We start from the raw sequence: 115,343 nt of genomic DNA on the forward strand, positions 1-115,343 counted from the left end.
GAGGTTCATGAAGAGGCGCTCGGCAATGACGATGTCCATGCTGTCCACGATGGCTGCGGCCTGTTTGGGTTTCATGCTGGAGTAGAGCTTGACCAGCTGCTTGATCTTTTTCTCCTCCTCCAGGCGCTGTGCTTCGTTCACCGCCTTCTCCTTGGCTTCCAGGCGGCTCAGGCTGGTTTCGATCTGACGGCGGAGGGTCTCCAGGGTTTCACGGGTAGCGTCCAGCTCTGTTTTGAGCTCTTTGAGCTTTTTCTCCTCCAGGCGAATGGCCTCTGCCCTGGCTTCCAGGGCAATGCGCTTGGCCTCCAGGCCCCGGAAGAGGATTTCCGGGGTCTCCACCACAGGGGCGGCAGCTTCCTGGCCCTCGGGCGCTTCCCCGTCCTGTGAATCGGCTGCCAGCACAGGACCCCACAGGCTCCAGAAAATCAGCATCCCCACCATCACAACTCTCATTGCCTTCATCACGTCCTCACTCCTGGCCCCGGGCCGTGGCTGCCCGGTGCACCAGTACCGTCTCTTCGTCCAATTTGCGCTGCTCTTCGTCCTGTTCGCGGAAAAACGCGTCACGCTGTCTCTCTTTCAGGGTTTCCATGGCCTTTCGCTCCACCGCGCACTTGGCCAGCTCACTGCGCTTGGCGTCCAGGTACCGCTGGACCTTCTCGGACAGAACCAGCTCTTCCTGCCACCGAACGGCGATGCCCTTGATGTAGGCCTGAACCCCCTGAAGCTCGGCGCCGCTCATGCCGTGGCCCATGCGCCGGGCCAGGTTCTGTTCCACCTCGGCCCGCTCCTCCTCAAGGGCTGTCATCTCCCCCTTGACCCGGGCCAGCTCCTGGGTGAGGGCCCCCACCTCCTGCATCACAAGGCGCTCCTTGTGCTCGCGCAGGGAGAGCACCGACTCTAATTTGAATGTAAATTTTTTCATAAAAAAATAGTGCCTCCGGCGGCCCTGCCGGGAGCTAACCGGTTACCCTCATTACGCCATAAAAAGGGCCTTCAGCCGGTTGAGGGAGACGCCGTAGCTGCACTTCATCTCCACGTTCTGGCGAAGCAGGTCGTCGATCTTGGGCTTTAAGGCAATGGCCTCGTCGATCTGGGCGTTGCTGCCCTGGTTATAGGCCCCGATGGCAATCATGTCTTCGGACTGACGGTAGGTGGACATCAGTCCCTGGAGCCTGCTTCGCAGGGCCAGGTGGTCGGGTCCCACCACGTCGCTTGCCACACGGCTCACGCTGCCCAGTACTTCGATGGCGGGGTAATGGCCCCGGTTGGCCAGGTCCCTGGAGAGGACGATGTGGCCGTCCACGATGGAGCGCACGGTGTCCCCCACGGGGTCGTTCATGTCGTCCCCTTCCACCAGGGTGGTGTAGAACCCGGTGATGGAGCCCTTGCCCTCCACGGCCCCGGCCCGCTCCAGCAGGATGGGGATCTTCACGAAAAATGAGGAGGTGTAACCGCGGTTGGTGGGGGCCTCGCCTGCGGAGAGCCCCACGTCCCGTGAGGACATGGCAAAACGGGTGATGGAGTCGATGATCAGGAGCACGTCCTTGCCCTGGTCCCGGAAGTACTCTGCCAGGGCTGTGGCCTGGTAGGCACCGCGCATACGCACCAGCGGGGGGCTGTCCGAGGTTGCCGCCACCACCACGGCCCGCTTCAGCCCCTCTTCGCCCAGGGTCTTGTCCACAAAATCTTTGACCTCCCGGCCGCGCTCGCCGATGAGACCGATAATGACCACCTCGGCTTCGGTGTAGCGTGTCATCATGCCCATGAGCACGCTCTTGCCCACCCCGGAACCGGCCATGATAGCCACGCGCTGGCCCCGTCCCACCGGGGTCATGAGGTTGATGGCAGAGATCCCCACGTCCAGGAACTCCTCCACGGGCCGTCGTTCCATGGGGTTGATGGGTTTGCCGTAGAGAGGGTAATCCACACAGGGCCCCAAAGGCCCCTTGCCGTCGATGGGGTGGCCCAGGCCATCCACCACCCGGCCCAGAAAGCCGTCTCCCACGCTGGCGGCGGGCTCGGATTCAGACAGGCGGATGCGGTCGCCCTCGCACACCCCGGCGATATCGCCGTAGGGCATGATCACCACGCGGCCTTCCCGGAACCCCACCACCTCCCCTGCCAGGGCTCTACCCGAAGCGGTGAGGATGGTAACCAGGCTGCCGATGCCCGCCTTGAGGCCCCGGCCTTCCACCACGAGCCCCAGGACCTGCTCTACACGGCCTTCCGACGAAAAGAGACGCGTCTGGCGGGCCGCCTCTTCCATGATCTTCCAGACCCCGTGGTCATACGCCACCCGACACCTCCCCGGGGTCGCCCATGGAGATGCCCGCGGCTTCGCCCACGCGGGAGAGGACCTCATCCAGGCGTTTTCTGGCGTGGGTTTCCAGCCACCCGTTATCGCTCTCCAGGCGCACCTCGCCTTCGTCCACCACCCCGTCCGGGAGAATGGTGATCTCCTGGAGGTTGGCCACACGCTGAAAAAGGTCGCCCCTCAGGCGTTCCACTGAATCAAAGTCATCGGGATTCACGCGCACGGTACAGGTCCCGGGATTCTCCAGGGCTGCCAGGGCTTCCACCAGGGAGCGGGCTGCCATTTCATCGTCCCGGTCTGCCTTGGCCAGGGCCACTTTTTCCGCCACCACCAGGGCCAGGCGGACGATCTCCTCCTCCCGGTTTTCACAACTCTTGCGCCACGCACCTTCAAAGCCCAGGATCAGGTTTTCAAGGCGCACCAGCATCTCCATGGCCCGCTCTTCGCCTTTGCTGAAGCCTTCGCGCTCGCCCTTCTCAAAGCCCATCTCAAAGGCCTGGCGCTCCACCTCAAAAAGGCCGGAGTCCTCGGCGGGGGCGGCAGCTGGGGCTGCCTCTTCATCACCGGCTTCCACATCGGCGGTGTCGGGCTCAGGGGGCGGTTCAGGGGCAGGCGGGGGCGTCGGTGCGGCCGGGGCCGGGGGAGGCTCCGGCGCTTCGGGGGCAAAGGGGGCTTCTCCGGTCTCCACCGGCTCGTCCCCTTCGGGGTTGGGCTCTTCCTGTTTGAACTCCAGGCGGTGGAAATTCTGCACCCCTCCGCCACTCTCCCCACTGGGTACCGTTGATGTTTCAAACGCTCCGGAGGAGACCCCCACCAGGGGGCGAAACCCGTTTTCCGTCATACCGTCTCCCAACCAGCCCGGTACCCCGGGCAAACCATTCAAACTCACACTGCCTGGTGCGTGTCAGTTCCTGCGCCAACGCGGCTGCGGACACCTTCTGGGTTACACCAGGATATCGTCTTTGCCTTTTCCGGCCAGGGTAATGGTGCCCTCGGCCTCCAGGTCCTTGGCCGCCTGGACCACGGCCTGCTGGGCCCCCTCCACCTCGGAGAGTTTCACCGGCCCCATGACCTCCAGATCTTCCAGGATCATCTCGGCGGCCCGTGAAGAGAGGTTGCCGAGGATCTTGTTCTTCATGTCTTCGCTGGCGGTCTTCAGGGCAATGGTGAGCTGAGCTCCCTCCACCCGCTTGAGCACCTCGCGCATGCCGCGATCGTCCACGCCCACGAGGTCTTCGAAGACAAACATCATGTCCCGGACGTTCATGGCCATCTCCATGTCCTCTTCCTCGATCATCTCCATGACGGTGTCCTCGGTTGCCTTGTCCACGCCGCCGATGATGTCCACCAGCACCTGGAGTCCGCCCACTTTGCCGCCGGAGCTGACCATGTTCTTGAGCTCGTCTTTGAGGGCGCCGTCCACGTCCCGGACGATCTCCTCGGGGATCTGCCCGATGCGGGCCACCCTTAAGGCAACGTCCCCTTTCATATCCTCGGGAAAGGAGATCAGCACATCTGCGGCAATGTCCGGGGGCAGATGGGCCATGATCATGGCGATGGTCTGGGGATGCTCCAGGAGCAGGGCCGTGGAAAGGGAAGCCACGTTGACGTCCCGGCTCCAGCCAAAGGGTTTGTCCCGCTGCAGGGCCTCGATCTCTTTGAGGATCTCTTCGGCCCGGTCCGCAGGCAGGGTGTTTTTGATGACGTTTCGGAGGAAGTCCCCGGACTCCACCATCAGCTTGGTGTCCCCTTCGAAGAGCTCAATAAACTCGTTGGCCACGGCAGCCAGGTCTTCGGGCAGGATCTCCCGGATCTGGGTCATGGTGGTGGCCACCAGCCGGATCTCGGCGTCGTTTAATTTCTTGAAGACCTCGGCGGCCCGGCCTTCCCCCAGCGAGAGAAGAAAAATGGCGGCCTTCATGGGGCCTGTCATGGCCTTGTCCCCTTTTTGTGCGTTTTCTGCAGGCATTGTCCCTACTCCTCCCCCAGCCAGCCTTTAATAATGTTGGCCGCTTTATCCACGTCTTCACGCACCAGGCGCATGGCACGCTCCTGGGGCGTACCGTCCCGAAGTACACCCTCTGCCTGGGCATCCCCACCGATGGAGACGGTGACTCCGTCGTCATCCTCATCGAAGATGTCGTCCTCCTCCTTCTGGTTCACCTCACGCAGGGTGCGGATCAGGGGCCGCACCACAAAGAGAAAGACCAGGAGGATGGCCAGGAGGTTGAGCCCCAGCTTGCCGTAATCGTCCACCAGCTTGTCCACACCGGTGGCAGGGGGCTGTTCCAGCTCCCAGTCGTCGTCCATGGTAAAAGGCATGGACTCCACCGAGACCTGGTCTTCCCGGTCCGCGCTGTAGCCCATGGCCTGGCGCACGATGGTGGTAAAAAGCTTCATCTCTTCGGCGCTCCTGGGAACGTACTTGCGGCTCCGGGTGCCGTCTTCGGCGATCTCCGTGGTGTAGGTACCGTCTAAAACCGCGGCCACGGAGATGCGCATCACCTCGCCCAGGGGGCGGGTGGTGCGGCGGGTGGTACGGCTGATTTCATAGTTGACCGTGTCGTCGTTGCGCTGCTTGCTCTCGGTTTTTCGGTTGGGATCCAGGTCGGCCAGGGGGTTGACGCTGGAGATCTTGTCCGGCCCGACATTGCTCTTGTCGCTCTTTTCAGCGACGTTCTGGCGGCTGCGCACCACCTGCCCGTCCGGATCAAAGAGCTCTTCGCTCACGTCCACCCGGGAAAAATCCATGTCCACGGTAACGCGCACGATGCACTTGCCCTGGCCCACGATGCGCTCCAGCATACTCTGGATGCGCTGGGTCACGTTCCGCTCGTAGGCAAGCTTGTAGGAGAGCTGGGAATTGAGGAGCTGCTTGTCTGCATCCTCGGGGGTACCGCTGGAGAGGATCTTGCCCCGGGAATCCACCACGGTGACCCGATCCGGGGTGAGGTCTTCCACGGAGCTTGCCACCAGGTGCACGATGGCCTCCACCTGGCTCTGGGGCAGGGTCTTGCGCAACTTGAGAAGCACGGAGGCCGACGGGGGTTTGGACTCTTCCACGAAAACAGAATCCTTGGGCATAACGATGAGGACGCGGGCATCCCGCACCTCCTCGATCTCCCGGATGGTCCGGGCCAGCTCCCCCTGGAGGGCCCGCTGAAAGTTCAGCTTCTGGACAAACTCGGTGGTGCCGAACTCGGTCTTGTTGAAGATCTCAAAGCCCACGCCGGAGCCCTTGGGCAGGCCCTCGGCGGCCATGGAGAGACGCAGGTCGTAGAGCTTGTCCGCGGGCACGGAGATACCGGAGCCACCGGATTCCAGCTTGTAGGGGATCTTGAGTTCCTTGAGGCGGGTCACCACCTGGGAGGCGTCTTCCGGAGAGAGACCGCGGTACAGGGAGCGGTACTCCACCATGTTGCTCCAGAGAATAATCCCGGCAAAGAGGCTGATGACCACAAAAAGGAGGGCGCCCACCGCAATTTTGCGGGAGAGGGGCATCTTGGCGAGAACGTCACGGATCTGTTGAAAAAACTGAAACACCTGCAGGTTACCTCATGGCAGACAGCGTAAATCGAGCTCCTCGGTCCATCGGAAGATGCGTCACGGGAGGGGGAATAAGACAACGGGCAGGAACTACACCTGCATTTTCATCACATCGTTGTAGGCGGAGATCACCTTGTTGCGCACCTGGAGCAGGGCCTTCATGGCAATGTCCGCTTCCTGGAGGGCCAGCATCCCTTCGTGGATGCCTTTCTTGCCGGAGACCACCTGCTGGGCGGCGCTGTCGGCGTCCTGCTGCTTGGTATTGACCTCGGCCAGGGCGCCCTTGAAGCGCTCTTCAAAGGAGGGGCCGTTTCCCACCCGGTTTTCAGCCGCAGGCTGCGGGGTGGAGACGCCTTGTGTGAGCTGGGTAATCTTCATGGTATCACCTGTCTCCTATCAGCGCCCGATCTCAAGGGCCTTCATGATCATGTTTTTGGAGTTTTCCACGGCCGTGGCGCTGGCGTCGTAGGAACGCCTGGCCACCATCATGTCCGCCACCTCGGAGAGGACATCCACGTTGGGCATCTTCACGTACCCCGTCTCCGGGTCGGCGTCCGGGTGCTCGGGGTTGTACTCCAGGCGGTAGTCCTCGGGGGAGCTGACGATCTCCGTCACCTTCACGGCGTCACCCCGGGCCATTTCCCGGGCGAAGACGTCATCGAAGCTTTGGGGCTCCTCTTTTTCAAAGACCACCATCTTGCGACGGTAGGGCCCGCCCTCGGCGGTGCGGGTGGTCTCGGAGTTGGCGATGTTTTCCGCCACCACGTTCATCTTGGTGCGGTGGGCCGTAAGGGCCGAACTGCTGACTTTAATGGCTCCCAGAAGATCCATGGTCATTCCCCCTCAAGTGTTATTTCACGCCTTCGCCGATGGCATCCCGAAGGGTGGCCACCTTGCGCATCATCATCTCCACGGTGGAGCGGTACCGGATGTTGTTCTCCACCAGCCGGGACATCTCCCGGTCCAGATCCACGGGCGCGTCTTCCTCCATCTCGGCGTCAAAGGCCCCTGCGGGGCGACCCTGGAGGTGTTTCTCGTGGGTCCGGTCCAGGGGGCCGCCCCCCCGGGTCAACTCCATCTCCAGGGCTTTCTGGAAGTCCAGGTCCTTGGCCTTGTACCCCACCGTGTCCATGTTGGCAATGTTGCCCGTGATGAGGTTATGGCGCCGTGCGGAGACATCCATGGCCTTGCCGAGCATGGCGTAGGTGCTGTCGATGGGTAAGTCGCGTGACATGATGGTCCGGCCTCTTTTGTGGTGATGGGTTGTCCACTGGCGCGTGAGCGCCCTTTACGTTTCTGAGGGAGAATTCAATGCAACATCCGTGCCTTTACGGAATTTCGGAACCGTCGGCACGGTATTCGTTCAATTTGTTCCTTAAGGTCCGCACGCTGATCCCCAGGATCCGGGCTGCGTGGGTCCGGTTGCCGCCGGTCTGCTCCAGGGTGTCGAAGATCACCATACGCTCCACCTCACGCAGGGGCGCGCCCTTGAAATCACGGGACATACTCGCGTCAGGAGCTGCAGCGGGCTGGGGCATCTCCCCCTCCTCGAACCAGAGGGTCTCGGCCCCGATGGTCTCCCCATCGGCCAGAAGCACGGCGCGGTGAATCAGGTTCTCCAACTCCCGCACGTTGCCGGCAAAGGGGTAGTTTCGCAGGCGGTCCACGGCGTCGGATGTCAAATTTTTGACGGCACGCCCGTCCTGGGCGCTGAACCGCGCCATGAAATGACGGGCCAGGGCTTCGATGTCTTCCTGCCGCTCCCGGAGCGGGGGAATCTTGACGGGGATGACGTTGAGCCGGAAGTAAAGGTCTTCCCGGAACAGCCCCTGCTCGATGGCCTCTTTTAAGTCCCGGTTGGAGGTGGCCACCACCCGCACATCCACGGAAACCGGCGAGGTCCCGCCCAGGCGATCCACCTCTTTCTCCTGGATGGCCCGCAGCAGCTTGGCCTGGAGAATCACGGGCATCTCCGTGATCTCGTCCAGGAGCAGGGTCCCCCCCTGGGCCAGCTCAAATTTTCCGGCCTTTCGGGAGGTGGCGCCGGTAAAGGCGCCCTTTTCATGACCGAAAAGCTCGCTCTCCATGAGGCTCTCGGGCAGGGCCGCGCAGTTCACCGCCACAAAGGGGCCGCCGCCCCTGCGGCTCTTGCCGTGCACGTACCGGGCAATAAGTTCCTTGCCCGTGCCGCTCTCTCCTGTGATGAGGACCGAGGCCGAGCTGTCGGCCACCCGATCCAGCATGGAGAGCAGGGCCTCCATGCGCGGGTTGCAGGTGACGATGCGGGTCTTTCCGGCCACCCGTCCCCGGCCCGCGGCCGAGGCAGCCACCCGGGCGTCGGCCAAAAGGGCAATCTGTTCCGGGCTCACCGGGGCCATGAGGCAATCCCGGGCCCCCTCTTTCATCCAGGCCACGGCAAGGGCAGCGTCCGGGGTGTCCATCACCACCACGGCTTCGGGCCCCTCCTCCTCGGCGGCCAGGGCCGCAAGAAAGGGGGTGAGGCCATGACCCGCGGACGGGGCATGGACCACCACCAGGTCGTGATGACCGGCCGCAAGCTCCGACACATGGGGGAGCTCCGGCACGCGATCCAGGACGTGGCCCTTTGTTTCCAGGACGGGGCCCCACTCCCGGCTTCGGGAGAGCCCCTGATCAACCAATAACACCCGGCACGCTGCCATGTCCTTCCCTTCGTCTTCTCAACACATCTGCATCTGTCGGCCCCAGAAGGCCAACCGGTTTAAATCGTTGCCGGTGGGATCAGCGATCCCCCCCAAGGCGTTTGTCGAGCTCCATGGCCCGGAGCCTCTCCGTGGCCATGCCGCTCCAGAACTCGTCGTCCGAGGTTGAAACGGCCCGGTAAAGGACCATGGCACGGCTTGTCTCGCCCCCTTTGGCCAGGGCATCGGCCCGTAAAAAGCGAAGCTCTTCGCCGGAGACCTCTTCACCGGCATATTTTTCCGCCCCGGCAAAGGCGGTTACCGCCTTCAGGTACTGGCCCAGCTTCATCTCCAAATCGCCCAGACGGCGGTACGCCGCGTAGAGATCATCCGACGGCACGGGGTCGCCGGCTTCCAGGAGGGGAATCGCCTTGTTGAGACGAGCCGCAGCTCCGGCGTGGTCCCCCAGGTCTTCCCGGCACCGGGAGAGCCAGACCTGGGCCTCAGCCCCCTCGCCGAAGCTCAGGCTTTTTTTGAACAGCACCTCGGCCTGCTCCAGCTCACCGGCCTCGTAGAGGATGCGTCCCAGCCGCAGGGAGGATTCTCCCTGGCCCGGAGCCTTGGGGTACCGCTCCAGGTAGCGGGTAAAAATGGTTTGCGCCTCTTTCTTGCGCCCGCCCTCGTCCAGGGCCTGCCCCAGCTGGAAGTAGAGCCCGGCCAGACGTTCCTCCCCCGACCACTTGAGCCGCTTCATGGACAGGACAATGGCGCGCTCCAGCTCCTTGGCGGCGCTGCCGTAGAGATGGGCTGTCATAAAAGCCTCTCCGGCCAGGAGAAAGATGTCGGGGTTCTCCAGCTTGTGCAGGAGACGCCGCTCCTTTTCAAAAAAAGCGATGAGATCCACGTACCGGCCCTCGGCCATGAGCCCCTTGAAGTGGCCCAGAACGGCCTGCTCGGCCCGGGCGTAGGCTTCCGCCCGCAGGCCCCCGGCACCGACCTCCAGCAGTTTTTTCACCATGGCAACGCTGGCCTCGTGCTCACCGGCCTCATCGTAAAGGGACGCCATGCGCAGCATGGAGAGGCGCGCCAGGGGATGTTCGGGAAAATCATCGATGACCTGGGTGTAGAGGGCCTCCTTCTCCTTTCGGTCCGGAAGCTGCTCAGCCAGGCGGACCAGGGCCGTCACATAGCCTTCCCCTTCGGTGTAGCGTTCGATGACCATGCGGAAAAAGGCCTTGGCGCGGTCCGGGCGGCCGTCGTCCAGCCAGCTCTCCCCCACGCTCTCAAGGGCCATGTCCGCGCCTTCGGCATCGGGAAAGAGGTTGGCAAACTGCACCAGGTAGCGGCGCGCCACCTCGCGATGCCCCGCCCTCAAGGCAGCCTGGCCGCCGTAAAGGAGAAGGTCCGGGTCCTGCCACACCGCCTCTTCGCTCTTTGCCATGAGGGTCTCGAAGAGGGCCTGGCTTTTGGCAAAATCCCCCACGTCATAGAGGACCAGGGCCATCTCCTTTCGAGCCTCGTCGGCAAAGGCCAGGGACTCGCCCAGATCCGTCACGGTCTTGAGCATGGGCAGGGCTTCCACGGCGCGGTCCGTGCGACGCAGGAGCTTTGCCAGGCGAAACGCCGTGTCCGGCGCCCCGGTAAAGCCGATGTGGTCTTCCAGGACCACACGAAAGTACCCTTCGGCCATGCCGTGATCCCCCAGGGCCGCATAGGTGCTTCCCAGCATGGAGAGGGCATAGGGCAGGTACGGGGAGTCCGGGTACCGGCTGATAAAATCGTTGATGCGGGCCGGAAGCGAGACAAACCCGTCCTGATGACGGCTGCTCTCCGCGGAGCGGAAGGCACTGAGCACCCGGAGGATCTCAAGGCCCTCGGCACACCCCCGGGGCATGTCCGAAAGCTTCAGGCTCTTGGCCGCTTCCTGTTCGGCGCGCCGATACGCGCCGCTCTGCATGAGGGTCAGGATACGATCCATGCCGTCCCCCTCCCGGCAAAGGGTGCTTTTCACCTCCAGCAGCAGGTCGTCCACGGTGCCGGAAAACCCCTCCCGGGCCACGAGATGGGTCTCTTCGGCGCGGGAACCGGCCGGGGCCGGAATGCGTCCGAGGACCCGCTCCGGTGTGAGGACATCGGCCGGGCGCTTGACGCTACGGGGCGCCTTGCTCCGGAGGGTCTCCTTCAGGGAGAGCAGGATCACGAGGCGCGACCCCGTCCATCCGTGCTCCATGGCCAAAATGGGGTCAGCCGTCCGCACCAGCAGGGTGGTGACCGACGGCGTCCGGCGCCGAACCGCAACCTCTATGGGCCCGGGTCCCGGCAGCAGGCTCTCGGAAACGGTGGCGTCTTTCAGGGCAATGAGCAGTTCATGGTCGTCGATCTTCACCACTTTGGCGGCCACGGGCTCCGAAACGGTGAGCTCCACGCGATCCGGTGCCCGGAAAACCTTCACCCGGGTCACCTCCACCGCCATGGCCTGTCCCCACGCCATCAACACAAGGGCTGCCGCCGCCCATGGAATCCATCTGCCCTGCCGTTTTGGGAATGCCGTCATCGTCAACTCCTTCGTGGTCCCTTGTGATTCCCCGCCGGATGCACATCTGGCGCAGCCGGTCGTCCATGGGTTTTGCAACCCCTGTGCCAGAAGGCCCAGACAGGCCGTAACCGTGGGAAAGCACGGCAAAATGCCGTTAATTCGGAGTCGGAACCCCTCTGAAAAGAGGCGGTAAGCGAGCTGGACAGGCGCCAAGAATTTGACAGGGCAGGACAGGGGAAGTCGCACGGGTAAGGCCCGGTGCCGCAAGGGGCACCCGAACCGCGGAGAGGAGCATGCCGACACAAAACGGCCTACACAGCAGAGGAGGTCGACCCCTCTTCAATCTTCATCTTTTTGATCTTCTCCACCAGGGTGGTCCGCTTCATGTTGAGAAGCTCAGCCGCTTTGGCCTTCACCCAGTTGGATTCGTTCAGGGCTTGAAGAATCAGGGATTTCTGGTGCTGCTCCACGGACTCCTGAAAGTTGACTCCGTGGCGCACGTCACAAAAGAGGGCCGCGCCCTGGGGGGCACCGCCGTCGGAAAGCTCTGCGGTGAAGTGATCGGGCAGGTCCTCCACGTCCACGATGTTGCCGTCCACCAGCACGGAAAACCGCTCCACCAGGTTCTCGAGTTCACGGACATTGCCGGGCCAGTCATAGGCCGTCATGGTCTCCATGGCCTCGGGGGAGAAACTCTTTTTCTCCATGCCGGTGCGGCGCGCCAGCTTGTCCATGAAATGCTCTGCAAGAAGGGGGATGTCGCTTCGCCGCTCACGCAAGGGGGGCATGATCACGGGAATCACGTTGAGACGGTAGTAGAGGTCTTCGCGGAACGCTTTCTGCTCCACGGCCAGGGCGAGGTCTTTATTGGTGGCTGAAATGATGCGGATGTCCACGTGGATGGAGCGCGTGGCCCCCACCCGCTCAAAGCACTTCTCCTGGATGGCCCGGAGAAGCTTCACCTGGAGGTCGGGGCTCATGTCCCCGATCTCATCGAGGAAGATGGTGCCTCCGTCGGCCAGCTCGAACCGGCCCGGCCGGGCCCTGTGGGCGCCGGTAAAGGCCCCTTTTTCATGGCCGAACAGCTCGCTCTCCAGAAGTTCTCCGGGAATGGCGCCGCAGTTGATCACCACCAAAGGGGCGTTGCGCCGGGGGCTGTTCCGGTGGATGGCACGGGCGATGAGCTCTTTGCCCGTCCCGCTCTCCCCGGTGATCAGCACGGTGCTGTCGGTGGTGGCAACCTTGTTGGCCACCTTCAGGACCCGCCGAATGCCCTCGCTCTCTCCGATGAGGCCCCGGCTGTCAAAACCCGTTGCAGCGGATGCGCCCGGGGCGGCAAGGGCCATGGAGCGGCAGGCATCCACCAGCTCGTCCGCGCCCACCCCGTCGTCCAGATGCAGGGTGTTGCCATAATCGGGTTCCGGGCCCTTGCCCACAAGGATAAGGGGCGGTTCACCGCATCGTTTCAGGAACAGGGAGAGGGCCGAAGCGTCGCTTTCGGACAGGTGCGAGGCCACAACGGCCCCGTAGCCGGAGTCGCCGGACACCTCTGTGGCTGCCGTCAATTCCGGCGCCGACTCGATCTTGAGGTCGCAATTGGAAAGCATCCCCATAAGCAGAGAGCTGTTCAGCTCTCCTTTTATGAGTACTTTGATCATCCTGGTGTCCGCCATGATTGCTACGGTCCTATCTTACTGCATTCGGTCGTGGAAGTGGGTTATTACGCAAAGCCAAGGGAAGGGGAGATAACGAGGGGACACCCCGGTTGTCTATCCAATTATTTTGCCCAGCTTGTCTGCGATGGCCTCAGCCGTAAACGGCTTCACCACATAGTTTGATACACCCGCCTGCACCGCTTCGATGACGTTCTGTTTCTGGGCTTCGGCGGTCACCATAAGAAAAGGGATATCTTTATAAACGGGATCGGAACGCACCAGTTTCAGCAGATCAAGACCCGTCATCTTGGGCATGTTCCAATCCGAAATAATCAGGTCAAAGCTGCCCCGCTTCAACTCCTCCAGCGCCGTGGTCCCATCATCGGCTTCCGTGATGTTGGTGTACCCCAGTTGCTTGAGGATGTTTTTCATGATTCGGCGCATGGTGGCAAAATCATCAACAACAAGGATCTTCAAGGATGTACTCATTTCCCGATCTCCATCGATCTCTAACGCGACCCCACCGTCCCTTCAAGGGGTATCCTCATGACGGTACCCAAGGGTTCTCTAATCTCATGGCCCACAGGACGGTCTCTCCTGTTCGAGACACAACACCGGATGATGGCGCCTCGTCGAGGCGGTTCCAAAATCTATCCCACACGGGCCTGCCTCACCCTAACAGATAGCACCTGCGACACAAATCCACAACAGGCGCTTTCGTTAACATTCAAGGCAAACTTCTATGGTAAATTCCCCTCCGTCGGTTGTAAAGGGGATAGCGATCTTCGGCCCGTCGGAGTAATGGGTGATGGCATGGCCCCGCCCGCTCACCACCGAAGGGATCGAAGCGTGAAACACCCGACCGTTCTCTTCCATCTCACGCCGTGCCTGACCCGAGATCATGTTGATGATCTCACCGACGGCATCGGACACCTCATGGGACAATTCGGTGATCTCCTCACCGAACATGTTGGAGACCACCCGAAGGATACTTCCCTCGTCAAAGGTCACGGCAATGGTGCCGTTGGTCTCCCCCGTCAATCCGATGATCCCGGTGACGTCCCCCGTGGCCCGGTCGTCCTTCTTCAGGTAGGGTGCTCCCGCCTTGCAGCTGACAAAGGCCATGGTCTCCAAGACATTGGAGGTGGCGTGAATAAATGGGTTGATCACATTTGCATCCATAACGCACTCACTCGTCCGTCGGGCCTTTCGGCCTGGTTCGCTCGTTTGGTGTCTTCCCCCCCAAGCAGATCAGGGGCCAAAGACGTCATGCGTCCCCGGGGCTGCCCCAGGTCCGCCGAGCCGCACCCGCCCTGAGCAAAGGCGCCGCAGCACATACCCGTGTCACTCTTTTTTCACCGTGCCCTCAAGGCCGCCGCTACGCACCACCTTGAGGTAGGCGTCCACCACCCTGGGGTCGAACTGGCCCCCGGCCCCGTCCCGGATGATGGCCGTGACCTTGTCCAGAGGCATCTTCCGGCGATAGGCCCTGTCCGAGGCCATGGCATCGAAGGCATCGGCCACGGACAGGATCCGGGCCAGAAAGGGAATGGCCACCCCGCGCAGGCCCTCGGGATAGCCCTGACCGTCAAACCGCTCGTGGTGGTGACGGATAATCTGCGCCTCCCGGTCCCAGAGACCGAGCTGGCCCACGATGTCGGCCCCGATGTCGGGATGCTCTTTGATCTTTTCAAACTCTTCGTCCGTCAGGCGCCCGGGCTTTAGGAGTATTGCATCTCGAATCCCTATCTTTCCTATGTCGTGGAGCCGTCCGGCAAAATTCAGGACATCGAGTTCCTCTTTCGTGCACCCCAGCTCCGAGCCCAGGAGAATGGCCAGCTCCGCCACCCGGTTGGAGTGCTGGTTGGTGTAGGAATCACGGGCCTCCACCGCCTTGACAAAGGCGGACAGGGTGGAGAAAAGATTGTCGTAGATGTTCTCGTATAGGGCCACGTTTTCCACGTTGCCCGCAGCCTTCTGGGTCATGAAATTCAGATGGTAGACATCTTTTTCGGAAAAATGGCGCGCTTCGTCCAGGTGGCAGGTCACCAGCACCCCCAGGCTCTTGGCCCGGATCTTCAAGGGCACCAGCACCACGGAACTCATGGGGGCCTTCATCTCCCGGAGCCTGGAGCTGTGGGAGATAAGGGTGGGGACCCCTTCCAGGGCCACCTCCCGAATGAGCGTTTCAAGCTCGCCGCCGTAGCGGGCAAGGCCGTCCAGGGCGATGCGGGCCCCGTTGGAACCGGTGGCCGCCATCTCAAAGGGGGTGTCCACGGACTCGCTCACGATAAAAAACCGGGAGGACTCTGCGCCGGTGATGTCCACAGCCGACTCCGTGGCCTTCTTGAAAAGCTCCTCGCTGGAACTGATGGCAGAAAAGTCATCCATGATGCGGTTCATGATGTTGAGCTCTTCCACCTTGCCCACAAGCTCGGAGTTCAGGGACTCCAGCCGCTCCTTGCCCTCCACCTCCTTGGCCAGGAGCAGGTTCTTCAAAAAGAGCTCCCGCTCCCTGAAGACACGGTTGACGCACAGCTCCATCTGCTCGAGCTTCACCGGCTTGATGAGAAAATCAACAACCCCGTTTTTCAGGGTGGAGAGGGTGTTTTCCAGGGAGGGAAACCCTGTCATGACCACCACGGGAATAGAGACATCCTTCTGGCGAATGTGCTCGGCAAGCTCCAGGCCGTCCATGCCCGGCATGTTGATGTCGGTAAAGCAGCAGTCCACCTGGTGCGAGGCCAGGACTTCCAGGGCCTGATGGCCGTTGCCCGCCGTCAACACCTGGTACCCCTTGTGCCTGAAGTATTCCCCGGTGATGTCGAGAATGCTCTCCTCGTCATCCACAAAAAGTATCGTTTCTTTTCCGCGTTCCGTCATCTGCTGCTTACCAATGGCATGGGATCATCGACGAATGGCATGGAGAGCCGCCGTGTGGCCGTGGGACAGGGACCGCAAAAAAGCACCGCAGAAATGCCGGCGCTCAGGTGAGTCCCTTTCCGGAGAGCCGAAGCCGTCAAACGGGGCAAGCTGCCTTCATTTTTGCAGGCTTCGGTCCTTTGTGGTACATCATCATAGATCATTTTATAGGCCTTTGCAAAAACTAACCCGATTTAATGCCGTTGCACAGAGCGGGCGCGCCATCTTCGGCCCTTTCCCCCTCCGCACCGCCCAACCCCAAAGGGAGCCAGCTAAAAAAAACCGTGGAAATTCGTTTAGACAACCGGGCCACCCTCATCGCCCCCCCTGAGGAGCTGGCCGATACCGTCAAGCAGAACCTGACCCTTCCCAACCCCGTCTGGCAGGAAAACCAGCGCCGCGGCAGGTGGAACCGCGGGGTGGACAAGGACCTTCTTTTCTACGAAGAGACCGACGAGGGCTTAAGCGTCCCCAGGGGCTGCATGCGGATGCTCATCACCGCCTGCAGGCACCACAACGTGGCCTTCTCCCTTACGGACAACCGCAGGACATGCCCGGAGGTTGACTTTGAATTTGCCGGTTCCCTGCGCCCCTTTCAGGAAGAGGCCTGCAATGCGGTGCTGAAAAAAGAGTTCGGGGTCCTCACGGCCCCCACCGGCGCCGGAAAAACCGTCATGGCCCTCTACCTCGTGGCCCAGCGGCGCCAGCCCACCCTCATCGTGGTCCACACCAAGGACCTGGCCCGCCAGTGGATCGCCCGCATCGAATCCTTCCTCGGCATTCCCGAAAAAGAGGTGGGCCTCATCGGGGGCGGCACCTGCCGCTTGGGAGACAAGGTCACCGTGGCCATGGTCCAGTCCCTGTACAAACGTTCGGCCGAGGTGGCCCCCACCATCGGGCACCTCATCGTGGATGAATGCCACCGGGCACCCAGCCGCACCTTTACCGAAGCCGTAACCCGCTTTGACTCCCATTACATGACCGGCCTCTCGGCCACGCCCTGGCGGCGGGACAAACTCTCCCGACTCATCTTCTTCCATTTGGGGGAGTCCGCCTGGCAGATCGACAAGAGCCCCCTCATCGAAGAGGGGCACCTCCTCAAGGCCGAGGTGCGCTTCCGGCTCACCCCCTTCTATTCAGATATCGACGGAACCACCCATTATCCTAAGCTCATGGCGCAACTTACCGGTGATGCCGCCCGCAACGCCCTGATCGTCAAGGATATTTCCGAAGAGCTTCCCCACACCCAGGGCACCCTTCTGGTCCTCTCCGACCGGAAAGCCCACTGCGAAAACATGAAAACCCTGCTCTTCTACAACCACGGTATCGAGGCCGACCTCATCACCGGAGACCTCTCGAAATCAGCCCGAACCGAGGCCCTTGAACGCCTGGAAAAAGGAGAGACCCGGGTGCTCTTTGCCACCAGCCAGCTCCTGGGAGAGGGGTTTGACGCCAGCTGCCTGGCCACCCTGTTTCTCACCTATCCCATCCGCTTTTCCGGTCGGCTCATCCAGTACCTGGGGCGGGTCCTCAGGCCCGGAGAGGGCAAGGACAAGGCACTCATCGTGGATTACGTGGACGCTGAAATCGGTGTCCTGGAGTCTGCGGCCCGGGCCCGGCTCTCGGTCTACCGGTCCAACAGCATCGCCATTGCCGACGGTCCCCCACCGTCAGGGGACGACGTGATTAATTCTTGATAGACACTTTTTAACAGAATTATATTCTGCAGCATTACAAATAACCAGAACTATATTCTTGACACCTTCCTTCCGGGCGAGGTATCTTTGCTATAAACCATGGAGAGAACCCAATCATGACCCTTGACTGCATCAGCCTGACCATCCTGAAGATCCTTCAGGAAAAAGCCCGGATCCCCAACGTGGAAGTGGCCCGACGTGTCAACATGGCCCCTTCGGCTGTTCTGGAACGAATCCGCAAACTGGAAAACCAGGGCTACATCAACGGATACGAAGTCATTCTCAACCCCGAAAAATTCGGCAGGAGCCTTATCGCCTTCGTGGACCTGGCCGTGGACGATATCTCGCGCCTGGACGACGCCGGGCAACGCCTGGCCGCCCTGGACGAGGTCCAGGAGGTCCATCTCCTTTCGGGAAACACCGGCTTCCGCATCAAGGTCCGGGTAGAGGACACAGCCAGCCTGGCGGCGTTCCTTGCCAACCCCCTGGGCTCTCTTGAGGGGCTGCGCCCCACGGCCACCTCCGTGGCCCTGTCAACCTACAAGGAGACCTCCCAGATCCCCCTTTCCGCAAAGGAGTGTGACCCATGCCCATGAGCCCGGACTATACCCAACGCCTCACCCCCGCCCTGCAAGGCATCGCAGGCCACTACGGAACCCCCTTTCACATCTACGATGAAAAAGGCATCCGAGACACCTGCAGGGAGCTCAAAACGCTCTTTTCCGGCCTCCCCGGGTTCTGTGAATACTTTGCCGTCAAGGCTCTGCCCAACCCCGAAATCCTGAAGATTTTCAAGGACGAGGGATTCGGTTTCGACTGCAGCTCCACGCCGGAGCTGGACCTGGCCCGCATGGCCGGCGGCCGGGGCGAGGAGCTGATGTTCACCTCCAACAACACCAGCGAGGAGGAGTTTCTTGCGGCAGCGGCCGACGGCGGGTGCGTCCTGAACCTGGACGACATCACCCTCATCGACAAGGTGCCGGAGATGCCTGAGCTGATCTGTTTTCGCTACAACCCCGGAAACCGACGGACAGGCAACGAAATCATCGGAAACCCCATGGAGGCCAAATACGGGGTCAGCCACGACCAGCTCGAAGAGGCCTACCGCAAAGCCATGGACAAAGGGGCCACCCGCTTCGGCCTGCACACCATGCTCGCCTCCAACGAGCTGAACTACAGCTACATGGTGGAGACCGCCGCCATGCTCCTGGACCGCGTCCGGGCCTTGAGAAAAGCCCTGGGCATCACCTTTGAGTTCATCAACATCGGCGGCGGCCTGGGCATCCCTTACCAGCCCGATCAGGATGCTCTCGACGTCCGCGCCATGGCCGAGGAGATCACCGCCCTGTTCAAGGAATTCCAGGCCGAGGAAGGCTACATGCCCCGCTTCTACATGGAGAGCGGCCGCTTCATGGCAGGCCCCCACGGCGCCCTGGTGACCCGGGTGATCAACCGCAAAGAGACCTACCGCACCTACGTGGGCGTGGACGCCTGCATGTCTGCCCTCATGCGCCCCGGCATGTACGGCGCCTACCACCACATCACCGTGCCGTCCAAGGCAGACGCCCCCAACGACACCGTGGTGGACGTGGTGGGCTCCCTGTGCGAAAACAACGACAAGTTTGCCGTGCAACGCCCCCTGCCCGCCCTTGAGGACGGGGACCTTCTGCTCATCCACGACACCGGCGCCCACGGCCACGCCATGGGCTTCAACTACAACGGCAAGATGCGCCCCAAAGAGCTCCTCCTGGAGACCAACGGCGCTGTGCGCCAGATCCGCAGGGAAGAGACCTTCGAAGACTACACCGCCACCCTGAACTGCGACGCCGACCCGTACATGCCACAAACCACCCATGGCACACCTTGCCGCCGAAGGCTTTTTTTCAAGCCGTTCACCAACAGGAAATAAAAAAGGGGAGAGACCGCCAGGCGGTCCCTCCCCTTTTTTTTATGGTGTCGGCCTCAGGCCAAAGGCGTCATCAAATCGCCTTTGCACCCTCCAGGGCCAGCAGAACGACCTTCTGCATCACCTTCTCTTTCATGGTCTTGGGTGCGTCCAGATCGAGGCGCTTGAGGTAGGGACGGGCCGCTTCGGGCACCGGCGCCATCATCTTCTTGATAAGATCGCGTCCCAGGGCCACTTTTTTGTTTGCCCGGGACTTGAACCCTTTCAGGGCTTTGCCGATGATGATCTCCTCATCGGTGAAGTCCGTGCCAAAGGGGAAGGCCTGGAACAGCCCGTTTTGGCGATGGGGGACCAGGATTTTCTCAAGGCGATCGGGGGTGTTGTTCCGGAAGGCTTCGGGGATCTCGTAGTCCGCAGGAACCTTGCCCTTGGCCTTGGCCGTGTCCAGAAGCTGCTGCTGGAACCGGGAGTCTGCGATGCAGATCAGGCGGGTCATGGCCACGTGGTCCTGCTGGCCCCTTAAGTCGGCGATGCCGTACTCCGTCACCACGATGTCCCGCAGATGACGGGGAATGGTGGTGTGGTTGTACTGCCACACGATGTTGGAGGTGGCACCGGCTCCGGAGCCGCGCGTGCTTCGTACCATGGTGACAGCTCGGCCGTCGGGCAGGGCGTGGGCCATGGAGATAAAGTTGTACTGCCCGCCGGGCCCGCTGATGATGCGGTGGTCGTCCAGGCCGTCGGCCACGGTGGCGCCGTTGAGCATGGCCATGAGGGCTGCGTTGATGAAGCGCCCGTGCTTGCGCTGGGCCACGCGCAGCTGGTAATCGTCCCCGTAGAGCTGGTTGATGAAGGCCACGCTGCGCATGTCGATGAGCTTGAGCTGGTCTTCCGGCAGGGCCTTGAGGGTCTCGTAAAAGGCCTCGGGCCCCACGAAGAACCCGGCGTAGATCACCACGGCCTGGTCCAGACACTCGCCCAGGCAGCCCGCGATCACCGCGTCACGGTTGGCCGCATCGGAAAGATCTGCTGAGTAGCGGGTGTCGCCGTCCACCAGCTCGTCGCCTTCAAGGACAATCCCCTTCTTGAAAATGCCGAAGGCCGTGAGAAAGGTCACGTCCTTTTCTCGAAGCTGGGGCCGGATCACCTCACGGTCCAGCAGCACGTTGAGCATTTCAGGGGTCACCTCTTCGGTGATGGTCCCTTCGTTGAGGAGGGTCTGGAGGTCCAGGTGCTCGTAGACCTTGCGCTTGAGGACCCCGCACTTGAAGAGCTCGATGAGGGTGTCCACGAACATTTCCGTGGAGCTCATGAGCCCCTCGTCGAACACGTCGAGGCCGCCCCACTCCTCAATGAGAGTCCCGTACCTTTCCATGACGCCCAGCTCGCTCATGACGGACTTGTAGGCGTCATTTTCCGTGTGACGCATCATGATCCCCGCCACAATGGCATCCCCCAGGGAGCCGATGCCCACCTGCAGGGTCCCGCCGTCCTTGACCAGGGCACTGGCGTGGAGGCCGATCATCCAGTCCGTGGTGCTCACGGATTCTTTGGGAGCGCGGAAGATCTTGAACTCGTAATCGGGGTTCTCGATGATCATGTCGTAGTGACCGGGCTCTACCACGGCGTCCCCGTACATGAAGGGCATGTCCCCATTGACCTGACCGATGATGGCCCGGGGAATGCCGTCCCCTTCGCTGGCCCGGATGTACTCGGCCCCGTCCAGGTGGGTGTCCGGGTTGCAGCCCATGGAGAGAAAGGTCTTGCCGTCGATCTCTTTTTTGGCCACCAGCTGGGAGATGACGTTGGCCCCCTGTAGCAACCCGTCCCGGATGGCGTGGGTGTAGTTGGAGCCCAGGTAGTGCTGCTGGGCATGGGGACAGTTCATGAACTGGGCGGTCTTGTTGTAGAACTCCACCAGCTCGAAATTTTTCGGAATTTCGTTTTTGCGAAGGTCGCCGATGTAATCAAAATCGGGAAAATCCCCCCAAATGCGCTCCACAAGGGGTTGCATGAAGCGCCGCTCCAGGTCGTTGCCCCAGGAGGGCTTTTCCAGGGTCACGGCGGTGATGAGGGTGAGGTGCATGGAGGGGTCGGTCTTGAGCCTCCGATAGATGGCGTTAACCAGATGGTTCGGTTTGCCCACGGCCAGCGGGACAGCCATGATGATCTTCTTGCCCACCTTGGCCACCAGATCATCAACACATCGTTCCACATCCTGATAATAGACAGGTTCTCTTGTTTCCATAACTCTCTCCTGCTTCCTTACCTTCAGCCCCTCCTGATTGGGCTGTCCCCTTCGGGGCTTCCCATCCCCTCCGGCGAAATGATTCCTTGATTACATAAATAGAATTAAAATTCTATAATACAACCCGGTGAGCTTGTAAATCACAATTCCCCTGCGAAACGCCACAAAACGTTTCTTACATGATTGCCCTTGCTTTACAAATGACCCTTTAATGTATCAATGTTCACCGCCTTTCCAAACAAAAACCCCATGCCGAGCAGCGCTCGGCATGGGGTCTTTTTCAAAAACAGTGCCTCGGGTCAGGGCCCGGAGGTTCGGCTACTTGATGGCGGCACCCTCCTTTGAGGTCTTGACGACGACGGCAAATTTCGCCAGATCTTCGGGGTACTTTTCAAACACCACCATGATGGGCACCAGTTGACCCGGGCTGACCCGCGCGTTGTTGTTTTCCCTGCCCAGGGTGGTCTTGAGTCTCTGATCGATCTCTTCCATGCTCAGAGTCGCCAGTTCGGCGTCTGTCATGGTGTTGCCCGCATAGAACTCTTTGGAACGGACCTCCACATTTTCTTTGTTGTAGAGAAGGCCCACAAGGCCAATGGAGTGCCGGGTGGTTCCGTAGTTGTTGCGCACCTTGCCGGTGATCACAAACAGATCTCCCAGATCGGAGCTTACCACAAACCGACCGGTGAGATCCTGAGTCTGGATATGGAGGCTTCCGTCGGGATCTTTCTCCGGGGGTTTCACCCAATCGCTCACCAGGGGAATCCCTAAACCGAAAAGGGTTTCACGGGCCTTTTCCACGGCGTTGATGGTGGGAATGGCCACGCCCGTCCGGTCCTGAATCTCATCCCGCATGGCGTAAACACCCACGAGGATGGCAAAGAGAAGGACCAGCACCAGGAGAATGGTAAGGAAAATACGCAAGCCGCTTCCCCGGCCACCGTCCCTGGCATGGCTTCGGGAGGCCTTGGATGGTGCCTCGGGCTCCGGTTCGGACTCGGGCTCATCAATGCGAATGGCTTCAGCCACCGGTTCGGGTGCAGGCGCCACAGGGGCGGACACGGGCACGGCGGCAACGGCCTCTTCCGCCTCCGGGGCAAGGTCCAGCTCAAGCTCAAGGTCCACCTCCCCGCTGACATTGGCTTCCACATCCAGGGGGGCGTCGTCTTTTTCGAGCATCGCCTCGATATCACTGAAATCCGAATCGTCCAGGGTGTCTTTCTCCAGGGGATCGAACTCCTGGGTCTTTTCATCGCCCTTGAAGTCAAAGTCGAGTTCCAGCTCGATATCGTCGTCTTCCGGGTGAGCCTCACCGGCAGCGGGTTCCTCCTGAAGAAGGCCCTCCAGCTCCGAAAGGTCCAGCTCTTCATCCAGGGAGCTCTCCAAAGAAGCCTGCAGGGGCTCCTCGTCACCCAGGTCGAGATCCAGGTCGAGTTCCATGAACCCTTCCTCGGCGTCGGTGTGGGCAGTGCCTTTGGGCGTCTCTACGGGGCCGTCGTCCAGAGAAAGGTCCAGTTCATCCAGCCCTCCCATGCTCAAGGCAGCTGCGTCGCCGTCCCCTGCGGAAAGTGCCGGGGACTCGGCATCTCCCACAAGCTCCACGTCGCCTGCCCCTCCGTCCAGGGAGAGAGCCATTTCGGAAAAATCAAACTCCTCTTCCGGAGCGGCAGCCTCTTTGGCGGTATCGCCCTCCGGGACACCCAGGGCCGCCTCCAGGTCAGAGAAGTCGAGGTCGTCGTCAAACACGGGGGCATCCACCGTCCCATCGTCATCCAGGGAGAGGCTCACATCGGCAAAATCAGACGCCTCCTGGCCGGGGCCCTCTGCTTCCACCCCGGCAAGGGACTCTTCCAAGCCTGAAAAATCGAGGGTCTCCTCGACTTCGCTCCCCTCGGCCGGAGCCGCAGGCGCCGGGCCTTCGTCCAGGGAAAGATCCAGGTCCAGATCGGCCAGGTCGAACTCAGAAAGATCCAGGTCCTCGGGCATGCCCATGTCCGGGCTTGCCTGGAGATCCAGATCCCCCAAGCCCAGGTCATCGAGATCGATATCGTCTATGGACTCCGCAGGGGTGTCCTCGGCAACGGGCTCAGGTGCCGGTGCCTCGGCGGGCGGCGTTGCCGCTTCCGGAGCGGCCTGTTCACCCGGCTCGTCCTCTTCCAACCCGAACAGGCGGTCCAGCTCCCGGTTGAGTTCGTTTTGCAGGTCGTCGCCTTCATCAAGATTTCGTGGAGCAGGGGCCGCGGGTGCCTCGGCCGGAGGGGCCTGGGGAGGCTCCTCAACGGACGGGGCCGCCGTCTCCGGAAAGACTTTGAACACGTGTTTGCAACTTGAGCATCGTACCTTGCTGCCCGTGGGTTTGATCAGCTTATCATCCAGAACGAACCTGGAATCACACTCCTGACACGTGATAATCATGTGCGCGTCCCCTTTTTCATCATGCGAATGCAACCCATCCTGTCGATCGGCCCTGTTTACATTTCCAAATGGTAAATAGCGGGAAGGTTCCGATAATCTTCGGCGTAATCCAGGCCGTACCCAACCAGAAACCCTTCAAGGATCTCGTGGCAGGCATAATCCACCTGGACGTCCATGGCGCGGCGTTCCTTCTTGTCCAGAAAGGCACACACCTTGACACTTCGGGCGCCTTTTTCCTTGAGGTAGTTCACGATGAACCGCAAGGTCAGCCCTGTGTCCACAATGTCTTCCACAACCAGAACATCCATTCCGGTGACATCGAGGTCCAGCTCTTTGGTGACTGTGGTCGTCCCGGAAGATTCGGCACTTTTGCCGTAGCTGGAGACGCCGAGGAACCCGATTTGTACCGGAACCGTAATCTCACGAGCCAGGTCGGCCATGAAAATGAAGGCCCCTTTCAAGGCACCCACCAGGGCCAGCTTGCCGCCCTGGTAGTCATGGGAGATAACTTCCCCCACTTCGGTGATACTTCTAGCGATTTCTTCTTTCGAAAGTACTTCAATAAGTTCGGACATTCTGATTACTTTATCATTACTTTATCCCTTACGCCACACCTGATTACAGACCGGCGTCCGCAAGAGAGTATATGTTCACGCGTTATGAATCGGCGGTACCGAAGATAAACATCCGTCTCATGGCCGTATCGCAAAATCAACAGGATGTCAATCATTTTAAGCCATTACAGCCCGTTTTTCGCCAGATCCTCTACTGCCGCCCGCTGACTGTCCGTCAGGGTTTTCGGAAGGGAGACACCGATTCGAACAAACAGGTCGCCTTTGCCCTCCCCTTTCATTTCAGGCAATCCCTTGCCTGGAATTCGCATCTTTGTCTTGTGCTGGGTGCCGGCGGGCACCCTGAGGTTGATCTCGCCACCGTCCAGGGTGGGCACGGTGATGGTGGTCCCCAGGAGCGCTTCAGACACCCGGATGTCGGTGTCGTAAATCACGTTCTGGCCGTCGGGGAAAAAGCCCTTTGCCCCCACCACGCGGGACCGGATGTACAGATCACCGGCAGGGCCGCCGTACGGGCTGGGCTCCCCTTTGCCGGAAAGCCGGAGTTTCTTACCGTCCACCAGGCCTTTGGGAATGCGCACATTGATGGTGGACGCCCCGCCACCAACGGAGAGGGAACGGGTGGTCCCGGTGTAGACCTCTTCCACGGTGAGGCTGATCTCCAGGGTCCGGTCCTCGCCCTTGACCTGGCGCCGGCTCTGGAATCCGCGGCCTCCGCCACGGCCGCATCCGCCGTTGCTGAACCCGCCGTTGCCAAATCCACCACCGCCAAAGCCAAACTCCCGAAAGATGTCTCCGAGATCAAAGCCCCTGAAAATATCTTCCTGACTGTATCGCTGCTGAAACCCCGAGGCCCCGAAGGTATCGTACTCCTTGCGCTTGGCCGGATCGCTGAGCACAGCGTAGGCCTCGCTGATCTGCTTGAACTTGTCCTCGGCGGCCTTGTCTCCCTTGGTCTTGTCGGGATGGTATTTCATTGCCAGCTTGCGGTACGTCTTCTTAATCTCGTCGTCGGAGGCGCCTCGTTCAACGCCCAGTACTTTGTAGTAGTCCATTTCGTTTGATCCAATCGCAAGAGCCCGGCACGGGAAGAAACCCTCTTCTTCCCCGGGGTCGGGCCATACGTTATTACCATGTTGTCACCCGGTTTGCTCACCTGCCGGAGATCCAAACGCTTTCGATACAAGGAAAATAGGGCCAATGGCCCCAGGTGTCAAGGACGTCGCCACAATCTTAGCCACCGCGGCCGCCGGCCTTGACGAGGCGGTCCAGACGAAGCCTCTGCCGGTCGTCGAACAGACGCCTGGCCCCAACGGAAACAGCCAGGACCGCACCAAAACCCGTGCCGGCACTGACAATGAACATAATGAGAATCTGATACTTTACGGCCTCCATGGGAGGGCTCCCCGCCAGGATCTGACCGGTCATCATCCCGGGAAGGCTCACGATACCGGCCACGGCCATGGCATTCAAGGTGGGGATCATGGCACTCCGGATGCTCTCTCGCCGGATCTCCCCAACGGCCTCATCCCAGGTCTGACCAAGGAGCAGGCGCCCTTCAATGACGGCGCTGTCCCTCCAGGCCGTGGAGGTGAGGCGCTCCATGCCGATGGCGATGCCCGTCATGGTATTGCCCAGCATCATGCCCAAAAGGGGAATGGCGTACTGGGGGGCATACCAGGGATCGATACGGATCACGGTGGAGAGCACCAGGCAGGTGATGGAAAACGAAGAGAGGGTCATGGCGGCCGTGCCCGTGGCAAACCCCCAGGGACCGGTAAAACGCCGGGTCTGGCGGCTCATGACCTCACGTCCTGCCGTGGTCACCATGATCACGGCGATGCCAACCAAAAGCAGGGGATGGGCGTGGTCAAAAAGGGTCTTGAGAACCATCCCCACCAGGAGAAGCTGCAAGGTGGTGCGCACGGCGGCCACAACGATCTGACGGGTCACCCCCAGCTCCATGCGAAAGGAGAGCAGGGCCAGGGCCACCACCAGAAGGGCGGCAATGGACAGGTCCACCGGGGAGAGCGCGATCACCGAATTCATCGGCACACCTCCCCGCCGGCTTCGCGCAGCACACCGTCCGCATCAAAGGAGACCACCCGCTGCGCCACGCGGTTGAGCTGATCCACGGAGTGCCCCACCCAGATCACCGGCGCCCGGTGCGCCTGAGCATAATCCTGGATCAGCGACTCCACCCGCCGGGTGCTCTCGCCGTCCAGGTTGGCCGTGGGCTCGTCCAGGAGCAGGGCCTGGGGTCGGCGATCCAGAAGACGAAGCAGGGAAAGGCGTTGGCGCTCTCCGCTGGAGAGACGCTTCACCGGCCAGGAGAGGACCTCCTCGCGGAGCCCCAGTACCTCGGGACGCACCGCCTCCGGCGTCAAAAAATGTTGGGCGACCCCGTCGGCCCACCAGGCGCTCTCGCTGGGCAACAACCCCACCATGCGCCGCCACTCGGAAGCGCAAAGGGCATCGCGAGCCGTGGTTCCCAGGCTGACTCGCCCGTCATGGGGTTCCATGTCCGCCACGGCACGCAAAAGGGAACTCTTGCCAATGCCCGAGGGGCCGGACACCCCCACGCATGTTCCTGCGGGCACCGTAAGCCGCACCGGGCCCAGGCCTCGTATGACCAGGTCGTCAATGATCAGGTCGCCGCCCTGCACTTAGTTTCCTCCAAGCCTTTTTAGGTGGATCATGAGAACCGAAAGGGCTGCCGGCGTGATGCCGTCGATACGCGACGCCTGCCCCAGGGAGACCGGCCGTACCTCCATGAGCTTGGCCCGCAGCTCGTTGGAGAGGCCGTGCACCTCCTCAAAGCGAAAATCCTCGGGGATGCGGATCTTTTCCATGTGCTTGAACTTTTCAATCTCGGCCAGCTGGCGATCAATGTACCCCTCGTACTTCACCTCGATCTCCACCTGCTTGGCCACCCGGGCCTCCACCGGGGGCTCGGCAGGGGCCACGGTCTCCACCACATCGTAGCCCACCTTGGCCCGCTTGAGGATCTGGTCCAGGGGTGCCCCGGTCTTGAGGGGGGCGGAATCCCGGGCTTGAAGGTAAGCGTTGATCTCCGGGGAGGGTTTCACCACCACACGCCGGATCCGACCCATCTCACGGTCGATGGCCGCCTGCCGCTCGCGGACCTGCCGCACGGTGTCCTCGCTTACCAGGCCCAGGTCGTAGGCAATCTCGGTGAGCCGGAGGTCGGCGTTGTCCTCCCGCATCATCAGCCGGTACTCCGCCCGGGAGGTAAAGATGCGGTAAGGCTCCAGGGTGCCCCGGGTGATGAGGTCGTCCACCATCACCCCCATGTATCCCTGGGAACGGTCCAGCACAAAGGGAGGCCGGCCCATGACCTTCAAGGCCGCGTTGACGCCGGCCCAGAGTCCCTGGGCAGCGGCCTCCTCGTACCCGGAGGTGCCGTTGATCTGCCCGGCCAGGAAGAGCCCGTCGATTTTTCTGGTCTCCAGGGAGGGACGCAGCTGCACGGGGTTCACGTAGTCGTATTCGATGGCGTAGCCGGGGCGGATGATCTCCGCCTCTTCAAAACCGGGTATGGAGCGCACAAAGGGGATCTGAAGGTCCACGGGCAGGCTGTTGCCCAGCCCCCCGATGTACATCTCCCGGGTGTCGATCCCCTCGGGCTCCAGGATCACCTGGTGGGAGACCCGGTCGGGAAACTTCACGGCCTTGTCCTCAAAAGAGGGGCAGTAGCGGGCCGACACCCCCTTGATGGTGCCACAGTAGAGGGGAGAACGGGCGAGGTTCTCCATAACAACATTGCGGGTGGCCTCGGTGGTGTGACCGATGAAACTGGGCAGCTGGGGCAGGGGGGCGTGGGTGGATGAAAAAGAGAAAAAGCAGGGGGTCTCGTCGGCCCGGTGCTCCTCCAGCTGAGAGTAATCGATGGTATCCCGGTGAACCCTCGGCGGGGTCCCGGTCTTCATGCGCCCCATCTCCAGGCCCAGCTCCTTCATGGAGGCTGCCAGGCCGTAGGAACCGAACTCACCGGCACGCCCGGCCTTAATGGCACACTCCCCGATATGGACGAGGCCGCCCAGAAAGGTCCCTGCGGCGATGACCACGGCCCCGGCCCCGTAGCCGAAGCCGGTCTGGTCCACCACCCCTGTCACCGCGCCACCTTCCACCACAAGGCGCTCCACCATCCCCTGCTTGAGGTGCAGGTTGGCCTGGCCTTCGAGAACCGCTTTCATGGTACGATGGTAAATGTTCTTGTCGTTCTGGGTCCGGGTGGAGTGAACGGCGGGCCCCTTCTTGGTGTTGAGGGTTTTGAACTGAATGGCCGAGGCATCCGAGGCCTTGCCCATCTCCCCGCCCATGGCGTCCACCTCCCGTACCAGGTGCCCCTTGGCCGTGCCGCCGATGGACGGGCTGCAGGGCATGGACGCCACCTTGTCCAGGTCTATGGCCAGAATCAGGGTGGAAAGCCCCATGCGGGCCGAGGCCAGCGCCGCTTCACACCCGGCATGGCCGCCCCCCACCACAATCACATCATATTTTCGTGTCGTTGATACCATCTCTCGCCTGCTCGTTTGTCTGCCAGAAGGATCAAACAACCGGAGATCATTTTTCATTTCGACCTCTCCGGCCGTTCGATGTATGATGGGCCTCTGCCGGGGGATAGCCCCAACGCAAAAAGCCGGTTTTCACCGACTGAGCCCATCGGCAGCTCCGGGGGCCCGCGTGGCGCAGGATCCCGAAACGCCATCACATTTTTACGATCATCCCCTTAATATATTATCGGGTTTCAAGCAAGGTCAATATGAACGCAACACAGGCAAAACGGTACACAGATCTCAACAGCCACCTTAAAGAACGCTTCGGCAAACGGGTGCAGAAACTCACCGTGGACGCGGGCTTCACCTGCCCCAACCGAGACGGGCACACCGGAACCGGGGGGTGTATTTTCTGCAACGAAAAAGGATCGGGCAACGGAGCGCACCTGCTGGGCACCTCGGTGTCGGAACAGATCCGGCAGGGGCGCCTTGCCCTGTTCAAACGCTACAAGGCAAAGCTCTTTCTGGTCTACTTTCAGGCCTACAGCAACACCTACGCCCCTGTGCAGCGCCTGAAGGCCCTCTACGACGAGGCCCTGGCCTTTGACGACGTGGTGGGTCTGGCCATCGGCACAAGGCCCGACTGCGTGGACGAAGAGAAGCTGGCCCTGCTGGACGCTTATTCCAAGGAGAGGCTCGTCTGGATCGAGTACGGCCTCCAGTCCGCCCACGACACCACCCTGGCCGCCATCAACCGGGGCCATGACGTGGCCTGTTTCAAAGAGGCCGTGGCCCTCACCCGAAAAACAGCCCCTGAAGTCAAAATCTGCGCCCACATCATCCTGGGGCTCCCCGGAGAGAGCCGGGAGATGATGCTGGAGGGGGCCCGGATCCTGGCGGACCTGGGCGTGGACGGGGTCAAGCTGCACCTCCTGTACGTGGTCAAGGACACCCCTTTGGACACCCTCTACCTGAACGGGGACTACACCTGCATGGAAGAGGACGACTATGTGGAGACCGTGTGCGACTTCCTGGAGCTGCTTCCCCCGGAGATGGTGATCCAGCGCCTCACCGGCGACCCCCATCGCGATGAGCTTCGCGCCCCCCAGTGGCCCCTGAAAAAAGGGACCACCCTGGCCCGCATCCAGGCCACCTTAGAGAGCAGGGGCACCTGCCAGGGCTCCCGGTACATCAAGCCGGAGAACGCATAGCGACAACGCAAATCACGCCAGGGCGCCTTTGATGGCATCCACAATCTGCTCAGTTGACGGTACCGCCCCGTCGGCCTGCATCACGATATGGTGACGGCCGTCCAGGGGCGTGTAGCGAAAGGGCACCGAGGAATAAAAAACGCCGACACTGGGGGTGTGGGTAGCCACGGCCACGTTGCGCACCCCCGTGTCCGGAGAGACAACCAACCGGGCCCTTGCGACCCTGTCGATCAACCCGTCCAGGGGCAGACAGGGCTGGATCGACACATTGCCCCGTTCCGTCAGGCCGAGAAAACAATCCCCTTTTTCGTAGTCGTTTTTCCCCTCCAGGTAGACATGCTGGTACTCGGGAAGCTCCCGGGAGGCGAGCTCAAGGACCTCTTTCATCTGTGCCTGGGGCAGTATTTTCAAAACCGACGAGGCGCCATTGAAATAGAGAATGGAGGGAGCGGGGCGGGACGGGTCGTACAACGCCAGGTGACTGGGGTACCCGAAATCCAGGGGGCGCGAGGGATTGTGCCCCAGAAGTTTCAGCATGTCCAGCATGCACTCCAGCTCCGGCTGAAAGTCGGAACGGAAAACGGCCACGTTGTAGAGAACCCCGTAAAAATAGGATTTGTAAGGAAAGCCGAATTTCAGCGTCGCCTTGCTTAAGAGAGTCATCCACCGGGACCGGCTGGTCCCTGCAATATCAAAGATGATGTCTTGATGCGGGAGCTGCCTGAGGTCCCGGAACCGCTCCAGGGGGCTCATCTCTCTCTTTTGCTCCCGGCCTGCCACGATGATCGTGGTGTCGGCCAAATCGGACGGGATGCCGTATCGATAGTTGGACACGCCAACCAGGGTGATCTCGGCATTGGGAAAAAATTTTCTGACTTCGATGAGAAAGGGCCGGGCGATGACCTGGTCCCCCAGAGCCGCATGGCGGATAACGGCAATGTTCTTGATTTTTTTTCGGGAAAAGTCTTTTTCAATATATCGGCGCGCTTTTTTGGAGGCATACCCGCCGCGCTGAAACCATAAATGATTCATGTCGGATTATCCAATACACGTATCGATTACAACCGTTTACCACAACTGCTTCCGATATGGACACTTCACATCAAACCAATTACAGACTGACTTCATATGTGCTTATCAATAAACATTGATAACAACGAAAAACCTAAAACACAAGAAATTCAAAAAGTGGACGTTGACACAAAGAAAAATGGTGCTGCGTATTGTCGGACTTTATGACACCACACCCATAAAATCCGACAATACGTGCCAGAAGGGAATTCCTGAAATGAAAGAAGAAAGGGCCAGGAGCTGCGTACCTGACAGTTTTCCGTCGCGGGCCTTGGCACCGGTCACGGGCAGCAGGTGGGCCGTTTGTCGGTGGGGGCGCCGGGGTGGATGCACGATGCCGAACTAAGTTCGCATCGAAGTACACCCCGTCGCTTTGTTGGAGATTATATGCAGCCCCCCCGGGCTTTGTACATAGAGTAATGCATTCATTTACCTAGGGGATCCCCCCAAGCCCATCCGTGTAACGGCTCAAAGCACTGCAAATTCGAGCATTCAAGGGCATCAAAGGCATTGTTTTTACGGCCCCTTGCCTTTACTACCCCGTCAGTCGAGGACAGAAACAGACCCGAGACAAAAAAGAAAATCCCGTGCTCCATCCCCCATCGGGTAGTACGGCATCAGATCCGCTTGGCAATGGGATAACGTCGCCCGCTGCCAAAGGCCTTGGCCGTCACCCGAAGCCCCGGGGCCGCCTGCTGGCGCTTGTATTCGTTGATCTCAACCCGCCGGACCACATCGGCCACCACCGCCGCGTCAAACCCCATGGCCTCGATCTCCGCAGGTGCCTTTACCTCCTCCACATAGGCGTGCAAAATGGCATCCAGCACCTCGTAAGGGGGCAGCTCATCCTGATCGGACTGGTCGGGCCTGAGTTCTGCCGACGGCACCTTGTCGATGATTCGCTGGGGGATCACCTCCCCATTGCGGTTTACATACCGGGAGATATCCCACACAAGGGTCTTGGGTACATCGGAGATGACGGCCAACCCCCCGTTCATGTCCCCGTAAAGGGTGCAGTATCCCACGGCCAGTTCGGACTTGTTGCCGGTGGTGAGCACCAGGGCGCCGGTCTTGTTGGAGAGGGCCATGAGCAGGGTGCCCCGGACCCGGGCCTGGATGTTCTGCTCGGTGACACCGTGCTCCTCCCGACAGAACACCTCCGACGCCCCCAAAAAGGCATCAAACATGGGAGCGATGGGCACCACATCGTACTGGGTCCCCAGATTCTCTGCCAGGGACCGGGTATCCACGTCGTTGTCCGAGGAGGTGTACTCCGACGGCATAAAGACCGTGGAGACATTCTCGCCCCCCAGGGCGTCGGCGGCAACCGCAGCGGTGAGGGCCGAGTCAATGCCACCGGAGAGCCCGATGACCACTTTCTTGAAACCGCACTTGGTGACGTAATCCCGGGTGCCCATGACCAGGGCGCGGTAGACCTCTTCCTCCACGCAGGAAGGGGCCGCGGCAATGCGCTGAGGGCTCTTCTCCATGGGCTCGAAGACCAGAAGATCCTCCTCGAAGGAGGCGCCACGGGCGGCCAGGGTGCCGTCATCGTGAAAGCCCAGGCTTCCCCCGTCAAAGAGCAGGTGATCGTTGCCCCCCACCTGGTTGACGTAACACACCGGCACCTTGTGGCGACGGGCCACCGAAGAGATGAGTGTCTCGCGAAAAGCGGGTTTCCCGGCGTTAAAGGGGGATGCCGAAATGTTGATGAGCAGCTCAGCCCCCTTTTCGCAGAGGTCTGACACAGGATCCACGCGATACTTCCGGGAGGAGAATACTTCCTTGTCGTTCCACATGTCCTCGCAGATGGTGATGCCGAGCCGCACCCCGTTCCACATCACAGGATGGGACTCGCTGCCCGGTTCAAAGTACCTGCGCTCATCGAACACGTCATAGGTGGGCAACAGCCGTTTCCGGACCTTGTGGAGCACCCGGCCGTCTTCAAAGAGAAGGGCTGCGTTGTAGAGGTTGTTCTCCCCTGGTTCGCCGTTTCTCTCCACATACCCGAGAAGAACGGCAATGCCCCGGACCCGTTCCATGAGTCGCTCAACGGCCTCCAGGTTGTCCGCAATAAAGGAGCGCCTCTCCAGAAGGTCGCGCGGCGGGTACCCGCTCACGGCAAGCTCCGGAAAAACCACCAGGCGGCACCCCGCCTCCCTGGCCTTGGCCGCAGCCGCCTCCATTTTTCGGCAATTGCCCTCAAAATCTCCGATGACCGGATTGATCTGCCCTGCTGCTATTCTCACCATATTCATGCTTCCGTGCTTGTTCCGCTTTTCCAATCACGCCCCGCCGTCGCAGAGCCCCTATCCATTTGAATTTTTGACATATTGTGTCTATGCCGCCATTCTTCACCCGGATAGTATCCCACCTAAGCCACCGCGGTCAAACCCTATTCATACCAAGGGCTTGTTCCAACCACAGCGGGGTATCTTTCAGCCACAGGGTGTGCTATAGTCTCCTGCCTACCGAGCAGATATCCCAAGATGCCGTATTGTATAAAAAAAGAGCCCAAAGGGCTCCAACACAGTGACTGAGACGCCATGAACACCACACACCACCGCTTAAAATCCACGGCCATGGCCGTTACCGCCTGGCTCCTGGTCCTTGCCGGGGCGGGCACCCTTGTGCCCTGGACACAGGCCACGGAACCCAATGTCATCGGTTACCGCTCCCTCTGCTCCTTCGCCCCTTTCTCCACCCTCATCTGCCTCATGGGTGCCAACATCCTGCTGACCCTTCGAAAACGCCTCACCGCTGAGTCAGAGGAGTAGTCGTGCCGAAAATAATCCGACTCTGTTTTATCGGGGCCCTCCACGCCACCTGCTACCTGTGGCTGATTCCGCAGGTCATCATGCCCCGTTTCGGCTCCACGGGCTCCAGGGCGGCCGTGGCCTGCGTGGTGACCCTCTCCCTGATTCTGGTCACCCTCATGTTCCGCAAGAAAAAACAACCGGAAAAAAAGACCGGGCGTTAAACGTCTTCCAGTTCCGTGCGGATCGTGTTGCGCACGCGGTTGACAATGGCACCCAGTTCCTCTTTTTTGTAGGCCCGGACATCCACCGGGTCATGGACCACAAGGGAAACGCCCCCGGGCATCAACTCGGTGCTCCCCTTGGGAAGAATGTCGCGGGTCCCCTTGATGGTCACGGGAAGGATGGGCAATCCCAGGTCATGGGCAAACCGGAAAGCCCCTTTCTTAAAAGGATTGAGGCTGCCGTCGTCGCTACGGGTCCCTTCGGGAAAGAAGATCACCGAGGTGCCCCCCCGGACTTTTTTGCGGGCGTGGTTGAGGGTGGAGACGGCCTTTGCGCTGTCGCTGCGATCGATGAAGATATGGCCCATGCTCTTGCAGACCCAGCCGATGAGGGGAACCTTCTCCAACTCTTTTTTCATCACCCACTTGATATCCAGGCCGAGCCAGCCGTAGAGGACATAGATGTCGTAGTGGCTCAGATGGTTGGCCACCACCACGTAGGAGACACCGTCCCGGATCGTCTCCCGACCCGACACCGACACCCACATGGGGGTCATGAAGCTGTTGACCCGGGCCCAGAAGGTGGCGATGGTTTTCGACGCGAAGTTTGGGGAGACGGTCACGGAAAGCAGCACGGCCAGGGGAGCCAGCACCAGGGTGGAGAGCCCCAGAAACGGCACCACCACACCCCATCGGTAGGGCCAGTACAAAAAGCGACCGAACCGCCCCCACACCCGGTCCCATGCACACTCCACGTTGCCGCCCCACTCTTCTGCGTATCGCCTGAGGGCGGCCTCCACACTGTTTTTTGTCCCGTTGCCCATTGCCATTGTCTCTCTCCTGCGGGGATCCTGCACCCAAAAAATAATCATTGGCCGCGGGGACATAGTACGCACGTTCCCGCGATCTTAGTTTTCCACAGCCATGCCAGAGGGTCTGCGACAAAACCCTAAGGCCGCGCCTTAGACCTTGTCCTTCACCTCATTCCAGAAACTCTCCACCCCCTCTTTCCATCCGCTCAGGTAGGTGTCGATGAACCCCTGGAACCGCTTCTGGGCGGTGCGCCCGGTGATGGCGAAACGCTCGGACTGATGCTTCAGGACCTGGGAAAAGTAGTCCCCCAGGTGCTCGTCCTTAAAGGGGTTGCCCCCCGGCGTCCAGCCCAGGGCGTACTGCAGCTCCCGGTAGTGGGCCGTGCGGGACCACTCCAGGCCCGCCCGTTTTCCCTCTTCGATGAAGTTGGCCTCGAACTCGGCCTTTTCACGTTTCAGGCGTTCCACCACGCTGGACATGTCCAGCTCGTCATGGATCTTCTGTCGAAGCGCCTCCTTCTTGCGGATCATGTTGGATATGGAGCGCTGGAAAACCTGGGAAAAGTTCATGCTGGAGCGCCACTCTTTCATGCGCTCGTAGAGCTCGTCCGGCACGCTGATCGTCACTTTTTTTGCCATGTGTATCCCCCGAAATGGTCGCAATATTACCCACTACAACCTGCCACACCCCATCAATACGTGTCAATAAAACAATACGTACTATCCCGAGACTACGTACCGCACCCCCGTCCCCGGAAAATGGGTCCATGGCCCCGGTCACCGGTATTTCCCCACCGCTGTGCGCCCTTGGGGAAAACCCTGTGGCCCCGCCCCCTCTTCTGTGATAATGAATGATGCAGTTGTAAAATATTGAGGTTACGGCGCCTCCCGTGAGGTTCTCGGGGGCCGGTATGAATGTTTTTGGAGTGATATGATGAAACAGTGGGTTTTTGTAGTGGTCCTTTTGGTTCTGGCAACCGCCTGTGCTCGCCCTCCCCAGTATGTTCCCAGCAAAAAACCGGCCCGGTTCAGTTATGAATCCGCCGTGGACGGTCAAATCGGCACCCTCTCCACCCAGGTGGCCAAACAGCTCACGCGACGACGCATCCGCCGCGTAGCCGTCAAGGAATTTACCCGCATCGACGGCAAACGCAAGCAGCTGGAAAAATACCTGGAGATGGAGGTCTCGGACAAATTGTTCAAAACCGGCTACTTCACGGTGGTACGCAGCGAAATGCTGGAGGCCACCGGGGAAGACAGCGTCCTCGGTCTCGTTGAGAGCGCGGTGACCAAAAACTCCGATATCAAGGAAGAGGATGCCCGCAAGGTGGGTCGCGCCCTGAACATCGACGCCATCGTGGTGGGCCACACCGTGGTGCTGGGCAACGCGGTAAAGCTCTCCATCCAGCTCATCTCCACGGGCACGGGCGGCGTCTTCGGCTCGGCCTCGGCCATGATCACCAAGGACCGGAACATACGCACCCTGCTGGACGAAAAGGCTGCGGGCAAGGCCGCCTCCCTGGGCCGCAACGGAGAGTACGGGGACTTCATCAACACCGGAGAGAACCAGTACCACGAGCTGGTCCCCGACCTCTACACACTCTACGTGAAGCAGGTCAACGATCAGATGGACATCTTTGCCGAGACCGGCCCCACCGTGGAGCTCTTCTTGAACGACGAGTACAAGGTCATGGGCGTCGACGAAATGGTCTCCTTTACCCTGGACGAAAAAACCTACGTCCTGACCCTGCGCAAAATCTCCGGCCGAAGCGCTGTCTTCAGCTTTGCCAAGCTGAGAAACGCCTCGGATGATGAAGAGGCCCAGGCGCCGCCCGAGCCCTAATCGTCAGTGGGCCCCGGTTCCGAACCGGGGTCCCTGTCCTTAAAAAGTTTGGGGTTGTTCCAGTGACGGGTCTTGTCCCGGGCGCTTTTTTTGGCAAGATTCCTGGCCAGGGCCTCGGGCAGGTCCACCCCCGTCTGGTTGGCGATGCAGACCAGCACAAACATGAGATCGGCCAGCTCGTCCCCCAGGTCCGGGGCGGGCTCTTCCCGCTTGAAGCTCTGGTCCCCGTACACCCGCGTCATGATCCGGGCCACCTCACCGGCCTCTTCCAGCAGGATCCCCAGGTTGGTGAGCTCGGAAAAATACCGTACCCCCACCTCTTTTACCCAGCGGTCCACCCTCTCCTGATATTCGCGTATGCCCGTGTCATTTTTCATGCCGTGCGTCCTTTCCTGTCACTGGTTGTGGAAACGGCCCCTCCATACCACGGCGCGTTGCAAAGGGGGAACCCTTTTGGTAGAGTCGTCACGTCCGGGTGCCGAGCCCCGCAGGGCCCGTCCCCTTATCAACCTTATATATATAATCCAGGCCCCTGGGGCCCGGAACCCCGTACCCAAGGGATACACGAACCATGAGCAACCGAGTTGAACTCCTCGCACCGGCGGGAAATCCGGAAAAACTGGAAATTGCCGTCCACTACGGCGCCGACGCCGTCTACCTGGCGGGCAAGGCCTTCTCCCTCAGGAACTTTTCAGGCAACTTTACCTTGGAGGAGATGGCGGCGGGCATCCGCCACGCCCACGCCCACGGCGTCAAGGTCTACGTGGCCTGCAACGTCTATGCGCGAAACGACGAACTCGACGCCATGCGCGATTACCTCGCCGCCCTGGCCGAGGTGAAACCCGACGCCCTCATCGTGGCCGACCCGGCCATTTTTGCCGCGGCCCGGTCCATCGCCCCCGGCATCGATCTCCATATCAGCACCCAGGCCAACACCACCAACCAGGAGACCGCCCTCTTCTGGAAGTCCCTGGGCGCCACACGCATCAACGTGGCCCGGGAGCTGCCCCTCACCGACATCAAGGGGGTGGTGGACAACGGCGGCCTGGAGGTGGAGGCCTTTGTCCACGGGGCCATGTGCATCTCCTACTCCGGCCGCTGCCTTCTCTCCAGCTACCTCACCAACCGGGACAGCAACCGGGGCCAGTGCAGCCACCCCTGCCGGTGGAAGTACAGCGTGGTGGAAGAGATGCGCCCGGGGCACTACCACCCGGTGCAGGAGGACGAAAGGGGCTCGTACATCTTCAACTCCAAAGACCTCTGCATGATCGACCACGTCCCCGCCCTCATCGAATCAGGGATCCACTCCCTGAAAATCGAGGGGCGCATGAAGGGCATCAACTACCTGGCCTCGGTGGTGAAGACCTACCGGGAGGCCATCGACGCCTACTACGAGGACCCGAAACACTACACGACCCGTCCGGAGTGGGGCGAAGAGCTCTCCCGCATCAACAGCCGGGAGTACTCCACCGGATTCTACTTCGGCTACGAAGGAGACGCCGCCCCCAACTACGGGGACTCCCGTCCCGGCACCATCCACCGCTTTGCCGGCAAGATCACGGCCGTGGACGGATGCCGCGCCACCCTCCACGTGCGCAACAAAATCACCGTGGGCCAGGAGGTGGAGGTCCTCACGCGAAAAGGACCTGCCAGCCCCGACACCATCACTGCCATCGAAAGCCTTGACGGGCATGCCCTGGAGCTGGCCCAGCCCAACACCTGTGTGGGCGTCACCCTCAACGGGAGCTACGCGCCAAACGACCTGATCCGCATCGCCGAAGAGACCACGTACGGCCACGCCCCCGGAGCGTCCCGGCTGCCCAAAAACGGCAGCGCCCCGCGCTCCTGATCAAAAAGCAGCCTGTTTCAGGAGAGTTGCAACCTCCTGACAGGCTGTGATATTATGAATCCATAGCTCCCGGTTCCAACCAGACCCTGTCCCCCCTTTTTTTACTGAGTCCCCCAAAGCGCCCCTTCTCCGTCCCTACCCCATTGGGAGATATCGAGCCCGTCCCTGCGGCTCCGATCATCCCGGGAAGCCCCGCCCGCCCCCACCCGTTCACCATGACAGAGGTGACCCATGAATAACAAAGTCGTTTTTGTGGATGACGAAAAACCCATTCTGGACTCCATCTCCCGCGCCTTTCGGAACGAGCCCTACAAGATCTACGCATTTGACGACCCGACCACCGCCCTTGAAGAGATCCACGTCATCAAACCGGCCGTGGTGATCTCCGACCGCATGATGCCTGACATGGACGGCTCGGAATTCCTGGAGAAGGTCCGCATCCGATGGCCCTCGGTGGTGCGCATCATGCTCACCGGCCACTCCGACATCGACGCCACCATCACCGTCATTAATAAAGGCCACATCTTCCGGTTCATCAACAAGCCCTGGAGCAAGGCCGAGCTTAAAATGTCGGTGAAAAACGGGGTGGACCACTTCAACCTGGCCATGGAAAACAAGCAGATGTCCCAGGTGATCAAACAGAAAAACGAAGCCCTGCTGGCCCTGAACAGCGAGATGGAAAACCGCCTGAGGTCCTGCCTCACCGATGTGGAGGAGACCGCCAGGCAGTACAAGGAACTCAACTGCCGCCTTCAGGAAACCCTGACGGCCATCATCACCGATATCGAACAGGCCAAAGGAAGTTGACAAAAGGGGGTTCCAATGGCCGAGATCCTCGACGAAGAAAAAAAAATCGTCATCAAGATCGTTTACTACGGACCGGCCCTCTCCGGGAAGACCACCAACCTCATGCAGCTTCACGACCTCATCCGGCCAGGTCGGTGCGGCGACCTCATGAGCCTGGAGACCCGGGGCGACCGCACCCTTTTCTTTGACCTGCTCCCCATTCTTGCCAGCACCGACGGGGAGTACCGGGTAAAAATCAAGCTCTTTACCGTCCCCGGCCAGGTGGCCCACGATGCCACGCGCAAGGCGGTCCTCTCACGGGCCGACGGGGTGGTATTTGTGGCCGACTCCCAGACGGCACAGGCCCTCAACAACTTTCAGAGCTTTGAAAACCTGGAAAAAAACGCCGGGCGCATCGGCCTGGATTTCGAGCACCTCCCCCTGGTAATCCAGTTCAACAAACGGGATCTCCCGGACATCCTCACCACCGAGGAGATCCGCTCACGCTGGGAGCCGTCGGGGCTCCCCGTCACCTTCTCCACCGCCCTCACCGGTCAAGGGGTCCGCACCACCTTCGAAACCATTCTCTCGGCCACCTACCACAGTCTGGACGCCTCCCACGACCTGGGAGGCATCTACCGGATCATGGAAGAGAACCTTCATTCGGTGCTGCCTTCCCACGCCGACCCCGTGAGCCATTGACCCAAACCCAAGGAGCCCCGCCCATGGAGCGTTCCCATGAGACCATCACCCCCTTTGACAGGGAGTACTCCTTGAGGGACCTCCTCCCTTCGGAGGTCGTCCTCACCTGGGTCCGTGCGGCCCCGCCCCTGGGCCTGGGCCACCTCTCGGTGCTCATGCCCGACGGCACGCCCCTGCTCCCGGAGGATAGCTGCGGGGAGGTGACCCGCGCCATCGGGGAACGCCTGGCTGAAACCCGGCCCGGGACAAGGGCCCTGACCGAGACCCCCAAGGGATGGGTGATTCTCACGCCCCTGGTCCACGAGCTGGACATCCTGGGCTACCTGGCCCTGGGGTTCAACCCCGACGGCAATGTTCCCACCGACGAGCTGGCGGCCGCCGAAGCCATCCTGGCCACGGCCATCACCCAGATCATGAAAAGCGGATGCGGCCTGGCCATGGCCTCCCGGGTCCACGGCGAGGTGGTGGAAGACACCTTTGCCGACCTCAAGGAGAAGGCGGCCCAATTGGCCAAATCCGAGAAAAAATTCCGGCTCCTGGCCGCCAGCCTGGACAAGGAGGTCAAACGGAAAACCGAAGAGATCCGGCAAGCCCAGGAACACCTCATGCAGCAGGAGAAGATGGCCTCCATCGGCCAGCTGGCCGCCGGGGTGGCCCACGAGATCAACAACCCCATGGGTTTTATTACCAGCAACATCAACAGCCTCGACGAGTATGCCGGAGAGCTCATCCGCTTTGTGACCCTGCAGCGAGACCTCATCGACGAGGCCGACCGGGCAGGCCTTTTCACCGGAGAGAAAACAGACCGCCTCCTGTCGGAACTCCACCGCATCGACGAAGGCGCGGACATCGACTTCATCCTCAAGGACATTCCCCCGCTGCTCAGCGAGTCCATCGACGGGGCCGAGCGCATCCGGAAAATCGTCCAGGACCTGAAAGACTTTGCCCACCCCGGCGAGGAGACCCTCAGCCTGGCCGACCTCAACACCAACCTAGACAAGAGCATCAACATCGTGGGCAGCGAGCTCAAGTACAAGGTCACCCTGGAAAAAGACTACCAGCCCCTTCCCCCGGTGCAGTGTTACGCCCGGCAACTTGACCAGGTCTTCATCAACCTCTTGGTCAACGCGGCCCAGGCCATCACTGACAAAGGGACCATCACCGTCACCACCCGTCACGACAACACCCATGCCGTGGTGGCCATCGCCGACACAGGCACCGGCATCCCCAAGGGAAAGCTAAAAAAAATATTCGACCCCTTCTACACCACCAAACCCGTGGGCAAGGGCACCGGCCTGGGCCTCAACGTGGTCTACAACATCGTCAAGCGCCATCGGGGCTCCATCAGCGTCAAAAGCGAGGAGGGCAAAGGCACCACCTTCACCCTGCGCCTGCCCCTGCACCGGGCCCTCCCCGCCAAGGAGAAGGAACCATGAGCCGACTCGCATCCCTCTTTCTGGGCAAAGACCCTCCCGACTCGGAAGAGCCCCCCGAGGACTCCCGGCCCTACGCCATTCTCTTTGTGGATGACGAAGCCGGTGTGCTGTCGGCCATGAAGCGCATCTTCCGAAAGGAGACCTACCGCATCTTTACCGCGTCCTGCGGCGAAGAAGCCCTGGAGTGCCTCCGGCGGGAGGAGATCCACGTCATCATCACCGACCACCGCATGCCCGGCATCACCGGCGCCGACCTGCTGCGCCGGATCAAACGGGAGTACCCCAGCACCATCCGTATCATGCTCACCGGCCATGCCGACGTGGGAGCCATCATGGGAGCGGTGAACGAGGGAGCCGTCTACAAGTTCATCACCAAGCCCTGGAGCGACGAAGACCTGCGCATCACCGTGGGCCTGGCCCTGGAGCAGTACGACCTCATCCGGGAAAACCGGGCCCTGAAAAAAAACCAGGTCTCCCAGACCAAGCGCATCAACCAGATGAGCCGTTTCATCAACACCCACCGGAGCCAGGTGGGATCCATCCTGATGAAGCAGAACCTCCTTCGAAAAAATGACTTGGAAAATGCCCGGGAAATCCAGGCAAAGAAAAACCTGCCCATGCCCCAGGTGCTCATGGAGATGGGCCTGGTGGACGAAGGAACGATCTTGAACGCCATCCAGCGGGAGATGGGCATCAACCGCGTCTACCCCGCAGAGTTCAGCACGCCCGAGGCCCTGGTGGCCCTGATCCCCCGGGAAATCTGCAAAAACAACCTGCTGGTGCCCCTGAAGCGTACGGAAACCGGGATCATGATTGCCATGAACGATCCCAGCGAATACCTGAAGATCGAGGACCTTCAGTTCATCACCGGCCTGCGGGTGGAGCCGGTCATTGCCACGCGCAAGGAGATCATCAAAAAAATCGAGGAGCTTTACGGAGAGGAAGAGGCGGGCCTGGATGAGCTCACCGTACTGGAGATGGAAGACCCCACCGAGGCCATCGAGATCATCCTCGACGAAGAGGACGAGGAAGCCGACCTCAAAGAGCTCCTCATCGCCAAGGACCAGCCCCCGGCCATTCGCATCGTCAACGCCATCATCTCCGACGCCCTGCGCCACGAAGCCTCGGATGTGCACATCGAGCCCAAGACCAAATACGTCATGGTGCGGTACCGCATGGACGGGCTCCTCAACGACAAAATCCACGTCCCCATCACCATGCACCCGGCCATCGTCTCCCGCATCAAGGTGATGGCCGAGCTGGACATCTCCGAGCGGAGGCGCCCCCAGGACGGGCGCATCACCGTGAAGACCCCCTCGAAAATGGTGGACATCCGCCTCTCCTGCCTGCCCACCATCAACGGGGAAAAGGTGGTGTTCCGCATCCTGGACCGCAACGCCTCCATCAAGAGCGTGGAGGACCTGGGGCTTACCAACGAAGAAAAGGAGATGGTCACCCGCCTCATCAACCGCCCCCAGGGGTGCATCCTCACCACCGGCCCCACGGGCAGCGGCAAGACCAGTACCCTCTATTCGCTGATGCAGGAAAACGCCTCGGTTACCAAGAACTACACCACCATCGAAGACCCCGTGGAGTACTTCATGTCCATGGCCGAACAGGTCATGGTCAAGGAGAAGATCGGCCTGAACTTTCCCATCATCCTGCGGGCCATCCTCCGGCAGGACCCCAACGTCATCATGCTGGGAGAGATCCGGGACTTCGAGACCGCGGAAGTGGCCTTCCACGCAGCCCTCACCGGCCACACGGTCTTAAGCACCCTCCACACCAACGGCAGCATCCCCACCATCACGCGCCTCAGGGACATGGGCATCCAGCCCTACGTCATCGGCGAGGCCTTAAGCGGCATCATCGCCCAGCGCCTGGTCCGCCGCATCTGTGACAACTGCAAGGAAGAGGAGGCCCTCTCCCCTGCCACCATCGATGCCCTGGGCATCAACGCCAACGGAGGCACCTTCCCGGCCTTCCACGGCAAAGGATGCGACCGGTGCAACAACACGGGCTACCGGGGACGCACCGGCCTCTTTGAAATCCTCACCGTCACCCAGGAGATCAAGCAGCTCATCAACACGGCCGCCTCAGAGTCCGAACTCACCCGGGCCGCCCGGTGGGCCGGCATGAAACCCCTGGTGGAAGACGGGTGGACCAAGATCAACCAGGGCGTCACCACCGCCGAAGAGGTGCTCCGGGTCCTGGGCCCCCAGAACACCCTGGAGGTCAAGTGCCCCCACTGCAACGCCAACCTGAGGGAGCGCCACCGCTACTGCCCCTTCTGCTCGGGCAGAATCCTGCTCCAGTGCATCAACTGCGGGTGCTACCTGGAGCCGGACTGGAACGGCTGCCCGGACTGCGCCACCCGCGTCACCGACCGCTGAAAAACCCATCCGGCCGTCACCATCACATGCCGGGGTGGGCTCCCTCCCCCTTTTTCTCCCGTGTCCCAGCCGGACCTTGACCGTCCCTGCGCCTTGCCGGCTCGTATTCCACCCGATTTCTTCCCTTGCTCTTTGCCCGGTACAAAGCGTCGTCCGCCCGGCCAATGGAGGCCTTGATGTCCTCGGACGGGGTGTACTTGGTCACCCCCACGGAGATGGTCACCCGAAAATCCGCAGGAAGTCCCTCAAAGGCAAGCCCTTCGGTGAGAACCCTCACCCGCTCGGCGCATTGCATGGCCTCACTTACCCCGGAATTGGTAAGAATAAGGATAAACTCCTCCCCCCCGTACCGGGCGATGTGGTCGATGTCCCGCAGGTTCTTCTGAATGGCCTGGGCCACGGTGCGCAGCACGATATCCCCCGCCTCGTGGCCAAAGGTGTCGTTGACCCGCTTGAAGTGATCCAGATCGAAGATGCAGATGGAAAAGGGGTGAACCCCGCGATCCCCCAGGGCCTTCTCCCGCTCCAGGATCTCGAACATCTGGCGGCGGTTGAACACCTGGGTGAGGTCGTCGTGGATGGCCAGCTTCTCGATGGTGGCCATGGCCCGGGCCACCTTTTCCCGAAGGCTGGTGATGTAGCCACCCACCAGGGAAAACCAGGGAAGCACCACCATGAGGATGAGCAGGTTCATCACCTCCAGCCGGGTGTTGAACCCGGCTGGGTCCTGCCTCTGGAGGAGAAACAGCACCGCCCCGTAGCTTGCGATGGCAAAGGCCGAGAGAAAGAGAAATTGCCGGACCTTGAGCCGAAACAGCCCGTAGACAAAGACCACGAGATAAAGAAGAAGCAGCCCGCCCCGGGCCTCCCCCGAGTAGTAGACCCCCACCATGACCCAGAAGGTCCCCATGCCCATCTGAAACAGGGTGAGGCTCGGGTCTTTGAAGCACCGGTTCAACCCGCTCAGAAACACCAGCAGCAAGGCAATGTTGCACAACGCCACCAGGCAGGTGCACCGCCACAACACGGGCCAGGGGATCTGGGAGAGCCCCATGTAGCGAACATAGGCAAAAAGCCCCAGCCACAGAAGGTAGGTGGTTGCGGCCATGGCAAACCGCTTGAGCCGAAGCCCCTGGTTGAATGTTGTCTCGGACATACCTTTCACCCCGTTGCTTGCGTTACCTGCCAGGCACACGGAGGGCGGAGACCGCCACCACCGTGTGGTCCATTGTCCGTTGTCGTGAAGCCTTTCTGCCTTCTCAGAGGCGAACCCTGAAGAACAAGGTGTAGAGAACCGGCACCATGCCCAGGGTGATCACCGTGGCAAAGACCAGCCCGAAAATAATGGAGACCGCCATGGGCTCGAAAAGGGGCCCGCCTCCCACCCAAAGGGGAATGAGACCGCCCACGGTGGTGAGGGTGGTGAGCAGGATGGGGCGAAGCCGCCGCTGGGCCGCAATCACCACGGCATCGCCTGGCTCCAGCCCGTTCTCTTCGATCTCGATGCGGATGCGATCGAGCAGCACGTTGGCGTTGTTGATCACAATGCCCGAAAGGGCCACCACCCCCAGAAGGGTCATAAACCCGAAATAGGATCGCGCTACCAGAAGCCCCACGGTGACGCCGATGAGCCCCAGGGGCACGATGCAGAGGAGCAGGGCCGTCCGCCTCAGGGAGTTGAACTGAAGGATGAGAAGCAGCATGATCAGCATGGCGGCAAAGGGCAGCTCATCGGCGATGGCCTGGTTGGCCTTGGCCGACTTTTCCGCTTCCCCGGCCACCTCGTAGCGGTATCCCAGGCCCCAGCCGCCGCTCTGTTCCGCCAGCCAGGCCGAGACCTTCTCGTTGATGGCCAGGGCGTTGAATCCTTCGAAGAGATCGGCGTACACCTCCACGGTGCGAAGCCGGTCCCGACGAATGATCTTACCGTGCTGCCAGTCCGTGTCCATATGGGCCACCTGGCTCAAGGGCACGGACTGGCCTGTTGCCAGGCTGTAGATGCGCAGCCCTTCCAGTTTTTCGATGTCGTTTCGGTCCTCGGCCACGGAGCGCACCACAATGGGGATGAGGTCGTCCTCCTCCCGGTACTGCCCCACCTGGATGCCGCTTAAGGTTCCCTGGAGGGAAAGGGCAATATCCCGGCTGGTGATGCCAGCGCGCCGGGCCCGCTCCTGGTCCACCCGCACCACCAGCTTGCGGGTGTGGCGCCCCCAGTCATCCCCCACCTCCCGCACCCCCGGTTCCTTGCGCAGACGCTCTTTGAGCCCATTCACCAGTGTAAAGAGCACGGCATCCCGCTTGCCGGAGATACGCACCGCCACAGGGTGGTTCACCGGCGGCCCCACGGACAGCCGGGACACCTTGGCCCGGACCTCGGGGAGTTCGGCGTCACAGAAATCCTGAAGCCGGTTCACCACCTCGGCCACGGCCTCAAAGGAGGTGGTGTTGATGAGGAGATAGGCAAAGCTGCTCTCCGGCGGGTCCGGCCGGTAGGAGAGGATAAACCGCGGGGCTCCTTCGCCGATGAAGCTCCCCCAGCTCACCACCCCTTCTCCCCCCTCTTCCGCCATGAGGTTGGCCTGGATGAAGGTTTCCATCTGCTTGACCATGGCTTCGGTGTGGGCGATGTCCGAGCCCGGGGGCGTCTCCACGGTGGCGGTGATGATGCGGCGGTCCGAGTCCGGCATAAACCGCTTGGGCACGTACCGAAACCCCGCCATGGCCACCACGAAGGCAAGGCACATGGCCGTAACGAACAGCAGGCGGTGACGCAGCACCCCCATGAGGGCCCGCCGGTACCGGGAATAAAAAGGCGACTGATACCCCGGCTCCTTTTCTGGCCCCTTGACGCGCAGGAACCGGACACAGAACAAAGGGATCATGGTGAGGGCCAGCACCCAGGAGCTGAGGAGGGTAAGGGTCACCACCTTGAACAGGGGGGAGGTGTACTCCCCGGTGGACGACTTGGCCATGTAGATGGGCAAAAAGGCAAAGGAGGTGGTCAACGAGGCCGTGAGGAGCGGGCGCGCCAGCTCCTTTGCCGATGTCACCGCTGCCTCTGCCACGCTCTGGCCCTCCCGCACCTGGGTCATGATGGACTCGCTCATGACAATGGCGTTGTCCACCAGGATTCCCAGGGAGATCAGCAGTGCCGTCAGGGAGACCTGATCGATGCCGATGCCAAAAAAGCCCATGAGCAAAAAAGCCATGAGGATGGTGACGGGGATGAGGCTGGCCACGAGGAGCCCGGTCCGCACCCCCAGGCTCGCCAGCATCACCAGGCAGACAATAACGATGCTCTGCATGAGGTTGGAGAGAAAATCGCTGACGCTCCGATGGACCCGCTCGGGCTGACGGGCCAGGAACTGAAACCCCACGCCGATGGGATAGAGGGCCTCCAGCCGCTTGGTAAAGGCCGTCACCTCCTTGCCCAGGGCAATGATATCCCCGCCGTCGGACATGGAGATGGCCAGGCCCAGGGCCGGGGCGCCGTTGAATCGCATTCGGGTGGAGGGCGGATCCTTGTACCCCCGGGTCACGGCCACCAGGTCCTTTAAGTAGACCACCTCCTTGCGGCCCGGCACCGAGATCACCGTATCCAGGATCTCGGCCACGGCCTCAAAATTCCCCGTGGGCTCCAGGTTGATCCGCTCCTGCCCCGACTCCAGGGCCCCGCCAGGGATGATGATGTTGCGCTGGGAGAGCACCTGCTGAAGCATAAGGGGCGAAATGCCGTACCGGGCCAGGCGAGCGGAGTTAAACTCCAGGAACACCTGCTCCTCCTGGGCGCCGATGATCTCCACCTTGGCCACGTTGTCGATGCGGAGAAGCTCGTCACGGACCTCGTCGGCCACATCCTTGAGCTCGCGGTAGGTGTACCCCTCACCGGTGAGGGCCAGGACCTGGCCAAACACATCGCCGAAGTCGTCGTTCACAAAGGGCCCGATGACCCCTTCCGGGAGCCTGGGGGTTTCCCTATCCACCTTGCGCCGCAACTCGTCCCACAGGGGGCGCATCTCTTTGTATGACTCGTCGATGTGCACATAGATGATGGAGATGCCGGGCCGGGACTCACTCTCCACGTAATCGAGCTCGGAGATCTCCTGAATCGCCTTCTCCAGCCTGTCGGTGACCAGCTGCTCCACCCGCTCCGGGCTGGCACCGGGGAAATAGGTGGTGACCATGGCCACCCGGATGATGTACCCGGGATCCTCATCCTGGGGCAGCCTGTGCAAGGTCACCCAGCCCCCCAGCACCACCATGAGGATCACCACCAGGGTCACCCGGTTCATGCGGATCGCCGCTTCCGTGATGTGCATCATGGCGCCTCCCCGGCTTTGAGCAGCACCTGCATGCCATGGCTCAGGCGGCTCATGCCCGCCGTCACCACCCACTCGTCGCCGGAAAGGCCGGAAAAGACCTCAAGGCCATCCTGGGTCAAGGCCCCCACAGCCACGGGAAGGCGCCGGATCGTGGCCTTGCCCTCCCCGTCGGGCTCTGCGGCAAAAAGAAAAGGCCCGGACGCATCCTGCCCCACCACATGGGAAGGGACAAGGAACCGCTCCCCACCGCGCCCCGGAAATCGAAAAGTCGCCTCCGCCGCCATGCCGGGTAGCACCTCCCTGACCTCCTCCACAAGGCGAAGGGTCACGGGGTAGGTGGCGGCAAAGCCTGTGGCCGCCGTGCCCACCTCATACACCACGGCCGGAAAGGGCCTCTTCCCCATGGCGGCAAACTGCACGGCCACCGCCTGCCCTGCCCGAATGTCCGAGATCATCACCTCGGGGATATCCACATGGACCTCCACCCGGCGCCCCGAGGCAAGGATGGCCACCGGCACCCCGGCCCCGGTGTTTTCGTTCTCATCGGCCAGGACCATGGTCACCGACCCCGACATGGGCGACACCAGGCGGGTGTACCCCAGCTGGCGCTTTGCCAGGTCCCGCTTCTTCTCGATGGAGGTCACCTGGGCCGTGGCCGACTCCCAGGCCGCCCGGGCCCGGTCCAGATCGCTCTTGGAGATGTTGTCGTTCTCCCAGAGCCGCCGCGCCCGTTCATAGGAGAGGGCGGCGTTGCGGGCCTGGGCCCTGGCCTGGTCCAGGCCCGCTTCGGCCTCCTGGACTCGCAGGCGGTAGTCCCGGTCGTCCAGGGAGGCCACAAGGTCCCCGGCGCTCAGAACGTCCCCCACCTTCACCGGGATTCGCTCCAGGGTGCCCGGCACCTTGAAGCTGAGCCTGGACTCCACCGAGGCCAGGGCATACCCGGAAAAAACCCGGGAGACCTCCGGGGCAACCCGCACCGCCCTCTGCACCCGTACCGGCCTCAGGTGAACCTCCTCGGCTGCCCTCTCCCCCGAACACCCCACCCATTCCAGCGCCAACAGGCTTGCCGCCAGAACCACTCCTCTCCACACCCGACCGCCCATACCCTCTCCTTATGCAATTCCGTCTCGGTTCATGCATCACGTGGCCGGCAATCACATCGGCGCCATGCCCGCGTCTCTGTTCCCAACCTCCTCTGCTGCGGCCTTTGCGAGCCGCCTGACCATCGTCTCCCCGGCCCCCCCGGAAAAATCCAACCGCCCCAGCAAACGCTGGAGCCGAAGCATGGCCGCCATGTGATCGTAGACTGAATTGTCTGCGGCAATACGCGCTGAAACCGCCGTATTCTGAGCGTCCAGCAGGGTAATCACCGCCACGGCCCCTTCGGCGTAAGCGTCGGTGACAAGGGCAAGGTTTTTCTCGGCGGCATCCCGGGAGGTGGCGGCCAGCCCGATGGTGGCCCCGGTGGTCTGGACCGCGTCGGCGGCGTCGGTGATCTGCTCGGCCAACACCGTCATAAGATAACGCCGCTTTAAAGAGAGGGCCGAGGTCTCCTCGGCCGCCTGCCGCAGGTCGGCCAGGCGCTCGCCCCCCGTGGCCAGGGGGAAGCTCGCCTGGATGGCCACGTACCACTCCTTCTCATCATAATTGGGGAACACCCGGTCGTAACCGCCCCGGTCGAAGATCTCGGTGACGGCCCCCTTCAGGGCCACCTCCGGAAGGTAGAAGGCACGCCGGGCCCCCCGCACACGGCGACGGCCCGAGGTCAGGGCATGGTCCACCTGGAGAAGCTCCGGCGAGGCCTCCCGGCCCACGTCCACTAAGGAGGCCACCAGCGCCCCGAACTCCGTGGGCCGGTCCAGCATCTCCCGGAACGCAGGGTGCACGGTCAAAAGAACCGCCTGGTCGGCCTCGCCGTTCAGGGTGTCCACCGTATCGGTCACCTCCATGCCACACAGCCGCTTCAGTGCATTTGCCGCAAACCGCACCTGAACCCGCGCGTTGAGAAGCTCCGTGCGATTGCTCGCCACCTCGCTCTCCCACCGGAACAGCTCCGACGGGTTGAGGGCCCCCACCTGTTTCCGGGCACGGGCCCTCTCCAGGTTCTCCTGGGTCACCCCCAGGTTTCCCTTGCGCACGGCAGCCAGGCTGCGCGCCTTGAGCAGGTTGATATAGGCCTGGCCCGCGGCCAGGGCCTTGTCCAGCTCCCGGGCCTTCTGCTCCGCCTCCCGGGAGAGCTGAAAAGATTTGGAGGCGCTGTAGCCGCTCAAGGCTGCTTCGGAATAGATCACCTGGGTCAGGGTCAGGCTGCCCTTGACGGTATCTTCAGACTCCGTGCCCCGGCTCTTCTCCGCGCTGTTCTCATCGATGCGGATCCCGGTCACCGACGCCTCGATGCTGGGAAGCAAGGCGGCCAGCACCCTCTTGGACTCCTGTGCCCCGGCCTCCACCAGGCGGGCCTCCGAGGCCAGATCGGGGTTGTACAGCCGGGCCCGTTCCATGGCTTCCGCCAGGGAGAGGAGCACCGGCTCCGGGCTCTTTTCCCCCACCTTCTCCGCATACCGGAACAGCTCCCAACGCGGCGAAAAGCCGATGGCCTTTGCCGTTCCCACATGAATCACCGGGGTTCCCTCCACGGCCCACTCATCCCGGTCCGCCCCCACCGTCTCGCCCCGGGCCATGCTGTACAGGGTCAATGCCGTCCGGCGGGCAAGACGCCTGGTCTCGCCCTTTGGCACCGACCCGAAGAGAAGCCCGGCCTCCACATCCTTTTTTCCCCCCATGGCATAGGAGGGGCGCTTCCCGGCCCTGAGCTCTGCCGCCACCCCGGCCATGGCCGCTTCGGACATCCCGGGAAACGGGGAAAAAATCACCCCGCCCGTTTCGTGCCGCACCGCCTCCCGCAGGGCATCCCCCCGCGCAGGGACCGTGCGCAGGGTCCAGGGCACCTCCTGCAAAAAAGGAACGGTTCCCAGAAACGCCTCGATGCGGGGAAGGATGGGCCGGGCCTGCTCATCCACCAGGACCGTCACCCGAGGCACTGTCACTGCCCCGAAAAACTGCCCCAGCCCCGTGCGAATCAGGGGCCCCACCACAATGCCCCGGAACCCGGGAACCGAAGCCTCCGGCCGGACCAACAGGTGGGTGGCCAGCACCGGGGTGTTCCACCGGGTCCTCTCTGCAGCAACCCCCGAGGCCACGTACCCCAGGGCCACACCCAAGGCGACCTCACCGTCGGCCTCCAGGGCGTCAAAGGCCGAAGCCATGCCCTCCGGGGTAGGCGCACCCCGCCACACCTTGCCTTCGGGGAGTACCAACTCCATCTCCGGCCCGGCGAGAATGGCAAGTTCGTGTCGCACCCGCGTGAGCAAGGCGTCCTGGGAAGGTGCAGCACCTCCGATGACAACCCCCACCACTCTGCGCACCGGCGCCGCGTGGGGCACAGACGCCCCAAGGAGGATCAGCCAGACAAGCACCCACCCCGCCACCCTCTTGCCCACCCTCTTGCCCCCGCTCCCTGCCCACCGCCTCCCACCACCCATCAAAGCCTCCTTGCCACCTCTCGGTGGTCCGGGGCCGGCAGGCCCAGGACCTGTGTCATGCTCTCGGCCATGTAGCTGGCCGTGGCCGTTAAAAAAGGTTTATCGTACCCGGGCAGGTCAAAGGCCATGAGCACCGCCTCCCGCTCCATGATGTAGTACTGGATCTGGGCCATGACGCTGACGTACCAGTACTGCACAAAGGAGTCACCGACCCCCGGGACATGCTCCCGAACAAAGGTCCTCAGTTTCTGGGGCTCCTCCAGCCGCATGAGGGCCCGCGACGATTTGGGGTGCAGATCCATGCGGGACCGAACCATGAGGATGCCGTACCATTCGGGCACCCCCGGCCCGAGCAGGGCCAGGAGGCACCGGTGCATCATGTACCCCATCACATCGGACACCTGCTGCGGCGTGGTGTACTCCCCGGTGTCCAGGGTGCCGAACAGGCCGGGCAGGTCCAGTTTCTCCTCCATGATGTGACGGATACACGCCAGGTAGAGCCCCTCCTTGTTGGTGAAATGGTAATTCACCGACGACAGGGAGGTCCCCGCCTCTTTGACGATTTCGCGGATACCTGTTCCGTCGAGGCCCTTTCTGGCAAACAAGGCCCCTGCGGCATCGATGATGACCTGACGGGTCGACTTGAAAGGCAGCATAACGGGTCCCTTCTCCGACATGGCGGCGTGCCCGTCCCTGCGGACAAAAAAGAACACGTCATCCGGCAAACTCGGTTTTTATGAAAGAAACAATGTTATAGGAGATATACGAACGTTCGTTCGAATGTCAATATTTATTCGCAGGTAACAGACAGGAGAGAAGGATTGGAAAACATGGGAGAAAGGGACGACCGGACGTAACCGCGGGGCGAAACGCGCCGGTGGCCATAAAAATAAAGAAAGAATCGATGGTAACTGTTCACCTTGTCTCCGGCGGCAAGGTGGGGGCACCTTGAAACCCTATGGCGAATGCATGAAGGCAGCCATTCTGCCTGCGTTATCGGGGCATTCGCGTGTTGTGTGACATCCGGCAACCGTCTTTGCAGGAGAGGCCCGTTTCATTCTTCTAAAAACACGATGCAGAACTTTTGGGATTCGCTTGACTTTAACCGGAATAACTCCGGCGGGGCGCTTTATTGAAAAAAACGCCGCAAAAAACATTCCTGAATGCACCCGTGCTTCGTCGGAGTCTGGAAATGATGGCTTAAAACCTGATTTGTCTGACGTTCTAAAAGTTTGGCCCCCGGCAGGGCCGCCGGAGGCGCTTTAGAGCGAAATCGTTTCACCACCGCTTTCGCGAGACCGATTCAGGTCCGGAGGGTGGCCTTCAGGCGGTTGGGGTGTAAAAGCAGATCCAGGGCTGCCAGTATATCCGGGCACACGATGTCCGCGGACATCAGGGCAGGGGAGGCCGCCCCTTCGGGCCCGGTGACGGCCACGCCCACACAGGCCAGGCTCAGCATGCGGCAATCGTTGCGGCCGTTGCCCACGGCCACCACCGAGTCTGCGCCCAGGGTCTGCACATAGGTGGCCTTCTGCTCCGCCTCTTCCCCGGGGGTCAGGACGGTGAGAAACACAGGCCAGTCGGCTAAGGCGTCCCCGGCCCGGCCAAAGGTGTCGGCGGTCACCACGTGAATGGTCAGGGACCCGCTCAGGGCCTCAATGCGCTCCCTGACCCCCACCAGGGGTTTCCCGTCCAGGGCAAGGGTCCCGTTGTAGTCAAGGACCAGGTGAGAAACGGCAATATCGGAAAAACCCGGAATGGATTCGGTGATCATGGAAACCCCCTCGCGTCGATTTTTTTGGAAAAAAGTGCTAAGTATGCGCCCATGCACTCCCTGAAGGTCGCAGGCCATGGGCCTGGACGGCTCTTAAGGAGACGCGGCACGGCTATCTGCCGGGATGCTTATACCATACACCACCCTGGAGGAAGAATGAACAACCCGTTGATCAGCGTGATCATCCCCACATACAACCGGGCCTGGGCCCTGGCCGACGCCGTGGATTCGGTCCTGGCCCAGGACTACCCCGAGGTGGAGCTCATCGTGGTGAACGACGGCTCCACGGACGAGACCCCGTCCCTGCTGGCAGCCTACGGGGACGCTCTTCAGGTCATCACCCTGGACAACGGGGGCGTAAGCCGGGCGCGAAACCACGGGATTGCCGCAGCACAGGGGGAATATATCGCCTTCCTCGATTCCGATGACCGGTGGCTGCCGGAAAAGCTCTCGGAACAGGCCGCGTTTTTCAAAGCCAACCCCGAGGCGCGAATCTGCCAGACCGAAGAGCTCTGGATCCGAAACGGAAAACGGGTGAACCCGTGCAAGCACCACAAAAAACCCTCCGGGGACATTTTTGAGGCATCCCTCCACCTCTGCCTGGTGAGCCCGTCGGCGGTGATGCTCCATGGCACCCTCTTCAAGGAGGTCGGCCTCTTCGACGAGACCCTTCCCGCCTGCGAAGACTACGACCTCTGGCTGAGGATCGCCTGCACAACCCCTGTCTACACGACACCCTCCCCTTTGGTGATCAAGCATGGCGGGCACGAGGACCAGCTCTCCAAAACCCCGTTTCTGGACCGGTTCCGCATCCAATCCCTGGTGAAACTGCTGAAGAGCGGCGTCCTGTCCACGGCCCAGGCCGAGGCGACACGAGCTGTTTTAGAGAAAAAGGGGCGGATCTACGCAGGAGGCTGCCGAAAACACGGCCGGGACGAGGAGGCCGACGCCATCACCCGTCTGGTTAACCAGACGATCCCGACAAAAACCATCTAACCCCCTCTCTTTCTTAGCCTTTACCCTTGATTTACCCTTCACCCTGCTCTAACATAATACCGAATTCATTCATACAAACAGCGTTCCACATCATGACCTTCACTCCCCCCCTGAATGTCACGGGAAAGGTCTCCAACCCAAGGAGGATCACCCAATGATTCGATGGATAGCTGCTTTTCTCCTGGCCCTTGCCCCCATGCAAGCGGCCCATGCCATGGGCACCATGCCCGGCGAAACATTTACCCTCAGCCCCTCCGACTACCGCTGGACCTATCAGGACACACTGCACATCACCAACCCCGAGGACGGGGTCACCCTCTCCTGCAACCTCTTTCTTCCCGAGCCCAAGGTGCCGGGGGAGACATTCCCCGCCCTGGTGATGCCCAACAGCTGGCTTATGGAAGAGCACGAGTACTGGGTCCAGGCCAAAAGCTTCTGTGAGAAAGGCTATATCGTCCTCTCCTACAGCGCCAGGGGCTGGGGCCAGTCCGAGGGCGTGGTGAACGTGGGAGGTCGAAAGGACACGTCCGACATCACCACCCTCATTGACTGGCTCACGGCCAACACACCGGTAACCGGGGTCGTGAAGGCTCCGGACGGAAGCGTCGCTCACGACTCCGACGCCAGGATCGGCATGTGCGGCATCTCCCTGGGCGGAGGCCTCTCCCTCATGGGGGCCGCCTTCGACACCCGGGTCAAGGCGGTGATGGCCATGGTCCCCTGGGGAGACCTGGTGGACTCCCTCTACCTCAACCAGAGCCCCAAGCCGGTCTGGGTCAAGGTGATCCTCGTGGGCATGGGCGACATCGCGGCCAACCTGGACCCTGAGCTCAGCATCATCACGGACCAGCTCTTCAACCATGAGCACGAGGCCCACTTCGATACCCTGCTTCCCTGGGCCCTGGACCGCTCCCCCGTCAATTTTCTGGAGCGGTTCAACGATGAGGACCGGGACCTGGCCGTCTGCATCAGCACCAACCTCCAGGATTTTCTGTTTACCCCCAACCAGATGCTCCGCTTCTATTACGGCCTCAACGTCAAGGCCAAGCGCATCGACTTTAACCGGGGGATCCACGCCTCAACCGAGGGGTCCGGCCTTATAGGCATGCCCAACACCGTCTGGAACCGTGCCTACGCCTGGTTCGACGAGCACCTCAAGGAGATGGACACAGGGATCATGGACAACCCGCCCATATCCATCGACAACAAAAGCTCCACAGACCGCCACTACCTTGATCACCTTTACATCAAGGACATCAACGGCACCCACCTCGAAGGCATCTCACGGCCCCCCATAGAAAACGACATCGTCCCGGAGAAGCGCTACTTCACCCACCGGCCCTGGTACAGCTACAGAGGGGGGCTGACAACCCACCCAGGGGATGAGTCGGATACCATCTCCTCTGGCCTTGTTTCGGGCCTCACCCTGGGGATCCCCCTGCTGAGTTCTCTTTTGGAGGCCCACACCCAGGCCCTGAACATCACGGCCAGCCTGCCGCTTTCCAGCCGCAGCAAGGCCATCGTCTTTGCCACGGAACGGGTGAGCCAAACCCGCACCCTGGCGGGCACCCCAACCCTGAGCCTTACCCTCACACCGTCTGCCCAGCGGGTGCAGCTCATTGCCCACCTTTACACCGTGGATGCCCTGGGCATCGGGACCCTCATCTCCCATGCTCCCCTGGTCCTGCTGGAGTCCGACCGGCTCATGCCCAGTGCGGAGCCGGGCATGGCCAAGACCTACGAGTTCAACTTCATCACCACTGCAGCAAATGTTCCCAAGGGCCACCGCCTGGCCGTGGCCATCGACACCTTTGACATCTCCTACAGCAGGCCTTCGGACGAGGAGTTCGACATCACCTTCCATTACGGAGAAGGCTCGTTCCTCGAAATTCCGTGGCTGCAGTAAACGGCCCTGTTTAAAACAGCCTCCGGCGGCCCTGCCGGGGGCCAAACTTTTAAAAAGTTTGATAAACAGGTCTCAAGTAATCATTTATAGGCTCCGCCGAAACAATTCCGACATTTTCTTAGAAACGTTTTTTGCGGAGCTTTTTTTCAAAAAAGCGACCCGCCGGAGGCAACTGAATAGTTACAAAAAGTTTAACAAACAGGTCATAAAAAAATATATGCATGAATGCCGTTTTAAATGCGGATGTGATTTGCCCCGAGGAACGAGGGGCAAATCACATCCGCTACCTGCTTTCAAGGTGGCACACCTTGCCGCCGGGGGCAGGCGTTTGAATCGTCACAAAAAAAGCGCCGCTGCAATCTGTCTGCAGCGGCGCTTATCATGTGTGAGCCTGCCTCGTTTGTTTTCCCTGCCCGGGCTTTTTCCCGGGAGCCGTCTCCGGCTATGCCCCTTGAAGATGGGCCTCCAGAAAATCCATGGTCTCATCCACACCTTTCCCCTGGTGCACCACGCCGTTCAAGGCCTTCACGAGGAGGGCCGGGTTCTCATCCTGGAAAACGTTGCGGCCGATGGAGAGGCCCGCGCCTCCGGCCTGGTTGGCATCGTAAACCATCTGCACGATGTCCCGGTGACTGGACATCTTGGGCCCTCCGGCGATGACCACGGGAATGCAGCAGCCGTCCACCACCTTGGCAAAGGTCTCGGGGGATCCGGTGTAGGGCACCTTCACCACGTCGGCTCCGAGCTCTTCGGCCAGGCGCGCCGAGTGCTTCACCACCTCCACGTCGTACTCGTCCCGAATCCCGGCACCCCGGGCGTAGACCATGGCCAGGAGCGGCATGCCCCAGGAAGCGGCCTCGGAGCTGATGCGTCCGAAGGACTCCAGCATCTCCATCTCCTTTTCGTCCCCTAGGTTCACGTGGATGGAGATGGCGTCGGCCCCCAGGCGGATGGCGTCTTCCACGGAGCCCACCAGGGTCTTGGCGTTGGGGAACGGAGAGAGCACGGTGCTGGCTGAGAGATGGATAATGAGGCCGATGTCGTTGCCGTGGCCCCGGTGGGTCCGGCGCGGCAGTCCTTTGTGCATGATCACGGCGTTGGCGCCGCCTTCGGCCACCTTGTCCACGGTGCCCTTCAGGTCCACCACCCCGTAGATGGGGCCCACGGTGACGCCGTGGTCCATGGGGACGATGATGGTTTTTCCGGTGTTGCGGTTGAAGACGCGTTCGAGTCTGATGGCTTTTCCAAGAAGCATGGCTCCTCCTTCATCGGCTCTGCAGGGTTGATCTTCGGCGGCGGCTGGTGGGTGTGTGGTTTTAAAAAACAAAAAAAGGCCGCCGGCTTGTCGTCGCCTGCGGCCCTTTGCTTAGTCGTTTTGGTTGGTTCAATACGATCGGCAAACACCCCAGGCGCAGGTAAAAAACCAGAAAAACCAAAAAAACGCGCGGGTGTGAGTGAGTGATCGATTCATGAACAAATGTGTTACCAGAACACCGTCCCCCTTGTCAAGCAGGGGTTATGCCTTTGATCCACCCTGACCGAAAAAACCTTAAAACTGTTGCTATTTAGAGTTGCCGAAGCGCCCCACCGCCCCTACCAGGCTGACGATGCGCTCCCAGAGATTTTTCCGGTAGACCACTTTGAGGTAGAGGTTCCCGGGTCGCCCGCCCCCTTTGCCCTCTTTTCCCATGCCGGTGAGTCGAATCTTCTGTCCTTCCCGCACACCGGGGGGAATCTTCACCACCAGTTTCTTTCCCCGGGCCTTGTGAAAGTAGGCAAAAGGGCCGCCGGAGGCCGCCAGGGCTTTTTCGATGGTGATGGTGTCCATGACGTCCCCGCCCTTTTTGGAACCCTTGGAGAGAAGGGAGCCCAAAAGGGAGGCGGCCTGTCCGCCTAAAAACCCGCCACCGCCTTTTTCACCCACGCTCCGGGGGTCACCGCCCCCCGAGGACCTGAAAAAAGAGCCCTTCATGAAAAACCCGGGCCGTGAGGCATGGAAGGATTTCCAGCCGCTGCCGTAAAATTCCTTGAAGATGGCATCGCCCCCACGAAACCCGAAATCCTTGGCCAGCTCCTCGAAAATGGCGTGGATGTCCGTGCCCTTGAAGATATCCTGATCGGTATAATCCTGGCGGAAGCGATGGGCGGCACCGGAGCCGTAGGAACTGCGCATGGCGTCGTAATTGCGCCGCTTGTCCGGGTCGGAGAGGACGGCGTAAGCTTCGTTGACAGCTTTCATCTTCTCCGCAGCCTCGGGGTTGTTCCGGTTGCGGTCGGGATGATGAATCAACGCGAGCTTTCGATAGGCATCGCGGATGGTGTTCGCGTCGGCGTCCTTGGCGACGTCGAGGGTGGCGTAGTAGTCGGTCTGTTCCATGAACCTGCTTATAAAAATAGTCTTATTGGGAGATGCGCTCTTCCACGTCCTCGAACTCCGGAAGCAGCTTCTCATCGATGATATCGCCTTCAATCTGCTTAAGGCTCTCGTCGGTCACCAGCACCTTGCCCTCTTCGTTGATCACCGTGTTGTTGTCCAGGATAATCAGGCCGGTCTTCTCCATCACCCGGTTGCGGTAGTTCCACCGCTGCTCCATCTGGTATTTCTGCAGCTTGAATTTCCAGAAAAGCCAGAAGAGAAGAAAGATGAGGGTTCCGGCCACCAGGGCGCCCAGGCCGATGAAGAGGTAGTAGGCGGTGCGCTCCCCCACATGGCCGATGGTAGCCAGGATCACGTCGAGCTTGTAGAGCACCACCGAGCCGAGCCCGAGGATGAAGATGCCCGCCAAAGCCGGGAGCTGATGGATCACAGAGACAAAGCTCTGAAAGGTGCGCCCCAGGTTTCCGCGCCCGCGTCCCTCCTCCTCGCCGTCTGCCCCCTCTTCCGGTTCCATGTCCGGGGCATTGCCGAAAAGATAGAAATTGAAGCCGATGACCACAAGGCCGATGAGGAACACCATGACGAGGGGGGCGATGAAGGAGACGAAGAAGTATTGCTTCCAGGGGAAGGGGCCGCTTTCCGGGCCGATGGAGCCGATGAAGTGCGCCACAAAAATGACGAATTCAATACCCGAGAGAAGAATAAAAAAGGTATTGAAGTACTCTTTTATCTCTTCCGCATCAAAGAGTGAGGCCACCCCGATGCGGTTTCTGTTTTCTGATTCCATGTCAACAACCCCGTGGTTCTGAGCGCCAATTAATGATGCGTTGTAATTAGCCGACGTGAAATAGCGCCTCGCACCACCCTACGCCTTACCTGTTACCGCCCCTCCCGACAGGAGAGAATGGCTTGATCCATGAGTCTGCGAGGCCATCAGTACAGGTCTCCTCCCTCGGTGCGGGGGTGGTGTTGCCATCCCCTGGGCGGATTGCTGTGCACTCGCGATGCATGGTCTGCGGTGGAGCATGGATGCCCTTCAATCGCCCCTCCGCGCCCAATATCAAGCCGTTCATGATACTGAAACAGCCCTGTCTTGTCAATCCGGGGAAGGGCTCTGCTGCGGAGATACGCGCCCTGTTTCAGGTGGTTACAGGGGGGGCGTGGGGCACGCGCCTCAAGTCATATGATATAAAGTATACCACGACCGACGCTGCAAGACCCGGTTTTTCATCCCCGCAACACCGTGACCAGGGGAAACGGCGGCCCCCCGTCTCAGGCGCCGCCGTCAGTCTTTATCGCAGGCAACCTGCTGAAACCCCGGCAAAACAGGTTACGTCACCGGCCCATGCCTCAGTTGGCAAGCTTCTTCAGACCGTCCACATGGAGCATGTCGGCCAGAAAAGGCGCGGTGTACCCTTTTCCGGAGGCAGCCACCTGTTCGGGGGTGCCCGCCACCACCACGCACCCGCCGCCTTCACCGCCGTCGGGCCCCATGTCCACGATCCAGTCGGCGCTCTTGATCACGTCGAGGTTGTGCTCGATGACCAGCACGGTGTTGCCCCCTTCGGTAAGCCGCTGGAGCACCTCCAGGAGCTTACGCACGTCCTCGAAGTGAAGGCCGGTGGTGGGCTCGTCCAAGATATAGAGGGTCCGGCCGGTGCTTCGCTTGGAGAGCTCCCGGGCCAGCTTGATGCGCTGGGCCTCACCCCCTGAGAGGGTAGTGGCGGCCTGCCCCAGCTTGATGTAACCGAGCCCCACGTCCAGCAGGGTGTCCAGGATGGCCGTGATCTTGGGATGGTTCTCGAAAAGATCCCGGGCCTGTCGCACGGAAAGATCCAGGACATCGCTGATGGAATGGCCGTTGTACTTGATCTCCAGGGTGGCTTCGTTGAACCGCTTGCCCTTGCAGCTCTCGCAGGGGACGTAGACATCGGCCAGAAAGTGCATCTCAACCTTGAGGAAACCATCCCCGCAGCAGGTCTCACAGCGCCCGCCCTTGACGTTAAAAGAGTAGCGCCCCTTTTTGTACCCCCGGGCCTGGGACTCGGGGAGCATGGCAAAGAGATCCCGGATATGGTCGAACACCTTGGTGTAGGTGGCCGGGTTGCTTCGCGGGGTGCGGCCGATGGGCCGCTGGTCGATGTTGATCACCTTGTCCAGGTGCTCCAGCCCCTCGATCTTCTTGTGGCGCCCCACCTGCATGGTGCCCCCGTTGAGACGGCGGGAGAGGGCCGGGTAGAGGATCTGATTGATGAGGGTGGATTTTCCGGCACCGGAGACCCCGGTCACCGCCACAAAGAGCCCCAGGGGAACGGCCACGTCATCCCCCTTGAGGTTGTTCTCCACGGCCCCCTTCACCACCACCATGGGGTGGCCCTTCTTCTTCACGGGGCGCCTCGTCTCCGGCACCTCGATGGCGCGCCTGCCCGACAGGTAATCCCCGGTGAGGGAGTGGGGCTGGTCCATGAGGGAACCCGGGGTGCCCTCGGCCACCACCTGCCCGCCGAGATGCCCGGCGCCGGGGCCCATGTCCACCACCCAGTCCGCGCACTCGATGGTCTCCTGGTCGTGCTCCACCACGATGAGGCTGTTGCCGATGTCCCGCAGGTGGCAGAGGGTCTTCAAGAGCTTGACGTTGTCCCGCTGGTGCAGGCCGATGGAGGGCTCGTCCAGGATGTAGAGCACCCCGGTGAGCTCGGAGCCCACCTGGGAGGCCAGGCGGATCCGCTGGGACTCGCCGCCTGAAAGGGTAGGCCCGCTGCGGTCCAGGGTAAGGTAATCAAGGCCCACGTTCACCAGAAAACCCAGACGGTCCCCGATCTCTTTGACCAGCTCTTCGGCGATGACCCGGCGGTTGCCCGACAGGTCCAGGTCCTTGATAAAATCGTGGGCCTGGGTGATGGTCATGGCCGTGACGTCGATGATGGAGACCCCGTCGATGAGGATGTTCAGCACCTCGGGCTTGAGCCTGCGGCCCTCGCAGCTCCGGCACTGCTTGGAGCTCATGAAGGAGGCGTACCACTTCTTGCGGCGCTCGGAGTGGCTCTGGTGGTAGCGGCGCATCATCTCATGGACCAGCCCTTCAAAGGAGGTGGTTACCTCCCCTTTCACGGACTTGGAATTCCAGTCCACCACCAGGGTCTTGCCGTTGGAGCCGAAGAGGATGATCTCCTTCATCCAGAGGTCCATCTGCTCCCAGGGGGTGTCGAAGTCGATGCCCCACTGCTCTTCCATGGCCAGAAGCTGGCTCACGCCCCAGCCCCCGGAGCCCAGGTCCTCCTGTTTCAGGAAGTAGTTCTTCCAGGGCACCACCGCTCCCTGGCGGATGGTCAGGGAGGGATCGGGCACGATCTTCTCCTCGTCCATGACGAGGTGGGTGCCGATGCCGTTGCACTCCGGGCACATGCCCAGGGGAGAGTTGAAGGAGAAGAGGGAGGGTTCGGGCTCGGGGTAGGCGATGCCGCAGCAGGATCGCGCCTCGCTCATGCGGATGTCCTCCCGGCCCACCACATGAAGGATGATCTCCCCGCTGCCACTCTTCAGGGCCGTCTCCACCGAGTCCGTAAGGCGCTTGCGGAACTCCTCGCCCTTCTTGATGGCCAGGCGGTCCACCACCACCTCGATGTTGTGTTTTTTGCTCTTGGCCAGGCCCTGGACGTCTTCCAGTTCATGGACCACCCCGTCGATGCGCACACGGCCGAAGCCATCGTTGCGCAGCTGCTCAAAGAGGTCCTTGTGCTCCCCCTTGCGGTTCTCCACCAAGGGAGCCAGGATCAGGATCTTCGTGGCAGGGGGAAGTTCGAGAATCTGCTTCACCATGGACTCGGCATCGCCCCGGCCCACTTTGTTCCCGCACTTGATGCAGTGCTGCTCCCCCACACGGGCAAAGAGCACGCGCAGGTAGTCGTAAATCTCCGTGATGGTCCCCACCGTGGAGCGCGGGTTCTTGCTCGCCGCCTTCTGCTCGATGGAGATGGTGGGAGAAAGGCCCCTTATGGTTTCGTACTTGGGCTTTTCCATCTGGCCGATGAACTGGCGGGCATACGCAGAGAGCGACTCCACGTACCGACGCTGCCCCTCGGCATAAATCGTATCAAATGCCAGGCTCGATTTGCCCGAGCCCGACACCCCGGTCACCACCACCAGCTTCTTCTTGGGGATGGCTATGTCTATATTCTTGAGGTTGTGCTCCCGGGCACCCTTCACAAGCACCGCGTCCAGCTCCACACCTTTGGTATCCATTGTCTCGTCCATCGTCCGTCACCACCTTCAACTGTAAAACAGCAAAAACCCAAAAAGCCTCCGGCGGGCAGGGGATGATCCCCTGCACCCCAGGTTCGCGAATGCTCCGTGGGCTCGTTCCTCGCCCACGTCACATTCGCTGACGGGCTACGCCCGTAACAGGCAAATCCTTAGGATTGGCTTTTCGCTGGTGTTTTCAAACCAAAAACAAAGGGGTTCCAAGATGCGGAACGCATCGTGAAACCCCTACAATGTGGTACCTGAACCGACTGTTGTCAAGGCGATTGACACTGGAAACGGCGGCTGCTTTTTTCGTTCATTGCCGACCCCTTGCGCATCAAGGGTCGAGGCCCATCCATCACACCAGCCAGAAATAATCCTGCCGAAAACCGTAATGGGGCTCGCACAGAGGAGATACCATCACGACTCCTCCCCATAACCACTCAACTCTTCACGGATCACCTCACGAAGCCGTGCCTCCGTCAACGGCGCATCCGCAAGAGCCAACTCCCGCCTCAGGGCATCGTTAATCAAGGTCTGGTACCCCTGGCCCGACGACTCAGCCTTTGCCCTGAAGGCATCAATCACATCATTGTCAAGATAGATGGTGATCCGGGTCTTGCCGGGTTGCCGAACCACGGCCCCCCTCTTCCCCTTTGTAAAATCATATTCCTTTTCCATAACTTTTCCTCTCGTGCTTTGTCGCTTTTCGAGCCGAAATAATGCGTATGCGCTCTCCGCGATACATATACACGACAACCACCAGGACACCTGTCATCGACATGCCAAGCGTGACATGCCGTTTTTCTCCGGCATGAACCTGCTCATCGAGGGTCAGCGCATGGACATCCCACAGCGCTGCCTCAGCATCAGAAAACCGGACACCGTGCTTGATCACATTCAACGCAGCCTTATCAGGGTCCCATGTGATTTCCATGGGTTAAATTATACATACATTATATGCACAAACCAATAGCTGGGTGCACGTTATTGATAAACACGCCACACTGATTAAGCTCTTACGGTAGACCTTGAATCTATTCGGCGGAAAAAAATAATGGAAAAACGAGATGAGAAGAAAGGAAGAGAAAGAATCCATCAACAAGATAACGCCACACCGCTGATCACGGGCGCAGCCCGTCAGCAAAAGCACCGCCCCTGAGGTACGAAGGGGCGGTGCTTTTGCGAACCTGGGGTGCAGGGGATTTATCCCCTGCCCGCCGGAGGCAAGGCTCTTTCGCCCTTAGAAATACTTCACCTCAGGGTGGAAGCACACGATGGCGGCGGTGGAGCTGGTGGGGTAGAAGCCCCCGGCGTCGGTAAGGACGGCGCCGAGGCTTTCGCCTCCCAGCAGGTCGAAGATCTGGCGGTTGGCTTCGATGTTCACACCGGGGTAGCCGGGGCTGAAGCGCTTGCCGTTCCCGTTGGAAAAGCCTGCCATCTTCTTGACCCGCTCATTGAGCAGGGCGGCGAAGTCTTCGGCCACGCGGTCGGCCACGCCCTGGAGGAGGTGGGCGGAGGCGGATTCGTTGGCTTCCTGAAAGGCGTTCACCTGGGAGGCTGAGGCCTTTCCGGCGGTGGCCATCTGGAAACCCACCACGTCGGTAACGCCGTCTCCCACGGGGCGGAAGTAGCGGGCCAGGCTCACCTTTTTGCCGTCCACGGCCATGGGGGGCATGGGAATGCGGCAGAGCTCCACGTCGTGGGCGTCAGGGTCGTAGACGATGAGGTCGTCGCCCTCACTGTTGCAGGGGTAGAGGGCCACACGCCCCTTGGGCACCACCCAGCCGTTCTCGCCGGCGTCCTTGATCCAGGCATCGATCTCGGCATCGGCGGCCTCGTCGGTGAGTCCACGTTCCAGGCGCTTGCTGCGGCTGCCCTCCCGCCAGTTCAGGGCCAGCAGGGATTTTCGGTTGAGGGGAATGTCCTCCACCCTGGGTGAAAAGGTGATGGTGCCGTGGCAGATGGAGTCGCTGAGCCCTTCAAAGGAGATCCCCAGGGCGGGCAGCTCTTCGGGTGCTGCCTTGGGCTTTCCGCCCAGGGCGGCTTTGAGGGCCTCGCCGTTGGCCTCGATAAAGGCGTCGCGATCATCGGAGCAGAGGTGCTCCATGACGTTGACGCAGGTCATGGAGGAGTCGCAGTAGAAGACGTCTTTCCTCATGGCCTCGGGGTTCTCGTCCCCTGCCATGGCCACGGAGGCCGCGTGCTTCATGTTCACGGGAGCGCCCCCGATGAGAATGGGAAGATCCAGCCCGGCATCTTTGGCCATGGCCGCCACGGTGATCATGTGGCCGGCGGTCTGGACCAGAAGGGAGCTCATGCCGATGGCGTCGGCCTTCTCCCGCTTGGCCGTCTCGATGAAATCCGCCAGGGGCACCTGGACCCCCAGGTCGATGACCCGGTAGCCGTAGTTTTCCAGCAAGGTGCGGGTGAGGTCCTTGCCAATGCTGTGAACATCCTGGAACACGGTGCCCAACACCAGGGTTCCTTTGTAGGATACCGCGCCCCCTTCGGAGGTGCCCAGAACCGCTTCGATGTAGGTCATCACCTGCTTCATGACGTCGGCGGACTTGAGCAGGTGGGGCAGGGAGACCTCGCCCCGGGCGAACCGGGCCCCCAGCTCCTCCATGGCCGCCATGAGGTGGCCGGAGATGAAGTCGATGGGCTCGATGGTCTTCAGGGCCTCGGCGGCCTGGACCACCACGGCATCCTTGTAGGCGAACTCAGCGCCGCGAACCTCCAGGGTGCCGGGCCGGGCTTCGCGAACCCCGTCCTTGATGCGCTCACACACCGCCTCGTCTGCGGGCAGGTCGTCATAGTTCTTCTTCTTCACCTTGCGCAGGCCACTCTTGGCTTCGGCCACCTCTTCCAACTCGGCATAGGCGTCCATGTCCCGCTTGAGGATGATGGCAAGGGCCAGGTCGTAGTCCTTTTTGTCGATGCTCTCCACGGGCACATAGTGGTTGGGGTTGACGATGGCCGCGTCCAGACCGAGCTTTTTGCCTTCGTCCAGGAAGACGGAGGTCAGCACCATGCGCATGTAGGGCTTCTTGGCCAGGCCGTTGGTGAGGTTGCTCACCCCGATGGTGGTCTTGAGACCGGGTGCCAGGGCCTTGATCTTCGGGATAGAGTTGAGGGACTCCATGGCGAAGTTGAGCCCCTCTTCGGACTCAGAGCCGATGGGAAAGGCGTTGATGTCCACAAAGAGCTGGCGGGGAGCAATTCCGTAGGTGCCGCACACATCGGCCATGGCCTTGGCAATGCGCACCTTTTCGTCCGCCTTCTGGGCCGGGCCGGTATCGTCGGCGCAGAGGCCGATGTACAGGGGCGAGTGAAAGGCCGTGGTTTTCAAAATCTGTTCGGCTTTGCTGATGCCGCCTTCCACGCTCTCCATGGAGATGGAGTTGATCAGGGGACGGCCCGGATAGGCCTTCACCCCTTCTGCCAGGGCCTCGGGGTCAAAGGAGTCAATGCTCATGACGCCCCGGAAGTCGCCGGTCATGGCCTGGATCACCTCGGGCAGTACCTCGGCGGTGTCCACCACGTTGGAGTCCATGCAGACATCAAGAACCGAAGTCCCCAGATCTTCAATCTGCTCACGCACCACCTCGGCCAGGGCATCCACGTCCATGGGGCCTTCGCTCTCCACGGCGTCCCGTACCTTTTTGGAGCCGCGCACGTTGAGCCGCTCGCCGATGCGCAGGAACTCTCCCTCCTCGATGGCCACGCTCTCCTGGGGCCCGGAGAGGCGCAGGAGGCCATCGGGCTGCCGTCGCGCAGGGGCCACGCCCTTGAGCCGCTCGGAGACGGCACGGATGTGGTCCGGGCTGGTGCCGCAGCATCCCCCCACCATGTTCACCCCGTACCGGGTGACGAATTTTTCCAGCTGATCTGCAAAGAGATCCGGCCCCAGCTTATAAACGGTGCGGCCGAACTCGGACTCGGGCATGCCCGCGTTGGGAAGCACGGAGATGGGAATGTCCTGGGTCTCGGACAGCTTCTTGATGGTGGGTTCCATCAGGTCCGGGCCGATGGAGCAGTTGATGCCGAAGACATCCACACCGCAGGCGGCCAGGGTGGTGGAGGCTGCCACGATCTCCGTGTTGAAGATCTGCATGCGGGAGAATTCGTTCACCGTCACCTGGGCCATGAGGGGCAGGCGAACGCCTTTTTCGTCCATGGCCTTCTTGGCCCCGGACACGGCCGCTTTCAGCTCCAGGATATCCTGTTGGGTCTCCAGCAGGAGGATGTCCACCCCGCCGTCGATGAGGGCCGTGACCTGGTGGAAAAAGTTCTCCTCAATGAGCTCCCAGGTGCCCCGCTTGAGGTCGGCGTCCGTGGGAGAGAGCACGTAGTTGGACGGTCCGATGGACCCCACCACGTACAGGGGACGGCCGTCGTAATCGGCATCGGCCTTGTGGGCATCCACCGCCCGACGGGCCACGGCCGCTGCCGCAAGGCTCATCTCCCGTGCCATCTCATGGGAGGAGAGGGAAGCCAGGTCCACACCCTCGGGCACGCCGCGAAACGCCGTGGTGTCGAGATCCGTGAAATCGTACTCCTCAAGGCGCAGGGCGCTGGCACCAAAGGTGTTGGTCTCAATGGCATGGGCCCCGGCCCGCAGATACTGCAGGTGAATGTCCATCAAATCATCGGGCCGGGAAAAACTGAGCAGGTCGCTCAGCATCACATACGACTCCCCCCCGAAATCCGCAGGGGTGAGCCCCAACTGCTGAATCATGGTCCCCATGGCGCCGTCCAGGAACACCACGTTGTCCTTCACATACCGCAAAAATTCTTCGTGCTTCGTCATCGTCAATCACACCTTCGTATGTAAATCGTATCCATAAAATCTGTAAAACCGAAAAGCGTTTGCCTCCGGCGGCCCTGCCGGGGGCCAAACTTTTAAATAGTTTGACAAACAGGTTTTAAGCGTCATTTCAATCTATTCGAGTGCCATCGTGTACCGGCTTTTCTCAGATTCCCAAATCCATCAGCACATGCTCCGTCCCTGAGGAACGAAGGGACGGAGCATGTGCGATCCTGGGGTCCAGGGGATTTATCCCCTGGCCGCCGGAGGCAAGCTTTTCCTGCCACTCATTGCCACACGGCACAGGCTTGAACGGCCCGGAAGCGTTCGCTGCGTGAGGGAGGGAGGGTCTCCAGGGAGGTGATCCGAAAACCGGCCTCTTCCATCATGGACTCCAGGTCGGTGGCGGCGAACCCCAGGTGGAGGTGGCCCAGCTTATCCGTGACCCAGGCCTCATCGTGGGGCAGAAGCTCCATGAGGATCAGGCGTCCCCCGGCTTTGAGAAGCCGTGCCGCCACCTGGAGGCCCACCATGGGGTCGGGCAGGTGGTGGAGGGTCTGGGAGAGGACAGCCACGTCGCAGCAGCTGTCCGGCAGGTCCAGGGTCGTCATGTCCCCTTCCACGAACCGCACATTGGTAAGCCCGACGCGCTCGGCATGGGCCCGTGCCGCGGAAAGGGCCGAACCGCTGATATCCACGCCCACCACCTCGTCGCAGGCCCGGGCCAGTTCCGCGGTGAGGATTCCGCCGCCGCACCCCAGGTCCACGGCACGTTCCATGGCAGGCAAAAGGGTCATGATCATGCGGGACCAGGCGTGCCAGGACTCTCCAGGGGCCAGGAGCCGCTCGTGGAGTCCGGGGGTGCCACCCTCCCGCGCTTTCAGCACGTCGGCCAGGCGCACCAGGTCGTGGCGGCTGTCCTCGGTGCTGCGGACCCGGTCCATGAGCAGGGCCCAGAGGGGGCGCCCCTCTTCCGGCACCTCGCCCTCTTCCGAGAGGCGATAGAAGGTTTTCAGCCCTTCCCGGCGCTCCCGCACCAGCCCGGCTTTCTTGAGGGTCCCCACCTGCTTGGAGACCCCGGACTGGGCCAGTCCGAGAATCGTCGTCAGCTCGGTGACGTTCAAAGGGGTCTCAGACAGGAGCCGCAGCACGCGAAGCCGGGTTTCATCGGCCACGATCCGCAACAGGGAAGCCATCTCTTTCATCCGTTTGCTCCGTTGTCAGTTAATATCACCACATTCGAATACAGTGATAAACCCTTATCTGTCAATGATTTTTCTTTGGATTGAAAGGCGGGCTGTGGTACCCAATGACCAGTGAGGAAAAAGGAAAAGAACGCACACCCACCAGCACAAACCCAAGGGAGGCCGCCATGGTTGTGGGCGTACTGAAATTGCAGTTTCAGCTGTTCGGGGTTACCAGCCTCAAGGAGAAACGAAAGGTGGTGAAGGGCATTGTCGGCCGCATCCGGAGCCAGTTTGATGCTGCTGCCGCAGAAACGGGCCTGAACGACCTCCATCAGAGCGCCGAGGTGGGCGTCACCATCGTGGGCAACGACGCCCGCCTCATCAACTCCCGTCTGGACAAGATCGTGGATGCGGTGGAGGCCTGGGGGCTGGCCGTTCTTTCAGGTTCGGAGATGGAGATTATTCATGTCTAAGGTTTCAACGCAAACACATACACCCCCCGACTCTGGTACAGCAGCCGGGTCCTGGTCTTCAGAAACCGGTCAAAGCCCTCAGCTTCACCAGGCCGTCCGTCTTCCGTGAGGTGGGGCCAGACAATGGACATGTTGATCACGAGGTGAGTGATCCCTTTTGCCTTCAGATAGTCCGCCATCTCATCGGCGGACCGAAGGGCCGTCCCCCGGTTCAACAACCCTCTCAAATGCCCCCCGCTGTCCGGCACATAGGAGATATCGCAGTAATAGCCACGCTTTCCCAGGTAGATAAAATAGAGCAGGTCCGTCGGGACCAGGGCCTGATTGACGAACCGAAAGGCATCATGTTCCACGCGGTACCGAGCCACATAGCTGTCCCGGTCCACCTCCCCCGCCAGATAGGGCAGGGGATTGACGTAGCGGTACAGGTAGGCGGCGTAGGCTCCGTTCACAAAGAGGCCGTAGGCCACAAACAGGGCCAGGCAGGCCAGCCCCACCCGTCGCACCATGGGCCGCATCGTCTGCCCCAGGGTATCCATCGAAAGCTTCAGACCGTACACGGCCAGCAGCACCAGGTGAGGCACCACAGGTACCAGGTACCGCACCCTCACCGCCGTCAGGCAGATGGCCAGGCCGATATAGATCCAGGAGATAAACAGGAGGCAACCCACATCGCTGCGCCAGGCATCGGGCATGCGTCGCCAGAAAAGAACCAGGGGGGCAAAGAGAAAGAGCAAGGGCGAAAACCGCCCGTCAAAGAGCCGAGAGTTGCCATCCTGTCCCTGAAAAAAAAGCCTCACGGGCAGCAGGGCCAGGTCCAGGGAGGATTCGTCATAGATCAGCCGCCGCACCTGAAGCGGGTGCATGCGCCCAGGCCCCTTTTCCTTCGGCGAGGCAGAGGCCTTCACAGCCGTCACCGGGGCCTTTGGCGGAGGCTCAAACAGAGCCTTCCTCACCTTCTGCACCGTGCCGTTGTACAGGGGGTAGATGGGGTTGCCCGTCCACACCGTGTTGCGAATCCCCGTGGGCGCGTAGGCCAGCAGGGCCGCCACCACAAACAGGGCGGCAAGACCGATGGCCCTGACATCCCGGTGCGCCTCCTTGGGCACGGTTCGGCTCACCATCAGGGATACCAGGGCAGACAGGATCATGAGCACCAGCAGCCCGTTGTACTTCACCCCCAGCCCAAGGCCGCAGAGCACCCCGGCCCAGGCCACCCCCTTCCACCCGGCAAAACCGTTTTCACGGCACCGAAAAAGAGCCAGGGTCGCCGCCAGGGAGAAAAAAGCCAGCCCCAGGTCCACGTACACCGTTGTGGAGAGCTTCATGATGACAGGCGTGGTCAAAAACAAAAAAGCCCCGGCCAGCCCCCAGGGGCCGCCCAGGACCTTGCGCAGGTACCGGTACAAGAGCACAGCCGTGCCCAGGCCAAAGGCAAAATGGATAAACTTGGGCAGGATGTCGCTGCCCAGGGCCAGGCTTGCCCAGTAAAGCACATCCAGGTTCATGGGATAGTACGCCCACTCCATGGTGGGGATCTCCACCATGCCCCCGGCTTTAAGATAGAGCTTGGGCACCGCCAGGTGATGCACCAGGGCATCCCGGCTCACTGGGGGCACCAGGCACAACAGCGCGATAAATCCCACCACACAAGCCAACCCCGCCCATAATCCTCTGCTCAGTACCCGACTCCTCTGCAACGGTATACCCCTTCATTGTAAAACGTTTAAAAAGCGCCTTCTACGGTTAAAGTGCATGAAAAAACCTGCCTCCGGCGGCGAGGTGAGCCACCTCGAAAGCTTATTGCCATTGCGCTTTGCCCTTCGTTCCTCAGGGCAAAGCGCAATGGCCTTCGGCTCGGGCTGCGCCCGACATGAACGCTGATGGTTTATGCGGACTGGATCGCAAGCTTCGACGTTACAGGATACGTTGTCACCACTTGCCCTGTGTTGATTTAACCGCACGGCCTCCGGCGGCAAGGTGTGCCACCTTGAAAACTGATTGCGAATGCCCCCGGCCTTCGTTCCTCAGGCCGATTACATTCGCGGACTGGCTCAATCAGTGGCGTGGTCATCCGGCCCATCCGTTTCAAGCAGGACAATTTTATACCATTTATCCCCGATCTTGACGGGCGATCGTCTCTCTATCTCTTCCACGGAGCCCCAAGGGTCTGCCAGCTTTGCCTGGTATGTCTCATGCTGATACGCGACATAGGCTGCCCCGCCCATCAGAACGGCCCCTGAAAAAATCACCAGGGCAATGAGCTTGAGCATCTTTCGGGGCGGATCGCACACAACAGCCACCACCCCGCCGAAAAAAAGAATCAGTCCGACGGCGGTCAGGAACATCACCATGGTCTGTCCTCCTTTATGACACACGCCAAAAACGCGGATAAGGGTCAGGGCACCGCCCCAAAGCAAATAGACACATCCACCATGAAGGCTGCTGAGCGTTCATGGTGGTTCACGTTTCCCCCGGAATTATTTCGGGACATGTCAAACGAAGGCCTTGATCATCGTTTGGGCCGCGACCTGCAATGAGGCCATGGGCAAGGTGCACTCTGTGCACCAAAGCCAAAAGCCCGTCATGTCCCGAACACCTCGGTAAAACGAAAACTTTGGGTGATCCGGGCACGGTGCACAGAGTGCACCCTACGGGCTATAGACCTTATGGGACGGTATCCTCAATAACACCCTGGTGGCCCGAACGAATACATCTGAATCTTACCCTTTAAGCTTCAGCCCTTTGGACTCCAGCTTCACCAGCTCATAGTCCCGGGAGCCCAGGCCGAGTTCTTCGGCGTGGGCCAGTTGGAGGGGCCAGTCCACGTGGGGATGGAGGCCCTTGAACTTGTCGTCGCCGGGGGCGGTGTTGGTTTTCAGGCAGGAGCCCGGGTTGGCGGCCTGGGCGTTGACAAGATCCACGCAGGCCTGGTCGATGGCCACGGGGTCTGTGGAGGCAAGGATGCCGATATTGGGGACAATGGGCACGTCGCTGTGACCGATGCAGTCGCACAAAGGCGACACATCGGTGATGAAGCTGACAAAAAGGGTCTTTCCCTCTTTGCCTATCAGGGCGGCCTTGGCGTACTCCATCATGATTTCGAGGAAGGAGGGCACCGACTGGTTCCACTGGATCTGCACGGCACCCGTGGGGCAGACGATGATGCAGTCTCCGCAGCCGATGCAGGTCTCGGGGTTGATGATCGCTTTTTTCTTGCCGTCGATCTCTTCCAGGGCAATGGCTTCAACCGGGCAGTGGCTGGCGCACATGCCGCAGCCGATGCACTTCTTCCGCTTCACCTTGGGGCTCACCGTGGAGTGCTGAGCCAGCTTCCCGCGCCGGGAGGCACACCCCATGCCCAGGTTCTTCAGGGCGCCACCAAATCCGGAGAGTTCATGCCCTTTAAAATGGGAAAGCACCACCAAGGCATCGGCGTGGTGAATATCCGCTCCCACATAGGCGGTCTCCACGTGTTTGCCGTTCACAACCACCTCTTCGTCGCTGTGACCCCTGAGCCCGTCGGCGATAATCACCGGCGCTCCCACCACGGAGTAGGCGAACCCGTTCTCCACGGCGGTGTTCAGGTGGGACGGGGTGTCGCTCCGGGTGCCTGCATAGAGGGTGTTGGTGTCGGTGAGAAAGGGGGAGGCCCCGGTCTCCTTGATCTTGTCGATGATTTTTCGCACGAACACGGGATTGATAAAGGCGGTGTTGCCCTTTTCGCCGAAGTGAATCTTTACCGCGGTGAGCTCGCGGTCGGCGCATACGGTGTCAAGGCCTGCGGTCTCGACCAGGCGACCGATCTTCTCGGGAAGGCTTTCCTGGAAGGTGGCGCGCAGGTCAATGTGATAGACGGTGGAAGCCATGGGATCTCCTTTTTCGTTGCATCATCGGATAAGAACCTGTAGGTCGGGGATGGCTAAACCATCACTATGCCACATGCCATACACCGCTTCAAGTAAGAGAACGGGATGTTTCAACACGGGATTCGGCCTGCCCGGCCGCACCGGAACACCCGTGCAACAGGAGGATGTTTTTCATGGATGCCCGGCTGAAGACCCTCGACATTATCTATTCGGTCCACGAGGCCCGAATGGCCGACAATAACCTCGCCTGCGCCAAAGGCTGTGCCACCTGCTGTACACGAAACGTCACCCTCACCACCCTGGAAGGACGGCGTCTCTTTGACTGGATCAACCGAGATGCCCCCCATCTCATGGAGCGGGTCCGGCAGGAGGCCGAAAAGCCCCGACAGATGCCCACATACACCATCAACGGCCTCACCGACATGTGCATGGCCGGTGACGACGTCCCCGAGGAGCCCAGCGATCCGGGCTGGGGAGCCTGCCCCCTTCTCTCCGAAGAGGGCCTCTGCCAGGCCTACGAGGCCCGCCCCTTTGCCTGTCGGAGCATGGTCTCCCAGAGCCGCTGCGAAACCGGAGGTTTTGCCGAGATGGACGAGATGACCCTCACCGTCAACAACGTGCTCATGCAATACATTGAACACACCGACGACAAGGGCCTCACCGGCAACCTCACCGACACTCTCCTGCTCCTGGAAAATGAAGAAAACCGCACAGCCCACGAGGCCGAAACCCTGGCGCCACCAAACGAGGCCTTCGTTGCCAACCGGCCGGCCCAGGTCCTCATGGTGCCGCCTCCCCATCGCGATGCCGTGGGAGCCATGATGCAGGAAATTCAGGCTCAGAAAGGATAAAGCGTGGCCGCCGCATCAAAGATGGGACCCTCCTATTGACAAACAGCCGTTGGGAGTTACTATTTAAGCTGATCGGATTCATCAATTTAAATGATACACCTGTAGAACACGGCAGGTTAAAAAGATATGCATTCAGGACATGCGCTCGATGCTGATCAGCTCTGATACGAATTGGCGCGCATGCTCACAACAGCGAGAAAGGGAGAATGTGATGAACATCGAAACCCGCGAAGAAGCTCTGGAAAGGGTCCTGGCACTTGAAAAACCCAAGTGCCCTCACTGCAATCAGGAGATGCAAATCTGGGAAGTTCCCCAAATTACCTGCGGGGACGGCCTCGGCTGGGGCGAGCCCTTTCTCTTTATCTGTTTCAACGACGAATGCCCGCTCTTCAAGGGGGGCTGGGACGAGCTCATGGAGCAGGTGGGCCAGGTCTCTTCCTACCGCTGCATGAACTATCCCGGCACGGACAATTTCGAGCTTCTGCCCGTATTCAGCCACATGGGCGGGGAAGGCCAGATCATCACCGACGAGTCCATGGCCCAGCAGGCAGCCCAGGAGCAGGCCATCAAGTCCGGCTTCTCCATCCTCGCCGACTGCTATGTGAACCACGACCTTGTCCAGCTCCTCAAGATGACCCTGGACCCCTCCGAACCCGGCAGGGTTCGCCTCAAGGCCGCTGAGATGCTCGGCGACCTCGCCGACACCGAGGCCATCGACCCCTTACGCAACACCAAGTTCGGCATGGCCAAGCTCCAGGACGCCGTCAACGAGGCCATCAAGAAAATCCACGACCGCTGCTTCACGCGGGAGTGCCCCTTCTGCGCAGAGATCATCAAAAAGCAGGCCAAAATCTGCAAGCACTGCAACAAAGAGGTGGCAGGCCAGTAAGCGGCCCTTTACGCCCTGCCCCCACTCAAACCATACGCCATTGCATCAACAAAAAAAGCCCCTCTGCACAGACGATGTGCCGAGGGGCTTTTTGTTTGTAAGGTAAAAGCGATTCGGCCGCCATGTTCCCCGTAACCTATTTCCCTACCCCCTATTACCTAATTTCCTATTACCTATTTCCTATTTCCCCGGCCAGCAAAAGAGCTCCGGCATGGTGTTCTCGGGTATGGGCCCGGGCAAGATGATTGTCCCCAAGCCGTCTCCGCCCCCCACCTCGGCCCCGAGGCCGGCGGCGAATCGACGCACGGAAGCAGACAGCAGGCAGGCGTCCAGCATGTCCTTGGGCCCCGGTGCGAATTGGGAAAAATCGAGGGTGAGGCGCATGTCGGTGTTGCCCTGAAAAAGGGTGTAGATGGCCGAGGGAAAGGCTTCGTGGGTGACGGCTATGGGGTCCAGGGCCTGGAACAGGGAAAACCCGACTTTCATCCATTCCGGTGCCGCATCAAGGGTGGGGGTCCATTGAGGCCTGCCCAGTCCCAGGGCACTGATCACCACCTCGCAGTGGCGGCCGTATCCCCTGTCCCGAGGGGTCTTTGGGCGCCACTCTCCCCTGGAACGCTCCCAGTACCAGGGCCGGGGCTCGGTGAGGGGTACCCTGCAGGCGTCGATGGCCACATGCAGGGCGTGGCCGTCAAAACGACGCGGCAGCTCTTCTTTCATCCAAAGCGCATCCCGGAACCACCCGGAGTCCACGATGACACCCTCCTCATCGGAGACGGCGTAGCAACAGGGCCGTTTCACCTGCACATCAATCCCCACAAATCGTGCCATGGATTTTCCTCCCCATGTGTCAGAGACCGTAAACAGAGCCGCCCGGCAGCATGTGCCCCTGACCCACATTTTTTACGCCATTGACATCAAATACAGTCAGATATACATTACACATAAAGTGTTACGCATTATGCGTAACACATTGTGCGTATCATAACGGAGGCATCATGGAGAACCCTTTTCATTTCACCGGCATCGCCAGCGCCCCCTCGTTCTGCAACCGGGTCAAAGAGTGCTCGGACCTGACGCACTACATCCGCAACTCCCAGAATGTACTCCTCTACTCCCACAGGCGCTTCGGGAAGACATCCCTCCTGCACAAGGTCCTCGGAGAGTTGGACGGCGTCACCCCGTACTACATCGACCTGTACGGCACCACCACCGTGGAGGAGTTTATCACCTCCGTGGTCCAGGCCCTGACGCGAAGCCTCTCCCCCATTGAGCGGACCATGGCCTGGCTCCGGGAGAAACTGACCCGCCTCACCTTCCAGTTCAGCCTGGATCCGGTCAACGGCCTGCCCGTGGTGAGCCCCTCTTTCCACGGTGGGGACCAGGGCCCTGTGCTGACAGAGCTCTTCCAGCTGCTCAAAAGCCTCTCGGAAAAAGAGCGGCTCGTGGTGGCGTTCGATGAATTCCAGGAAGTCACGGCCTACGGGGACCCGGCCTTTGAAAAAAAGCTCCGCAAGGAGATCCAGGGGCATGCACGCATCGCCTACATTTTTTCCGGCAGCCAGCGCCACCTGCTCTCATCCATGTTCAGCGATACCAACCGCGCGTTCTACAAACTCGCCGCAAGCTACCCCCTGCCCAAAATCAGCACGGACCACTTTCTCACCTGGGCAAACGAGCTATTTGAAAAGGGGAAAAAAAACATACCGGACACCGTCATCCGGGAGGTGGTGGAGCGCTGCGAAAACCACCCCATGTATGTTCAGGAATTTCTCTACCACCTCTGGGAAGAGGGTCTCGGAAACCTGGGGCTGGATGCCCTGGAAGCCACCATCCTGGAGAGGCGGGCCATCGAGTTCATCAACCTCTTCAAAGCCATGACCCCCAACCAGAAAAAGGCCGTGAAACTCGTGGCCCAATGCCAGGGGAAAAAGCTCTTCTCATCCCAGAACCTTCAACGCGTGGGCTTCACCACGCCCTCCCAGGCCACCAGGGCCCTCAACTCCCTCCTCACCCGGGACGAGGTGGTCCACAACGGATCCTGGTCCATTGCAGACCCCCTTTTCAAACGGTGGATCCTGAGGCTGAGGTAACGCCGCCTTAACGGTTGATGTTCATGGAGTCGTAGGAGCGAAAGACAATGCGGGCGCGGTCCAGCTCTTTGGGGGCAAGGGGCTCGGAAGGGGCGGCAGCGATCTCAGCGGCCCGGGCAGGGGTGGGAATGGCGCTCAGACCCTCGCCCACCTGCTTGCGGGTGAGGGTGTCGAAAACCAGGGCGGTGTTGCCGTCTGAAACAACGGCCAGGGGAACGGGGACATCAAAGGCAATACGGGCTGCAGAGACCGCCTCTTTTTCCCGGGAGCCCAGGGAACCTGCCGCGCACTTGATCACCATCACAGGGGTCTCCCCCACGCAGACCACAAGGTCCAGCTTGGTTTTCCAAGGCTCTCCGGCAGCGATGAACTCAAGCTTCCGATCCACCTCCACGGCATCCTTCTCATAACCAAGCACCTCCACCAGATACTGCTCCACCTGCTGGCGATTGAGCTCGGCCCCCACAAGGGGAACCCTGTTGCCGGTGATGAAATCCTTCATGAACTCGAGATCTGTCAGAAACGCCATGGTCCTCTCCTTCCTGTTTAATATGCGAAACAAGGAATTTACCCCTGCCAATGGAAAGCTGCAAGAAAAAACTGAGAAGCCGCAGAGGGACAAAAACATCCAATGCCCAAGGCCAGTTCAAAAAGCATGCCTCCGGCGGCGAGGTGAGCCACCTCGAAAGCTAATTGCCCTTGCGCTTTGTTCCTCGGGCCAAAGCGCAAGGGCCTTCGGCTCGGGCTTCGCCCGAAACCAAAGCAGGTGGTTCGCGCGGACAGATTCTCAAGCATCAAGGTTACAGGAGACGTTATCGTCGCCTGTTCATAATCGCTTTTACCGCAATGCCTCCAAAGGCCTGGTGGAGTACCCCGGAAACGGCTCGCCTTTGCCAGGACAGTTTCGCATAAGCACGGACGAAGCCCGTCAGCAAATGTGACGCCCCTGAGGAACGAAGGGACGGAGCATTTGCGACCCTGGGGTGCAGGGGCTGTAGCCCCTGCCCGCCGGAGGCATTTTTTGGCCTGTACAGCCTTACCCAAGCAACGACTCACCGGTCATGGCATCGGGCTTGGCAAGGCCCATGAGATCCAGGAGGGTGGGGGCGACATCGGCGAGTTTGCCGGGTTTCAGGGTGGTGCTGTTGCCGGTTCCGTCCACGAGGATCAGGGGCACGGGGTTGAGGGTGTGTGCGGTGTGGGCCCCGCCGTTGCCGTCGGTCATCTGCTCGGAGTTGCCGTGGTCTGCGGTGACCAGCAGGGCCCCGCCCTTGGCCTTGAAGGCCTCGACCACGCGGCCCACGCAGGTATCCACGGTCTCCACGGCTTTGACGGCGGCTTCGATGATGCCGGTGTGGCCCACCATGTCCATGTTGGCAAAGTTCACCACAATGAGCTTGTGATCCTTTTCTTCGATCTGACGAATCAGCTCGTCGGCCACGGCCACGGCGCTCATCTCGGGGATGAGGTCGTAGGTGGGGAACTCCCGGGGCGAGGGAATGAGGCAGCGCTCTTCCTGGTCAAAGGGGCTCTCCTCCCCGCCGTTGAAGAAGTAGGTGACGTGGGCGTATTTTTCGGTCTCGGCGATGCGCAGCTGGGGAAGGCCTGCCTTGCTTACCACCTCACCCAGGATGGCCTCATGGTGCTGGGGCCCGAAGGCCATGGGCAGCCCGAAACTCTCTTCGTAGAGGGACATGCAGACATAGGAAGCCAGGGTGGGCTTGATTTTTCGGGAAAACCCGTCAAATGCGTCCACGGTCATGGCCCGGGTGATCTGGCGGGCGCGGTCCGCGCGGAAGTTGAAGAAGATCACGGCGTCGCCGTCGGTGATGGTGCCCCCGTCGGTTCCCAGGGTCACGGGCTTGACGAACTCATCGGTCTCCCCGCGGTCGTAGGCGTGGGCCACGGCTTCTGCTGCATGGGTTTCAGCCATGCCCTCGCCTTCGGTGTAGAGGCGGTAGGCCGCCTCGGTGCGCTCCCAGCGGGTGTCCCGATCCATGGCGTAGAACCGGCCGCAGAGGGTGGCAATACGCGTGTTGGGAAAATCTGCCAGAAAGGCGTCCAGGGTTTCAATATAGCCCTTGCCGCTGTCCGGCGGGGTGTCCCTGCCGTCGAGGATGGCGTGGATCCGCACGGTCTCAATGCCCTTGTCACGGGCCATGCGTACCAGGGCCATGAGGTGGGTAAGCTGGCTATGGACCCCGCCGTCGGAGACGAGCCCCATGAGGTGCAGGGTGGTGCCCTTTGCCTTCACGGCGTCCATGGCTGCGGACAGGGTCTCGTTAACGGTGAAGCTGCCGTCCTCAATGGCCCGGTCGATGCGCAGGAGGGTCTGGTACACAATGCGCCCGGCCCCGAGGTTGAGGTGCCCCACCTCGGAGTTGCCCATGATCCCTTCAGGAAGCCCCACAGCCTCTCCGGCGCAGGCCAGGGTGGTGGTGGGACAATTCGCCGCAAGGGCGTCCAGATTCGGAGTCTTTGCCAGTGCCACGGCGTTTCCCTCGGCATCGTCCCGAAGGCCCCAGCCGTCCAGTATCATCAACATGCAGGGTCGTACAGTCGTCAATGGTCTCTCCTTTTTTCGATCGCAATTCAGCAAGGCCGGTAAAAGCCTGCCTCCGGCAGGGCCGCCGGAGGCGTCTTTAACCTGGTTGCCTCCGGCCGGGCTTCGCCCGATTCGTAAGCTGCAGGTTATTCAGGCGTCATCAGGTGATGGTGATGGCAGGCCCATAACCTATGTCCTATCAACCTGCGTTTCTCCCAAAACGCAAAAAGGGTGCCCGCAGGCACCCTTTTCAACCGGTCACGCCATGGGCTACTCGATGCCCTCGTGGTCGATGACCACGGCATCTGCCCAGAGCCCGTCGAGATCGTAGTAATCGCGGGTCTCTTCATAGAACACGTGGACGATGACGTCCCCGTAATCGAGGAGTACCCAGGAGCCTTCATCGAGGCCATCCACGGTAATGGGCTTGATCTCCTCTTTCTTCAGTTCGACTTTGATGTATTCACCGATGGCGGCCGCCTGCCGTGTGGAGCGGGCGCTGGCCAGGATGAAGACGTCGGTGTAGGAGGTGAGCTTGCGCACGTCCAGCACCTTGATATGTTCTGCTTTTCGACCCTTCACCGCCTTGATGATGGAGACGAGTCGGGGATCCAGCTCTTGGGTCATCTGTATAATCCTTTATCTTCGATATATCGGAGAACTTCCGGGTGGAGCAGATCCGTCGGACGGTCTCCCTGTTCAATGCATGTTCGGACATCCGTGGAGGACAAGGGCGACACCAGGGTCACCGAGAGGGGTACGATCCCGCACAAGGTCGGATGCACGAAGCGCTTTTGCGCCGGGTCCCAGGCGTATCCGGAATCGATACGGTCCGTCAGGTAGCTCTGCAGCTCTCCGACGGGCAGGTCGCCGTGGGGAGTCCCGGGGCGGTTCACCACAATAATCCCGGCCATGGAGAGAATCAGCTTCTCATCCCGCCAGGTGTGAAAATCAAAAAAGGCGTCCACCCCCATGGTGAGGTAGAGCTCCGATTCCGGGCCCACCTCCTGCCGCAGGGTGCGCAGGGTATCCACGGTAAACGAGGTGCCCTTGCGCTTCAGCTCCACGTCCGAGAGCACCACGGGCAGCCCGGCCATGGCCATCTTCAGCATGGCCATGCGATGCTCGGCTGAAACGATCTTTTTGCCCGGTTTGTGGGGCGGCACAGCGGCAGGCACCACATAGAGCCCATCGGGCTCCAGAAGCCTCAAGATCTCTTTGACCACATGGGTGTGGGCCAGGTGAACCGGATTGAAGGTGCCGCCGAAAACAACCACCTGGCCTGGCCTGCTCTGTTCGTTTGTCTCTTCCATTCCCACCAGACTAGTTCCCCACCGCTCTCTCGGGGCTTCAGCCCCTGATCTGACCGTCTCCGTAGACCACGAATTTTCGGCTTGTCAGCTCTTCGAGCCCCATGGGGCCGAAGGCGTGGAGCTTGGAGGTGCTGATGCCGATCTCAGCGCCCAGGCCCAGCTCGCCCCCGTCGTTGAACCGGGTGGAAGCGTTGACCATGACCGCAGACGAATCGGCACCCTGGACAAACCGTTTGGCCGTCTCCTCGTTTTTGGTCACGATGGCCTCGGTGTGGCCGGAGTTGTACGCCGCGATGTGGTCCAACGCATCGTCCACGCTGTCCACCACCTTCACGGCCAGGGTGAGGTTCAGGTACTCGGCGGGCCAGTCGGATTCCACGGCCTCTTCGGCCCAGGCCAGCTGCTTGCGGGTTTCAGGGCACCCTTTGAGGGTAACCCCGGCCTCTTTAAAGGCCTCTCCCACCAGGGGCAGGAACGCGGACGCCACCTCTTTGTGAACGAGCATGGTTTCCATGGCGTTGCAGACACCGGGTCGCTGCACCTTGGCGTTGACGCAGATGGCTTTGGCTTTTTCCAGGTCCGCCTCTTTGTCCACGTAGACGTGGCAGACCCCCTTGTAGTGCTTGAGCACGGGAATCAGGGAGTTGGCCGTCACAAACCGGATCAGGCCTTCGCCGCCCCGGGGGATCATGACGTCAATGAAATCTTCCTGCTTGAGCAGGATGTTCACCGCCTCGCGATCCCGCATGGGGATAAGCTGCACAACCTCTTTGGGCAGGCCGTTCTCCGTAAGGGCATCGGCAATGCATTCGGCAAGGACCGTGTTGGAATGGAACGCCTCGGAACCTCCCCGCAGAATAATGGCGTTGCCCGCCTTCAGGCAGAGCCCGGCCGCGTCGATGGTGACGTTGGGGCGGGACTCGTAGATCATGCCAATGACCCCCAGGGGAATGCGCACACGCGACACCTTGATGCCGCTGGGTCGTTCCTCGGTGGAGGTAACCTCCCCAACGGGATCGGCCAGGTCCGCCACCTCGCGAAGGCCCCCTGCCATGGAGGCAATGGTGCCATCCGTGATGGTAAGCCGGTCGATCATGGCCGGGGACAGGCCCATCTCCCGGGCCCGTTCGATGTCTTTCCTGTTTTCCGCCTGGATGGCGTCCGCCCGGGTTTCAATCTTCTCTGCAATGGAAAAAAGGACACGGTTTTTCTGGTCCGTGGTGGCTGCGGCCACGTCACGGGCCGCTTTTTTCGCCTTCCTGGCCATCTCAACAATAGTCGCTTCTACACTCATGGGTCTGTCACTCCCTGGTCAGATGAAAGAGGATGAAATGGATGCTTCCTTCGTATCCGGAACCGCCCTTAAAGGGCCGCCACCGTGACCACCAGGTTATCCCGGTGAATCACCTCATCGTATTCCTTGGATCCCAGGCGCTCGGCAATCTGGTCGGTCTTCAGCCCTTTGATGGCCTGGATGTCCTCGGCGTTAAAATTGGTCAGCCCACGCCCCAGCTCGTTTCCCCGAGCGTCGCACACGGCCACGGCCGCGCCCACGTCAAAGCTTCCGGAGACATTGAGAATACCGCTAGGCAAAAGGCTTTTTCCACGTTCCACAAGGGCCTTGACCGCTCCGTCGTCCACGGTGACCTCGCCAAAGGTCTGGGAGGTGAAGCCGATCCACCGTTTCCGGCTCCCCAGCTTGTCGGCGCGGGGCACGAAAAAAGTTCCCTGGGCCACGCCCTGGAACAGATCGGTGAGGACCTTGGGCCGGGAGCCGCAGGCGATGACCATGGGAACCCCCGAGGCCATACTCTTTTTCGCCGCCTCGATCTTGGTCCACATGCCGCCGGTGCCCATGACGCCGGGCCGCCCTTTGGCAGAGGCTTCAATGGCCGGGGTGATCTTGTCCACGATTTCAAGGCGTTTGGCATCCGGACTGGTCCGGGGATCGCCGTCGTACAGGCCGTCGATATCGGTGAGGTTGATGAGCAGGTCCGCGTCCAGAAGAAGGGCTATCATGGCCGAGAGATTGTCGTTGTCGCCGAAACGGATCTCGTCGGTTACCACGGTGTCGTTTTCATTGATAATGGGAATCACCCCCCAGGCAAGAAGGGTATTGAGGGTGTTCCGTGCGTTGAGGTAGCGCCCCCTGTGGGAGAGGTCGTTGCGCGTGAGAAGAACCTGGGCCACCTTGAGACCGGCCTCAGCAAAACGCAGCTCGTACTCAAGGATAAGCCCTGCCTGGCCCACGGCGGCCGCCGCCTGTTTCTCAGGCATGCTGGCGGGCCTGCGCCCCAGGGCCACCTTGGCGACCCCTGCTGCCACGGCACCGGAGGAGACGAGGATCATTTCGCGTCCCCCCTGGCTCAGGGCAGCCATCTGGCGGCTGATGGAGGCCACCACGTTGTGGTTGATCCCCCCGTCAAAGGAGAGGACCCCGCTGCCCACTTTCACCACCACCCGACGGGCGTGGTCAAAAAGTCGTTTCTGGTCTTTATCCATGAGATAGCCTCGCAAAACGTCAAACAGGCCATATCGCGTTGCGATATGCGATGATTCAGGTCCTCGGTACAGCACATGGCCATATTGCGAGGCGCTCTGGCGGTGACGAATCACGAACGCATCGTCCACGGGGGTCTCGCAAAAGAATCGAACAAGCCAAGGCAACCGGGCCGTCGAAACGACAAAAACGGCATGAGACAGACGGCGCGCTAAGCGCCGGTCTTACTCATCCCGTTCGGTGCCGTTGACCGCCTGGTTCAACTTCGCCTTAAGGGTGTCCACCCCTTGGGTCGACGCCGCTGAAATACGAAGGACAGGCGTGTCTCCCAATGCCTTTTCAAAGGCATCGGCGTTCTCCTCCGCCCCGGTGATGTCCAGCTTGTTGAGAACCACAAGCTGTTCCCTCTCCTTGAGTGTGTCGCTGAAGAGAAAAAGCTCCCGGTTGATGGCATCATACTGGGCCAGGGGATTGTCCGGGTCGATGGCTGAGGCATCAATGAGGTGCACCAGCATACGCGTGCGTTCAATGTGCTTGAGAAACGTCGTTCCCAAGCCCACGCCTTCATGGGCCCCTTCGATGAGGCCGGGAATGTCGGCCACGGCAAAGGGTTCACCCCACTCATGCTGAACCATACCGATGCTGGGGGTCAGGGTGGTAAAGGGGTAGTCGGCCGTTTTGGGGCGGGCCGACGAGATGACTCGAATGAGGGTCGACTTTCCGGCATTGGGGAACCCGACGATCCCCACATCCGCAAGCAGTTTCAGCTCGAGGTGGATGGTCAGGGCTTCGCCCTCTTCGCCGGTCTGAGCAAAACGGGGGGCTCGGTTGCGCGACGTGGTAAACCGTTTGTTTCCGCGCCCCCCCTGACCGCCCTTGGCGATCACAAAGCGTTCACCGGGGTTCACGAAGTCATGAATGATCTCCCCGGTTTCTGCATTGCTGACCACCGTGCCGGCAGGGAGATATACAACGATATCTTTACCGTTTTTGCCGTGTCGGTTGGCACCCATGCCGTAGCCGCCGTTGTCGGCTTTGATCAGGCGCTTGTGCCTGAACTCGTACAGGGTGCGCGTGTTGATCGTGGCTTCGAGAACCACGTCACCGCCGTCGCCGCCATCTCCGCCGTCGGGGCCTCCGAATTCGATGAACTTCTCTCGTCGAAAGCTGACGCAGCCCCTGCCTCCGTTACCGGATTGAACAGTGATGGTTGCTTCGTCTATGAATTTCACGCGGCATATACACTGACTTTTTTGCGGCTGCGACCCATGCGCTCATACTTGACCACACCGTCGATGGTGGCAAAAAGGGTGAAGTCTTTGCCAAGGCCGACGTTATTGCCGGGGTGGATGGAGGTGCCAACCTGACGAACAAGGATGTTGCCGGATTTAACCGCCTCGCCACCGTACTTCTTGATCCCGCGTCGCTGCGCGTTACTGTCGCGACCGTTTTTGGTACTGCCGCCAGCTTTTTTATGTGCCATTTCGAATACTCCTTAAAGCCGTGTAGGTGTCTGTATGGAGGTGCTGCCGCTAAAAAAACCCAATGCCCACCGCAAGGGGAGGGCACCTCTGTTGTTCACTGATTTTTCTGCCGGCATCACGTCCTGCGGAAGCTCCGCACGCGGAGCGGCCGACTTACGCCTTGATCGTGTTGATTTTAACGGCGGTATAGGGCTGACGATGGCCCTGCATCTTGCGATACCGCTTGCGGCGCTTGTACTTGAATACAAGAACCTTCTTGGACTTGTCCTGCTCGACGATGGTGCCGGTCACTTCGGCTCCCTCGAGAACGGGTGCTCCCAGGGCAACATCGGTGCCGTCGGAGGTCATCAGGACCTGATCGAAGGTCACGGTGGATCCGACGTCCCCGGCGAGCTTCTCAACTCGCAGGATCTCGCCTTCCTGAACCTTATATTGCTTGCCGCCCGTAGCAACTACAGCATACATAGTTTATTCTCCCAATTGTGCTTTCTAACTTGAGCCTCTGGATCAAAAAAACCCAACCATTCTAAAAACCTTAAGCGATTTGTCAAGAAATATTTTGCATTTTTCGCGTAAGGGTAGCCCTCACCCGTGAAAATGCCGACAAATCCGGGGTTCCGTTGTGGGTCTCACATGTTGTGGGCTGTCATAACCGGCCCACGCGGGACCATGATCACATCATGGTCAATCCCCTACAATACCACGGCAAAAAAAAAATTCAACCCAAAGCTTTCCTGCTCACGGAATCACGGTTGCGCCACCAGGGCTGACGGGCGCACCAGGGTCACCCTCCGGTGAATCTCCGGCATCATTTCGGCAAGAACCGTGCAGGTGACCTTGTGGGGATGGCCGATGCCCACGGCACTGCCGTGCTTCTCGGCAATGGTCAGCATCTTCTTCACCTGACGCACCACAGCCTCACGGGACTGGACATGGTCCAGAAAGACGTCCCGCTCGGCAAAGGGTACCTGCATAAGGCGGGCCGCCGAACGGCTCACCGTCTTAGCCGATGTGCGGCTGTCGATGAAGTAGAGCCCCTTCTGCTTTAAAAGGGTCATCACCTGGTACATCTGCGGAGACAGGGAGGTGAGCCGCGAACCCATGTGGTTGTTCACCCCCTTGACCCCGGGGTAGGCCGTGAGGTTCGCCTCCAGGGTCTGGAGCAGCTGGTCCGGGTCCATGGCCTCGAAAAGCGCCCCGGGACCGGGATCCACCCTGGGATATTCGTTGGGCTCCATGGGCTGGTGAAGCATAAGCTCCAGCCCCTTTTTCCGGGCCACTCCGGCAATGTCCTTGCCGTGGGGGCTGCCGGGAAGAATGGAAAGGGTGATATTCGGGTCCAGGGCCATGAGGTCATAGGCCGCGGGCTCGCTGTACCCGATGTCGTCGATGATCAGGACCAGGGTCGGCTTGTGGGGCGCCGGCGGTACCACCGGACGATCCTTGCGGTGGGGCACGGCGTGCTTTTCAAAGACCTCGTACTGGGGGGTGATGGTGGCAAGGTCGGACTTGCGCACCGCCGCGTGCTTCTGGGGCACCATCCTGGGGGGCAGGTACTTTATCAGCAAAAGGCCTGAGACCACCACGATACACGCCACAAGCGATATGGCAAAGGCCACCCGCCCGAATGAACTGCTGGAGGGCGCCTTTGCGCTCCCTTTTTTCTTCTTTTTTTTGGCCCCTGCCATGGTCTCCCTTTCCCGGTTCCGCTCGTGACGGCCACCCCACGGTGACTTTCGTTATCTACCCGACGGTCTTTATTTTTTGTCGCCCCTTCATACCCCAAGGAGGGGGCAAGGTCATGGAAAAAGCGCCAGGCCCCATCACCCGTTGCCGAAAATATCCCGGCTGAGCAGAAGCTCCAGGGCCCGCTGCACCTGGTTGTCCCGTCTCAGGCGTTCCGGTGCCTTGAGCAGGGGTTCCTCCTCCTGATCCCCGCTGACCTCAATATGGTTGGGCAAATCCCGCTCCGCCAGATGCTTCTCTTCCGGGGTAAAGGCCATCTCCTGAAAGGGAAGCTCCACATCGGGCACAATACCGCGGGCCTGGATGGAGACCCCGGAGGGGGTGTAGTAGAGGGCCACGGTCAGCTTCAGGCCGTACCCGTCGGAGAGGGGGATGATGTTCTGGACAGACCCTTTGCCAAAGCTGGTGGTTCCCAGGATAAGCCCCCGCTTGTGGTCTTTCATGGCCCCGGCCACGATCTCCGATGCACTGGCCGACCCGCCGTTGATGAGCACCACCACGGGAAAGCTGCGCACCGCCTTCTCGGTGGTGGCCCGCCACACCTGACGCTGCTCCTCGTCTCGCCCCTTGATGGAGACGATCACCCCTTCGTCGAGAAAAAGGTCCACCATGTCCACGGCCTGCTGAAGGATGCCGCCGGGGTTGTCCCGAAGGTCCAGGACCAGCCCCTTCACAGGCCCGCGTGCCTCATGGGCCAGAAGGGCCGCTTCAAAATCCCGGGCGGTGTTGTCGTTGAAAGAGGTCACCGCGATAAAGGGGAACCCCCGCTTCAGCTCGTAGTGGGCCACGGACTGCAGGGGGATCTCGTCCCGGCGCAGGGTGAGATCCACCTCCTTGCCCCCCTGTTTCTGAAGCACCGTCAGGGTCACCATGCTCCCCCTGGGCCCCCGCATGAGGGTAATGGACTCCTCCATGGTCAGTGCAGCGGTCTTTTCACCGTCCACGGCGATGATCACATCCCCGTTCCGAATCCCGGCCTCCTTGGCCGGTGAGCCTTCGATGGGCGAGACCACCGTCAGCTTCTCGTTTCGAATGGCCAACACCAGCCCCACCCCGGAAAAGCGCCCCCGGGTGTCCTCCTGGAGTTCGCTGTGGGCCTGGGGCGGCAGAAGGGCCGAATGGGGGTCCAGGCTGTTGACCATCCCCTTGATGGCCTCTTCAATGAGCTTTTCGGAGTCGGGCTCGTCCACATAGCTCCGTTCAATCTCTTCGATGACGTCGGTGAAGATCCGCAGGTTCCGGTAGGTGCCGTTCTCTGCCGCGGACACGGCAAAGGGAACGAGCAGAGCAATGAGGATCACGATCATATACATGCGCTTCATAGGCAGGTATCTCCTAAAAGGATGTGAAAACGCCGGGGCCGGCGCAAGCCCCCCGAACAGCGTCGAGGGGCGACTGCGCCCGTGCAGCATACACGCAGGGCCACAAAGGGGGGCCTTCCAGGCTTACGCCATGGGAATGCCGCCCCTTATTTTTTAAACCAGGGACCGGGGTTGAGAGGTTTGCCGTGGTGTCGAATTTCGAAATGGAGATCGGGATACCCGGAGAGGCTGGAGTCCCCGACGGTGGCGATCACTTCCCGTGCGTCCACGCGATCGCCTTTTGTTTTGAACATCTCGTCGGTGTGGGCGTAGAGGGTGTACCAGCTCTCACCGTGGTTGATGATGAGGAGGTTGCCGTACCCCTGCAGCCAGTCTGCGAAGAGCACTTCACCGGAAGAGACGGCACGCACCGGTTCCCCTCGCTGGGTCCGGATGCTGATGCCGTTTTCAAAGGTGGTGACGTTCATGCGGGGATCTTTGTGGCGCCCGAATGATGAGACAATTTTACCGGTTACAGGGTATTTCAACAAGCCTTTATACCGAACAAAGCGATTTTTCGAGGAAAGGGCTTTCCTCGCCTTGGCCAGCTCCGCCACCTTCGCCTCCAGAAGCCTTTCGGCCTCCTTCATCTCGGCGATGGCCGCCAGGCTGAGCTTTTCTTTCTCCCGGACCTCCTTGAGCATGGCTGCCCGCTTGCGATACCGTGCCTCCACATCGGCCAGGACCTTTCCATGCTCGGACGCCGCAGCCGCCAGGGCCGAGCGCTCGGCGGCAAGCCGCGCTTCCACGCCTTTTCGTTCCCGGAGCAACGCGGTATATCGGTTCAGCAACACAGCATCGCTGCCCAGGATGCGGACCAGGGCCCGCTTTTTCACCACCATGTCGTGGAAGGAACCCGAGGCGGCAAAGGTGTTCATCTCGCCAATCTGGTTCAACTTATGGTAGGCCACCAGGCGGGCCATGAGCCGCTTTCGCCCCACACGGATATCTGCCTCCACCCGGCTCTTTGCCTTAAGGGCCTCAGACACTTTGGCCTCCACCGCAGCCAGCTCCCGGTTGAGCTCCCGCTCCTTTTTCCGGGCCCGGGACAGCGAGGCGTTGAACCGGTCCAGCTCGCGGATCACGTCCCGCTCCTCCTTGCGCACGGCCAGGAGCTTTTTCTCCTCGGCCCGCACCGCCTTACGGATCCCGGCCAAAGAGGTGTTGGTCCCCTTCTCGGAGACCGGAGCAACCTTCCCCCCCTTCTTCTTCACGGTGCGGGGGGCCTTTTCCGTGTAGAGAACGGCCAGCCCATCGGAGACGGCGATGTACCCCCGCCCCCTGTCCACACGCACCAGGGCCCAGTCCCCAGCGCGGCGCTCCACCTGGCCCACGTCCCCCCGGGACAGAGTCCAGAGCACCTCGGCCGAGGCCGTGGGGTGCCGCCGCACGTTGAGGGTGTCGGCCACCACGACAACGCGATCCGGCCCTCCGGCCAGGGCAGCCATCGGTCCCCCCAGAAGAAAAAGCCCCAGGATCAGGAGGAGGCTTCTTTCATAAATTCTCGAAGAGACAAAAAACATCCGAACCATCCCACAAAAATCCCGTAGAGAAAGACCCCTCCCATGGAAACCGGAGAGAGAAATGACAGGTCAAAGGCCTCGACTCCGCCCCCCGTGCCCGAGGCAAAGAGCGCGTAAGCCCCGAACAGGGCCAAAAGGGCCAGGAGCGATCCCATGGCCCCCTCCAGCACCCCGGCCAGGTAGAGGGGAATCTTGATAAAGGCACCCGTGGCCCCCACAAGCTGCATGATCTCAATCTCGTCCCTGCGGGAGTAAAGGGCCAGGCGCACGGTGTTGTACACGATAAAAAGGGCCACGATGAAAAAAAGCCCGGCCAGGGCCACACCGGCCAGCTCCACCATGCCCAGCAGATGGGAGACCCGCGCCAGCCAGGAACGCCCGTACTCCACATCGTCCACGGCAGGAAGCCTTACCATGGCCGCGGCCATGGCCTGGACCTGCTCCCACTCCGCGGCCTCGGGGGTCACTTCCACCTCGTAGGCATCGGGCAGGGGGTTCTCCCCCAGCCCCTCAAAAAGGGAGCTTTGCCCTTCCATGCTCTCCATCAGGTCGGTGAGGGCCTCGTCCCGGGAGATAAAGGAGACCCTGGCCACGCCGCCCATGGTTTCCAGGGCATGGCCGGCCTCCTCCACATCGGCGGAGGCGGCTCCATCCTTCAAATAAACCATGACCCGCACCCCGTTTTTCCACGAGGAGATCACCGCCTCCCCGTTTTCCACCACCAGGAGCAGGGCCCCTGCAATAAGAATGGTAAGGGCAATGGTCACCACGGTGATGCCGTGGAGAAAGGCGTGACTGGTAAAATCCTTGAGCGTTCGCTTCATGTGGCGTCTCATGGGCGTCCTCCTCCCACGGGCTCCGGCGCCACCAGGCGCCCCTCTTCCAGGCGGATGATCCGCCCCTGCTTCCGGGCCAGGAGCTCCCGGTCATGGGTGGCCACCATCACCGTGGCCCCCTTTTCATGGTAGGCGGCCAGAAGGCCGATGATGATCTCCGCGGATTTCGGGTCCAGGCTGCCCGTGGGCTCATCGGCCAGGATCACGTCGGGCTGACCGGCAATGGCCCGGGCCACGGCCACCCGCTGCTGCTCCCCGCCGGAGAGGCTCGCGGGCATGGCATCCATGCGCTTGTCCATGCCCGCGTGACGCAGGATGTTCCGGGTGCGCTTGTCGATCATGTTCCGGGGCTCCCCCCGGGCTTCCAGGACCAGGGCCACGTTTTCAAAGACGTTGCGGTTGGGAATGAGCTTGAAATCCTGAAAAATGATGCCGAACCGGCGGCGCAGGAAGGGCACCTCCTTGGACGTCAGCCGGTTCATGTTGGTGCCGAAGGCAAGAACCTGGCCGCTGGTGGTCTTCTCGCCCAGGTAAAAAAGCTTGAGGAGGGTGGACTTGCCGGCGCCCGACGGGCCGGTTACATAAAGCCACTCCCCTTTGTGAATATCCAGGGTAATATTGGAGAGGGCCAGCTTGGCGCCGAAACGCTTGCTGACATTGAAGAGACGGATGACGGCGTCGTCCGCAGGGTCTGGCTGTGTCATAGGCTCCGGTCCGGGGGAAAGGGCGGGACCCATTGGGAAAAATCCATTTCCACCGAAACGATTCCCGTTGATTTTTCACCCCATTTTCTGGTAATTGGACTTGCACGAGTCAAGGAGTGCCGCAAAACGGTTTTCCTTACGTGCGAGCCTCCACTGACTATCCCAAATGGCTTCTTCCATCAGTGGAGGTTTCCTGTATCTACAGGTCGGATATTGTCCGTGACCTTTTTACATAGCCATCACCTAGGACAAAAGCAACCGATTTTTATCCAGAACTCATTAAGGGGACCTTCCATGAAAAACGAACTTTTAGATATTGTCTGCAAAACCTCCTTCAAATTTTCCGAAGAGCCCACCTTTAAACTGGCCTCGGGCAAAATGAGCCACTTCTACGTGAACTGCAAGCCCACCACCCTCTCCCCCAGGGGCATGTACCTCGTAGGGAACCTCGTCTTCGACGCCGTCAAGGATCTCGACATCACCGGTATCGGCGGCCTCACCTTCGGCGCCGACCCCATTGCCGTGGCCACCTCCTTTGCCTCCGAGCTGGGCGGCAAGCCCATCAAGGCCTTTTCGATTCGTAAAGAACTCAAGGACCACGGCATCATCAACTGGGTGGAAGGAGACATGGCCAAAGGCGAGAAAGTCGTCATCATCGACGACGTGGTCACCACCGGCGGCTCCACCATAAAGGCCATCGAGCGCGCCCGCGTCCAGGGCCTGGAAGTCGTCCGCGTCATCACCCTCATCGATCGACAGGAAGGCGGGGTGGAAAACATCAAGGAGCACGTGGAAGACGTCCGCTCCATCATCACCCGCGACGACCTCATGAAGCACCTGGGGGTTTCCCTGTAACGAAAATGCCTCCGGCGGGCAGGGGATAAATCCCCTGCACCCCAGGTTTGCACATGCTCAGAGGCTCGTTCCTCGCCCCTTCACATGTGCTGACGGGCTGCGCCCGTAAAAAAACGCACAAGAGCCATGGAGATAAATATCTTCATGGCTTTTTTTGTTACGATTCAGCTTGCCTCGGCAGGGCCGCCGGTGGCAATTCACCGCTCACCACGGGCCAAGCCCGTAAGCGAATGCGACACCCCGAGGGACGAGGGTTGGAGCAGTCGCGAACCTCTGGTTTCACGAAAATTTCACATGGGTTTCACGTCTGTTTCACACCCTTTCACGTAGCCTGTCTTGCATTGAGGCGGGCCTTCGGGCCCCTCGACAACCCGCGCAGGCGCCCTCATCCCCCCCCCCCCGAGGGCGGCCTGCGCCCTTTCAACCCCCCAAGCAAAACGCAAGACAAGGAACAACCGATGAAAAAAGCAACCAGCGCCCTTCTCTGCGGCGCCGTTCTCTTGGCGGGCGTCTGTGCCATGAAGGCCCTGGCCGGGCTCCGGGTCCCCCCCGGGGCTAAAGCCATTGAAGAGTCCGCCCTGATCGTGGAGGTCACCGAGGCCATGCCCCGGGAGGTTCAGACCGTGATCTCAGGGTATGGTGAAGTCACAGCCTTGAATACCGTGGCCCTGAGCCCGGAGGTTTCCGGCCGGGTGGTGGCGGTTCACCCCCGCCTGGAGGAGGGAGAGGTGATCGAGGCAGGAGAGACCCTCTTTCAGCTGGACACCGAGACCCTCACCCTGGAAAAAACCACGGCTGAACGCCGCCTCGTGACCCTGAAGCGAAACCGGGACCTCCTGAAAAAAGAGTTCGAGCGAACCCGAAGGCTCTTCGACGCCATGAAGACCGGCAGCCTCTCCGACGTGGAATCCGCAGAGCAGGCCTACAACTCGGCACGGGATGCCGTGGACCAGCTGGCCCACTCCCTGGCCGAAACCGAGCTGAACCTGAAAAAGTCCACGGTCCGCGCCCCCTTCAGGGCCCGGGTCAAATCCGTCTCCATTGAAAAAGATCAGTACGTCACCACCGGGACCCAGGTGGTGACCCTTGCCGACGACGCCCTCCTGGAGGTGTCCGTTCCCATCAAGGGCGACGAAGCCGCCATGTTCCTGGAGTTTGAAGACGGCCCGGCCCCTGCCACCTGGTTTGGCAACCTGGTCCCAAAAATCTGCCTCGTCTCCTGGAACGACGGCGCGGCAACAGCCTCCGGCACCCTGAACAGGGTCGTCCGCTATGACGCCGCATCCCGCACCGTCTATGTGGCCGTTCGAATAGACCGGCTGGCCCAGGAAGGCTTTCCCGTCACCGAGGGCATGTTCTGCCGGATCACCATCCCGGGCAAGCCCTTGCCAAACCTGGTTCCCCTGCCCTCCCATGCCGTGACCTCCGACGGCACCGTGCGCATCAACAGCAACGGACGCCTGAAGACCGTGGCCGTGAAAACAGCCTACACCCACGATGGGTTCACCTATGTGTCGGCCGGGCTCGCCGAAGGCACCCGGGTGATCACGAGCCGCCTGGCAAGCCCCCTTGAAAATGCCCTGCTCACAATCGCCATCCCCAAAGAGCTGGCCTCGGGAGGGACCCGATGAAAAAAATAGCCGAAGCCTTTGCCCGAAACACGGTGTTTGCCAACATCCTGCTGATCATCATTCTGCTTGCGGGCCTGGGAGCTGCCCGCTTCATGGTGCGGGAAGACTTTCCCTCCATGACCCTGGACACCGTCACCGTCAAACTCGCCTGGGACGGCGCCTCCCCTGAAGACACGGAAGAGGGGATCTCCCGCAAGGTGGAAGACGCCATTGACTCGGTGGAGGGCATCGACACCTACACCACCACCTCCACGGAGGGCAGCTCGTCCACGGTGATCACCGTCAAATACGGGTACGACACGAAAAAGGTCTACGACCGGGTAAAAAACGAAATCGACCAGATCTCCACCTTCCCCGACGACGCGGACAACCCGGTGGTCAACGTGCCCACCGTCATCTTTCCGGTCATGACCCTGGGCGTAAGCGGAGAGATGGATGAAAAGACCCTCAAGACCTGGGCCGATGCCATGGAGGATGAGCTCAAGCACCTCCCGGAGATCTCCCAGGTGGAGGTCACCGGCACCCGGGATTACCAGATAACGGTGGAACTCTCCGAAGAGGTCCTCCGAAGATACGACCTGACCCTGTCTGATGTGGCCACGGCCATTTCAAACTCCAGCCTGAACCTCTCCGGCGGCAAGGTGAAAACAAGCGGCGAGGAGTTCAGCGTCCGAACCATGGGCAAACGCTATTCCGGGAAAGAGCTGGCAGACATTGTGGTGGTGGCGGGAACCGGTGGGGAGAGCCTCTCCCTGGGTCAGCTGGCCACCATCAAGGACGATTTTGAACAGGACAAACTGGCCATCCGGTCAAACGGAAACCCCATGGCCCTGGTGGTGGTGTCCAAAACCGAGCAGGAAGACGCCATCGCCATCGCCGACCGGGTCACCCGCTACGTCACCGAAGCCAACCGCACCCTGCCCCCCGGAGCTCACATTTCGATCCTCTCCGACAACACCGAAGAGATCCGGACCAACATCGGCATCCTCCGGAAAAACGGCATCATGGGCCTGATCCTCGTCTTTGCCGTCCTCTGGCTCTTCCTCGACACCCGCCTCGCCTTCTGGGCCGGCATGGGCATCCCCATCTCCCTTTCCGGGGGCCTGGCCATCCTCTGGCTCACCGGGTACACCATCAACACCGTCTCCCTCTTCGGCCTCATCATGGTCCTGGGCATCGTGGCCGACGACGCCATTGTGGTGGGAGAGGCGGTCTACGTTCAAAGGAAAAACGGCGCAGGCCCCCTTGCCGCAGCCGTAAACGGCCTCATGGAAGTGGGGATGCCGGTCCTTGCCGCCGTGGCCACAACGGTGCTGGCCTTTGTTCCCCTGATGCATATCAAAGGCACCATGGGCAAGGTCATTGTCTGCCTTGCCGTGGCGGTCATCGCCTGCCTTGTGATCTCCCTGGTGGAGTGCCTGATCCTCCTGCCGGCCCACCTGTCGACCCTGCCGGATCCCAAGGGGCAAACCCCGTCGCGATTTGCCCCGCTTCGGGCCCTGGAGTCCTTTCACACCCGGAGCGTGGAGAGCATGGAGCGGGTGGCCGAAACCGTCTACCGACCGTTGCTGACCAAGGTGCTCACCCATCGCTACCCGGCCGTGTGCGTAGCCGTGGCCGTGGCCCTGGTCACCATCGGCCTGTTTCGGGGCGGACTCCTAAAATACAACATGTTTCCCGAGCGCGACGGATTTGAACTGGCCGCTCAGCTCACCTTCCCCGAAGGCACCCCCTACGAGGTGACCGAGGCCGCGGTGGCCCGCATCGAGGCCGGCATGCACTCCCTGGCGGCAAAGACCGACACCGCCTCCGGGGGCCCCCTGGTGAACCACATGCTCTCCGTCACCGGCAAGGCCGTCAATGGCCACATGGGCTCCATGGGTAGCACCGGCGCCAACCTGGGCGGGGTGCAGGTCTCCCTGCTCAACGCCTCGGAGCGTGGCATCCACACCCGGGACCTCTGCCTGGCCTGGGAACAGGAGGTGGGGGCCATCGCCGGTGTGGAGAAGCTCACCTACACCTCTGGGGGCGGCGGGCCTCCGGGCGGGGACATCGAAATCGCCCTGGAGGGGAACGACCTTGACGCCCTCACCGCAGCGGCTGACGACGTCATGGAAAGGCTCAGGCAAATAGACGGCGTCTTCCGCATCGAAAGCGACAGCTCCCCCGGTAAAAACGAAATTCGCTTCACCCTGAAACCCGAGGCCCGAAACCTGGGGATAACGGTCAGAGACCTTGCCAATCAGGCCTTTGCCGCCTACTTCGGCAAAGAGGCCGTCAAGATCCAGCGGGGAAACGATGAGGTGGAAGTAAAAGTCACCTACACCGAAGAAGAACGCAGCACCCTGGAAAGCCTCAAGGACCTGATGGTGAAAGCCCCCGACGGCACCATGGTGCCGGTGAAGGCCGTTGCCGACATGGAGATCCGTCCGGGGTACTCGACCATCACACGAACCGACAACCGACGCCAGGTCACGGTCAGCGCCGACGTGGACAGCACCAAGCTCGTTGCAGGGGAGGTGCTGGAAGAGCTGGAAAGCGGCTTTTTCAGCGAACTTGAGAAAAACAGGGGCGTGGAGATAAGGCTGAAGGGCCATGCGGAAAAAGACCGGGAGGCCTTTGGCAGCCTCGCCCTGTGGTACCCCCTGGCCGTTTTGAGCATCTACATGATCGTGGCTGCCATGTTCCGCTCCTACGCCCAGCCCCTGATCATCCTGCTCACCGTGCCCTTCGGCCTCATCGGCGCGGCCCTGGGCCATGCAGTCATGGGGCTGAACCTCTCATTGTTCAGCGTCTTCGGCATGGTGGCCCTCTCCGGGGTGGTGGTTAACGACGCCATCGTCCTCATCGACCGCATCAACACCAACATAAGCGAAGGCATGCCCCTGGTAAAAGCCGTGGTCTCCGGGGGTGTCCGGCGGTTCCGGTCGGTGATGCTCACCAGCGTCACCACCGTGGGCGGACTCCTCCCACTGATCCTAGAGACCGACCCGGCCGCCGCCACCATGGTTCCCATGGGGGTCTCCCTGGCCGCAGGGGTCACCTTTGCCACGGTCCTCACCCTCCTGCTGGTCCCGGCCCTCATGGTGGTCCTCCATGACGGCCATTGTGCCCTCGCACGCCTGATGGCACGCGCCCCAGGGAATCACGGGTCCCAAGAGCCTGTCCACACAGGCAGCGACACCTGACACCGCGCCCCCGGCAGTCCCGCCGGGGGCCCCTTTTTGAAATCCTCGATGCACAGGTACACAACCATGTTTTTGAAAGTTCGTTTTCTTTTTTATCTCAGTCTGATCGCCCTGGCCACGGCTCTTCCGGCGGCAGCCGACCAGGCGGGCCAGCAGCCCATTGCCTCCATCAAAGTTTTGGACCTGGCCACGGCCCAGGACATTGCGGTCTCCGGCAACCCATCCATCCAGGCGGTGCAGGATCGCATCGAACAGGCCCGGCAACAGGTCAGGCAAAAAGAGGCGGCCTGGTTTCCCAGCCTCGATGCCACCACCTCCCTCACCCACACGGAGGACGCGGCCAACGCCACCCTGTCCAACGAGGGGGACACCTACGATGCGTCCCTTTCCGCCACCCTCACCCTCTTTGACGGTTTCAGCAGATCCTATAACCTCAAATCGGCCAGATACGGTGAGACAGCCTCGGTGGCAGCGGAAAAAGACGCACGGCGCCTCCTGATCTTCAACGTGGCCCAGAGCTACTACACCCTCCAGAGTGCAGAGGAAAATATCTCCATTGCCCTGTCGGACAAAGCGTACAACGCAAGGCAACTGAAGGAGGCCGAGGCCCGCCACAAAGCAGGGGCAGGCTCCCTCAGCGATGTGCTTAACTTCAAAATCAAGGTCAACACGGCCGCAGCCACCCTGCTCACCGCCGAAAAAAACCATGCCGTGGCCCTCACCGGCCTGGCGGCCCTCATGGGCATTGACGAGGCCGCCCTGCCCGAAGACCTCACCCTGGCCCCCCTTGAAACAACCGGTACCTGGAACACCGCCCCCCTTGTCACCGAAGACCTGATCACCACAGCCCTGACCCTGCGCCCGGACCTTGCCCAGAGCGACTCAAACGTCAAACAGGCGGAGAGCGCCGTGGGAATTGCCCGATCCGGCTACTACCCCACCGTCAGCCTCACCGGGGCCTTGTCCGGCTCCCGGGAGGACGACGCACGCTACGAAGGAGATGACTTCGGCAGCAGCATCGGGGTCACCGTCAAGCTGAACCTCTTTTCCGGCGGCGAGACCCGGGCAAAGGTGACGGAGGCCGAAGCGGCCCGACGGGAAGCCCGACACACTATGGAGGATGTGGCCCTGACCGTGAAAAAAGAGGTGCGGGAGGCCGTGGAAGAGATTGACACGGCCTTCAGGCAGGTTAAGCTTCAGGAGGAGACCGTGGCCCTGACCCGGCAGAGCCGGGACCTGGTGGAAGAGGAGTACCGTGCGGGAAAAACAGGCGTGGTGAAACTAAACGAAGCCCAGAACAACCTGGTCAGCGCCGAAGGCGACCTCGTGGACGCCCGGGTGAGCCTCCTCACCGCATGGGAAAAGATCCGGTCTGTCACCGGAACAAACCTGACCAGGTGAAATAGCAAAGCACAAAAAACGCCTCCGGCGGCCCTGCCGGGGGCTAAACTTTTAAAAAGTTTAACAAACAGGTTTAAAAAAACAGATTCAGGTCAATCGAAATCAAAGGCGAAAGTGATTTTTCCGAGGAATCCGCCTACGCCCTTGTCACTGTGTCATCAAATCAACGATGACACCGGGCTACGGTGCGACAAGCAAGGGAAAAAGCGCATTCGTGACCTGCTTTCGAGGTGACACACCTCCCTGAAAGGGCACGGACATGACACAAAACACGTTGCGCATTCTGATCATCGAGGACAACCGGGACATTGCCGAAAACATCGGCGACTACTTCGACGCCCGCGGCCACCTCACCGACTTTGCCATGGACGGCATCACCGGCCTGCACCTGGCCCTCACCGAGGCGTACGACGTGATCATCCTGGACCTGATGCTTCCGGGCATGGACGGCCTGACCCTTTGTGCAAAACTCCGACAGGAGGGAGGAAAAGCCACCCCCGTCCTCATGCTCACCGCCCGGGACACCCTGGACGACAAACTGGCCGGGTTTGACACCGGGGCCGACGACTACCTGGTGAAACCCTTTGCCCTGGAAGAGCTGGCCGCACGGGTGCTGGCCCTGTCCCGCCGAAACAGCAAGCCTTCAACCGCCCTGCTCCGGGTGGGAGACCTCACCCTGGACACCGCCACCCTCAAGGTGCACCGAGAGGGCCGTGAAATTGAACTGAACCACACCTGCCTCACCCTCTTGAAACGCCTGATGGAGGCCTCCCCCCATGTGGTCACCCGCAGGGAGCTTGAGCATGCCCTCTGGGGAGACACCCCGCCGGGGAGCGATGCCCTGAGGTCCCACCTCTACACCCTGCGCACCAAAATCGACAAACCCTTTGACGCCCCGCTGCTCCATACCCTCCACGGGATCGGGTACCGGGTGGAGGCAACCTCATGACGCGCCACCGACGCCCGCCCATGGAGCTCAAACCGAGGTTTTTCAAAACCCACGCGTTTCGGGTCTTTCTCTCCTTTGTCCTCTTCGGCTCCCTGCTCACCCTGGGATACGGCCTGGCTGTCTCCCACCAGATGCGCCGCATCCATAAAAAGATGGAAAACTTCCGCGTCCAAGAGGAGATCAAGAACTACCTGAGCAACTACGACGAAGGCAAGGCCCCCTTTCTCACCCGGAGCTTGTTCATCAATATTTACGATGAGATCGAGGACATCCCGCCCAACTTTCGAGACCTGCTTCGGGGCCTTCCGGACGGGACCTACTTTTCAAGCAGGCCCGACGGCATCGGAGGGCCAGCCTTCCACCGGTACCTCATCCGAAGCCTGCCCGGACAAGAGAAAAAGCTCTACTTCATCATCGATGACGGGGGGTTTGAGGCGCGGTTCGGCCTCCATGACCAGATAGACAGGGTGTTTCGGTACGGCTTTTTCGTGGCGGCGGCTTTAAGCATCATCGTGGGCCTTGCCAACGCCCACCTGCTGATCCACCCCATGGCCAGGCTCCTGGAGCGGGTCAGCCGCTCCCGGCCCGAAGACCTGCCCGTGGGGTTCTCCACGGAATACGCCCACGACGAGGTGGGGGCCCTGGCCCGGGCCATGGACAGCACCAACAAGCGCATCCGGGCCTTCATCGAACGGGAACAGCAGTTCACCCGGGACGCCAGCCATGAACTCCGGACCCCTGTGACGGTTATCAAAGGAGCTGTGGAGCTCATGGAACAGCTCCCGGAACATGACAAAACAAGCATCCAGCGCCCGCTGAAACGCATCGATCGCTCGGTCTCGGAAATGGAAACCCTCATCGAAAGCCTGCTGATGAAGGCACGGGAGGAAACCGCCATGGGTGCCGCATCCTTTGCGGCGGACACCCTGGTGGAGGAGGCCATACAGGAGAGCAGCTACCTCGTGGAGGGAAAGGGCGTCATCCTCTCCTTCGAGTGCACCGGCAATCCGGCCCTTGCCGTGTCCGGTCCCGATTTCAAGATGGCCGTCTCCAACCTCATCCGCAACGCCTGCACCTACACACGGGCGGGGACCGTCCTTGTGCGCCTCAGCACCACCCGGTTCGAGGTAGAAGACACCGGACCGGGAATCGACGCGACCATCATCCACCAGGTCACCGACCCCTTTGTCAGGGGAAAATCAAGCCAGGGGCACGGCATCGGCCTGTCCATCGTCAAGCGGGTCTGCGACCAGGCAGGCTGGAACCTGTCCGTCTCTTCCGGGGCCAACGGTGCTCGAATCCGCATCACCTTTTAGAAGGGTTTTTACGCCCTGGAGACCCGAGTCGCAAGGGGCTCCCGCCCGCACCCCGGTGCGAGGTATACCCCCTGGTAGGCCCTGGCAAACCAGAGGCACACGGCAAGGGTGGCCAACTCTGCCGCAGGCACCGACAACCAGACCCCGGCCAGCCCCATGACCCGCGGGAGAAACCAGACAAAGCCCAGGGTAAAGACAAAGGTCCGCAAAAAGGTGAGGAGCGCGGAAATTTTTCCGTTGTTCATCGCGGTAAAAAAAGCCGAACTGAAAATCGTCAACCCGTTAATCAGAAAGGTGAAGGTAACGATCTTAAGCCCCCCTTCGGCAACAGCCGTCACCACGGGCTGCCCCTCGGCAAACAGGCGGATAACCTGCCCGCCCCACACCCAGGTGAGTACAAAGGTGACCAGGGAAGTGACGCCGATGACACGGAACGAGTGGCCGATCAAGCCCTTGAGCTTTTCCACGTTCCGGGCACCGTAGTTAAAGCTGAGAACCGGAGCCACCCCCATGCTGAGGCCGATGTACAGGGAAGAGAGCATAAAGTAGAGGTACATAATAATGGAAAGGGCCGCCACGCCCTTTTCTCCGGCATACGTGATGATCACCAGGTTGAAGACCAGGGTTTTGACCCCGCTGGCGATCTCCGAGATCATCTCGGAAGAGCCATTCAGGACGGTATCCCGGAGAAACGGGACATCAAGCGTTGGCCGGGTGAAGGTAAGGGAGACAGAACGCTTCAAAAAATAGAAGACCCCGATCGCACCGGAGAGCCCGATACCTGCCGCCGAGGCCACGCCCGCACCGTGGAGCCCCATGTCCAGGCGCACGATGAGCAGGTAGTCAAGAAGGATATTGGTAAACCCGCCTGCCAGGGTGATGTAAAAGGCCCACACAGGCTTGCCGTCCAGGCGGATAAAAAACTCGAAAAAAATCTGCAGCACCACAACCGCGAGCCCGACCCCAAAGGCCTTGAGGTACACGGCGCAGTAGGGAAGCAGGGTTTCCGTGGCCCCAAGGAGCCGGGAGATCCGTTCCACCCCCACCCCCTTCAGCATCACGAGGATTATCACCGCCACCACCACAAGGCTCGCAAAGGCCAGGGAAAAGTGGCGGTTGGCGCCGTCCCGATTCCCCTCCCCCAGCTCAATGCCGATGATGGCACTGGACCCGGCGGCCACCATGATGCCGATGCCGAAGCAAAAACTGAACAAGGGCATGATGATGTTCATGGCGGCCAGGGCAAGGGGTCCGGCATACCGGGACACAAACAGGCCATCCACAACCATGTAAAAGGAAATGGTGATAATGCTCAATATGGACGGGGTGACAAACCGGAGGAAATCACCCATGCTCCACTCTCTTTTAAAATGTTCTTCCATCTCGATCTTCGCTCTCATGAATGTATGTCGAGTAACACTTCATCTGCTAAAAGGCTGCCTTCTATTAGGGGAAAAAAACAAAAAAGCCTCCGGCGGCAAGGTGTGCCACCTTGAAAGCAGGTTGCGAATGCGCTTTCCCCTTCGTTCCTCAGGGAAAATCACATTCGCCTTTCATTCAGATTTAACTGAATCTGTTTTTTAAAACCTGTGGTAACTATTCAGCTCACACATAAAATGTATTGAACTGCATTTTTTTCTTGACAGGATTTTTGATCAAATTTTTCATTTTGACCTGCGGATCTCTTACTCCGTTATTCCGGTGCTCAGGCCTGGCTATGAGGACCATAATTCATCTTATATGAAGGGCTATACGACCCGGCACCCTCAAATTTTTAAAGCCTGAAATTCGAAAGCTCAGGAGCCAAAATTCCGTTTTCAAAACCTGTGGTATACTATCCTCGTCAAAAAAAGATGAGGAGACAGGGTGAAGATCGAAAGCATTGATATTCAAGCGGCGACAGACAACGCAAGGAAACTGATTCAGCAGGACGAGGACCTCTCGCCCGCAGTTGCAGCTGTGATCGAATTGCTGCTTACAATCATCACCCTTTTGGCGAACCGTCTAAATCTCAATAGCAAAAACAGCAGCAAACCGCCTTCTACCGATCCCAACAGGAAGAAGGAGAAAAAGCAAAACACCGAAGGAAAAAAGCCCGGGGCCAAAATGGCCACGAGGGAAAAACTCTTGAGCCCGTAGACAAGGCAGATCTCGTATTGCCGTTGAAACTCAATATGACCGAACTGCCACCGGGTGACTATCGCCACGTAGGTTACGAGACCCGGCAGGTCATTGATTTGAAGGTTGCTCAATACGTTACTGAGTATCGATCCGAGATTCTTGAGGATGCCTTCGGCAATCGATATGTTGCTCCTTTCCCGAAAGGAGTAGATCGACGCGTCCAATATGGCACGGGTCTCAAGGCTCACGCGATCTATCTTTCCCAGCATCAGCTGGTCCCCTACGAAAGAATCTGCGAGCACTTTCGGGATCAGGCCGGTATCCCAATCAGCGCAGGGTCGATTTTCAACTTCAACAAAGAAGCGTTTAACGCGCTTGAGGCGTTTGAAGAAATCGTCAAAGCCAGATTGTCCGGCTCGTCCGTCTGCCACGCAGATGAAACCGGCATCAACATGAACGGTAGTCGATTTTGGCTGCACTGTCTGTCGAACGATCTTTTCACTTACTTTTACCCGCACGAAAAGCGTGGCAGAGAGGCTATCGATGAAATGGGAATTATCCCAAGCTTCAAAGGCGTGTTGTGCCACGATCACTGGAAACCCTACTTCAATTACGACTGCCTGCACGCATTGTGCAACGCTCATCACTTAAGAGAGCTGGAGCGGGCTTGGGAGCAGGACAGTCAGCAGTGGGCCAAAGACATGAAGTTCTTGCTCCTTGAGATCAACAAGGTTGTGAACGAACACAGCGGCAAGCTTCCATCGGATATTGCCGGGGGCTTTCGAAAGCGCTACCTGAGCATCCTGGAAAAAGGAAATCTCGAATGCCCGCCCCCGGATGAAACGAAAAGGAAGAAGGGACAACGCGGGCGGATGAAACGATCAAAAGCGAGAAACCTTCTCGAACGGATGGAAGACTTCGAGAACGAAACCCTTCGTTTCATGGACGACCCGCTGGTTCCTTTCACTAATAATCAGGGTGAAAACGACATCCGGATGACGAAAGTCCATCAGAAAATTTCTGGGTGCTTCCGATCTATGGAAGGGGCCAAGATCTTCTGCCGAATACGCAGCTACCTTTCTACATGCAAGAAAAACAACGTGCATGCAAGCGACGCATTGCGCCTGTTGCTTCAGGGTGAATTACCCTCCTTTTTTGAAGCTGATTAACCCCTGTCGGCGAACCTACAGCTGAATAGTTACAACCTGTGTAACTATTCAGTTGCCTCCGGCGGGTCGCTTTTTTGAAGAAAAGCTCCGCAAAAAACGTTTCTAATGCATCCGTGCTTCGTTTTGATCGCCCCGAAGGGCGATCAAAACGAAGCACGGGTGCGAAAATACCGGAATTGTTTCGGCGGAGCCTATGAATGATTACTTGAGACCTGTTTATCAAACTTTTTAAAAGTTTGGCCCCCGGCAGGGCCGCCGGAGGCATCTTTAACCGAACTGCCTCCGGCGGCAAGGGCAGCGAGGGCATTAAGCTAAAAAATTACGATATGAAAATGGTCATCTCTTAAGGTATATAGTTACTATAGGGTCAAGAAAAAAGGAGACGTCATGCAGGTTAAATTTATGGCCGGAGAGATGGCGAGATTGCACAACATTTCTAAGCAGAGCCTGCTCCACTACGATAGGATCGGCCTTTTTAAGCCCAGGGAGGTCCACAGCAGAACAGGATACCGGTACTACACCCTGGACCAGTTCGAAGACCTGGATGTGATCCTCTCCCTGAAAAGCCTGGGAATGAAGCTTGAAGAGATCAAAACCTACCTGACCAAAGAGTCCATTGATGAGCGAATCACGATTCTGGAAGACCAGGAGGCGTTGATCCGGCAAAAGCTCCTTGAGATCAAGCGAACCCGTGGGCGCCTGGCATCCATCATCACCGCCCTGAAAAGCCGGCAAACCATCATTCCCATGGACATGGGCATCCGGTGGTTCGACACCATGCATGTCGTCCGGGAGCCGGTGGAGGCCCCCCATGACCTCTATGCCCTGGAGCTTGCCATCAAAAAGCTGTTTCAAGCCACCCGCGGGAACGACCAGGCAGAGTACCACCAGCTGCTGACCTGTGTTGAGGTCCCCCCGGAGGCAGATGAACGCTTTCAAAGCGTCGCCCTCCATGTTGCCGGAGCCACAGGGGCAACCATTCCGGCAGGGGAGTATGCGTACCTCTACCACAAGGGGCGTTTTGAAGAGCTCTCCCTGTCCAGGGCAAAACTGTGGGCGCATATCGCCCGGCAGGGCTACACAACCGGCAACACCGCCATTGAAAAAGTCCTCCTCGATTCCCTGGCCGTCCCCCGTGAAGACGACTACCTCATCGAAATCCGCATGCCGGTGACCAAAGTTCCTTCCCCGTAAGTCACCAGGGCGCCCCTTACGGCTTTGCCCCTTCCGCTTTCAAGAGATACCCCAGCCAGATATCGGTATTGCCCCGGGCCGATGCGGACCGGCCCATGGAGCACACCTCAAGGCCCGCCTGTCTTGCCACCACCCTGAAATCGGCATCCTGCCAGTAATAAAAGGAGCGGTGATCGGCATCGGCCCCTTCCCCTTTGCCCTCTTTCACCGAAACATACAGGCGACCGCCGTCTGCCAGGGCCCCTGCAAGACGGAGAAGATGACCAGGCACCGCCTTGTGGGGAAGATGGACGAGCACCCCGGAAACAAGGATGCCGTCCCAGGGGCGATCCAGGAGATCTGTGGTGGTAAGCTCCCCGACAGTCACGGGGCAGCCCGAGTGCTGTTCGGCAAGGGAAGCCAGGGCGGCGGAAGGCTCCAGTCCGTGGGGGTGAAAGCCCCTCTCCTTTAACCAGAGAAGATCCCGACCGGACCCGCAGCCGATATCAAGGATCCTGGCCCCGGGCAAAAGCGCCTCGGCCAGGGGGGTAAGAATGGGGGTGGGGTCGATGTTCACGGTGGCGTCGAAGAACCGCTGCGCCTCCTGCTCGTAATAGTCCCGTGTGCTGTCGTCCATGGCAAAGGCTCCCAACATGTTCATTTTATGGCATTCTTAAACGAACGAATGTTTATTTATTTAATTGATTCCTGAAAAGATGCCGTGCTGCACAGATAAAGGGCCACATGTCGCCACGGCAATGCTTTCTTCTTCTATAGCTTCCAACAGATTAAAGGCAAGGATTGCCTGCGTAAGAGTCAACACAGGTTATTGTCCGGGTCTCCCAAATGAGCATTCGTTTATTCGTCGTGTTGCTCAAAAACTTCAACCCACCCACTGTCCGGTAGAGGCTCCCCCCGTTGGCCCGGCGGCACCCCGTGGTTAAAATCCGGTGCCCACGACCCGCCCATTGTTGCCGAGCCTTCCAGCCCGTGGCCCTTTCTGGACCACCATGCCCGCCCCACCCAACTGCCTTGAATTTTTCCTGCAATTACCTTTAAACGAATATTCACTCATTTTAAGATGTCCCACATTTTATGTGGATTGAGACTCTCGCCTGAGAGTTGGCCGATCCACCCTGCATATGACAAGGGCCCATAGCATCAGTGCATTGGCGTCACTGTTTCATCGCAATAAAACCCGGCCACCTATCCACAGAATCAAAAAACCGAACAATCATTTATTTTGATTTTTTCAGCAAAAGCTGTGGAAACAATGGCCCCCTATTTTGAGAACACCCTTTCCTTATGCTCCGCCATTTAGTAGGTCTCGGGAGTACCCCTTTTAAATCGGAGACAACCAGACGGAGCAATGCCATGGGCTTTGAGACGGACAACCTTCCCCTTTTCGAAAACTCAAGCGACGCCATCATCGTGCTGCAGGACGGCATCATTCGAAACGTCAACGCCAATGCCGTCAAGGTCCTCCGATACGAGGCCCACGAACTGGTCAGCCGTCCCTACGGAGACTTTGTCCACCCGGACGACGTGACGCTTGTGGACACTCGCTACCGAAAACGGATGAACCACCAGCCCGTGCCCCAGGTCTACCCCTTCCGCCTCATCACCAAGGACGGGGACATTGTCTGGTTCGAGATCCACGCCATCGAGATCGTCTGGGACGGGCGCCCCGCCAGCCTCACCTTCTTCAACAACATCACCCAGCGGGTCCGGGCCCAGGAAGCCCTCCAGGAGAGCGAAAAGGTGACCCGGGGTATCTTGAACGCCATCCCCGACACCATCATCCGCATCATGGAAACCGGCCGCATCACCACTTACAAGGGCCCGAAGAGTTCCATGGTCAAAGGAAAGGCCCCTTACGCAGGCAGTCACCTCTCCGACTTTCTGCCCCGGGAAAAGTTCAAAGAGGCCATGGACGCCATCGGCAGGGCCCTTGCCCACCACACAGTCCAGCGTTTCGAATTCAAATGGGCCGAGGTCCGGGGCACCCAGTGGTACGAGGCCCGGATCATCGCCCTGGCCGGAAACGAGGTGCTGGGGATCCTTCGCAACATCACAGAACGGAAAAGGCGGGAGCGGGCCCTCACCGAGCGCCTCCATCACCTGGAGACCCGGGTCAGGCAATCCCACGCCATGGGAACCATCGTCGGTCGGAGCAAACCCATGCAGGAGGTTCTGGAGACCATCCTCAAGGCGTCCCGAACCTCTGCCCACGTCATCGTCTACGGAGAGTCCGGCACAGGAAAGGAGCTGGTCTCCAAGGCGGTCCACGACCTGAGCGACCGGTCCGAAGGAAAATTCGTGCCCGTGAACTGCGCGGCCATTCCCGAAAAACTCATGGAGAGCGAGTTCTTCGGGTACAAAAAAGGCGCCTTCTCCGGGGCGGACCGGGACAAAAAAGGGCTCCTGGAACTGGCCCACGGCGGCACCCTCTTTATGGACGAACTCGGAGAGATTGACCTCAACATGCAGGCCAAGCTCCTGCGAGCCATCGAAGGAGGCGGCTTCCTCCCCGTGGGGGGCCGCGAACCGGTCCACCCGGACATCCGCATCATTGCCGCCACCAACAAAAATCCCGAAGAGCTCGTGAAGCGGGGCCGCATGCGCGAAGACTTCTTCTACCGCATCAGCGTCATCCCCATCACGTTGCCCCCGCTGCGGGACCGCCTCGACGACCTTCCCTTTCTCATCCACCACTTCCTGGAAAAGCTGGTCACCGGAGAAAAGCTCCCCGTGATCCCCTCCCATGTCATGAGCAGGCTCCAGGCCCACCCCTGGCCCGGCAACATCCGGGAACTCCAGAACGTGATCCACCGATACATCACCATGAGCCGCCTCGACCTGCCGTCTCCGGAGCCCCATGCCGCCCTGCCGCCGGAACCCCGGGAAGAGGGATGTCCCAGGCCTCTCAGCGACCTCCTTGCCGAGGTGGAAAAAGCTCACATCCTGCGCACCCTGGAATCAACACGCTGGCAAAAAGCCCGGGCCGCAGAGCTCCTCGGGGTGCACCGAAAAACCCTGTTTCGAAAGCTCAAAGGCTACGGAATCGAATAGTCCCCCGACGGGACATTTTTGCCACCCCAACGACTTGTATCTATAATTCTTGCCTGTTATGCCCTCTTCCCTCAACGGGCGTGGCACCCGTGCCACGCCTGGGCATTCTCGACGGTTTCCAGCCCCGCAAGACTCATCCCCTTGTTATAAATACCCATATCCTCCGTTCGTCAAATTGGCACTGCTTTTGCTCATAAAAACATTATTCGCAATTGAGAAATTCTGATTTTCGAATTCCGACGGTGCAAAGGAGGAGAAGTATGAACCGATACAGCAGCCAGTACAGTCAAAAATGCGTTCCCGCCGAGGAAGCGGTAAAGATCGTCAAATCAGGGGACGTGGTGGATTACGGATTTTTCAACGGCAAGCCCGTGGTGTGCGACATCGCCCTGGCGGCCCGTCATGAGGAACTCCGGGACGTGGAGGTTCACGTGGCCGTCACCCTGCCCCCGGTGCCCGAAGTGGTCAAGCACCCCGAAAGCTTTGTCTACCACGACCTTCAGTTCAGCAAGATCTCACGGGTGCTGCAGCGGGACTTCAACGTGGGGTTCTACTACCCCATCATGTACCACCAGGCCCCCTCCTGGTTCAGGGATGGCGTGGCCCCCCACCGCAACGTGGTGATCTGCACGGTCTGCCCCATGGACGACCACGGCTACTTCAACCTGGGCCTTCACAACTCCGCCACCCTGGCGGCCATGGAAGAGTCAGACTGCGTCATCGTCGAGGTCAACCCCAACCTGCCCGTCTGCCCGGGCGGTGCCGAAGAGGCCGTCCACATCTCCGCCGTGGACTATGTGGTGGAGGCCCCTGCCGATCTGGCCCTGGCCGATTTGCCCAGCCCCGAGCCCAACGAACAGGAACGCACCATCGCCGAACTCATCGTGGGCCACATCACAGACGGCTCGTGCATCCAGCTCGGCATCGGGGGCATGCCCAACGCCGTGGGCAAAATCATCGCCCAGTCCGACCTGAAAAACTTAGGGGGACACACGGAAATGCTCTCCGACGCCTACGTGGACATGATCGAATCCGGCCGCATGAACGGCTCCTGCAAAAGCCTGGACCGGTACCGGGTTCCCTACACCTTTGCCATGGGCTCCAAGCGCCTCTACGACTTCGTGGACAACAACCCGGCCGCGGCCTCCTACCCGGCAGACTACACCAACGATCCCCGGGTCATCGCCAAACTCGATAATTTTGTCTCCATCAACAACGCCCTGCAGGTGGACCTCTACACCCAGGTAAACGCCGAGAGCCTGGGCACCAACCAGGTCTCGGGCAACGGAGGCATGTGGGACTTTGTCATCGGCTCCCAGTGGTCCAAGGGCGGTAAAAGCTTCATCTGCCTTACCTCCACCTTCACCAATTCCAAAGGGGAACTCCAGTCCCGCATCCTGCCCACCTTTGCCCAAGGATCCATCACCACCATCCCCCGCCACATGACCGATTATGTGGTCACGGAGTACGGGGCCGTGCAGGTAAGGGCGCAATCCACCTGGAAACGGGCCGAGCTGATGATCAGCATTGCCCACCCCGATTTCAGGGAAGGGCTCATCAAGGAGGCGGAAGCCATGAAAATTTGGCGGCACTCCAACAAAAAATAATGCACGGGCCAAAATGCCTTCGGCGGCCAGGGAATACGCCCCAAGGATCCAGCCCCCCAGGTTGCGAAGGATAATCACCTTTGCCCTGGGTTGAGATTGACCTGAATCTTTTTTTTAAGGGGGGGCACCTGAACCGCTTTCCATGTGTAACGAACTGAATAGCTGCAGTTAAAATTAAGATAAAATTATTCACACCAGATATTACTTAGATGTCTAACTAAAGTAAATATCCACCCAACCGATGTTGCGGATATGGTTTGGTGAAACAGCCCCACTGCAAGGCGATAGCCGAACCAGACGGACAGCTGTCTGTCATGTTCTCTCAGGGATCACAAGTAGCAAATGGACCTGAGAATCCATTATCTAAGATTTAGGAAAATTAAGGATCAGGTATGAAGATGAAAAAAAGTATCGCTGCTGTTCTAACGCTCCTTGCGGGGGTGGCCCTCTCCTCCACCGCCGGAGCGACCCTCTACGAAAACAACACCAACTTGAGCGCCGACTGGACCCGCATGCCCGCCCGGGTAGCTGCCACGGACTCCGTGGATGCGGTCCTCTACAACCCGGCCGGCACCATCCGGCTGGGTGAGGGCACCTTTATCATGGCGGGCAACCAGTTCCTGCCCAAGGAGTACAGCCACACCAAAGACGGGGTGCGGCACGAGACCACCACCCTCACCACGGTGGTGCCCAACCTCTTTGCCGTGAAAAACGGCAAAAAATGGAGCGGGTTTACGGGATTCGGGGTCATCGGCGGGGGAGGGGCCCTGGAGTATGACAACGGGATACTCAACAAAAAGTTGGGGATCACCACCAAGCAAATATCCGATCATCTGATGACAGGTAAAGTAGGTGCCGCCGTGACCGAAGAGGTGGCCTCGGCCTGGATTGGGGCATACGTGGGCGGTGCTTATGCCGTGAGCGACACCCTCTCCCTCTCGCTCACAGGTCGCCTGGTCTACGGCACCAACACATACGAAATCGATGGCGGAACCATTCTGGACTACGAGAAAACCGGCACCGGCTTCGCCCCCATCATCGGGATCAACTACACCCCCAGCCCCTCCTTTAACATCGGGTTCCGCCACGAATTTCGCACCCGAGTGGAGTGGGAAGTGGACAAGATCAACGGAACAGCAGCGCCCGCCTTATCGAAATTGCCAACGTTTGGAGCCAAAGGCGACACCACCCGCAAAGACTTCCCCGCCATGACCGCCCTGGGCGTCTCCTGGAAGGCCACCGAGAGCCTCACCCTGGCCACAGACGTAAGCTACGCCTGGCATGACGACATCGACTGGGAGGGGGCCGAAGAGGGCCTGGACAACGGGGTGGAGGTGGCCTGTGCCTTTGAGTACGCCGTCACCCCCGGCTTTGCCGTGAGCGCGGGCTACACCTACTCCGATGCCGGTGTGGACCCGGAGGACTACAGCACGGCCCTCTCCAAAAACGTCTACCACGGCATCTCCGCAGGATTCATGGCCGAGCCCGTTGAAGGCCTCCGATTTGACGTGGGGGCCACCAAGCTCTTTTACGAAGACGACACCGACAGCCACGGCATCACCTATGAAAAAGACCTCTGGATCATCGGTATAGGCGTCCAGTACGCCTTCAGATAAGACAAAGCCACACCGTCCACCCTCATACCTGGCCCTCGGCCTCACCAGCCGACAGGTATAAAAAAACGCCTTCGGATATTCCGAAGGCGTTTTTTGGTTCTCAGTCACCCGCAGCCGGGGATAGAAAAAGGGTGGCCTGGGCCTTTTGCATGCCGTCTATGACGGTAAAAGATAAAAACTCGCCTCCGACGGCGAGGTGTGCCACCTCGAAAGCAGGTTGCGAATGCGCTTTCCCCTTCGCTCCTAAGAGAAAATCACATTCGCCTTTAAAAATCAGGGGTTACTCACCAACCAGTTTTTTTAAGACCTGTTTGTTAAACTTTTTTAAAAGTTTAGCCCCCGGCAGGGCCGCCGGAGGCACTTCTCACCCCTGCGCTTCATCCCGGGGTCGGGTCTTCCAGCGGTTGTGGACCCAGAACCACTGCTCCGGGAATTTTCGGACCATCTTTTCCATGGCGTAGCTGAAGTTCTGGGTATTGGTGCGGACATCGGACTCGAAGTCACCGGTGTTCACCAGGGGAATCTCCGGGCCGAACTCACCCCGGACGAACCGGCCGTCCCGGGCCACGAAGTAGGGGATCACCGGGGCGCCGGTGGTAAGGGCAAGCTGGGCGATGCCGTTGTTGGCGCTGGCGGTCTTGCCGAACATGGTTACAAACACGCTCTGATGGGGCTTGGGGGCATTCTGATCGCTCAGAAGTCCCACGGCGTTGCCTTGGGAGAGTTCATCCAGGATGCCTTTCACCGCCTTTTTGGTGGGGTACATGCGGCAGCCGAAGCGTTCCCGCATCTCCAGGATAAACCGGTCCATGGGTTTGAAATCCAGGGGGCGGTACACCGCCGAGATCTGATACCCCGTGGCCCCCATGGAGACAGGAAGAAACTCCCAGTTCCCCATGTGACAGGTCAGCACCAGAACACCCTTGCCCTTGGCGTGGGCCGCCGTCAGGTGAAAAATTCCGTAAATCCGAAACCGGGCCTTGAGATCCGCCCAGTTCCAGCGAAGGCTGCGTCCCATCTCAAAGGGGACCAGGGCAATATGATCAAAGGCCTTCCGGCTCAGTTCCCTGATCTCTTCTTCGGACATTTCCTTGCCGAAGGCGGTGGTCATGTTCTTGATGGCCACCTCCCGGTGGCGCTTGTCCCGCCGGTACCAGATACCGCCGATGGCACTGGCCATTTTCCCGGCCACGGGCTCGGGGATGAGCCCCAACAACAGAAACAACAGACGAACGACCTTGTATACCAGATATTCCATTCCACACATCCACACCCAGGTGTCTCATCACAGAACAGCGCCCGCGCCTTCCACAGGAAAAAGGACGGTACCGCCACCCTTCAAACGTTCCTTCTAAAAGGATAGAACTATACTGACACACCAGGGGTTTGGCAATGGCAAACAGGATCTCGTGCAGGGCAAACGCGTGTGGGATAATATGAAGGACAACCCATCAAAGCATCGTTGCCCTCCGGGAGCAAAGTCGAATGAACGGCAGGGGCAAGAGGGCTTGGGGAATAAACCGAAAAGAGGCCTTCGGCGGCGAGGTGAGCCACCTCGTAAACAGGTTGCGAGTGCGCTTTTGATTGGCCTGAATCTTTTTTATAACCTGTTTGTTAAATGTTCAACCCACGACAGGGCCGCCGGGGGCAGGCTCCTCCTCGGGGCGGGTCTTCCAGCGACGGTGCCCCCAGAGCCACTGATCCGGGTAACGGCGCACCATCGACTCGATGACCCGGTTGAAAGCCTGGGTGTTGGTCACAAGGTCCTGCTGGGGGTTTCCGGTATCCACCACGGGGATTTCCGGGCCGAACTCTGCCCGGAACTTTCCGTGCTCACGCACCACAAAAAAGGAGACCACCGGCACCCCGGTGACGGCGGCAAGCTGGGCCAGGCCTTTGTGGGCGCTTGCCTTGCGGCCCATAAAATCCACAAAGACCCTCTGGTGGGGCTTGCTGGCGTTCTGGTCGATGAGAAGGCCCACCAGGTTACCCTGACCCAGCTCGCTGAGGATACCATCCACGGCCTTGCGGGTGGGGTACATACGGCAACCGAATTTTTCCCGCATGTCTTTGGTGTAGCGGTCCAGGGGCGCATAAGCCAGGGGACGATACACCGCGGCGGGCTGGAGCCCTGAGGCCACGATGGCTGGGGCCAGGAACTCCCAGTTGCCCATGTGGGCCATGACCACCAGCACCCCTTTGCCTTTTTTATGGGCGTTGATGACGTGGTGGTGGCCGTAGTAGCGAAAGTGATCACTGACGCTCTTCAGGGGCCACCGGGTACTTTGCCCCAGCTCAAAGAGCATCCGGGCCGTGTTGACAAAATTGCGCCGGGCAAGGTCCGTAAGCTCCTGCTGGTCCATGGAGTCCCCGAAGGCATGGGTGAGATTGTCCATGGCCACCATGCGGCGCCGTGTGTCGCCTTTGAACCAGGCATGTCCGAGAAAATGGGCGAGCCGGTCGGCTCGGTGTTGGGGAATCAGACCAATGAGGGTCAGGGTCAGTCCGATAAGGTGGTAGGTCATGTGTTCGAAATAGTGTTTTATGGTCATCACTACATCCTTCGTGCTGAAAACTCCTCCAAGGTTTTTTACGCAAAAGAATATAGTCCCCCCCGGGCCAACCATACCAAGGGGAACGGCGACGGAGCCGCACGGGAATCCCCGTGCGGCTCACAACCGTCTGTCACACTGTTTGTTCTGCACCGCCGGAAGGCGGAGACTCAGGACTTAAGCCCCACGGGCCGATCAAGGATCTCCTTCCAGACGATGGCTTCTTTCAGCCTCGTGCGGCGCTTCCCGCTCCGGGCACAGGTGTCGGTGCCGGGCGTCGGCTCCTCTGAAAGCGACCGCCGTGCAGGGCGCCTCCCTTCCGGGCTGTCCCAGAGAGAAGTTCCCTCCTCAGCTGAGTCCCAGCGTTCATGGAGAGCGGGCCTCTCATCCTCTTCATTCCATCGCTCATGGAGAGAGGGCCTCTCCTCGTCCGCTTCCCAGCGCTCGTGGAGAGAAGGCCTGTCGTCATCGGCATCCCAGCGTTCTCCGGACATGTCGGAATCCGCTTCCAGGGTCTCCGCATCCTCCCGAAGATCGGCCCAGGGGTCGTCATCCAGGAAGTCGTCCTCCTCGCCCGCGGCTTCACGCTCTGCCTCGAGCCGGGCCCTCTCCATCTCCTCTTTCATCTGGGCGATGATGTCCCCCAGCTTCCCCCTCTTGGGGCTATCGCCCCCTTCCGGGTTCACCGTTGAGATGATCTTCCGCATGACGGAGCGAAAGACGAGGTAGATCACCACGAGGGTGATAAGGAACTTGATACCGCCCATCAGGTGGTCTCCTTGTCATCCGGTCCTTTCTCATCGCCTGCAATGGCGCTGCGCATATCGGTATCGGCCATGATGTTCTTCATTTTATAGTAATCCATGATCCCCAGGTTGCCGCTGCGGAATGCTTCGGCCATGGCCAGGGGAACCTGCGCCTCGGCTTCCACAACCTTGGCCTGCATCTCCTGGACTCTGGCCTTCATCTCCTGTTCCACGGCGTAGGCCATGGCACGACGCTCTTCGGCCTTGGCCTGGGCGATCTTCTTGTCCGCCTCGGCACGGTCGGTCTCCAGGTCGGCGCCGATGTTCTTGCCCACATCCACGTCGGCGATATCAATGGACAGAATCTCGTAGGCCGTGCCTGAGTCAAGGCCTTTGGCAAGAACGGTCTTGGAGATGGTGTCCGGGTTCTCCAGAACCTGCTTGTGGTTCTCGGAAGAGCCGATGGTGGAGACGATGCCCTCGCCCACGCGAGCCAGGATGGTGTCTTCACCGGCCCCACCCACCAG

93 protein-coding genes and 1 pseudogene (2 of these 94 running past the window's edge) are annotated in these 115,343 nt (G+C 60.4%); 29 read left to right on the forward strand and 65 right to left on the reverse strand.

All coding sequences use genetic code 11. The annotated features are described in order from the left end of the window. The 15 genes from ACOYW0_RS10150 to ACOYW0_RS10220 form a co-directional block, all read right to left on the reverse strand. A protein-coding gene (locus ACOYW0_RS10150; RefSeq protein ID WP_482418338.1) for a MotE family protein crosses the window boundary here: on the reverse strand, window positions 1-462 show its 5' portion. 108 nt of this gene lie to the left of the window's left edge; only the first 462 of its 570 coding nucleotides appear in the window; the start codon lies at window positions 460-462; the stop codon falls past the left edge of the window. A 7-nt stretch (window positions 463-469) separates the two neighbouring features. Beyond that, the gene (gene fliJ / locus ACOYW0_RS10155; protein ID WP_482418339.1) at window positions 470-925 is read right to left on the reverse strand and encodes a flagellar export protein FliJ; all 456 of its coding nucleotides are present in this window, start codon (window positions 923-925) and stop codon (window positions 470-472) included. Between the two features lie 51 nt (window positions 926-976). Continuing rightward, window positions 977-2,299, reverse strand: a complete 1,323-nt coding sequence (locus tag ACOYW0_RS10160) for a FliI/YscN family ATPase (protein ID WP_482418340.1) — start codon at window positions 2,297-2,299, stop codon at window positions 977-979. Then, entirely contained in the window at window positions 2,289-3,158 is an 870-nt protein-coding gene (locus tag ACOYW0_RS10165) for a FliH/SctL family protein (RefSeq protein WP_482418341.1), read from the reverse strand. The genes ACOYW0_RS10160 and ACOYW0_RS10165 overlap by 11 nt, the downstream gene beginning before the upstream one ends. Window positions 3,159-3,260: 102 nt before the next feature. Continuing rightward, window positions 3,261-4,286 carry a flagellar motor switch protein FliG gene (gene fliG / locus ACOYW0_RS10170; RefSeq protein WP_482418342.1) on the reverse strand — a complete coding sequence of 342 codons (1,026 nt, stop codon included), beginning with the start codon at window positions 4,284-4,286 and terminating at the stop codon, window positions 3,261-3,263. Window positions 4,287-4,291: 5 nt separating this feature from the next. After that, window positions 4,292-5,860, reverse strand: a complete 1,569-nt coding sequence (gene fliF, locus ACOYW0_RS10175) for a flagellar basal-body MS-ring/collar protein FliF (RefSeq protein WP_482418343.1) — start codon at window positions 5,858-5,860, stop codon at window positions 4,292-4,294. A gap of 93 nt (window positions 5,861-5,953) precedes the next feature. Further along, window positions 5,954-6,241: a flagellar hook-basal body complex protein FliE gene (gene fliE, locus ACOYW0_RS10180; protein WP_482418344.1), complete on the reverse strand. Its 288-nt coding sequence runs from the start codon at window positions 6,239-6,241 to the stop codon at window positions 5,954-5,956. Between the two features lie 18 nt (window positions 6,242-6,259). After that, a complete protein-coding gene (flgC, locus tag ACOYW0_RS10185; protein ID WP_482418345.1) occupies window positions 6,260-6,694 on the reverse strand; it encodes a flagellar basal body rod protein FlgC in 435 nt (144 codons plus the stop codon). A 19-nt stretch (window positions 6,695-6,713) separates the two neighbouring features. Further along, complete coding sequence (gene flgB / locus ACOYW0_RS10190; RefSeq protein WP_482418346.1) at window positions 6,714-7,097, reverse strand: flagellar basal body rod protein FlgB; 384 nt, start codon at window positions 7,095-7,097, stop codon at window positions 6,714-6,716. Between the two features lie 94 nt (window positions 7,098-7,191). Continuing rightward, complete coding sequence (locus ACOYW0_RS10195) at window positions 7,192-8,529, reverse strand: sigma-54 interaction domain-containing protein (protein ID WP_482418347.1); 1,338 nt, start codon at window positions 8,527-8,529, stop codon at window positions 7,192-7,194. Window positions 8,530-8,623: 94 nt separating this feature from the next. Beyond that, complete coding sequence (locus ACOYW0_RS10200; RefSeq protein ID WP_482418348.1) at window positions 8,624-11,077, reverse strand: tetratricopeptide repeat protein; 2,454 nt, start codon at window positions 11,075-11,077, stop codon at window positions 8,624-8,626. A gap of 293 nt (window positions 11,078-11,370) precedes the next feature. After that, the gene (locus ACOYW0_RS10205; protein WP_482418349.1) at window positions 11,371-12,717 is read right to left on the reverse strand and encodes a sigma-54 interaction domain-containing protein; all 1,347 of its coding nucleotides are present in this window, start codon (window positions 12,715-12,717) and stop codon (window positions 11,371-11,373) included. A gap of 111 nt (window positions 12,718-12,828) precedes the next feature. Beyond that, a complete protein-coding gene (locus ACOYW0_RS10210) occupies window positions 12,829-13,203 on the reverse strand; it encodes a chemotaxis response regulator CheY (RefSeq protein WP_092213365.1) in 375 nt (124 codons plus the stop codon). A 231-nt stretch (window positions 13,204-13,434) separates the two neighbouring features. Beyond that, window positions 13,435-13,884: a chemotaxis protein CheX gene (locus ACOYW0_RS10215; RefSeq protein ID WP_482418350.1), complete on the reverse strand. Its 450-nt coding sequence runs from the start codon at window positions 13,882-13,884 to the stop codon at window positions 13,435-13,437. Window positions 13,885-14,058: 174 nt separating this feature from the next. Beyond that, entirely contained in the window at window positions 14,059-15,597 is a 1,539-nt protein-coding gene (locus tag ACOYW0_RS10220; protein WP_482418351.1) for an HD-GYP domain-containing protein, read from the reverse strand. Between the two features lie 323 nt (window positions 15,598-15,920). Between ACOYW0_RS10220 and ACOYW0_RS10225 the strand changes: the two genes are divergently transcribed. From ACOYW0_RS10225 to lysA, 3 genes are all read left to right on the forward strand, one after another. After that, window positions 15,921-17,333, forward strand: a complete 1,413-nt coding sequence (locus tag ACOYW0_RS10225; protein WP_482418352.1) for a DEAD/DEAH box helicase — start codon at window positions 15,921-15,923, stop codon at window positions 17,331-17,333. Between the two features lie 116 nt (window positions 17,334-17,449). After that, complete coding sequence (locus ACOYW0_RS10230; protein ID WP_482418353.1) at window positions 17,450-17,929, forward strand: Lrp/AsnC family transcriptional regulator; 480 nt, start codon at window positions 17,450-17,452, stop codon at window positions 17,927-17,929. After that, window positions 17,920-19,242 carry a diaminopimelate decarboxylase gene (gene lysA / locus ACOYW0_RS10235; RefSeq protein WP_482418354.1) on the forward strand — a complete coding sequence of 441 codons (1,323 nt, stop codon included), beginning with the start codon at window positions 17,920-17,922 and terminating at the stop codon, window positions 19,240-19,242. Before ACOYW0_RS10230 ends, lysA begins: the two co-directional genes overlap by 10 nt. A gap of 70 nt (window positions 19,243-19,312) precedes the next feature. Here lysA and ACOYW0_RS10240 read toward each other — a convergent pair whose 3' ends face one another. From ACOYW0_RS10240 to mnmG, 7 genes are all read right to left on the reverse strand, one after another. Further along, complete coding sequence (locus ACOYW0_RS10240) at window positions 19,313-21,487, reverse strand: acetyl-CoA hydrolase/transferase C-terminal domain-containing protein (RefSeq protein WP_482418355.1); 2,175 nt, start codon at window positions 21,485-21,487, stop codon at window positions 19,313-19,315. Between the two features lie 318 nt (window positions 21,488-21,805). Next, window positions 21,806-23,902 carry a DUF3426 domain-containing protein gene (locus ACOYW0_RS10245; protein WP_482418356.1) on the reverse strand — a complete coding sequence of 699 codons (2,097 nt, stop codon included), beginning with the start codon at window positions 23,900-23,902 and terminating at the stop codon, window positions 21,806-21,808. Between the two features lie 56 nt (window positions 23,903-23,958). Next, window positions 23,959-24,477 (reverse strand): hypoxanthine phosphoribosyltransferase, encoded by a 519-nt coding sequence (hpt, locus tag ACOYW0_RS10250; protein ID WP_482418357.1) that lies wholly within the window; start codon window positions 24,475-24,477, stop codon window positions 23,959-23,961. A gap of 164 nt (window positions 24,478-24,641) precedes the next feature. Beyond that, on the reverse strand, window positions 24,642-25,529 hold the full coding sequence (locus tag ACOYW0_RS10255; protein ID WP_482418358.1) for a DnaJ C-terminal domain-containing protein: 888 nt from the start codon (window positions 25,527-25,529) through the stop codon (window positions 24,642-24,644). A 178-nt stretch (window positions 25,530-25,707) separates the two neighbouring features. Further along, window positions 25,708-26,523, reverse strand: a complete 816-nt coding sequence (locus ACOYW0_RS10260; RefSeq protein ID WP_482418359.1) for an ABC transporter permease — start codon at window positions 26,521-26,523, stop codon at window positions 25,708-25,710. After that, window positions 26,520-27,140 (reverse strand): ABC transporter ATP-binding protein, encoded by a 621-nt coding sequence (locus ACOYW0_RS10265; protein ID WP_482418360.1) that lies wholly within the window; start codon window positions 27,138-27,140, stop codon window positions 26,520-26,522. Before ACOYW0_RS10265 ends, ACOYW0_RS10260 begins: the two co-directional genes overlap by 4 nt. Then, entirely contained in the window at window positions 27,141-29,015 is a 1,875-nt protein-coding gene (gene mnmG, locus ACOYW0_RS10270; protein ID WP_482418361.1) for a tRNA uridine-5-carboxymethylaminomethyl(34) synthesis enzyme MnmG, read from the reverse strand. 245 nt (window positions 29,016-29,260) lie between these two features. On the opposite strand from mnmG, the gene mnmL reads away from it, so the two are divergent. Next, window positions 29,261-30,205 carry a tRNA modification radical SAM protein MnmL/YtqA gene (gene mnmL / locus ACOYW0_RS10275; protein WP_482418362.1) on the forward strand — a complete coding sequence of 315 codons (945 nt, stop codon included), beginning with the start codon at window positions 29,261-29,263 and terminating at the stop codon, window positions 30,203-30,205. Window positions 30,206-30,217: 12 nt separating this feature from the next. Here the strand turns inward: mnmL and ACOYW0_RS10280 are convergent, their stop codons facing one another. Further along, window positions 30,218-31,237, reverse strand: a complete 1,020-nt coding sequence (locus ACOYW0_RS10280) for a glycosyltransferase family 9 protein (protein WP_482418363.1) — start codon at window positions 31,235-31,237, stop codon at window positions 30,218-30,220. A gap of 656 nt (window positions 31,238-31,893) precedes the next feature. Next, window positions 31,894-33,528: an NAD+ synthase gene (locus ACOYW0_RS10285; RefSeq protein WP_482418364.1), complete on the reverse strand. Its 1,635-nt coding sequence runs from the start codon at window positions 33,526-33,528 to the stop codon at window positions 31,894-31,896. A gap of 294 nt (window positions 33,529-33,822) precedes the next feature. On the opposite strand from ACOYW0_RS10285, the gene ACOYW0_RS10290 reads away from it, so the two are divergent. Together ACOYW0_RS10290 and ACOYW0_RS10295 are read left to right on the forward strand one after the other, a co-directional pair. Further along, window positions 33,823-34,053 (forward strand): hypothetical protein, encoded by a 231-nt coding sequence (locus ACOYW0_RS10290; protein ID WP_482418365.1) that lies wholly within the window; start codon window positions 33,823-33,825, stop codon window positions 34,051-34,053. Between the two features lie 2 nt (window positions 34,054-34,055). Beyond that, the gene (locus ACOYW0_RS10295; RefSeq protein WP_482418366.1) at window positions 34,056-34,256 is read left to right on the forward strand and encodes a hypothetical protein; all 201 of its coding nucleotides are present in this window, start codon (window positions 34,056-34,058) and stop codon (window positions 34,254-34,256) included. Here the strand turns inward: ACOYW0_RS10295 and ACOYW0_RS10300 are convergent. Both ACOYW0_RS10300 and ACOYW0_RS10305 read right to left on the reverse strand, forming a co-directional pair. Further along, entirely contained in the window at window positions 34,253-35,086 is an 834-nt protein-coding gene (locus ACOYW0_RS10300) for a lysophospholipid acyltransferase family protein (RefSeq protein ID WP_482418367.1), read from the reverse strand. The two genes, ACOYW0_RS10295 and ACOYW0_RS10300, sit on opposite strands and share 4 nt — an antisense overlap. Before the next feature lie 132 nt (window positions 35,087-35,218). Beyond that, window positions 35,219-35,707, reverse strand: a complete 489-nt coding sequence (locus tag ACOYW0_RS10305; RefSeq protein ID WP_482418368.1) for a hypothetical protein — start codon at window positions 35,705-35,707, stop codon at window positions 35,219-35,221. Between the two features lie 292 nt (window positions 35,708-35,999). Between ACOYW0_RS10305 and ACOYW0_RS10310 the strand changes: the two genes are divergently transcribed. Next, on the forward strand, window positions 36,000-36,911 hold the full coding sequence (locus ACOYW0_RS10310; RefSeq protein ID WP_180137769.1) for a hypothetical protein: 912 nt from the start codon (window positions 36,000-36,002) through the stop codon (window positions 36,909-36,911). Here the strand turns inward: ACOYW0_RS10310 and ACOYW0_RS10315 are convergent. Beyond that, the gene (locus tag ACOYW0_RS10315; protein ID WP_482418369.1) at window positions 36,908-37,288 is read right to left on the reverse strand and encodes a nucleotide pyrophosphohydrolase; all 381 of its coding nucleotides are present in this window, start codon (window positions 37,286-37,288) and stop codon (window positions 36,908-36,910) included. The genes ACOYW0_RS10310 and ACOYW0_RS10315 overlap by 4 nt on opposite strands. Window positions 37,289-37,482: 194 nt before the next feature. Between ACOYW0_RS10315 and ACOYW0_RS10320 the strand changes: the two genes are divergently transcribed. The 5 genes from ACOYW0_RS10320 to ACOYW0_RS10340 all read left to right on the forward strand — a co-directional run bounded on the left by ACOYW0_RS10320 (window position 37,483) and on the right by ACOYW0_RS10340 (window position 44,077). After that, window positions 37,483-38,760 (forward strand): peptidase U32 family protein, encoded by a 1,278-nt coding sequence (locus ACOYW0_RS10320; protein ID WP_482418370.1) that lies wholly within the window; start codon window positions 37,483-37,485, stop codon window positions 38,758-38,760. 231 nt (window positions 38,761-38,991) lie between these two features. Continuing rightward, window positions 38,992-39,567: a response regulator gene (locus ACOYW0_RS10325; RefSeq protein WP_180137775.1), complete on the forward strand. Its 576-nt coding sequence runs from the start codon at window positions 38,992-38,994 to the stop codon at window positions 39,565-39,567. A gap of 15 nt (window positions 39,568-39,582) precedes the next feature. After that, complete coding sequence (locus ACOYW0_RS10330; RefSeq protein ID WP_482418371.1) at window positions 39,583-40,248, forward strand: GTP-binding protein; 666 nt, start codon at window positions 39,583-39,585, stop codon at window positions 40,246-40,248. 23 nt (window positions 40,249-40,271) lie between these two features. After that, entirely contained in the window at window positions 40,272-41,684 is a 1,413-nt protein-coding gene (locus ACOYW0_RS10335) for a sensor histidine kinase (RefSeq protein ID WP_482418372.1), read from the forward strand. Next, window positions 41,681-44,077 (forward strand): ATPase, T2SS/T4P/T4SS family, encoded by a 2,397-nt coding sequence (locus ACOYW0_RS10340; protein ID WP_482418373.1) that lies wholly within the window; start codon window positions 41,681-41,683, stop codon window positions 44,075-44,077. Before ACOYW0_RS10335 ends, ACOYW0_RS10340 begins: the two co-directional genes overlap by 4 nt. Window positions 44,078-44,099: 22 nt before the next feature. Here the strand turns inward: ACOYW0_RS10340 and ACOYW0_RS10345 are convergent, their stop codons facing one another. The 6 genes from ACOYW0_RS10345 to ACOYW0_RS10370 form a co-directional block, all read right to left on the reverse strand. Further along, window positions 44,100-45,233 (reverse strand): GGDEF domain-containing protein, encoded by a 1,134-nt coding sequence (locus ACOYW0_RS10345; RefSeq protein ID WP_482418374.1) that lies wholly within the window; start codon window positions 45,231-45,233, stop codon window positions 44,100-44,102. A gap of 103 nt (window positions 45,234-45,336) precedes the next feature. After that, window positions 45,337-48,399 (reverse strand): efflux RND transporter permease subunit, encoded by a 3,063-nt coding sequence (locus ACOYW0_RS10350; protein ID WP_482418375.1) that lies wholly within the window; start codon window positions 48,397-48,399, stop codon window positions 45,337-45,339. After that, window positions 48,396-49,502, reverse strand: coding sequence for an efflux RND transporter periplasmic adaptor subunit (locus tag ACOYW0_RS10355; protein WP_482418376.1), 1,107 nt, complete (start codon window positions 49,500-49,502; stop codon window positions 48,396-48,398). The genes ACOYW0_RS10350 and ACOYW0_RS10355 overlap by 4 nt, the downstream gene beginning before the upstream one ends. A 51-nt stretch (window positions 49,503-49,553) precedes the next feature. Next, a complete protein-coding gene (locus tag ACOYW0_RS10360) occupies window positions 49,554-51,941 on the reverse strand; it encodes a TolC family protein (RefSeq protein ID WP_482418377.1) in 2,388 nt (795 codons plus the stop codon). Further along, window positions 51,941-52,597: a TetR/AcrR family transcriptional regulator gene (locus tag ACOYW0_RS10365; protein ID WP_482418378.1), complete on the reverse strand. Its 657-nt coding sequence runs from the start codon at window positions 52,595-52,597 to the stop codon at window positions 51,941-51,943. Before ACOYW0_RS10365 ends, ACOYW0_RS10360 begins: the two co-directional genes overlap by 1 nt. A 647-nt stretch (window positions 52,598-53,244) precedes the next feature. Further along, window positions 53,245-53,715 (reverse strand): HAD family hydrolase, encoded by a 471-nt coding sequence (locus ACOYW0_RS10370; RefSeq protein ID WP_482418379.1) that lies wholly within the window; start codon window positions 53,713-53,715, stop codon window positions 53,245-53,247. Window positions 53,716-53,871: 156 nt separating this feature from the next. On the opposite strand from ACOYW0_RS10370, the gene ACOYW0_RS10375 reads away from it, so the two are divergent. Both ACOYW0_RS10375 and ACOYW0_RS10380 read left to right on the forward strand, forming a co-directional pair. Next, window positions 53,872-54,711: a glycosyltransferase family 2 protein gene (locus tag ACOYW0_RS10375; protein ID WP_482418380.1), complete on the forward strand. Its 840-nt coding sequence runs from the start codon at window positions 53,872-53,874 to the stop codon at window positions 54,709-54,711. A 154-nt stretch (window positions 54,712-54,865) separates the two neighbouring features. Then, the gene (locus ACOYW0_RS10380) at window positions 54,866-56,617 is read left to right on the forward strand and encodes a CocE/NonD family hydrolase (RefSeq protein WP_482418381.1); all 1,752 of its coding nucleotides are present in this window, start codon (window positions 54,866-54,868) and stop codon (window positions 56,615-56,617) included. A gap of 442 nt (window positions 56,618-57,059) precedes the next feature. On the opposite strand, the gene ACOYW0_RS10385 is transcribed toward ACOYW0_RS10380, so the two are convergent. From ACOYW0_RS10385 to ACOYW0_RS10420, 8 genes are all read right to left on the reverse strand, one after another. Beyond that, complete coding sequence (locus tag ACOYW0_RS10385; RefSeq protein ID WP_180137795.1) at window positions 57,060-57,872, reverse strand: 2-amino-3,7-dideoxy-D-threo-hept-6-ulosonate synthase; 813 nt, start codon at window positions 57,870-57,872, stop codon at window positions 57,060-57,062. Window positions 57,873-58,178: 306 nt separating this feature from the next. Then, window positions 58,179-58,994 (reverse strand): DnaJ domain-containing protein, encoded by an 816-nt coding sequence (locus tag ACOYW0_RS10390; RefSeq protein ID WP_482418382.1) that lies wholly within the window; start codon window positions 58,992-58,994, stop codon window positions 58,179-58,181. A gap of 22 nt (window positions 58,995-59,016) precedes the next feature. Further along, a complete protein-coding gene (locus tag ACOYW0_RS10395) occupies window positions 59,017-59,781 on the reverse strand; it encodes a hypothetical protein (protein ID WP_482418383.1) in 765 nt (254 codons plus the stop codon). Window positions 59,782-60,344: 563 nt separating this feature from the next. Next, a complete protein-coding gene (uvrA, locus tag ACOYW0_RS10400; protein WP_482418384.1) occupies window positions 60,345-63,236 on the reverse strand; it encodes an excinuclease ABC subunit UvrA in 2,892 nt (963 codons plus the stop codon). A gap of 420 nt (window positions 63,237-63,656) precedes the next feature. After that, on the reverse strand, window positions 63,657-63,917 hold the full coding sequence (locus tag ACOYW0_RS10405; RefSeq protein WP_482418385.1) for a BrnA antitoxin family protein: 261 nt from the start codon (window positions 63,915-63,917) through the stop codon (window positions 63,657-63,659). Beyond that, window positions 63,901-64,173, reverse strand: coding sequence for a BrnT family toxin (locus ACOYW0_RS10410; protein WP_482418386.1), 273 nt, complete (start codon window positions 64,171-64,173; stop codon window positions 63,901-63,903). Before ACOYW0_RS10410 ends, ACOYW0_RS10405 begins: the two co-directional genes overlap by 17 nt. A 306-nt stretch (window positions 64,174-64,479) precedes the next feature. Beyond that, window positions 64,480-68,049, reverse strand: a complete 3,570-nt coding sequence (locus tag ACOYW0_RS10415; RefSeq protein ID WP_482418387.1) for a homocysteine S-methyltransferase family protein — start codon at window positions 68,047-68,049, stop codon at window positions 64,480-64,482. A 284-nt stretch (window positions 68,050-68,333) separates the two neighbouring features. Beyond that, window positions 68,334-69,251 (reverse strand): ArsR/SmtB family transcription factor, encoded by a 918-nt coding sequence (locus ACOYW0_RS10420; RefSeq protein ID WP_482418388.1) that lies wholly within the window; start codon window positions 69,249-69,251, stop codon window positions 68,334-68,336. Between the two features lie 167 nt (window positions 69,252-69,418). On the opposite strand from ACOYW0_RS10420, the gene ACOYW0_RS10425 reads away from it, so the two are divergent. Beyond that, a complete protein-coding gene (locus ACOYW0_RS10425) occupies window positions 69,419-69,706 on the forward strand; it encodes a DUF503 domain-containing protein (protein WP_180137812.1) in 288 nt (95 codons plus the stop codon). On the opposite strand, the gene ACOYW0_RS10430 is transcribed toward ACOYW0_RS10425, so the two are convergent. From ACOYW0_RS10430 to ACOYW0_RS10440, 3 genes are all read right to left on the reverse strand, one after another. After that, window positions 69,703-71,355, reverse strand: a complete 1,653-nt coding sequence (locus tag ACOYW0_RS10430) for an ArnT family glycosyltransferase (RefSeq protein ID WP_482418389.1) — start codon at window positions 71,353-71,355, stop codon at window positions 69,703-69,705. The genes ACOYW0_RS10425 and ACOYW0_RS10430 overlap by 4 nt on opposite strands. A gap of 405 nt (window positions 71,356-71,760) precedes the next feature. Beyond that, the gene (locus ACOYW0_RS10435; protein ID WP_482418390.1) at window positions 71,761-72,060 is read right to left on the reverse strand and encodes a hypothetical protein; all 300 of its coding nucleotides are present in this window, start codon (window positions 72,058-72,060) and stop codon (window positions 71,761-71,763) included. Window positions 72,061-72,429: 369 nt separating this feature from the next. Beyond that, window positions 72,430-73,575, reverse strand: coding sequence for a DUF362 domain-containing protein (locus ACOYW0_RS10440; protein WP_482418391.1), 1,146 nt, complete (start codon window positions 73,573-73,575; stop codon window positions 72,430-72,432). A gap of 173 nt (window positions 73,576-73,748) precedes the next feature. Between ACOYW0_RS10440 and ACOYW0_RS10445 the strand changes: the two genes are divergently transcribed. Further along, window positions 73,749-74,426 (forward strand): YkgJ family cysteine cluster protein, encoded by a 678-nt coding sequence (locus tag ACOYW0_RS10445; RefSeq protein WP_482418392.1) that lies wholly within the window; start codon window positions 73,749-73,751, stop codon window positions 74,424-74,426. A 211-nt stretch (window positions 74,427-74,637) separates the two neighbouring features. Continuing rightward, on the forward strand, window positions 74,638-75,315 hold the full coding sequence (locus ACOYW0_RS10450; RefSeq protein ID WP_482418393.1) for a zinc ribbon domain-containing protein: 678 nt from the start codon (window positions 74,638-74,640) through the stop codon (window positions 75,313-75,315). Between the two features lie 180 nt (window positions 75,316-75,495). Here ACOYW0_RS10450 and ACOYW0_RS10455 read toward each other — a convergent pair whose 3' ends face one another. Then, complete coding sequence (locus ACOYW0_RS10455; protein ID WP_482418394.1) at window positions 75,496-76,146, reverse strand: hypothetical protein; 651 nt, start codon at window positions 76,144-76,146, stop codon at window positions 75,496-75,498. Between the two features lie 167 nt (window positions 76,147-76,313). Between ACOYW0_RS10455 and ACOYW0_RS10460 the strand changes: the two genes are divergently transcribed. Continuing rightward, on the forward strand, window positions 76,314-77,408 hold the full coding sequence (locus tag ACOYW0_RS10460) for an AAA family ATPase (protein ID WP_482418395.1): 1,095 nt from the start codon (window positions 76,314-76,316) through the stop codon (window positions 77,406-77,408). Between the two features lie 7 nt (window positions 77,409-77,415). Here ACOYW0_RS10460 and ACOYW0_RS10465 read toward each other — a convergent pair whose 3' ends face one another. The 14 genes from ACOYW0_RS10465 to ACOYW0_RS10530 form a co-directional block, all read right to left on the reverse strand. After that, on the reverse strand, window positions 77,416-77,937 hold the full coding sequence (locus ACOYW0_RS10465; protein WP_482418396.1) for a type I restriction enzyme HsdR N-terminal domain-containing protein: 522 nt from the start codon (window positions 77,935-77,937) through the stop codon (window positions 77,416-77,418). Between the two features lie 507 nt (window positions 77,938-78,444). Beyond that, a complete protein-coding gene (gene gpmI / locus ACOYW0_RS10470) occupies window positions 78,445-79,974 on the reverse strand; it encodes a 2,3-bisphosphoglycerate-independent phosphoglycerate mutase (protein WP_482418397.1) in 1,530 nt (509 codons plus the stop codon). A 249-nt stretch (window positions 79,975-80,223) separates the two neighbouring features. Further along, the gene (gene rsfS, locus ACOYW0_RS10475; RefSeq protein WP_180137830.1) at window positions 80,224-80,580 is read right to left on the reverse strand and encodes a ribosome silencing factor; all 357 of its coding nucleotides are present in this window, start codon (window positions 80,578-80,580) and stop codon (window positions 80,224-80,226) included. Then, window positions 80,577-81,266, reverse strand: coding sequence for a nicotinate (nicotinamide) nucleotide adenylyltransferase (gene nadD / locus ACOYW0_RS10480; RefSeq protein ID WP_482418398.1), 690 nt, complete (start codon window positions 81,264-81,266; stop codon window positions 80,577-80,579). Before nadD ends, rsfS begins: the two co-directional genes overlap by 4 nt. 37 nt (window positions 81,267-81,303) lie before the next feature. Further along, window positions 81,304-82,560 carry a glutamate-5-semialdehyde dehydrogenase gene (locus ACOYW0_RS10485; RefSeq protein ID WP_482418399.1) on the reverse strand — a complete coding sequence of 419 codons (1,257 nt, stop codon included), beginning with the start codon at window positions 82,558-82,560 and terminating at the stop codon, window positions 81,304-81,306. A 68-nt stretch (window positions 82,561-82,628) separates the two neighbouring features. Next, window positions 82,629-83,768, reverse strand: a complete 1,140-nt coding sequence (gene proB, locus ACOYW0_RS10490; protein ID WP_482418400.1) for a glutamate 5-kinase — start codon at window positions 83,766-83,768, stop codon at window positions 82,629-82,631. Window positions 83,769-83,990: 222 nt separating this feature from the next. Continuing rightward, a complete protein-coding gene (gene obgE / locus ACOYW0_RS10495) occupies window positions 83,991-84,998 on the reverse strand; it encodes a GTPase ObgE (RefSeq protein WP_482418401.1) in 1,008 nt (335 codons plus the stop codon). Continuing rightward, complete coding sequence (gene rpmA / locus ACOYW0_RS10500) at window positions 84,995-85,249, reverse strand: 50S ribosomal protein L27 (protein WP_180137841.1); 255 nt, start codon at window positions 85,247-85,249, stop codon at window positions 84,995-84,997. The genes obgE and rpmA overlap by 4 nt, the downstream gene beginning before the upstream one ends. Window positions 85,250-85,403: 154 nt before the next feature. Beyond that, window positions 85,404-85,715 (reverse strand): 50S ribosomal protein L21, encoded by a 312-nt coding sequence (gene rplU, locus ACOYW0_RS10505; RefSeq protein ID WP_180137843.1) that lies wholly within the window; start codon window positions 85,713-85,715, stop codon window positions 85,404-85,406. A gap of 281 nt (window positions 85,716-85,996) precedes the next feature. Continuing rightward, window positions 85,997-86,938 (reverse strand): divergent polysaccharide deacetylase family protein, encoded by a 942-nt coding sequence (locus tag ACOYW0_RS10510; protein WP_482418402.1) that lies wholly within the window; start codon window positions 86,936-86,938, stop codon window positions 85,997-85,999. A gap of 135 nt (window positions 86,939-87,073) precedes the next feature. Next, window positions 87,074-88,318, reverse strand: coding sequence for a S41 family peptidase (locus ACOYW0_RS10515; RefSeq protein ID WP_482418403.1), 1,245 nt, complete (start codon window positions 88,316-88,318; stop codon window positions 87,074-87,076). A 146-nt stretch (window positions 88,319-88,464) separates the two neighbouring features. Then, window positions 88,465-89,805: a murein hydrolase activator EnvC family protein gene (locus ACOYW0_RS10520; RefSeq protein ID WP_482418404.1), complete on the reverse strand. Its 1,341-nt coding sequence runs from the start codon at window positions 89,803-89,805 to the stop codon at window positions 88,465-88,467. A 29-nt stretch (window positions 89,806-89,834) separates the two neighbouring features. Further along, window positions 89,835-90,716, reverse strand: a complete 882-nt coding sequence (gene ftsX / locus ACOYW0_RS10525) for a permease-like cell division protein FtsX (RefSeq protein ID WP_482418405.1) — start codon at window positions 90,714-90,716, stop codon at window positions 89,835-89,837. Further along, window positions 90,713-91,420, reverse strand: coding sequence for a cell division ATP-binding protein FtsE (locus ACOYW0_RS10530; RefSeq protein ID WP_482418406.1), 708 nt, complete (start codon window positions 91,418-91,420; stop codon window positions 90,713-90,715). Before ACOYW0_RS10530 ends, ftsX begins: the two co-directional genes overlap by 4 nt. 294 nt (window positions 91,421-91,714) lie before the next feature. Between ACOYW0_RS10530 and pyrE the strand changes: the two genes are divergently transcribed. The 6 genes from pyrE to ACOYW0_RS10560 all read left to right on the forward strand — a co-directional run bounded on the left by pyrE (window position 91,715) and on the right by ACOYW0_RS10560 (window position 100,760). Next, window positions 91,715-92,275 carry an orotate phosphoribosyltransferase gene (gene pyrE / locus ACOYW0_RS10535; protein WP_482418407.1) on the forward strand — a complete coding sequence of 187 codons (561 nt, stop codon included), beginning with the start codon at window positions 91,715-91,717 and terminating at the stop codon, window positions 92,273-92,275. A gap of 458 nt (window positions 92,276-92,733) precedes the next feature. Continuing rightward, window positions 92,734-93,906, forward strand: coding sequence for an efflux RND transporter periplasmic adaptor subunit (locus tag ACOYW0_RS10540; RefSeq protein ID WP_482418408.1), 1,173 nt, complete (start codon window positions 92,734-92,736; stop codon window positions 93,904-93,906). Then, window positions 93,903-97,094 carry an efflux RND transporter permease subunit gene (locus tag ACOYW0_RS10545; RefSeq protein ID WP_482418409.1) on the forward strand — a complete coding sequence of 1,064 codons (3,192 nt, stop codon included), beginning with the start codon at window positions 93,903-93,905 and terminating at the stop codon, window positions 97,092-97,094. Before ACOYW0_RS10540 ends, ACOYW0_RS10545 begins: the two co-directional genes overlap by 4 nt. Window positions 97,095-97,160: 66 nt before the next feature. Continuing rightward, window positions 97,161-98,495: a TolC family protein gene (locus ACOYW0_RS10550; protein WP_482418410.1), complete on the forward strand. Its 1,335-nt coding sequence runs from the start codon at window positions 97,161-97,163 to the stop codon at window positions 98,493-98,495. A gap of 259 nt (window positions 98,496-98,754) precedes the next feature. Beyond that, window positions 98,755-99,444, forward strand: coding sequence for a response regulator transcription factor (locus ACOYW0_RS10555; RefSeq protein ID WP_482418411.1), 690 nt, complete (start codon window positions 98,755-98,757; stop codon window positions 99,442-99,444). Further along, window positions 99,441-100,760 (forward strand): sensor histidine kinase, encoded by a 1,320-nt coding sequence (locus tag ACOYW0_RS10560; protein WP_482418412.1) that lies wholly within the window; start codon window positions 99,441-99,443, stop codon window positions 100,758-100,760. The genes ACOYW0_RS10555 and ACOYW0_RS10560 overlap by 4 nt, the downstream gene beginning before the upstream one ends. An 8-nt stretch (window positions 100,761-100,768) precedes the next feature. Here ACOYW0_RS10560 and ACOYW0_RS10565 read toward each other — a convergent pair whose 3' ends face one another. After that, the gene (locus ACOYW0_RS10565) at window positions 100,769-102,112 is read right to left on the reverse strand and encodes an MATE family efflux transporter (RefSeq protein ID WP_482418413.1); all 1,344 of its coding nucleotides are present in this window, start codon (window positions 102,110-102,112) and stop codon (window positions 100,769-100,771) included. Window positions 102,113-102,626: 514 nt separating this feature from the next. Here ACOYW0_RS10565 and tnpC point away from each other — a divergent pair. Beyond that, window positions 102,627-104,050, forward strand: a pseudogene (tnpC, locus tag ACOYW0_RS10570) (IS66 family transposase). A 387-nt stretch (window positions 104,051-104,437) separates the two neighbouring features. Continuing rightward, window positions 104,438-105,244: a MerR family transcriptional regulator gene (locus ACOYW0_RS10575; protein WP_482418414.1), complete on the forward strand. Its 807-nt coding sequence runs from the start codon at window positions 104,438-104,440 to the stop codon at window positions 105,242-105,244. 16 nt (window positions 105,245-105,260) lie between these two features. Here ACOYW0_RS10575 and ACOYW0_RS10580 read toward each other — a convergent pair whose 3' ends face one another. After that, window positions 105,261-105,884, reverse strand: a complete 624-nt coding sequence (locus ACOYW0_RS10580; protein WP_482418415.1) for a class I SAM-dependent methyltransferase — start codon at window positions 105,882-105,884, stop codon at window positions 105,261-105,263. Between the two features lie 713 nt (window positions 105,885-106,597). Here ACOYW0_RS10580 and ACOYW0_RS10585 point away from each other — a divergent pair. The 3 genes from ACOYW0_RS10585 to ACOYW0_RS10595 all read left to right on the forward strand — a co-directional run bounded on the left by ACOYW0_RS10585 (window position 106,598) and on the right by ACOYW0_RS10595 (window position 111,518). Next, window positions 106,598-108,295, forward strand: a complete 1,698-nt coding sequence (locus tag ACOYW0_RS10585) for a sigma 54-interacting transcriptional regulator (protein ID WP_482418416.1) — start codon at window positions 106,598-106,600, stop codon at window positions 108,293-108,295. 260 nt (window positions 108,296-108,555) lie between these two features. Next, complete coding sequence (locus tag ACOYW0_RS10590) at window positions 108,556-109,902, forward strand: acetyl-CoA hydrolase/transferase family protein (RefSeq protein WP_482418417.1); 1,347 nt, start codon at window positions 108,556-108,558, stop codon at window positions 109,900-109,902. A gap of 392 nt (window positions 109,903-110,294) precedes the next feature. Further along, a complete protein-coding gene (locus ACOYW0_RS10595) occupies window positions 110,295-111,518 on the forward strand; it encodes an OmpP1/FadL family transporter (protein ID WP_482418418.1) in 1,224 nt (407 codons plus the stop codon). Between the two features lie 364 nt (window positions 111,519-111,882). On the opposite strand, the gene ACOYW0_RS10600 is transcribed toward ACOYW0_RS10595, so the two are convergent. The 4 genes from ACOYW0_RS10600 to floA form a co-directional block, all read right to left on the reverse strand. After that, entirely contained in the window at window positions 111,883-112,776 is an 894-nt protein-coding gene (locus ACOYW0_RS10600; RefSeq protein ID WP_482418419.1) for a lysophospholipid acyltransferase family protein, read from the reverse strand. A 364-nt stretch (window positions 112,777-113,140) separates the two neighbouring features. After that, on the reverse strand, window positions 113,141-114,070 hold the full coding sequence (locus ACOYW0_RS10605) for a lysophospholipid acyltransferase family protein (protein ID WP_482418420.1): 930 nt from the start codon (window positions 114,068-114,070) through the stop codon (window positions 113,141-113,143). 170 nt (window positions 114,071-114,240) lie between these two features. Continuing rightward, the gene (locus tag ACOYW0_RS10610) at window positions 114,241-114,837 is read right to left on the reverse strand and encodes a hypothetical protein (RefSeq protein ID WP_482418421.1); all 597 of its coding nucleotides are present in this window, start codon (window positions 114,835-114,837) and stop codon (window positions 114,241-114,243) included. After that, on the reverse strand, window positions 114,837-115,343 hold the 3' portion of the coding sequence (gene floA / locus ACOYW0_RS10615; protein WP_482418422.1) for a flotillin-like protein FloA. Its footprint extends 480 nt past the window's final position; the window shows 507 of its 987 coding nt (coding positions 481-987); the start codon falls outside the window, past its right edge — the gene reads right to left on this strand; its stop codon occupies window positions 114,837-114,839. The genes ACOYW0_RS10610 and floA overlap by 1 nt, the downstream gene beginning before the upstream one ends.

The organism is Desulfoluna sp. HI9BLuna (genome assembly GCF_056829775.1).

Excerpts from the sequence above, each read along its gene's own strand:
- fliJ (WP_482418339.1), bottom strand. The coding sequence starts at position 925 with ATGAAAAAATTTACATTCAAATTAGAGTCGGTGCTCTCCCTGCGCGAG.
- ACOYW0_RS10165 (WP_482418341.1), bottom strand. The coding sequence starts at position 3,158 with ATGACGGAAAACGGGTTTCGCCCCCTGGTGGGGGTCTCCTCCGGAGCG.
- fliG (WP_482418342.1), bottom strand. The coding sequence starts at position 4,286 with ATGCCTGCAGAAAACGCACAAAAAGGGGACAAGGCCATGACAGGCCCC.
- fliE (WP_482418344.1), bottom strand. The coding sequence starts at position 6,241 with ATGAAGATTACCCAGCTCACACAAGGCGTCTCCACCCCGCAGCCTGCG.
- flgC (WP_482418345.1), bottom strand. The coding sequence starts at position 6,694 with ATGGATCTTCTGGGAGCCATTAAAGTCAGCAGTTCGGCCCTTACGGCC.
- flgB (WP_482418346.1), bottom strand. The coding sequence starts at position 7,097 with ATGTCACGCGACTTACCCATCGACAGCACCTACGCCATGCTCGGCAAG.
- ACOYW0_RS10200 (WP_482418348.1), bottom strand. The coding sequence starts at position 11,077 with ATGACGGCATTCCCAAAACGGCAGGGCAGATGGATTCCATGGGCGGCG.
- ACOYW0_RS10205 (WP_482418349.1), bottom strand. The coding sequence starts at position 12,717 with ATGATCAAAGTACTCATAAAAGGAGAGCTGAACAGCTCTCTGCTTATG.
- ACOYW0_RS10210 (WP_092213365.1), bottom strand. The coding sequence starts at position 13,203 with ATGAGTACATCCTTGAAGATCCTTGTTGTTGATGATTTTGCCACCATG.
- ACOYW0_RS10220 (WP_482418351.1), bottom strand. The coding sequence starts at position 15,597 with ATGACGGAACGCGGAAAAGAAACGATACTTTTTGTGGATGACGAGGAG.
- ACOYW0_RS10230 (WP_482418353.1), top strand. The coding sequence starts at position 17,450 with ATGACCCTTGACTGCATCAGCCTGACCATCCTGAAGATCCTTCAGGAA.
- lysA (WP_482418354.1), top strand. The coding sequence starts at position 17,920 with ATGCCCATGAGCCCGGACTATACCCAACGCCTCACCCCCGCCCTGCAA.
- ACOYW0_RS10240 (WP_482418355.1), bottom strand. The coding sequence starts at position 21,487 with ATGGAAACAAGAGAACCTGTCTATTATCAGGATGTGGAACGATGTGTT.
- ACOYW0_RS10245 (WP_482418356.1), bottom strand. The coding sequence starts at position 23,902 with ATGATTATCACGTGTCAGGAGTGTGATTCCAGGTTCGTTCTGGATGAT.
- hpt (WP_482418357.1), bottom strand. The coding sequence starts at position 24,477 with ATGTCCGAACTTATTGAAGTACTTTCGAAAGAAGAAATCGCTAGAAGT.
- ACOYW0_RS10255 (WP_482418358.1), bottom strand. The coding sequence starts at position 25,529 with ATGGACTACTACAAAGTACTGGGCGTTGAACGAGGCGCCTCCGACGAC.
- ACOYW0_RS10260 (WP_482418359.1), bottom strand. The coding sequence starts at position 26,523 with ATGAATTCGGTGATCGCGCTCTCCCCGGTGGACCTGTCCATTGCCGCC.
- mnmG (WP_482418361.1), bottom strand. The coding sequence starts at position 29,015 with ATGGTATCAACGACACGAAAATATGATGTGATTGTGGTGGGGGGCGGC.
- mnmL (WP_482418362.1), top strand. The coding sequence starts at position 29,261 with ATGAACGCAACACAGGCAAAACGGTACACAGATCTCAACAGCCACCTT.
- ACOYW0_RS10280 (WP_482418363.1), bottom strand. The coding sequence starts at position 31,237 with ATGAATCATTTATGGTTTCAGCGCGGCGGGTATGCCTCCAAAAAAGCG.
- ACOYW0_RS10285 (WP_482418364.1), bottom strand. The coding sequence starts at position 33,528 with ATGGTGAGAATAGCAGCAGGGCAGATCAATCCGGTCATCGGAGATTTT.
- ACOYW0_RS10290 (WP_482418365.1), top strand. The coding sequence starts at position 33,823 with ATGAACACCACACACCACCGCTTAAAATCCACGGCCATGGCCGTTACC.
- ACOYW0_RS10300 (WP_482418367.1), bottom strand. The coding sequence starts at position 35,086 with ATGGCAATGGGCAACGGGACAAAAAACAGTGTGGAGGCCGCCCTCAGG.
- ACOYW0_RS10305 (WP_482418368.1), bottom strand. The coding sequence starts at position 35,707 with ATGGCAAAAAAAGTGACGATCAGCGTGCCGGACGAGCTCTACGAGCGC.
- ACOYW0_RS10310 (WP_180137769.1), top strand. The coding sequence starts at position 36,000 with ATGATGAAACAGTGGGTTTTTGTAGTGGTCCTTTTGGTTCTGGCAACC.
- ACOYW0_RS10315 (WP_482418369.1), bottom strand. The coding sequence starts at position 37,288 with ATGAAAAATGACACGGGCATACGCGAATATCAGGAGAGGGTGGACCGC.
- ACOYW0_RS10320 (WP_482418370.1), top strand. The coding sequence starts at position 37,483 with ATGAGCAACCGAGTTGAACTCCTCGCACCGGCGGGAAATCCGGAAAAA.
- ACOYW0_RS10325 (WP_180137775.1), top strand. The coding sequence starts at position 38,992 with ATGAATAACAAAGTCGTTTTTGTGGATGACGAAAAACCCATTCTGGAC.
- ACOYW0_RS10330 (WP_482418371.1), top strand. The coding sequence starts at position 39,583 with ATGGCCGAGATCCTCGACGAAGAAAAAAAAATCGTCATCAAGATCGTT.
- ACOYW0_RS10335 (WP_482418372.1), top strand. The coding sequence starts at position 40,272 with ATGGAGCGTTCCCATGAGACCATCACCCCCTTTGACAGGGAGTACTCC.
- ACOYW0_RS10340 (WP_482418373.1), top strand. The coding sequence starts at position 41,681 with ATGAGCCGACTCGCATCCCTCTTTCTGGGCAAAGACCCTCCCGACTCG.
- ACOYW0_RS10345 (WP_482418374.1), bottom strand. The coding sequence starts at position 45,233 with ATGTCCGAGACAACATTCAACCAGGGGCTTCGGCTCAAGCGGTTTGCC.
- ACOYW0_RS10350 (WP_482418375.1), bottom strand. The coding sequence starts at position 48,399 with ATGATGCACATCACGGAAGCGGCGATCCGCATGAACCGGGTGACCCTG.
- ACOYW0_RS10355 (WP_482418376.1), bottom strand. The coding sequence starts at position 49,502 with ATGGGCGGTCGGGTGTGGAGAGGAGTGGTTCTGGCGGCAAGCCTGTTG.
- ACOYW0_RS10360 (WP_482418377.1), bottom strand. The coding sequence starts at position 51,941 with ATGGGTGGTGGGAGGCGGTGGGCAGGGAGCGGGGGCAAGAGGGTGGGC.
- ACOYW0_RS10365 (WP_482418378.1), bottom strand. The coding sequence starts at position 52,597 with ATGCTGCCTTTCAAGTCGACCCGTCAGGTCATCATCGATGCCGCAGGG.
- ACOYW0_RS10370 (WP_482418379.1), bottom strand. The coding sequence starts at position 53,715 with ATGATCACCGAATCCATTCCGGGTTTTTCCGATATTGCCGTTTCTCAC.
- ACOYW0_RS10375 (WP_482418380.1), top strand. The coding sequence starts at position 53,872 with ATGAACAACCCGTTGATCAGCGTGATCATCCCCACATACAACCGGGCC.
- ACOYW0_RS10380 (WP_482418381.1), top strand. The coding sequence starts at position 54,866 with ATGATTCGATGGATAGCTGCTTTTCTCCTGGCCCTTGCCCCCATGCAA.
- ACOYW0_RS10385 (WP_180137795.1), bottom strand. The coding sequence starts at position 57,872 with ATGCTTCTTGGAAAAGCCATCAGACTCGAACGCGTCTTCAACCGCAAC.
- ACOYW0_RS10390 (WP_482418382.1), bottom strand. The coding sequence starts at position 58,994 with ATGGAACAGACCGACTACTACGCCACCCTCGACGTCGCCAAGGACGCC.
- ACOYW0_RS10395 (WP_482418383.1), bottom strand. The coding sequence starts at position 59,781 with ATGGAATCAGAAAACAGAAACCGCATCGGGGTGGCCTCACTCTTTGAT.
- uvrA (WP_482418384.1), bottom strand. The coding sequence starts at position 63,236 with ATGGATACCAAAGGTGTGGAGCTGGACGCGGTGCTTGTGAAGGGTGCC.
- ACOYW0_RS10405 (WP_482418385.1), bottom strand. The coding sequence starts at position 63,917 with ATGGAAAAGGAATATGATTTTACAAAGGGGAAGAGGGGGGCCGTGGTT.
- ACOYW0_RS10410 (WP_482418386.1), bottom strand. The coding sequence starts at position 64,173 with ATGGAAATCACATGGGACCCTGATAAGGCTGCGTTGAATGTGATCAAG.
- ACOYW0_RS10415 (WP_482418387.1), bottom strand. The coding sequence starts at position 68,049 with ATGACGAAGCACGAAGAATTTTTGCGGTATGTGAAGGACAACGTGGTG.
- ACOYW0_RS10420 (WP_482418388.1), bottom strand. The coding sequence starts at position 69,251 with ATGAAAGAGATGGCTTCCCTGTTGCGGATCGTGGCCGATGAAACCCGG.
- ACOYW0_RS10425 (WP_180137812.1), top strand. The coding sequence starts at position 69,419 with ATGGTTGTGGGCGTACTGAAATTGCAGTTTCAGCTGTTCGGGGTTACC.
- ACOYW0_RS10435 (WP_482418390.1), bottom strand. The coding sequence starts at position 72,060 with ATGGTGATGTTCCTGACCGCCGTCGGACTGATTCTTTTTTTCGGCGGG.
- ACOYW0_RS10440 (WP_482418391.1), bottom strand. The coding sequence starts at position 73,575 with ATGGCTTCCACCGTCTATCACATTGACCTGCGCGCCACCTTCCAGGAA.
- ACOYW0_RS10445 (WP_482418392.1), top strand. The coding sequence starts at position 73,749 with ATGGATGCCCGGCTGAAGACCCTCGACATTATCTATTCGGTCCACGAG.
- ACOYW0_RS10450 (WP_482418393.1), top strand. The coding sequence starts at position 74,638 with ATGAACATCGAAACCCGCGAAGAAGCTCTGGAAAGGGTCCTGGCACTT.
- ACOYW0_RS10455 (WP_482418394.1), bottom strand. The coding sequence starts at position 76,146 with ATGGCACGATTTGTGGGGATTGATGTGCAGGTGAAACGGCCCTGTTGC.
- ACOYW0_RS10460 (WP_482418395.1), top strand. The coding sequence starts at position 76,314 with ATGGAGAACCCTTTTCATTTCACCGGCATCGCCAGCGCCCCCTCGTTC.
- ACOYW0_RS10465 (WP_482418396.1), bottom strand. The coding sequence starts at position 77,937 with ATGGCGTTTCTGACAGATCTCGAGTTCATGAAGGATTTCATCACCGGC.
- rsfS (WP_180137830.1), bottom strand. The coding sequence starts at position 80,580 with ATGACCCAAGAGCTGGATCCCCGACTCGTCTCCATCATCAAGGCGGTG.
- nadD (WP_482418398.1), bottom strand. The coding sequence starts at position 81,266 with ATGGAAGAGACAAACGAACAGAGCAGGCCAGGCCAGGTGGTTGTTTTC.
- ACOYW0_RS10485 (WP_482418399.1), bottom strand. The coding sequence starts at position 82,560 with ATGAGTGTAGAAGCGACTATTGTTGAGATGGCCAGGAAGGCGAAAAAA.
- proB (WP_482418400.1), bottom strand. The coding sequence starts at position 83,768 with ATGGATAAAGACCAGAAACGACTTTTTGACCACGCCCGTCGGGTGGTG.
- rpmA (WP_180137841.1), bottom strand. The coding sequence starts at position 85,249 with ATGGCACATAAAAAAGCTGGCGGCAGTACCAAAAACGGTCGCGACAGT.
- rplU (WP_180137843.1), bottom strand. The coding sequence starts at position 85,715 with ATGTATGCTGTAGTTGCTACGGGCGGCAAGCAATATAAGGTTCAGGAA.
- ACOYW0_RS10510 (WP_482418402.1), bottom strand. The coding sequence starts at position 86,938 with ATGGCAGGGGCCAAAAAAAAGAAGAAAAAAGGGAGCGCAAAGGCGCCC.
- ACOYW0_RS10515 (WP_482418403.1), bottom strand. The coding sequence starts at position 88,318 with ATGAAGCGCATGTATATGATCGTGATCCTCATTGCTCTGCTCGTTCCC.
- ACOYW0_RS10520 (WP_482418404.1), bottom strand. The coding sequence starts at position 89,805 with ATGGCTGCCCTGGCCGGAGGGCCGGATCGCGTTGTCGTGGTGGCCGAC.
- ftsX (WP_482418405.1), bottom strand. The coding sequence starts at position 90,716 with ATGAGACGCCACATGAAGCGAACGCTCAAGGATTTTACCAGTCACGCC.
- ACOYW0_RS10530 (WP_482418406.1), bottom strand. The coding sequence starts at position 91,420 with ATGACACAGCCAGACCCTGCGGACGACGCCGTCATCCGTCTCTTCAAT.
- pyrE (WP_482418407.1), top strand. The coding sequence starts at position 91,715 with ATGAAAAACGAACTTTTAGATATTGTCTGCAAAACCTCCTTCAAATTT.
- ACOYW0_RS10540 (WP_482418408.1), top strand. The coding sequence starts at position 92,734 with ATGAAAAAAGCAACCAGCGCCCTTCTCTGCGGCGCCGTTCTCTTGGCG.
- ACOYW0_RS10545 (WP_482418409.1), top strand. The coding sequence starts at position 93,903 with ATGAAAAAAATAGCCGAAGCCTTTGCCCGAAACACGGTGTTTGCCAAC.
- ACOYW0_RS10550 (WP_482418410.1), top strand. The coding sequence starts at position 97,161 with ATGTTTTTGAAAGTTCGTTTTCTTTTTTATCTCAGTCTGATCGCCCTG.
- ACOYW0_RS10555 (WP_482418411.1), top strand. The coding sequence starts at position 98,755 with ATGACACAAAACACGTTGCGCATTCTGATCATCGAGGACAACCGGGAC.
- ACOYW0_RS10560 (WP_482418412.1), top strand. The coding sequence starts at position 99,441 with ATGACGCGCCACCGACGCCCGCCCATGGAGCTCAAACCGAGGTTTTTC.
- ACOYW0_RS10565 (WP_482418413.1), bottom strand. The coding sequence starts at position 102,112 with ATGGGTGATTTCCTCCGGTTTGTCACCCCGTCCATATTGAGCATTATC.
- ACOYW0_RS10575 (WP_482418414.1), top strand. The coding sequence starts at position 104,438 with ATGCAGGTTAAATTTATGGCCGGAGAGATGGCGAGATTGCACAACATT.
- ACOYW0_RS10580 (WP_482418415.1), bottom strand. The coding sequence starts at position 105,884 with ATGAACATGTTGGGAGCCTTTGCCATGGACGACAGCACACGGGACTAT.
- ACOYW0_RS10585 (WP_482418416.1), top strand. The coding sequence starts at position 106,598 with ATGGGCTTTGAGACGGACAACCTTCCCCTTTTCGAAAACTCAAGCGAC.
- ACOYW0_RS10590 (WP_482418417.1), top strand. The coding sequence starts at position 108,556 with ATGAACCGATACAGCAGCCAGTACAGTCAAAAATGCGTTCCCGCCGAG.
- ACOYW0_RS10595 (WP_482418418.1), top strand. The coding sequence starts at position 110,295 with ATGAAGATGAAAAAAAGTATCGCTGCTGTTCTAACGCTCCTTGCGGGG.
- ACOYW0_RS10600 (WP_482418419.1), bottom strand. The coding sequence starts at position 112,776 with ATGGAATATCTGGTATACAAGGTCGTTCGTCTGTTGTTTCTGTTGTTG.
- ACOYW0_RS10605 (WP_482418420.1), bottom strand. The coding sequence starts at position 114,070 with ATGACCATAAAACACTATTTCGAACACATGACCTACCACCTTATCGGA.
- ACOYW0_RS10610 (WP_482418421.1), bottom strand. The coding sequence starts at position 114,837 with ATGGGCGGTATCAAGTTCCTTATCACCCTCGTGGTGATCTACCTCGTC.